This is a genomic window from Variovorax sp. PAMC26660, from assembly GCF_014302995.1.
GTDB lineage: Bacteria > Pseudomonadota > Gammaproteobacteria > Burkholderiales > Burkholderiaceae_C > Variovorax.
This window is the reverse complement of the sequence record NZ_CP060295.1, coordinates 7168336-7281717: the sequence shown is the minus strand read 5'-3', so window position 1 is coordinate 7281717 and position 113382 is coordinate 7168336. Positions and strand designations below refer to the sequence as shown.

Annotated in this window: 104 protein-coding genes and 1 tRNA gene (2 of these 105 cut by a window edge); 60 read left to right on the top strand and 45 right to left on the bottom strand. The window is 65.9% G+C overall.

Annotation, left to right across the window (positions count from 1 at the left end):
- A protein-coding gene (locus tag H7F35_RS34160) for a DUF6351 family protein (protein WP_187110887.1) crosses the window boundary here: on the bottom strand, nt 1-932 show its start. Its footprint begins 1312 nt before the window's first position; the window shows 932 of its 2244 coding nt (coding positions 1-932); the start codon lies at nt 930-932; the stop codon falls past the left edge of the window.
- 138 nt (nt 933-1070) lie between these two features.
- Between H7F35_RS34160 and H7F35_RS34155 the strand changes: the two genes are divergently transcribed.
- Nucleotides 1071-1751: a Crp/Fnr family transcriptional regulator gene (locus H7F35_RS34155; RefSeq protein ID WP_261803466.1), complete on the top strand. Its 681-nt coding sequence runs from the start codon at nt 1071-1073 to the stop codon at nt 1749-1751.
- Between the two features lie 12 nt (nt 1752-1763).
- Here H7F35_RS34155 and H7F35_RS34150 read toward each other — a convergent pair whose 3' ends face one another.
- From H7F35_RS34150 to H7F35_RS34100, 11 genes are all read right to left on the bottom strand, one after another.
- Complete coding sequence (locus H7F35_RS34150; protein WP_187110885.1) at nt 1764-2378, bottom strand: hypothetical protein; 615 nt, start codon at nt 2376-2378, stop codon at nt 1764-1766.
- 31 nt (nt 2379-2409) lie between these two features.
- Nucleotides 2410-2694, bottom strand: a complete 285-nt coding sequence (locus H7F35_RS34145) for a hypothetical protein (RefSeq protein ID WP_187110884.1) — start codon at nt 2692-2694, stop codon at nt 2410-2412.
- A gap of 76 nt (nt 2695-2770) precedes the next feature.
- Nucleotides 2771-3373 carry a glycerol-3-phosphate responsive antiterminator gene (locus H7F35_RS34140; RefSeq protein ID WP_187110883.1) on the bottom strand — a complete coding sequence of 201 codons (603 nt, stop codon included), beginning with the start codon at nt 3371-3373 and terminating at the stop codon, nt 2771-2773.
- Nucleotides 3374-3383: 10 nt separating this feature from the next.
- Entirely contained in the window at nt 3384-4934 is a 1551-nt protein-coding gene (locus H7F35_RS34135; protein ID WP_187110882.1) for an FAD-binding oxidoreductase, read from the bottom strand.
- Nucleotides 4935-6611: a glycerol-3-phosphate dehydrogenase/oxidase gene (locus tag H7F35_RS34130; protein ID WP_187110881.1), complete on the bottom strand. Its 1677-nt coding sequence runs from the start codon at nt 6609-6611 to the stop codon at nt 4935-4937.
- Nucleotides 6608-8152 carry an FGGY family carbohydrate kinase gene (locus tag H7F35_RS34125; protein WP_187110880.1) on the bottom strand — a complete coding sequence of 515 codons (1545 nt, stop codon included), beginning with the start codon at nt 8150-8152 and terminating at the stop codon, nt 6608-6610. Before H7F35_RS34125 ends, H7F35_RS34130 begins: the two co-directional genes overlap by 4 nt.
- Nucleotides 8152-9612 (bottom strand): MFS transporter, encoded by a 1461-nt coding sequence (locus tag H7F35_RS34120; RefSeq protein WP_187110879.1) that lies wholly within the window; start codon nt 9610-9612, stop codon nt 8152-8154. The genes H7F35_RS34125 and H7F35_RS34120 overlap by 1 nt, the downstream gene beginning before the upstream one ends.
- A gap of 178 nt (nt 9613-9790) precedes the next feature.
- Nucleotides 9791-10924, bottom strand: coding sequence for a 2-aminoethylphosphonate--pyruvate transaminase (locus H7F35_RS34115; protein ID WP_187110878.1), 1134 nt, complete (start codon nt 10922-10924; stop codon nt 9791-9793).
- Between the two features lie 48 nt (nt 10925-10972).
- Nucleotides 10973-12706: a putative 2-aminoethylphosphonate ABC transporter permease subunit gene (locus H7F35_RS34110; protein WP_261803465.1), complete on the bottom strand. Its 1734-nt coding sequence runs from the start codon at nt 12704-12706 to the stop codon at nt 10973-10975.
- On the bottom strand, nt 12703-13839 hold the full coding sequence (locus tag H7F35_RS34105; protein WP_187110877.1) for a putative 2-aminoethylphosphonate ABC transporter ATP-binding protein: 1137 nt from the start codon (nt 13837-13839) through the stop codon (nt 12703-12705). The genes H7F35_RS34110 and H7F35_RS34105 overlap by 4 nt, the downstream gene beginning before the upstream one ends.
- Nucleotides 13840-13914: 75 nt before the next feature.
- The gene (locus tag H7F35_RS34100; protein ID WP_187110876.1) at nt 13915-14955 is read right to left on the bottom strand and encodes a putative 2-aminoethylphosphonate ABC transporter substrate-binding protein; all 1041 of its coding nucleotides are present in this window, start codon (nt 14953-14955) and stop codon (nt 13915-13917) included.
- Between the two features lie 158 nt (nt 14956-15113).
- On the opposite strand from H7F35_RS34100, the gene H7F35_RS34095 reads away from it, so the two are divergent.
- The 6 genes from H7F35_RS34095 to H7F35_RS34070 are packed head-to-tail and all read left to right on the top strand — an operon-like array spanning nt 15114 to nt 20975.
- Entirely contained in the window at nt 15114-15842 is a 729-nt protein-coding gene (locus tag H7F35_RS34095) for a phosphonate utilization associated transcriptional regulator (protein WP_187110875.1), read from the top strand.
- Nucleotide 15843: 1 nt separating this feature from the next.
- On the top strand, nt 15844-17070 hold the full coding sequence (gene phnA, locus H7F35_RS34090; protein WP_187110874.1) for a phosphonoacetate hydrolase: 1227 nt from the start codon (nt 15844-15846) through the stop codon (nt 17068-17070).
- A gap of 31 nt (nt 17071-17101) precedes the next feature.
- Complete coding sequence (phnY, locus tag H7F35_RS34085; protein WP_187108531.1) at nt 17102-18550, top strand: phosphonoacetaldehyde dehydrogenase; 1449 nt, start codon at nt 17102-17104, stop codon at nt 18548-18550.
- Nucleotides 18551-18556: 6 nt separating this feature from the next.
- A complete protein-coding gene (locus tag H7F35_RS34080; RefSeq protein ID WP_187110873.1) occupies nt 18557-19123 on the top strand; it encodes a phosphonate degradation HD-domain oxygenase in 567 nt (188 codons plus the stop codon).
- A gap of 20 nt (nt 19124-19143) precedes the next feature.
- A complete protein-coding gene (locus H7F35_RS34075) occupies nt 19144-19569 on the top strand; it encodes a GNAT family N-acetyltransferase (protein WP_187110872.1) in 426 nt (141 codons plus the stop codon).
- A 17-nt stretch (nt 19570-19586) separates the two neighbouring features.
- Entirely contained in the window at nt 19587-20975 is a 1389-nt protein-coding gene (locus H7F35_RS34070; protein ID WP_187110871.1) for an FAD-dependent oxidoreductase, read from the top strand.
- A 57-nt stretch (nt 20976-21032) separates the two neighbouring features.
- Here H7F35_RS34070 and H7F35_RS34065 read toward each other — a convergent pair.
- Nucleotides 21033-21106, bottom strand: a tRNA-Gly gene (locus H7F35_RS34065).
- 228 nt (nt 21107-21334) lie between these two features.
- Here H7F35_RS34065 and H7F35_RS34060 point away from each other — a divergent pair.
- Entirely contained in the window at nt 21335-21556 is a 222-nt protein-coding gene (locus H7F35_RS34060; protein WP_187110870.1) for a hypothetical protein, read from the top strand.
- Between the two features lie 13 nt (nt 21557-21569).
- Here the strand turns inward: H7F35_RS34060 and H7F35_RS34055 are convergent, their stop codons facing one another.
- Nucleotides 21570-22220 (bottom strand): hypothetical protein, encoded by a 651-nt coding sequence (locus tag H7F35_RS34055; protein ID WP_187110869.1) that lies wholly within the window; start codon nt 22218-22220, stop codon nt 21570-21572.
- Nucleotides 22221-22407: 187 nt separating this feature from the next.
- Here H7F35_RS34055 and H7F35_RS34050 point away from each other — a divergent pair, with 187 nt between their 5' ends.
- Entirely contained in the window at nt 22408-24207 is a 1800-nt protein-coding gene (locus H7F35_RS34050; RefSeq protein WP_187110868.1) for a hybrid sensor histidine kinase/response regulator, read from the top strand.
- A 330-nt stretch (nt 24208-24537) separates the two neighbouring features.
- Complete coding sequence (locus tag H7F35_RS34045) at nt 24538-24822, top strand: hypothetical protein (protein ID WP_187110867.1); 285 nt, start codon at nt 24538-24540, stop codon at nt 24820-24822.
- Between the two features lie 28 nt (nt 24823-24850).
- On the opposite strand, the gene H7F35_RS34040 is transcribed toward H7F35_RS34045, so the two are convergent.
- The 3 genes from H7F35_RS34040 to H7F35_RS34030 form a co-directional block, all read right to left on the bottom strand.
- Complete coding sequence (locus H7F35_RS34040; protein WP_187110866.1) at nt 24851-25939, bottom strand: alpha/beta fold hydrolase; 1089 nt, start codon at nt 25937-25939, stop codon at nt 24851-24853.
- A gap of 538 nt (nt 25940-26477) precedes the next feature.
- Nucleotides 26478-26792 carry a hypothetical protein gene (locus tag H7F35_RS34035; RefSeq protein WP_187110865.1) on the bottom strand — a complete coding sequence of 105 codons (315 nt, stop codon included), beginning with the start codon at nt 26790-26792 and terminating at the stop codon, nt 26478-26480.
- Nucleotides 26793-27000: 208 nt separating this feature from the next.
- The gene (locus H7F35_RS34030; protein ID WP_187110864.1) at nt 27001-27822 is read right to left on the bottom strand and encodes a ferritin-like domain-containing protein; all 822 of its coding nucleotides are present in this window, start codon (nt 27820-27822) and stop codon (nt 27001-27003) included.
- A gap of 253 nt (nt 27823-28075) precedes the next feature.
- Here H7F35_RS34030 and alaS point away from each other — a divergent pair, with 253 nt between their 5' ends.
- The 22 genes from alaS to H7F35_RS33920 all read left to right on the top strand — a co-directional run bounded on the left by alaS (nt 28076) and on the right by H7F35_RS33920 (nt 54015).
- Nucleotides 28076-30700 carry an alanine--tRNA ligase gene (alaS, locus tag H7F35_RS34025; protein ID WP_187110863.1) on the top strand — a complete coding sequence of 875 codons (2625 nt, stop codon included), beginning with the start codon at nt 28076-28078 and terminating at the stop codon, nt 30698-30700.
- A gap of 33 nt (nt 30701-30733) precedes the next feature.
- Nucleotides 30734-31750 carry a 2-dehydropantoate 2-reductase gene (locus tag H7F35_RS34020; protein WP_187110862.1) on the top strand — a complete coding sequence of 339 codons (1017 nt, stop codon included), beginning with the start codon at nt 30734-30736 and terminating at the stop codon, nt 31748-31750.
- A 50-nt stretch (nt 31751-31800) separates the two neighbouring features.
- Complete coding sequence (locus H7F35_RS34015; RefSeq protein WP_187110861.1) at nt 31801-33060, top strand: D-amino acid dehydrogenase; 1260 nt, start codon at nt 31801-31803, stop codon at nt 33058-33060.
- Between the two features lie 184 nt (nt 33061-33244).
- Nucleotides 33245-34231 (top strand): Bug family tripartite tricarboxylate transporter substrate binding protein, encoded by a 987-nt coding sequence (locus H7F35_RS34010; RefSeq protein WP_187110860.1) that lies wholly within the window; start codon nt 33245-33247, stop codon nt 34229-34231.
- 7 nt (nt 34232-34238) lie between these two features.
- Nucleotides 34239-35054 carry an SDR family oxidoreductase gene (locus H7F35_RS34005; RefSeq protein WP_187110859.1) on the top strand — a complete coding sequence of 272 codons (816 nt, stop codon included), beginning with the start codon at nt 34239-34241 and terminating at the stop codon, nt 35052-35054.
- Between the two features lie 45 nt (nt 35055-35099).
- Nucleotides 35100-35651, top strand: coding sequence for a cupin domain-containing protein (locus H7F35_RS34000; protein WP_187110858.1), 552 nt, complete (start codon nt 35100-35102; stop codon nt 35649-35651).
- A gap of 7 nt (nt 35652-35658) precedes the next feature.
- A complete protein-coding gene (locus tag H7F35_RS33995) occupies nt 35659-36531 on the top strand; it encodes an alpha/beta fold hydrolase (protein ID WP_187110857.1) in 873 nt (290 codons plus the stop codon).
- Nucleotides 36532-36570: 39 nt separating this feature from the next.
- Nucleotides 36571-37404, top strand: coding sequence for an IclR family transcriptional regulator (locus H7F35_RS33990; RefSeq protein ID WP_187110856.1), 834 nt, complete (start codon nt 36571-36573; stop codon nt 37402-37404).
- A 5-nt stretch (nt 37405-37409) separates the two neighbouring features.
- Nucleotides 37410-38246 carry an SDR family oxidoreductase gene (locus tag H7F35_RS33985; protein ID WP_222621993.1) on the top strand — a complete coding sequence of 279 codons (837 nt, stop codon included), beginning with the start codon at nt 37410-37412 and terminating at the stop codon, nt 38244-38246.
- A complete protein-coding gene (locus H7F35_RS33980) occupies nt 38239-39951 on the top strand; it encodes a thiamine pyrophosphate-binding protein (protein WP_187110855.1) in 1713 nt (570 codons plus the stop codon). Before H7F35_RS33985 ends, H7F35_RS33980 begins: the two co-directional genes overlap by 8 nt.
- Nucleotides 39952-39962: 11 nt before the next feature.
- Nucleotides 39963-40751, top strand: coding sequence for an aspartate dehydrogenase (locus tag H7F35_RS33975; protein WP_187114509.1), 789 nt, complete (start codon nt 39963-39965; stop codon nt 40749-40751).
- An 11-nt stretch (nt 40752-40762) separates the two neighbouring features.
- The gene (locus tag H7F35_RS33970) at nt 40763-42241 is read left to right on the top strand and encodes an aldehyde dehydrogenase (protein ID WP_187110854.1); all 1479 of its coding nucleotides are present in this window, start codon (nt 40763-40765) and stop codon (nt 42239-42241) included.
- 369 nt (nt 42242-42610) lie between these two features.
- Complete coding sequence (locus H7F35_RS33965; protein ID WP_187110853.1) at nt 42611-43582, top strand: VOC family protein; 972 nt, start codon at nt 42611-42613, stop codon at nt 43580-43582.
- Between the two features lie 14 nt (nt 43583-43596).
- Nucleotides 43597-44592, top strand: a complete 996-nt coding sequence (locus H7F35_RS33960) for a Bug family tripartite tricarboxylate transporter substrate binding protein (protein WP_187110852.1) — start codon at nt 43597-43599, stop codon at nt 44590-44592.
- Nucleotides 44593-44625: 33 nt separating this feature from the next.
- Nucleotides 44626-45795, top strand: coding sequence for an FAD-dependent monooxygenase (locus H7F35_RS33955; protein ID WP_187110851.1), 1170 nt, complete (start codon nt 44626-44628; stop codon nt 45793-45795).
- 32 nt (nt 45796-45827) lie between these two features.
- Nucleotides 45828-46049, top strand: coding sequence for a recombinase-like helix-turn-helix domain-containing protein (locus H7F35_RS33950; protein WP_187110850.1), 222 nt, complete (start codon nt 45828-45830; stop codon nt 46047-46049).
- A 12-nt stretch (nt 46050-46061) separates the two neighbouring features.
- Nucleotides 46062-47108: an aromatic ring-hydroxylating oxygenase subunit alpha gene (locus H7F35_RS33945; protein WP_187110849.1), complete on the top strand. Its 1047-nt coding sequence runs from the start codon at nt 46062-46064 to the stop codon at nt 47106-47108.
- Nucleotides 47109-47127: 19 nt separating this feature from the next.
- Complete coding sequence (locus H7F35_RS33940) at nt 47128-48096, top strand: PDR/VanB family oxidoreductase (RefSeq protein WP_187110848.1); 969 nt, start codon at nt 47128-47130, stop codon at nt 48094-48096.
- A 47-nt stretch (nt 48097-48143) separates the two neighbouring features.
- Nucleotides 48144-49250, top strand: coding sequence for a porin (locus H7F35_RS33935; RefSeq protein WP_187110847.1), 1107 nt, complete (start codon nt 48144-48146; stop codon nt 49248-49250).
- A gap of 37 nt (nt 49251-49287) precedes the next feature.
- Nucleotides 49288-50604, top strand: coding sequence for an MFS transporter (locus H7F35_RS33930; RefSeq protein WP_187110846.1), 1317 nt, complete (start codon nt 49288-49290; stop codon nt 50602-50604).
- A 672-nt stretch (nt 50605-51276) separates the two neighbouring features.
- Nucleotides 51277-53520: a M1 family metallopeptidase gene (locus H7F35_RS33925; RefSeq protein WP_187110845.1), complete on the top strand. Its 2244-nt coding sequence runs from the start codon at nt 51277-51279 to the stop codon at nt 53518-53520.
- An 84-nt stretch (nt 53521-53604) separates the two neighbouring features.
- Nucleotides 53605-54015, top strand: a complete 411-nt coding sequence (locus H7F35_RS33920) for a hypothetical protein (protein WP_187110844.1) — start codon at nt 53605-53607, stop codon at nt 54013-54015.
- 24 nt (nt 54016-54039) lie between these two features.
- Here the strand turns inward: H7F35_RS33920 and H7F35_RS33915 are convergent, their stop codons facing one another.
- Nucleotides 54040-54789 (bottom strand): transporter substrate-binding domain-containing protein, encoded by a 750-nt coding sequence (locus H7F35_RS33915; RefSeq protein WP_187110843.1) that lies wholly within the window; start codon nt 54787-54789, stop codon nt 54040-54042.
- A 163-nt stretch (nt 54790-54952) separates the two neighbouring features.
- Between H7F35_RS33915 and H7F35_RS33910 the strand changes: the two genes are divergently transcribed.
- Nucleotides 54953-55333 (top strand): response regulator, encoded by a 381-nt coding sequence (locus H7F35_RS33910; RefSeq protein WP_187110842.1) that lies wholly within the window; start codon nt 54953-54955, stop codon nt 55331-55333.
- Here the strand turns inward: H7F35_RS33910 and H7F35_RS33905 are convergent.
- Nucleotides 55330-56769: a sensor histidine kinase gene (locus H7F35_RS33905; protein WP_261803464.1), complete on the bottom strand. Its 1440-nt coding sequence runs from the start codon at nt 56767-56769 to the stop codon at nt 55330-55332. The two genes, H7F35_RS33910 and H7F35_RS33905, sit on opposite strands and share 4 nt — an antisense overlap.
- The gene (locus tag H7F35_RS33900) at nt 56766-57449 is read right to left on the bottom strand and encodes a response regulator (protein ID WP_187110841.1); all 684 of its coding nucleotides are present in this window, start codon (nt 57447-57449) and stop codon (nt 56766-56768) included. The genes H7F35_RS33905 and H7F35_RS33900 overlap by 4 nt, the downstream gene beginning before the upstream one ends.
- Before the next feature lie 150 nt (nt 57450-57599).
- On the opposite strand from H7F35_RS33900, the gene H7F35_RS33895 reads away from it, so the two are divergent.
- Together H7F35_RS33895 and H7F35_RS33890 are read left to right on the top strand one after the other, a co-directional pair.
- Entirely contained in the window at nt 57600-57932 is a 333-nt protein-coding gene (locus H7F35_RS33895) for a hypothetical protein (RefSeq protein WP_187110840.1), read from the top strand.
- A gap of 17 nt (nt 57933-57949) precedes the next feature.
- Complete coding sequence (locus tag H7F35_RS33890; RefSeq protein ID WP_187110839.1) at nt 57950-58846, top strand: alpha/beta fold hydrolase; 897 nt, start codon at nt 57950-57952, stop codon at nt 58844-58846.
- A gap of 19 nt (nt 58847-58865) precedes the next feature.
- Here the strand turns inward: H7F35_RS33890 and H7F35_RS33885 are convergent, their stop codons facing one another.
- The 4 genes from H7F35_RS33885 to H7F35_RS33870 form a co-directional block, all read right to left on the bottom strand.
- The gene (locus H7F35_RS33885; RefSeq protein ID WP_187110838.1) at nt 58866-59678 is read right to left on the bottom strand and encodes a substrate-binding domain-containing protein; all 813 of its coding nucleotides are present in this window, start codon (nt 59676-59678) and stop codon (nt 58866-58868) included.
- Between the two features lie 99 nt (nt 59679-59777).
- Entirely contained in the window at nt 59778-59978 is a 201-nt protein-coding gene (locus H7F35_RS33880) for a hypothetical protein (RefSeq protein ID WP_187110837.1), read from the bottom strand.
- A gap of 27 nt (nt 59979-60005) precedes the next feature.
- A complete protein-coding gene (locus H7F35_RS33875; RefSeq protein ID WP_187110836.1) occupies nt 60006-60902 on the bottom strand; it encodes an SPFH domain-containing protein in 897 nt (298 codons plus the stop codon).
- A gap of 24 nt (nt 60903-60926) precedes the next feature.
- Nucleotides 60927-61847, bottom strand: a complete 921-nt coding sequence (locus tag H7F35_RS33870; RefSeq protein ID WP_187110835.1) for a LysR family transcriptional regulator — start codon at nt 61845-61847, stop codon at nt 60927-60929.
- A 110-nt stretch (nt 61848-61957) separates the two neighbouring features.
- On the opposite strand from H7F35_RS33870, the gene H7F35_RS33865 reads away from it, so the two are divergent.
- From H7F35_RS33865 to H7F35_RS33855, 3 genes are all read left to right on the top strand, one after another.
- Nucleotides 61958-62389, top strand: coding sequence for a VOC family protein (locus tag H7F35_RS33865; protein ID WP_187110834.1), 432 nt, complete (start codon nt 61958-61960; stop codon nt 62387-62389).
- Nucleotides 62390-62398: 9 nt separating this feature from the next.
- Nucleotides 62399-63310: an amino acid ABC transporter substrate-binding protein gene (locus H7F35_RS33860; RefSeq protein ID WP_187110833.1), complete on the top strand. Its 912-nt coding sequence runs from the start codon at nt 62399-62401 to the stop codon at nt 63308-63310.
- A 132-nt stretch (nt 63311-63442) separates the two neighbouring features.
- On the top strand, nt 63443-63928 hold the full coding sequence (locus H7F35_RS33855) for a Spy/CpxP family protein refolding chaperone (protein WP_187110832.1): 486 nt from the start codon (nt 63443-63445) through the stop codon (nt 63926-63928).
- Between the two features lie 4 nt (nt 63929-63932).
- Here the strand turns inward: H7F35_RS33855 and H7F35_RS33850 are convergent, their stop codons facing one another.
- Both H7F35_RS33850 and H7F35_RS33845 read right to left on the bottom strand, forming a co-directional pair.
- Nucleotides 63933-64853: a response regulator transcription factor gene (locus H7F35_RS33850; RefSeq protein ID WP_187110831.1), complete on the bottom strand. Its 921-nt coding sequence runs from the start codon at nt 64851-64853 to the stop codon at nt 63933-63935.
- Nucleotides 64816-68223 carry an ATP-binding protein gene (locus H7F35_RS33845; protein ID WP_261803463.1) on the bottom strand — a complete coding sequence of 1136 codons (3408 nt, stop codon included), beginning with the start codon at nt 68221-68223 and terminating at the stop codon, nt 64816-64818. The genes H7F35_RS33850 and H7F35_RS33845 overlap by 38 nt, the downstream gene beginning before the upstream one ends.
- 264 nt (nt 68224-68487) lie before the next feature.
- Here H7F35_RS33845 and urtA point away from each other — a divergent pair, with 264 nt between their 5' ends.
- The 8 genes from urtA to H7F35_RS33805 all read left to right on the top strand — a co-directional run bounded on the left by urtA (nt 68488) and on the right by H7F35_RS33805 (nt 78063).
- Nucleotides 68488-69753 (top strand): urea ABC transporter substrate-binding protein, encoded by a 1266-nt coding sequence (gene urtA, locus H7F35_RS33840; protein ID WP_187110829.1) that lies wholly within the window; start codon nt 68488-68490, stop codon nt 69751-69753.
- 162 nt (nt 69754-69915) lie between these two features.
- Nucleotides 69916-70830 (top strand): urea ABC transporter permease subunit UrtB, encoded by a 915-nt coding sequence (urtB, locus tag H7F35_RS33835; protein WP_187110828.1) that lies wholly within the window; start codon nt 69916-69918, stop codon nt 70828-70830.
- 32 nt (nt 70831-70862) lie between these two features.
- Nucleotides 70863-72068 carry an urea ABC transporter permease subunit UrtC gene (gene urtC, locus H7F35_RS33830; RefSeq protein ID WP_187110827.1) on the top strand — a complete coding sequence of 402 codons (1206 nt, stop codon included), beginning with the start codon at nt 70863-70865 and terminating at the stop codon, nt 72066-72068.
- A gap of 15 nt (nt 72069-72083) precedes the next feature.
- A complete protein-coding gene (urtD, locus tag H7F35_RS33825; RefSeq protein ID WP_187110826.1) occupies nt 72084-72827 on the top strand; it encodes an urea ABC transporter ATP-binding protein UrtD in 744 nt (247 codons plus the stop codon).
- Between the two features lie 384 nt (nt 72828-73211).
- Nucleotides 73212-73901, top strand: coding sequence for an urea ABC transporter ATP-binding subunit UrtE (gene urtE, locus H7F35_RS33820; protein ID WP_187114507.1), 690 nt, complete (start codon nt 73212-73214; stop codon nt 73899-73901).
- 37 nt (nt 73902-73938) lie between these two features.
- Nucleotides 73939-75171, top strand: a complete 1233-nt coding sequence (fmdA, locus tag H7F35_RS33815; RefSeq protein WP_187110825.1) for a formamidase — start codon at nt 73939-73941, stop codon at nt 75169-75171.
- 27 nt (nt 75172-75198) lie between these two features.
- A complete protein-coding gene (locus H7F35_RS33810; RefSeq protein WP_187110824.1) occupies nt 75199-75540 on the top strand; it encodes an FmdB family zinc ribbon protein in 342 nt (113 codons plus the stop codon).
- Between the two features lie 117 nt (nt 75541-75657).
- On the top strand, nt 75658-78063 hold the full coding sequence (locus H7F35_RS33805; protein WP_187110823.1) for a hypothetical protein: 2406 nt from the start codon (nt 75658-75660) through the stop codon (nt 78061-78063).
- On the opposite strand, the gene H7F35_RS33800 is transcribed toward H7F35_RS33805, so the two are convergent.
- The gene (locus H7F35_RS33800; RefSeq protein ID WP_187110822.1) at nt 78060-79457 is read right to left on the bottom strand and encodes a sensor histidine kinase; all 1398 of its coding nucleotides are present in this window, start codon (nt 79455-79457) and stop codon (nt 78060-78062) included. The genes H7F35_RS33805 and H7F35_RS33800 overlap by 4 nt on opposite strands.
- Nucleotides 79454-80122, bottom strand: coding sequence for a response regulator (locus H7F35_RS33795; RefSeq protein ID WP_187110821.1), 669 nt, complete (start codon nt 80120-80122; stop codon nt 79454-79456). The genes H7F35_RS33800 and H7F35_RS33795 overlap by 4 nt, the downstream gene beginning before the upstream one ends.
- Before the next feature lie 150 nt (nt 80123-80272).
- On the opposite strand from H7F35_RS33795, the gene H7F35_RS33790 reads away from it, so the two are divergent.
- The 4 genes from H7F35_RS33790 (at nt 80273) to H7F35_RS33775 (ending at nt 86805) form a co-directional block, all read left to right on the top strand.
- Nucleotides 80273-81445 carry an efflux RND transporter periplasmic adaptor subunit gene (locus H7F35_RS33790; protein WP_187110820.1) on the top strand — a complete coding sequence of 391 codons (1173 nt, stop codon included), beginning with the start codon at nt 80273-80275 and terminating at the stop codon, nt 81443-81445.
- On the top strand, nt 81442-84609 hold the full coding sequence (locus tag H7F35_RS33785; protein WP_187110819.1) for an efflux RND transporter permease subunit: 3168 nt from the start codon (nt 81442-81444) through the stop codon (nt 84607-84609). The genes H7F35_RS33790 and H7F35_RS33785 overlap by 4 nt, the downstream gene beginning before the upstream one ends.
- Nucleotides 84610-84652: 43 nt before the next feature.
- A complete protein-coding gene (locus tag H7F35_RS33780; RefSeq protein WP_187110818.1) occupies nt 84653-86206 on the top strand; it encodes an efflux transporter outer membrane subunit in 1554 nt (517 codons plus the stop codon).
- A gap of 248 nt (nt 86207-86454) precedes the next feature.
- The gene (locus tag H7F35_RS33775) at nt 86455-86805 is read left to right on the top strand and encodes an alpha/beta hydrolase (protein WP_187110817.1); all 351 of its coding nucleotides are present in this window, start codon (nt 86455-86457) and stop codon (nt 86803-86805) included.
- A 75-nt stretch (nt 86806-86880) separates the two neighbouring features.
- Here the strand turns inward: H7F35_RS33775 and H7F35_RS33770 are convergent, their stop codons facing one another.
- The 3 genes from H7F35_RS33770 to H7F35_RS33760 are packed head-to-tail and all read right to left on the bottom strand — an operon-like array spanning nt 86881 to nt 88384.
- Entirely contained in the window at nt 86881-87162 is a 282-nt protein-coding gene (locus H7F35_RS33770) for a hypothetical protein (RefSeq protein ID WP_187110816.1), read from the bottom strand.
- A 28-nt stretch (nt 87163-87190) separates the two neighbouring features.
- Nucleotides 87191-87652 (bottom strand): GNAT family N-acetyltransferase, encoded by a 462-nt coding sequence (locus H7F35_RS33765; protein WP_187110815.1) that lies wholly within the window; start codon nt 87650-87652, stop codon nt 87191-87193.
- 48 nt (nt 87653-87700) lie between these two features.
- Entirely contained in the window at nt 87701-88384 is a 684-nt protein-coding gene (locus tag H7F35_RS33760; RefSeq protein ID WP_187110814.1) for a class I SAM-dependent methyltransferase, read from the bottom strand.
- 172 nt (nt 88385-88556) lie between these two features.
- Between H7F35_RS33760 and H7F35_RS33755 the strand changes: the two genes are divergently transcribed.
- Nucleotides 88557-88910 (top strand): hypothetical protein, encoded by a 354-nt coding sequence (locus H7F35_RS33755; protein WP_187110813.1) that lies wholly within the window; start codon nt 88557-88559, stop codon nt 88908-88910.
- Nucleotides 88911-88923: 13 nt separating this feature from the next.
- Here H7F35_RS33755 and H7F35_RS33750 read toward each other — a convergent pair whose 3' ends face one another.
- The 4 genes from H7F35_RS33750 to H7F35_RS33735 form a co-directional block, all read right to left on the bottom strand.
- Nucleotides 88924-91194 carry a glycoside hydrolase family 3 N-terminal domain-containing protein gene (locus tag H7F35_RS33750; protein ID WP_187110812.1) on the bottom strand — a complete coding sequence of 757 codons (2271 nt, stop codon included), beginning with the start codon at nt 91192-91194 and terminating at the stop codon, nt 88924-88926.
- 46 nt (nt 91195-91240) lie between these two features.
- Nucleotides 91241-92125 (bottom strand): bile acid:sodium symporter family protein, encoded by an 885-nt coding sequence (locus H7F35_RS33745; protein WP_187110811.1) that lies wholly within the window; start codon nt 92123-92125, stop codon nt 91241-91243.
- 94 nt (nt 92126-92219) lie between these two features.
- Nucleotides 92220-92987: a class II aldolase/adducin family protein gene (locus H7F35_RS33740; RefSeq protein WP_187110810.1), complete on the bottom strand. Its 768-nt coding sequence runs from the start codon at nt 92985-92987 to the stop codon at nt 92220-92222.
- Between the two features lie 22 nt (nt 92988-93009).
- A complete protein-coding gene (locus H7F35_RS33735; protein WP_187110809.1) occupies nt 93010-93600 on the bottom strand; it encodes an HD domain-containing protein in 591 nt (196 codons plus the stop codon).
- A 125-nt stretch (nt 93601-93725) separates the two neighbouring features.
- On the opposite strand from H7F35_RS33735, the gene H7F35_RS33730 reads away from it, so the two are divergent.
- Both H7F35_RS33730 and H7F35_RS33725 read left to right on the top strand, forming a co-directional pair.
- A complete protein-coding gene (locus H7F35_RS33730; protein ID WP_187110808.1) occupies nt 93726-94448 on the top strand; it encodes a Crp/Fnr family transcriptional regulator in 723 nt (240 codons plus the stop codon).
- Between the two features lie 100 nt (nt 94449-94548).
- On the top strand, nt 94549-95235 hold the full coding sequence (locus H7F35_RS33725) for an alpha/beta hydrolase (RefSeq protein ID WP_187110807.1): 687 nt from the start codon (nt 94549-94551) through the stop codon (nt 95233-95235).
- A 9-nt stretch (nt 95236-95244) separates the two neighbouring features.
- Here the strand turns inward: H7F35_RS33725 and H7F35_RS33720 are convergent, their stop codons facing one another.
- The 5 genes from H7F35_RS33720 to H7F35_RS33700 form a co-directional block, all read right to left on the bottom strand.
- Nucleotides 95245-96426, bottom strand: coding sequence for an ABC transporter substrate-binding protein (locus H7F35_RS33720; RefSeq protein ID WP_187110806.1), 1182 nt, complete (start codon nt 96424-96426; stop codon nt 95245-95247).
- 133 nt (nt 96427-96559) lie between these two features.
- Complete coding sequence (gene trmB, locus H7F35_RS33715) at nt 96560-97339, bottom strand: tRNA (guanosine(46)-N7)-methyltransferase TrmB (protein WP_187110805.1); 780 nt, start codon at nt 97337-97339, stop codon at nt 96560-96562.
- Nucleotides 97336-98301, bottom strand: a complete 966-nt coding sequence (gluQRS, locus tag H7F35_RS33710; RefSeq protein ID WP_187110804.1) for a tRNA glutamyl-Q(34) synthetase GluQRS — start codon at nt 98299-98301, stop codon at nt 97336-97338. Before gluQRS ends, trmB begins: the two co-directional genes overlap by 4 nt.
- A gap of 7 nt (nt 98302-98308) precedes the next feature.
- A complete protein-coding gene (locus tag H7F35_RS33705; RefSeq protein ID WP_187110803.1) occupies nt 98309-99391 on the bottom strand; it encodes an NAD(P)/FAD-dependent oxidoreductase in 1083 nt (360 codons plus the stop codon).
- 102 nt (nt 99392-99493) lie between these two features.
- Nucleotides 99494-100447, bottom strand: coding sequence for a LysR family transcriptional regulator (locus H7F35_RS33700; protein WP_187110802.1), 954 nt, complete (start codon nt 100445-100447; stop codon nt 99494-99496).
- Between the two features lie 161 nt (nt 100448-100608).
- Between H7F35_RS33700 and H7F35_RS33695 the strand changes: the two genes are divergently transcribed.
- The 6 genes from H7F35_RS33695 to H7F35_RS33670 all read left to right on the top strand — a co-directional run bounded on the left by H7F35_RS33695 (nt 100609) and on the right by H7F35_RS33670 (nt 106033).
- On the top strand, nt 100609-101364 hold the full coding sequence (locus tag H7F35_RS33695) for a pirin family protein (RefSeq protein ID WP_261803462.1): 756 nt from the start codon (nt 100609-100611) through the stop codon (nt 101362-101364).
- The gene (locus H7F35_RS33690) at nt 101247-101534 is read left to right on the top strand and encodes a DoxX family protein (protein ID WP_261803734.1); all 288 of its coding nucleotides are present in this window, start codon (nt 101247-101249) and stop codon (nt 101532-101534) included. The genes H7F35_RS33695 and H7F35_RS33690 overlap by 118 nt, the downstream gene beginning before the upstream one ends.
- A gap of 30 nt (nt 101535-101564) precedes the next feature.
- On the top strand, nt 101565-102122 hold the full coding sequence (locus tag H7F35_RS33685; protein ID WP_187110801.1) for a flavodoxin family protein: 558 nt from the start codon (nt 101565-101567) through the stop codon (nt 102120-102122).
- Between the two features lie 22 nt (nt 102123-102144).
- Nucleotides 102145-103071 carry a pirin family protein gene (locus H7F35_RS33680; RefSeq protein ID WP_187110800.1) on the top strand — a complete coding sequence of 309 codons (927 nt, stop codon included), beginning with the start codon at nt 102145-102147 and terminating at the stop codon, nt 103069-103071.
- A 600-nt stretch (nt 103072-103671) separates the two neighbouring features.
- On the top strand, nt 103672-105480 hold the full coding sequence (locus H7F35_RS33675; RefSeq protein ID WP_187110799.1) for a LysM peptidoglycan-binding domain-containing protein: 1809 nt from the start codon (nt 103672-103674) through the stop codon (nt 105478-105480).
- 1 nt (nt 105481) lies between these two features.
- Nucleotides 105482-106033 carry a hypothetical protein gene (locus H7F35_RS33670; RefSeq protein WP_187110798.1) on the top strand — a complete coding sequence of 184 codons (552 nt, stop codon included), beginning with the start codon at nt 105482-105484 and terminating at the stop codon, nt 106031-106033.
- A gap of 128 nt (nt 106034-106161) precedes the next feature.
- Here H7F35_RS33670 and H7F35_RS33665 read toward each other — a convergent pair whose 3' ends face one another.
- From H7F35_RS33665 to H7F35_RS33645, 5 genes are all read right to left on the bottom strand, one after another.
- Nucleotides 106162-107736 carry a tripartite tricarboxylate transporter permease gene (locus tag H7F35_RS33665; protein ID WP_187110797.1) on the bottom strand — a complete coding sequence of 525 codons (1575 nt, stop codon included), beginning with the start codon at nt 107734-107736 and terminating at the stop codon, nt 106162-106164.
- Between the two features lie 4 nt (nt 107737-107740).
- Nucleotides 107741-108265 carry a tripartite tricarboxylate transporter TctB family protein gene (locus H7F35_RS33660; RefSeq protein WP_187110796.1) on the bottom strand — a complete coding sequence of 175 codons (525 nt, stop codon included), beginning with the start codon at nt 108263-108265 and terminating at the stop codon, nt 107741-107743.
- Nucleotides 108266-108410: 145 nt separating this feature from the next.
- Entirely contained in the window at nt 108411-109997 is a 1587-nt protein-coding gene (locus H7F35_RS33655; RefSeq protein ID WP_187110795.1) for a sensor histidine kinase, read from the bottom strand.
- Nucleotides 109954-110664: a response regulator gene (locus H7F35_RS33650; protein ID WP_187110794.1), complete on the bottom strand. Its 711-nt coding sequence runs from the start codon at nt 110662-110664 to the stop codon at nt 109954-109956. The genes H7F35_RS33655 and H7F35_RS33650 overlap by 44 nt, the downstream gene beginning before the upstream one ends.
- A 13-nt stretch (nt 110665-110677) precedes the next feature.
- Nucleotides 110678-111469, bottom strand: a complete 792-nt coding sequence (locus H7F35_RS33645) for a sulfurtransferase (protein ID WP_187110793.1) — start codon at nt 111467-111469, stop codon at nt 110678-110680.
- 61 nt (nt 111470-111530) lie between these two features.
- Between H7F35_RS33645 and dnaE the strand changes: the two genes are divergently transcribed.
- Nucleotides 111531-113382: the 5' portion of a DNA polymerase III subunit alpha gene (gene dnaE / locus H7F35_RS33640; protein WP_187110792.1), read on the top strand. The gene runs 1667 nt beyond the window's last position; the window shows 1852 of its 3519 coding nt (coding positions 1-1852); the start codon lies at nt 111531-111533; its stop codon lies off the right edge, out of view.

Genomic DNA, 113382 nt, shown 5'->3' with positions numbered 1-113382 from the left:
GCGAAGCCGCGCGACAACTGGATGTGGCCAACGTCGCCCAGGACCGTGTCGATCGCATGAACGCCCTGGTTGTACTGGGCCGAGCCGCAGCAGTCGAAGTAGACGACCAGCTTTTTGTTCCAGCCGGGGCCGGGCTTCCAGGTGGCGGGCGCGTCCTTGGCCGGGTTGTCGAGCACCGCGAGCCGGTACACGCCGCGATTGATGGTGCCCGACTCGACGCGCACGATGTAGGGCACCGTGGCGCCGTCGTTGGTGGTCGTGGTCACCAGGTCGGCCGGGCGTGGGCCGGTCGGGTCGTTCAGCGGCAGGAAGGTGTTGGCCTTCGTGCGGTAGTACCAGACCACCTGCGTGGTGGCCGAACAATCGGCATCGAGCGGGTTGCCCAGGCCGTTCTGCACCGTGCGGCATTCGTAGGGCGAGATGTGCGGGCCCGACAGGATCGGCCCGGTGATGGGGTAGTTGACCAGCGTGGTTTCAGTGCGCTGCGCGGCGTTGTCGGCGTTGCTCACCACCAGCGAGTTGTTGCTGCCGGTGGTGCTGCTCGCGTCGGTCGTGAGCCCGGTCACGAGGCCGCGCAGCACGCGTGCCGTGCTGTCGACCACCGGCACCTGCGAACTCACGTCCTTGCCGTTGAGGCTCACGCGCACCTTGTCCAGAGGCACGCCCACTGGCGCGGTGACTTCGAGCAGTGTGTCGCCGCCGCTGATCATGTCGGACGGTGACGAGAGCGTCTTCACCTGGAATGCGGCCGGCGTCTGCGCTGCGGGCGGTGGGGTGGTGCCGGGAAAGAACGGGAACATCGAGCCGCCGCCGGAGCCCCCGCCGCAGCCTGCGACCAGCAGTGCACCCGCCATCGCAAGGCCTGCAGCAATGGCGCGGGGCCGCAGCCACGGAAAAACCCGCTTGCGCGGGGGACACGGTGTAGCGAACATGGATGTCTCTCCTGTGTTGTGTAGGTGTTGGGAAAGAATACGGATGGACGTTTCGGACCGCGGTCGTTGCGACGACAGATGACACGCGAATTGCTACAGGTAATCCCTGACTCCGCCGGTGACCCCTCCGGGCCCGCCATGGAAGAAATGGTGCGGCGCTCGACGTGGGCGCAGGCCCTGCCGCATGCCGACCTGGAGCATGTGCTGGGCAGCATGCAGGAGCGGCAGTTCGCGCGCGGCGCCTGCATTGCACGCACGGGGCAGTTGGTCGAACACTGGATGGGGCTGATCGACGGCTTTGCCAAGATGTCGGTGGCATCGGAGGATGGCCGGGTCTCGACGCTCACCGGCGTCTCGGCCGGCGTGTGGTTCGGCGAAGGCTCGCTCTTCAAGCACGAGGAACGCCGCTACGACGTGTTCGCGCTGCGGCCCACGCGCGTGGCGCTGATGCCGCGCCGCACCTTCGAATGGCTGCGCGGCACCAGCGTGCCTTTCAATCACTATCTGCAGGAGTTGCTCAACGCGCGGCTCAGCCTGTTCATCGGCGCGCTGGAACACGAACGGCTGCTGGACACCGATGCGCGCGTCGCGAACTGCCTGGCCAGCCTGTTCAACCCCGACCTGTATCCCGATGCCCCGCGCTTCCTGCAAGTGGGGCAGACCGAGATCGGGCTGCTCGCGAATGTGTCGCGGCAGCGCGTGAACGTGGCGCTGCAGCGCTTCCAGGCGCTGGGATTGATCCGCCTCGAAAAGCGTGGGCTGACCGTGCTCGATCTGGGCGGCCTGCGCGGCTACAGGGCAACCTGCCGCAGCGCCTGAGGCCGCCGGCGCTCAGGTCTTGCGAAGTTCGCGCGTCCCGACAGGCGTGTCCGGGCCGGTGCGCACATTGCGCTCGATGAACTCGCGCGCAATCGCGTCCACGTTCGCCGGTGCCGGGGCATTGAACGACATGCGGTACTTCAGCAGGCGGCCGTTGCGTGCCGTGAGGTAGGTGTACGAGTCGTAGGCCCTGGCGTCGCGGGCGTGCACCAGCCGCAAGGAGACCGAACGGAAGGTCAACCCTTCGATGCGCACGTCGCGCGTGGGCCCGATCTTCGCGCTGGCGTACATGCCTTGGGCGGTGGCGCGCTGCACTTCGGCGATGGTGCCCTTGAATTGCTCGTCGAACTGCGGGTCGTCGACGCCCGGCAGCCAGTTGGTGCGCTTCATGTCGTACACATAGACATCGATCCAGCCGATGCTGCTTTCGTAGCGGTGGCTGTTTCCGAGCCCGGCGTTCAGCGCCTCGTACGACTTCGAGTTGATGTACTGCCACTGGATGCCCGTGGGCGGCGCCATCGTCGCCCACTCGGCGGCCGAAGCCGATGCAGTGGCCGGCGCGGTGCCGGGCGCCGTGGCGCAGGCGCAAAGCAGCCCGGCCAGAAGCAGGGCGAACAGCAGTTTCATGATCCAGCTCCTGAATCGGACGGAGAAAGGCTCAGTCGGCCCGGACCTCGAAGTACGCCTCGTCCGACTCGCCGAGTGCGCGAAAGCCCGCCGTCTTGGCGGCTTCGTAGGCCTTGGCCCAACTGGCGGCCAGCCCGATTTCGTCCTTGGTGAGTTCGTCGGCGCTCGACTCGCTGGCGTTCTCGAAGGCCTTCAGCGCCTGCTCGACGCTGTCGCCCAGAAGCTTGTCGAGTTCGCGTCGGAAGCGCGTTTCGGCGGTGGCGATGACGTCATGTGGCGCATCGGGAAAGTCGATCAGTTTCACGGTGTAGCTCATGGCCGGATGCTACGTGATCGCAAGGGCCGGATTGCGGCACTTTTGCTACAGCCCGCCACAGGCTTGGCAGCCCCGGCTAACGCAGGCGCAGTTCGTCGATGTTGAGCAGCTTGGTGTCGAGGCTCCACATGGCCGCGTCGCTCGTGGACACCGCTACCGCACCGGCCGCCAACGCACTGCGCACGTCGTCCAGCGTGATGACGAACCCCGAGGCCACGATCGGTGGCAGCGCGTTGCGTTCCTTGGTCGAGATGTGCGAGAGCATGGGCGCGGGCATCAGTTGCACGAGGTTCGGGTCGCTCTGCTCCAGCGCCTTCACGCTGCGCGGCCAGGTCGAGCGGTCTGTCACGAACACCTTCTGCATCGTGAGCAGGCCCGCCCGGTTGGCGCGCTGGATGGTGGCCACGCGGGTGGACACCAGGCTGGTCGCGCCGATCTCGGCCAGGTATTCCACGCCGCCCTTGTCCGGCGAGATGCCTTCGCAACTGTCGATGTTGACGATGACGATCTTGTCGGCGCGGGTGATGGTCGCCACCACGCCCTGCAGCTTGCGCAGCTCCACGTTCGCCACGATGGCGATTTCGGTGGGGCTGTCGATGAAGGCGTCGATCTGCTCCGCCCCGTAGAGCGTCGCGATGATCGGATGCCGCGCAAGTCGCGCGCCAAGGGAGCGGTCCATTCGGTGAAACTCAGTCTTCGGTCTGGGGCAGCTTGTCGGTCAGGCCGAGCTTGCCCGGGTTCAAAATATTCTTCGGATCGAGCGTGCGCTTGATCGCTTCGAGCACCGGGAAGGCGCTGCCCAGCGAATCGGCCATGTACGGCGCACGCAGCAGGCCGACGCCGTGGTGGTGGCTCAGCGCGGCATTGTGGCGCACCAGCACCGCGTTGGCAGCGTCCCAGGCCTGGCGATACCAGCGGCCCCGGTTTTCCACTTCCACTTCGCCGCGCAGCGAGAAGTAGAGGCAGGCGCCGTCCACGTAGGCGTGCGACTGGTGGGCCGAGCCGGCCAGCGTGCCGGGCACTGCGTTGATGGCGGCCACCACTTCGTCGTAGATGGCGGGCAGGTCGCTCCAGCGGCCGCTCATCTCCAGCGTGTCGGCCACGAAGCCGGGGCTGCGCTTGAAGCCCTCGGCGCTCTTGCCGGTCAGGTAGCGGGTGTCGAGCCAGCGCTCGAAGATGACCGGGCCGTCGAGCTGGCGGCCGAGTTCCTTGCACACGCGTTCGCTGATGGTCATGACGGCATCCACCATTTCGGGTGCGCCTTCGTCGGCGATCAGCAGCACGTGCGTGTCTTCGAGGTTGAACTGCACGCGGCTTTCGAGCGCGTCGTACAGCCGCAGCGCCGCCGGATTGGCGCCGCGCTGCATGATCTCGCGGCAGGCTTCCAGGCCGATGGCGAAGCTGTCGAAGCCGTAGGCAATGGCGCGGCCGTAGTCCGGCAGGCGATGCAGCTTCAGCCGCACGCGCACGATCACGCCGAGCGTGCCTTCCGAACCGATGAAGAGCTGCTGCAGGTCGGAGCCCACCGCCGCGCGCGAATAGCCGCCCACGGTGATCAGGCTGCCGTCGGCCAGCACCACGTCCATGCCGAACACCATGTCCTCGATCTTCCCGTAGCGGGTCGAGAGCTGGCCTGCGCCGCGGCAGGCCACCCAGCCGCCGACGGTGCTGATGCCGAAGGACGAAGGCCAGTGGCCCATCGTCATGCCGTGCTCGCGCTGGATGGTTTCCTCGAAGACGTCGCCGAACATGCCGGCTTCGACTTCGACGATCTGGCTGCCGGCGTCGAAGCCGATCATCTTGTTCAGTTCGCACACGTCGAGCACGATGCCGCCGCGCACCGGCAGCGCCGCGCCGGTGACGTTGCTGCGGCCCGCCGATACGGTGACGGGAATCGACGCCGCGTTCGCGATGCGCATGACGGCCTGGATCTGCTCGACGGTCGAGACCCGCACGATCACGGCCTGCGGGGTGGCGGGCTTGCCGCCGGTTTCCGAGACCATAGAGCCGGCCCACCAGTCGCGCGTCCACTCGACGACGCTGCCGGTGTCGGTGAGCACTTCGTCGGACGCCTTGCGCAGTGCGTCGATGTGCACCGCTGCCACGGTGACGGGCGCGCGCTGCAAGCCGGGCGGGCCGTCGGTGGCGGTGATGGTCTTGGCGTAGGCCGGCGGCGTGTGGGCACCGACGACGTAGTTGCGGCGGTTGTAGCCGCGTTGGATGGCGTCTTTGCTGATCATTTACTGGACTCCCATAAGGATGGTTTTTTCATGCTCGATGGCGGCGCGGTAGCTCGCGACCTGCTGCGCCGTTTCCGAGGGGGACAGGCCGAGTTCGGCCTGGAGGATTTCGCCGACCCGCGCTGCCGCGCGGCCCGAGGCGTCGCGTGCCATGAGGCGCGCGCGGATGCGCCGCGACAACACGTCGTCCACGGTGCAGGCGAGTTCGTGGCGCACCGCGTAGACGACTTCCGCCTCGCTGTACGGCAGGCCTTCGACGATGGGGCGCAGCAGGCCGGGGTCTTCCTGCAGGATGTCGCTGACGAAGCGCGCCTCGGTGCCGTAGCGCTCGCCCAGGTGGGCCGAGATGCCGCCGGAGGCCATGATGGCCTGCGCGTCGTACCCTGCGGCGCCCAGCAGGAAGGCCGACTTGGTCTTGCAGCCGTTGCGTTGGCCGATGACTTTCTGGGCCGCGTCGATGGTCTGCTCGGCCATGTGGCGCGAGGTCGTGAGCTTGCCGCCGACGATGGTCACCAGGCCGTCTGGCGCCACGCGAATCTCGTGGTTGCGCTTGATCTCCAGCGTCTTGCCGCCGGGCGGTGCCACCAGCGGGCGGCAACCGGCGATGCTGCCGACCACGTCTTCGGCCCGCAGGTCGGTCTTGAGCGCGGAGCGCGCGCCGTCGAGCAGGAAGTCGAGTTCTTCGCGCGTGCAGCACACGTCGTCGAGGTTGCCTTCGTAGTCTTCGTCGGTGGTGCCCAGGTACGAGACGTTGCCCCAGCGCGTGATGGTCGCGCGCCGGTTGCGGCCCGGCACCGGAATGGTCACGGTGCAGTCGTTGCGGATCTTCAGCCACGGAATGGCCACGTGCACGCCCTTGGCCGGGCGGATGTTCAGCGTTTTTTCTTCGCTCTTTTTGCGGCCGTCCCAGTCGCGCAGCCACACGCCGGTGGCCATGATGACGACGCCGGCGCGCGCGCGGATCTCGCGGCCGTCGGCCTGCACCACCACGCCGTCGACCTTGCCGTGCCCGTCGCGCGTGATCTCGATGGCCTTCGCATGGTTGAGCACGGCGGCGCCGTGAAAGGCAGCGGTGCGCGCGATGTTCAGCGTGAGGCGCGCGTCGTCGACCCGCGCATCGAAGTACATGAAGCCGCCGGTCAGGTGCTCGTCCTTGAAGGTGGGGCAGTGCGACAGCACCTCGGCCTTGGTCAGCTTCTGGTGCAGGATGCCTTCGCGCCAGCCGCCGGCGATGTCGTAGGTCCACAGCAGGCTCTCGAAGGCCTTGGCCAGGCGCTTGTCGAACACGCCTTCGCGCTCCATCACCGGGAACAGGAAGGGCAGGCGCTGCACCAGGTGCCGGGCATTGCGGCGCAGGCGCTGGCGCTCCAGCAGCGAGTGGCGCACCAGGCCCAGGTTGCCCTGCTCGATGTAGCGCAGGCCGCCGTGGACCATCTTGGAAGACTTGGACGAGGTGCCGAAGGCGAAGTCGTCCTTCTCGACCAGCGCCACGCGATAGCCGCGCAGGCTGGCATCGAGCGCCGCATAGGCGCCGGTGACGCCGCCGCCGACGATCACGATGTCGAATGTCTCGTCGCCGAGCCGCGCCAGCAGGTCCTGCCGATTCAGCCGCAGCGCTTCGGTGCTTGTCATCTCGGCCCGGTCCTTGCCGGATCGAAAGGATGGCAGACCCATCATCTTGAAAGCTCTCCTGGGGTTGTGTTCTTGAAATTGCGTGCGTGTGCGAGTTCCGAATTCACGCGGGCATGCCACAGCGTGCGGCGGGCCTTGCGTTCATCGGCATGGATGCCGGGCTCGAACACCGCGTCGGTGGCCAGCGTGGCGCGCGCCTCTTGCAGCGAGTTCCACAACAGGCCGGAGGAGCCGGCAAGAAAGGCGATGCCGCGCAGGCTGGCGCGGTCGGTTTCCTTCATGCGGCGCACCGGCATGCCCGTGAGGTCGGCCTGGATCTGCAGCAGCGCGGAGCTGCCCGAGAGACCGCCGCCAACTACAAGCTCGGACACCTTGACGCCGGACACGTCTTCGTTCGACTGAATGCACGAGGCCACCGAATGCGCGATGCCTTCGAGGATGGCGCGGGCCACTTCGGCGCGCGTGGTCGCCATCGAGATGCCGGTGAGCGATGCGCGCGCGGCGGGCTCCATGGCGGGCACGCGAAAGCCGGTCAGCGCGGGAATGAAGGTGACGTCGCGCGACGAGCCGGCGGTGGCGGCCATGCTGCTGATCTGCTCGGCGTTGTCGAACCACTGCAGCTTTTCGCAGACCCAGTTCAGCGCGGAGCCGGTGGTTGCCACATAGGTCTCTACCGCGAAGTGCGACACGCCCTGCGCGCGCCGCGCGGTCATGGTGAGGGTGCCGTCGTGCAGGCCGGCATGCACTGGCAGCACCGGCCCGGTGATCACATCGACGAAGCTGCCCGTGCCGTGCACGCACATGGCTTGTTCGCGGTCGAGGCAGCCCAGGCCGATCGCGCCCGCATGCTGGTCGCCGGCGCAGGCGAGGATGGGCACGTCGATGCCGAGCAGGTCGACGCGCGTGCGGCCGAAGTCGTCCGCGTCTTCGCGCAGTTCGGGCAGCAGCTCGCGCGGGAAGCCGAGGGCGTCGATCCAGTCGAGCTGGTAGCGGTGGCCGCCCATGACGTAGGCGCTGGCCGAAGTCACGTTGGTCGGCGTCGTCACGCAGGCGCGCTGCGTGGACAGGTGCCACAGCAGCCAGCTGTCGATGGTGCCGAAGGCGAGGCGGCGCTGCTCGAAGGCGCGGGCGACGGCTTCGGTTTCGCGGATGTGGTGCGCGGCCCAGAGGTAGGGCGAGCGCACGCCGGCCGGCCGGCCCAGTTGCTGCACCAGCAGCTTGTCCCAGGCGGGCGCGAGCTTGTCGAGTTCATCGACGTAGCGCGTGTCCTGCCACACCATGACCGGCACCAGCGCGCGGCCGGTGTGCGTGTCCCAGAGCACGGCCGAGCAGCGCTGCGTGGCGATGGCCAGCGCGGCGATGCGCTGCTGCGCCGCCTGTGCCTGCGCGATGCTGGCGCGGCAGACCGCGAGGGTCTTCTCGAGGATCGCGTTGGCGTCCTGCTCGACCACGCCGGGGCGCGGCGTGTCGACATGCAGCGGCGCGTATTCGAGGCACGAGACATGGCCGTCGCGGCCGACGACGGCGGCCCGCGTTCCCGAGGTGCCCTCGTCGATGCAGAGGATCACGTCCTGAGGTGTCGCCATCAGTTCACTTTCCCTGCGGCCGGGCGCAGGGTCTCGGCGATGGCAGGCTTGTCGTTTTCGAATTGGGGTGCATCGGGTTCGTTGTCGGGGTTGATGGTGGTGCGCGTCGGGTCCCAGCGGATCACGAAGCAGATGACGCTCGCGATCAGCGGCACGACCGACAGGATGAGGAAGGTGTGTTCCAGGCCGTACTTCTCGCGGAACAGCGGAAAGATCAACAGGCCCAGCGCCGCGCCGATGGAGCCCAGCGCGCCGATGATCCCGTTGGCGCCGGCGCGCAGCTCGCTGCGGAACGACAGCGACGACAGGCTCTTGCCGTTCGCACCCGGGCCGCCCGAGTGGAAGAGGATGAACAGCGACGGCACGATCACCGCCAGCCACAGCGGCATGCGGCCATGGAACAGGCCCAGCGTGAGCAGCATCACGAACACCATCGCGAAACCGAAGGCCGAGGCGCGGCGCAGACCCAGCTTGCGGCCGATCCACGGCGACAGGAAGCCGCCGAAGATGCCGAAGACGTTGAAGGCGAGGGCGCCGATGGTGGCTTGCGCGAAGTCCTTGCCGAACAGCGTCGCGCTGATCAGCGGCAGATACCAGCCCACTGCGAAGTACTGGATCGACTGGCCGATCTGCACGGTCGCGGCGAGGATCGTGCGCTGCAGATAGGCACCCCGAAAGATCAGCAGCACGTTGGCGGCACCGCGCCGGGCCTGGTTGAGCACGGGCAGGCGCTCGTGCTTCGGTGCGGCGACGAACAGTTGAGCGTAGATGCGGGTCATCGCATGTGCGGCTTCGTCGAGGCGTTCCTTGCGGGCCAGCCACACGGGGCTTTCGACCAGCAGCGTGAGCTGCAGCACGAGGATGGTGACGCCGAAGACCGCGGTGGCGGCCACCGAGTAGCGCCAGATCGCGTCACCCACGTCCCACGAATAGAACAGCAGCGCCAGCAGCAGGTTGGTGCAGACCGCCGCGTACCACATGCCCTGCCAGGTGTTGAGCCGGCTCTTGAGCTTGGCCGGCGTGAACTCGGCCAGCACCGCCATGGCAATGGCGAAGTCGATGCCGTAGGCCGCGCCCACGAAGAAGCGGCCGACCAGGATCATCTCGAAGCTGGGTGCGAACACCACCAGCACCGCACCCACCACGGCCAGGAACTTGGCAAGGATCAGCGGGCGTATGCGGCCCCAGCGGTCGGCCATCCAGCCACCGATGGGGTTGAAGGCAATCGCCACCCAGGAGGCGAGCGACGTCATCAATGCCACCTGTCCGGCGGTGAGATGCAGGTTGCGCGTCATGGGCCCGAGGCCCGCGCTCAGTGCGGAATTGGAGAAGGCGTCGAGGAACAATCCGCCGAGTGCGAGCCACCAGATGGTGGCGGCCCGGCCGACGATGCCCTGGCGTGAATCCAGGTAGGCGATGACATCGTCGATGCCGCGGATCTTGATCGCGTTGGGTTGCACAGCTGTCTCCATTGGAATATTCCGCAAGAAGACGATGCAAACCATGCAGGCGCGACAAAGCCATCTTACAGATGGTCTTTAAATCTGAACCTGTGCGTAAATTCTAAGGGCGAACTTTTCCGTGGGTCAATCAAATGCCTGCAGTGTTAACCATTAGCGCTCGAAGCGCCCCGCGATCTCATGCGGCCACGGGCACGGCGCTGACCTGGCGGATGTTCATGGCCTTGAGCGTGTCGGCAATAGCGGCCACCGCGCCCGGAATGCCGGCTTCGCCGAAGTGCCCCATGCAGCCGACGCGGAAGGTTTCCACCTGCGTGAGCTTGCCGGGGTAGAGGATGTAGCCGCGCTTCTTGACCTCTTGGTAGAAGGTCTTGAAGTCGTAGTTGGCGTCGTCGGGCGCGTGGAAGGTGATGATGATCGGCGCCTGGATCGCGGGGTCGAGGAAGCTCCTGAAACCGAGCGCGCCCAGTCCGTCGATGAGCCCCTTGCAGTTGCGCGCATAGCGCCCACCGCGCGCGGCGAGGCCGCCTTCCTCGATGTACTGCGCAATGGCGGTGTCGAGTGCCGCGACCACGTGCGTGGGCGGTGTGAAGCGCCATTGCGTGGTCTTCTCCATGTACACCCACTGGTCGTACAGGTCCATGCTCAGCGAGTGGCAGTTGCCTTCGCATTTTTCGAGCGTGCTGCGCTTGATGACGACGAAGCCCATGCCCGGCACGCCTTCGAGGCACTTGCCCGAAGCGGCGACGACGGCATCGAAGGGCGTCCTGCGTGCATCGATCTCCAGCGCACCGAAGGAGCTCATGGCATCGATGATCAGCCCACGACCGTGCTTGGCGACGACCACGGCGATCTCATGCAGCGGGTTGAGCACGCCGGCGCCTGTCTCGCAATGCACCACCGCGACATGGGTGATGCTCGGGTCCGCAGCCAATGCGCGGTCGACATCGGCCGGCGACACCTGCCTGTCTTCCGTGTAGTCGATGGTGGTCAGCTTGCGGCCGAGCACCTTGCAGATCTTGGCCAAGCGCTGGCAGTACGCGCCGTTGCTGGGCACCAGCACATGGCCGTTGCGCGGAACGATCGTGCCGATGGCCGCTTCCACCGAGAAGGTGCCGCTGCCCTGCAGCGGAACGCATTCATGCGTGCCCGTGCCATGCACGATGTTCAGCACTTCCTTGCGGATGCGCGCGGTGATCTGGTTGAAGTCGGCATCCCACGATCCCCAGTCGCGCAGCATCGCGTTGCGTGTGCGGTCCGAAGTGGTCAGGGGGCCGGGTGTGAGCAGGATGGGGTAGGGCGTTTGACTCATGGTGTCTCCAGGCGGGGAAAGGAAATGAGGGCGAGGGGTGTTTGTTGCTCAGCCGCGGCTCAGGTTGCGCCAGGCCTGCGTGCGCGACAACAGCACGCGTGTCAGCAGCGAGTAGGCGATGCACACCAGCGTCGAGGTGACCACGATCAGGCTGGCCAGCGCCGAGGCCGGGCCGATGTCGCCGGCATCGTCCAGATGCATGATCGCGACCGAGGCGAGGATGGTCTCGGGCGTGTAGAGAAAGATGGCGCACGACAGGCTGGCCATCGACACCACGAAGAAGTAGCGCCCGATGTCCAGGATGGCCGGCAGGCACACCGGCACTGTCACGCGCAGGAAGGTCTTGAAGAACGGCACCTTGAGCGAGGCCGACACCGCCTCGAACTCGTTGTCGATCTGCTTGAGCGCGGTGACGGCCGTGAGATGGCTCGACGTGTAGTAGTGCACCACCATCGAGATGATCAATATCGCCATCGTCTGGTAGAGAAAGTTCAGCGGGTTGGCCGGATGGTTGAAGAACATCACATAGCCCAGGCCAAGCACCAGGCCCGGCACCGCCATCGACAGCACCGCCATCAGGTGCATGCCCTTGCGCATCAGGCCCAGGTTGCGCGTCTTCTCGATCAGGTAGGCGCCCACGAACACGATCAGCGAGCCGGCCACGGCGGTGGCCATGGCGACGATCAGGCTGTTGCCGTAGGCGTCGGCCATGTCGCTTTCGATCAGCACGAAGTGGTAGTGCTTGAGCGTGAACGACAGGTCGTAAGGCCACAGCGAGATCAGCGAGGTGTAGATCGCCATGCCGATGGTGGCCAGCAGCAGGCCACACACCAGCGCGCAGAACAACATCAGCAGCGGATCGGCGAGCTTGCGGCGCTTGGGGCTGTAGGGCACCGAGCGGGCCGTGAGCTGCGCCTTCAGCTTGCGCCGCACCACGTAGTCGATGACGAAGGAAATGATCGACGGAATCAGCAGCAGCATGCCCACCACTGCGCCGATGGAAAAATTGTGCTGCCCCACCACCTGCTTGAAGACGTCGACCGACAGCACGTTGAAGTTGCCGCCGATCACCTTGGGTGCGCCGAAGTCGCTCACCACGTAGGTGAAGACCACGGTGGCCGCGCTGATCAGGCCGTACTTGCACGAAGGCAGCGTGATGGTCATGAACTGGCGCAAGGGCCGGGTGCGCAGCGCGGCGGCCGCCTCGTACAGCCGGCCGTCAGCCAGCGACAGCGCAGTGACCAGGATCATCAGCGCATGCGGGAAGGTGTTGTAGACCTCCGCCATGATGATCCCCGGTGCGCCGTAGATCGACACGCCGCCCAGCAGGAACTTGAGCGCGCCCTGGTTGCCGAACCACTGCACGAACGAAATGGCCGACAGCAGCGAGGGCGCCAGCAGTGGAATCAGCGCAACGAGGCGGAACACCGCCTTGAGCGGCGTCGGCATGCAACTGCGCGTGAGCGCATAGGCGAAGACGAAAGCCGTGGGCACCGAGATCATCACCACGGCCGCCGAGACCCAGATCGAATTCCACGCTGCGCGCAACAGGCTGGGCGTCTGGAAGTAGGTGATGAAGTGGGTCAGGCCGACGAAGCGGCCTTCCTTGTCCTGCACCGCGTGCGCCAGGATGGTCAGGAGCGGTGCGATCAGGAACACGAACAGCATCACCATCACCACGAGCAGGATGGCGCGGGCGATGGTTTCGTCGCGGCTCCAGCGCATGACGGGGCGCGCGGCGAATGCCGCAAACGGGGTGCGAGGGCGGGCCAGCGTGTTCATGGCTTCGCGGTGCTGGCGGAGAAGGCGCGGATGCGGTTCGCGCGCAGCGCGATGTCGATGGTGTTGCCTTCGCGGATGTCCAGGTCGTGCAACTGGTTGAGCGAGAAGTGCAGGCCGAGCGTCTGCCCGTGCAGCGCATCGGCGGTGACTTCGGCAATGCACAGGCCGCCGAGGAATTCGACCTTGGTGACCAGCGCCTGCAGGCGGTTGGCCGTGTCATCGCTCAGGTGTTCGACTGCGCGGTCTTCGGGGCGCAGATAAAGGTTGACGGCTTCACCAGGCTCGAAGGCGCCGTCGCAGGCGTCGCACTGCAGTTCCATGTCGCCGACCTGGAAGCGGTGGTTGCCCAGCGCCACCGAGCGCAGCACATTCACCTTGCCCACGAAATCGGCCACGAAGGGTGTGGCCGGCTGTTCATAGACTTCCATCGGCGTGCCGACCTGCTCGATCACGCCGTGGTTCATGACGACGATGCGGTCGGCCATCGACAGCGCTTCTTCCTGGTCGTGCGTGACCATGATGGTCGTGATGCCGACCTGCTTTTGCAGCCGGCGGATTTCACCGCGCAGCCGGATGCGCTCCAGCGCATCGAGCGCCGACAGCGGCTCGTCGAGCAGCAGCAGGCCGGGCCGCGTGGCAAGGGCGCGGGCGAGCGCCACGCGCTGCTGCTGGCCGCCCGAGAGCTGGCTCGGGTATTTCTTGCCGGAAGTCGGCAGGCCGACGAGCTTGAGCAGCTCTTCGACGCGCGCCTTGATCTCGCCTCTCCTGGCGCGGCTGTTGACCAACCCATAGCCGATGTTCTCGGCAATCGAGAGATTGGGAAAAAGCGCATACGACTGGAACACGATGCCGTAGTCGCGCTTGTCCGGCGACAGCCACGAGACGTCCTTGCCGTTCTGCAGGATCTGTCCGGAGGTCTGCGTCTCCAGCCCCGCGATGATGCGCAAGAGCGTGGTCTTGCCGCAGCCCGAGGGGCCGAGAAAGCACAGCATCTCGCCCGGGTTCACGCGCAGGTGCACATCGCGCAGCGCACTGAAGGATTCGAAGTCCTTGCGCACGCCGACGATCTCGAGCGCGGCAGGAGCGCTCGCAGGCACCGGGTTGGCAATGAACTTGGTGTCGGTCATATCCATTTTTCGCACTCGTCGTTGGCGGGCGTCACCACTGCGGCGGCGCCCGCGGATTGAAAGTCGGGAATGCCGCGGGGCCTACTTGGGTTCGGCCTTGCCTTCGTAGCGCTTGCTCCACTCGGCCAGGATGCGTTCGCGGTTCTTCGCGGCCCAGTTGATGTCGTTCTTGGCCAGCAGCTTTTCGTAGTTGTCCGGAATGCCTTCCAGCTTCGAGGCCACGCCGGGGTAAGCCACGACCGCCCACCATGTGGAGGTGATCTGGTTGGCCTCCTTGCTGGCCATCCAGTCGGCGAAGCGCTTGGCTTGCGGCAGCTTCGCGCTGGTCTTCATGAGGCTGGTCGCCTCGATGTCCCAGCCCAGGCCTTCCTTCGGAAAGATCAGGTCGACCGGTGCGCCCGACTTCTTGACCTGGTGCGCGCGGAACTCGAAGGAAATGCCGATCGGGAACTCGCCCGCACCGGCCTGCTTGCAGGGCTTGGAGCCCGAGTGCACGTACTGCGCGATGTTCTGGTGCAGCGCATCCATGTACTTCCAGCCTTCGGCGTCGCCCATGTTCTGCAGCCATGACGACACGTCGAGGTAGCCGGTGCCGCTGGAGGCCGGATGCGGCATCGAAATGGTGCCCTTGTAGACGGGCTTGGTCAGGTCCTTCCAGGTCTCGGGCTTGGGCAGGCCGAGCTTTTTCGCTTCGACGTGGTTGAAGCAGATGGTCGCGGCCCAGACGTCCATGCCGACCCAGGCCGGTGGGCGGGCGGCATCGGAGTAGGCGGGGTTCAGCTCCTTGAAGCCCTTGGGCTCGTAGGGCAGCAGCATGCCTTCCTGTTCCAGCAGGGCCAGGCTGCTGGCGGCCAGGCCGGCCACCACGTCGGCCTGCGGGTTGGCTTTTTCGGCCAGCAGCTTGGCGGTGACGATGCCGGTGGAGTCGCGCACCCACTTCACCTCAATGTCGGGGTTGGCCTTTTCGAAGCCGTCCTTGTAGAGCTTCATGGCGTCGGTTTCGAGCGCCGTGTAGACCAGGAGCGAGGTCTTTTGCGCCCATGCGGCGCCGCTGGCCGCAAGGCCCAGCGTTGCCGCACATAGAACCGCCGTGAGACGGCGCGTGCTTTGTTTCATCGTCATCTGTTTCTCCTGAGAGGGCTGGCTGTCACTGGTAGAGGTGAGTGGCGGGCTCCGGCAACTGGCGTGCCAGGCCCCGGTGGGCGGAATGTAGATTGATGATTGAAGACTGTCAATAAAAAATTGTTGACAGTTTTCAATCCTTGGGGAAAATACGCCCCATGGTCACCAGCAATCACTCCGCCGCCCTCGCGTTTCTCCAATCCAGCTCGTTGCCGATGCTGATGCAGGAAGAAATCGAGCGTTTGATCATGACGGGCGAGCTTCCCGTCGGTAGCCGCATCAACGAGAGCGAGCTTTCGCAGCGCTTCAACACCAGCCGCGGCCCGATTCGGGAAGCGCTGCGGGCGCTGGAAGAGGCCGGCCTCGTGCGCAATGAAAAGAACCGTGGCGTCTTCGTGCGCGAGATCGCATTCGAGGAAGCCGACGAAATCTACGAACTGCGCGAGGCGCTCGAAGAAATCATCGGCCGGCGCGTGGCACTCGCCATCAAGCCCGACGCGGTCGAGCGCCTGCGGGCCATGCTCGACGCCATGCGCTCGGCAGCCCAGGCGCAGGACGTCGAGCAGTACGCGCAACTCAACCTGCAGTTCCACGAGATCCTGCTCGACACCGCCGGCAGCAAGAAGCTGACGGAAACCTACAAGCGGCTGGTCAAGGAGTTGCACCTTTTCAGAATGCGCGCGCTCGACAGTGGCGGTGGCCTGCGGGTCTCGGCCGACGAGCACAGCCACATCGTCGAAGCCATTGCGAGCGGCAACCCCGACACGGCGGGCCGCGCGCTGCGCGAGCACGTTGCCGGCAGCCGCGCACGCATGCACAAGGCCTTCGGCCGCGCCGATTCCGACGCAGCCACCGCATCGAACAACCCACCCCAAAAGGAAGTCTGAAATGACACAGGAGACACTCGAAGTCAACGCCAGAAGCTATCGCTGGATGGCCCGCCCGGTCGTGGTCGTGTGCGTGGACGGCAGCGAGCCGGCGTACCTGGATGCGGCCATCGCAGCCGGCGTGGCCCCGTACTTCGACCGCATGCGCAAGTCAGGCGCCAACCTCTTGGCCGACTGCGTGGTGCCCTCGTTCACCAACCCGAACAACCTGTCCATCGTCACCGGCGTGCCGCCGGCCGTGCACGGCATCTGCGGCAACTACTTCTTCGACCGCGAACTGGGCCAGGAAGTCATGATGAACGACCCCAAGTACCTGCGCGCAGGCACCGTCCTGGCGGCATTCGCCGATGCCGGCGCCAAGGTGGCTGTGGTCACCGCCAAGGACAAGCTGCGCAAGCTGCTGGGCCACCGCATGAAGGGCATCTGCTTCTCGTCGGAGAAGTCCGACCAGGTCACCCTGGAAGAGAACGGCATCGACAACGTGCTCGACATGGTCGGCATGCCCGTGCCCTCGGTCTACAGCGCGGAACTCTCGGAGTTCGTCTTCGCCGCCGGCGTCAAGCTGATGGAATCGCGCCGCCCCGACCTCATGTACCTGTCGACCACCGACTACGTGCAGCACAAGGCCGCACCGGGCAGCCCGGCAGCCAATGCCTTCTACGCCATGATGGACCGCTACCTTGCGCAGCTCGATGCCCTGGGCGCCACCATCGTCGTCACCGCCGACCACGGCATGAACGACAAGCACGCGAGCGACGGCTCGCCCAACGTCATCTACCTGCAGGACGTGCTCGACGAGTGGTACGGCGCCGGTGTCGCCCGCGTGATCCTGCCGATCACCGACCCGTATGTGGTGCACCACGGCGCACTCGGCTCCTTCGCCACCGTGTACGCCCCCGACGAAGCCCGCGTGCCCGGCTGGATCGACCGCATCCAGCGCGTGCCCGGCACGGAACTCGTGCTCTCGCGCAAGGACGCCGCCGCGCGCTTCGAGCTGCCGCCCGACCGCATCGGCGACATCGTGGTCGTGAGCGAGCAGAGCACCGTCATCGGCACCTCGGCCAGCCGCCACGACCTGTCGGCGCTCGAAGTGCCGCTGCGCTCGCACGGCGGTGTCTCCGAGCAGCGCGTGCCGCTGATCTGCAACCGCCCGGTCACCGGCATTGCTGCCGGCCGGCGCCTGCGCAACTTCGATGCGCTGGACATCGCGCTGAACCACGCCCAATAACGCAAACGCCTTCCGGAGCAAGAAGCACCCCATGAGCCAAGCCACCCTGAAGCCAGGCACCATCCACCGCGAAGCCCTGCGCATCGCCGGTGAGCGCGTCCACCGCGACCGCGTGATCGAGGTGACCTACCCCTACACCGGCGAAGTCATCGCCACCGTGCCCAAGGCCACGCTGGACGACGTGCGCAATGCGCTTCGCATCGCCCGCGACTACAAGTCCACGCTCACCCGCTACGAGCGCTACAAGATCCTCATGCGCGCAGGCGAGATCATCGCTTCGCGCCTGGACGAGATCTCGCGCACCATCACGCTCGAGTCGGGCCTCTCGCGCAAGGACTCGCTGTACGAGGTGGGCCGTGCCTCCGACGTGCTGCTGTTCGCCGCCAACCAGGCACTGGTGGACGACGGCCAGGTGTTCTCCTGCGACCTCACGCACCACGGCAAGAGCCGCAAGGTCTACACGCTGCGCGAACCCCTGCTGGGCGCCATCACCGCCATCACCCCGTTCAACCATCCGCTGAACCAGGTGATCCACAAGGTGGCGCCGGCCATTGCGACCAACAACCGCATCGTGCTCAAGCCCAGCGAGAAGACGCCGCTCACGGCCTTCCTGCTGGCCGACATCCTGTATGAAGCGGGCCTGCCGCCGCAGATGCTGTCGGTGCTCACGGGTGACCCGGCCGAGATTGCCGACGAACTGCTCACCAACGCCGACGTCGACCTGGTCACCTTCACCGGTGGCGTGCCGATCGGCAAGTACATCTCGGGCAAGGCGGTCTACAAGCGCCAGATCCTGGAGCTGGGGGGCAACGATCCGATCATCGTGATGGAAGACGCGGATGTGGAAGAGGCGGCCACGCTGGCGGCCAACGGTTCGTACAAGAACTCGGGCCAGCGCTGCACGGCGGTCAAGCGCATGCTGGTGCACGAATCCGTGGCGGATCAGTTCGTCGAGCTGCTGGTGGCCAAGACCAAGGCGCTGAAGTACGGCGACCCGATGGACCCGGACACCGACATGGGCACGGTGATCGACGAGGCTGCCGCCAGGCAGTTCGAGGCGGTGGTCAACGAGGCCATCGCGGCCGGTGCCAAGCTCTTGTACGGCAACGAGCGCAGGGGCGCGCTGTATTCGCCCACAGTGCTCGACCACGTGGACCCCGAGATGACAGTGGCCAAGCACGAGACCTTCGGGCCGGTCTCGCCGGTGATCCGCTTCAAGACCATCGAAGAAGCGATCCGCATCTCCAACGGCACGGCCTATGGCCTGTCCTCGGCGGTGTGCACCAACCGGCTGGACTACATCACGCGCTTCATCCGCGAGCTGAACGTGGGCAGCGTCAATGTGCGCGAGGTGCCGGGCTACCGGCTGGAGCTGACGCCCTTCGGCGGCATCAAGGACTCGGGCCTGGGCTACAAGGAAGGCGTGCTCGAAGCCATGAAGAGCTTTACCAACTGCAAGACCTATTCGTTGCCCTGGTAAGCAAGCATGAGCCTGAGCATTCCCGACATCGTCGGCCTCTTCGAGTCCAAGGGCGGCGCGCAGTACGACGGCGAGCCCGTCACGCAACTGGAGCATGCGCTGCAGTCGGCGCACCTGGCCGAGCAGGAAGGTGCCGGCAGCGCGCTGATTGCGGCGTCGCTGTTGCACGACCTGGGCCATCTGCTGCATGACTTCGGCGGCACGCCAACGCAGCAGGGGCTGGACGACCTGCACCAGTACCGCTGCCTGCCGTTTCTGCGTGCGCTGTTCGGCCCGGCCACGCTGGAGCCGATCCGCTTGCACGTGGACGCCAAGCGCTTCCTGTGCGCGCGCGAACCCGGCTATCTGGAAGCGCTGTCGCCCGATTCGAAGCGCAGCCTGCAGCTGCAGGGCGGCGTGTTTGACGAGGCACAGGCCAAGGCCTTCGAGGCTTTGCCCTATGCGATGGACGCGGTTCGCCTGCGGCGCTGGGACGACACGGCCAAGTGCGCCGATGCGAAGACGCCCGACCTGCTGCACTATGCAGGGCATCTGGCGCTTGCGTCGCGGCCTGTCGCCACGGCGCAGCCATGAGCGTCACGCGACCTCTCGCATTGCAGCGCCGCCAGGCGACGCCGGAAGACATTCCCTTCCTACTCGACCTGAGGCAGCGAACGATGAACGGCCACATGATCGCTTCCGGTGGCGAAGTCAGCGACGCGCACCACATGGCGCGGCTGATGCATCGCTTCGAGTGCGCCGAAGTATTGCTGCATGAAGGTGCACCGGTCGGCCTGCTCAAGGTGTCGCGCGATCCGCACGAGTGGGTGCTCATCCAGATCCAGTTGGCATCCGGCTTCCAGAGCGGTGGCATCGGCACCGGGCTGTTGGCCGAGGTCATCGACCAGGCTGCAAGGGAAGGCGTCGACCTCACGCTCAGCGTGCTGAAGGCGAATCCGGCGAAATCGCTTTACGAGCGCTTCGGGTTTGTCGTCGAGCGCGAGTCCGGGCTTTCCTACGAAATGCGGCGCAAGCCCTGACAACCCGAGAGCCCGACATGCGCCCCTTCTGGATCGAACAGGCTTTGTTCAACGACGGTGACCTCGCACCCGCGCTGCAGGGCGAACAGAGCGCCGATGTCTGCATCGTCGGCGGCGGTTTCACCGGCCTGTGGACCGCCATTCAGGCCAAGCTGCAGGCGCCTGCGCTCGACATCGTCATCATCGAGAGCGATCTCTGCGGTGCCGGTGCGAGTGGCCGCAACGGCGGTTGCCTGCTCACCTGGTCGGCCAAGTTCCTGACCCTGCGTCGGCTGTTCGGCGAAGACGAAGCGGTGCGCCTTGTGAAAGCGTCGGAGGCCGCAGTCCAGCACATCGCCGACTTCTGCGCCACACATGGCATCGATGCCGAACTGCGGCAAGACGGCACGCTCTACACCGCCACCTCGCAGGCCCAGATCGGCGCGCTCGATCCGATGATGCAGGCGTTGGAAGCGCGCGGCATCCACTCCTACCGCACCTTGCCGCCGGACGAAGTGGCACGGCGCTCGGGCTCCGCGCGCAACCTGGCCGGCGTGTATTCGCCCATCGCCGCGACCGTGCATCCGGGCAAGCTGGTGCGCGGACTTCGGCGCGTGGCGCTCGCCATGGGCATCCGCATTCATGAGCGCACGCCGATGCTGGACTTCAGCACCGGCCATCCGGTCGTGGTTCGCACGCCCACCGGCAGCGTGCGCGCGAAGAAACTGGTGCTTGCGATGAATGCATGGATGGCCAGTGCCTTCCCGCAGTTCGAGCGCACCATCGCCATCGTGTCGAGCGACATGATCATCACGGAGCGGTGTCCCGATCTGCTGCAACAGATCGGTTTGCGCGACGGCGTCTCGGTGCTCGATTCGCGCACCTTCGTGTACTACTACCGCAGCACCGTCGACGGCCGCATCATGCTGGGCAAGGGCGGCAACACCTTTGCCTGGGGCGGCCGCATGGCTGAGGTGTTCGACGAGCGCTCGCCGTACGAGGCCGAGCTGACGCAGGCCCTGCACTCGTTCTTTCCGGCGCTGAGTGGCACACCGATCACGGCCAGTTGGAACGGCCCGTCCGACCGCTCGGTGACGGGGTTTCCGTTCTTCGGAAAGCTCGACGGCGCACCCCATCTCTATTACGGATTCGGCTACTCGGGCAACGGCGTCGGGCCGACCTACATGGGGGGGCAGATCCTGTCGTCGCTGGTGCTCGACCAGGACAACGCATGGACCCGCAGCCCGCTGACAAACGGGCCGCTCGGTTACTTCCCGCCGGAGCCGATGCGCTACGTGGGCTCGATCGTGGTGCGCAATGCGATTCGCCGAAAAGAACGGGCCGAAGACCAGAACCGCCAACCGTGGCTGGTCGACCGGTTGCTCAGCAAGCTGGCGAACGCTGCGGGGAAGGCTGACAAGGCTTGAAGCACCGGGCCGAAGAGCGGCTTCGACCAAGGGCGAAGTGCTTCGGAAAATGCGAAGTGGAGCGGGTGAAGGGAATCGAACCCTCGTATGAAGCTTGGGAAGCTGCCGTTCTGCCATTGAACTACACCCGCGGACCGAGGCGAATTCTACTGGCAGTCTTGAGGCTGTCTCGATGGCGGCTCTGCGGCGCCTGCGCTTTCCCCGAGACCGAGCCGGGGCAGCCTCCTACAGAGAGAGGAACGACCGGCGTTTAGCTTGATCTCTCACTACGGAGGTCAGCATGAAAAACACAACCAAAGAAGAATTCACCCACGCTCTGGCGCGGCACGCGCACTTCAGCGCGCCAGAAGGAAATCACCGTGGATGAGCTGGTCGAATTCCCCCATGGAGGCTGGTCCTTCCTGTGCAGCGCCGAGCAGTTGCCGTCCGGCGAGTTTCAGGCCGTTGTTCGATACCGCGCGCCACCGGGTGACGACATACGAACCTTGAAGATCGACCCACACGCAGGAGGCAGCCGGGCCGAAGCGCTGGAACGCGCAAAGGCAATGGCGATGGAGTGGGCGAAAAAGAGGAGCCAGTGACGGGCGCGGGGCCCTATTTCAAATAAGGGCGAATGACGCCCGCCACGAATTTGAGGCGCTCGAACTCCACGTCACTCAGCGGTTGCGCCTGCACGTCGAAATGGCAGAGAGATCCGAAGAGGGTTCCCGTCTCGTTGAGCACGGGCACCCCGTGGTACGCGACCATGACTCCCTTGTAAGGGTGCCCATTCAATCTGTCGTCCTTCGCAGAATCGCTGGTCAGGAAGGAGCCGTCCCGGAGCACGAACTGGCAGAAACTCGTTCCCAACGGAACTTCGGCCAGGAACTCCGGGCGATCCTCTCCCGCCTTGTCGAAGAGCGCGATGTTCTTCAGCATCTCGCCCTCCAGCCGATAGACGGCGGTGTAGCGGTGGGGCACGCCGCGATTGAGTTGCGCGAGTGCTGCGGCCACGCCTTGCTGCTCGCATGTGGCAACGAACGCTTGAATGCCGTCGCTCGTCCTCGCCGGTGGCTGTGCAAGAACCTGCTGCAGGTACAGCTTGTCGATATCGTCTTCCCAGGCCGTACAGGCGTGGAGGAATTCGAGGTCTGCTGCACGTTGGTCGGCGCCGCCCGTGGCATCTCTGGCCAAAGGATACGGGCGCAGTTTCACGCCGGATGCTCGAAGAGCGGATTCCTTTTGAAATCGGTTGAGGGTGGGCATGCAGGGCTCCGAGGCCGCCGAGTTTAGCGCCGCACCCGGTGGTGACTCACCTCGCGCGGGGCTTTGCGCAAGTGACCTGCGGATCGACTTGCGATGCGGCGAAGGGATGCGAGACTCGATGCGGCGATGCATCAGCCCGGAAACAGCTTTCGCCCCCGCCTTTTGATTCCCGAAACCCGGACTTCGCATGACCAGCCTCTCCCAGCCCACCGACAGCCAACGCGTTTTCGACGTGCAGGTCTCCGTCTTGCTGCGCAGCTTTCCGTTCGCGTTGACCGGGTCGGTCGTCTCGGCCTGCGTGGTGGCCTACGTGATGCTGGCAGTGGTCCCGAGGACGCAGGTGGTCGTCTGGCTGTCGGCCACCGTGTTCGTGGCGGCCTGCAGGTTTGCCGCAATGCTGTTCTTTCACCGCGTGCGCCATCGCCCCGGTGCCGGCGCGCAATGGCTGCGGCAGATGGTGATCGGCAACATCGCTTCGGGCATGCTGTGGGGGCTGCCGTTTTCCTATTGGACGTTCTTCGTTCCGCTCGAATACCAGTTGTTCTTCATCGTGGTCCTGTTCGGCCTGGGCACCGGCGCCATCTATTCGAACTACATGGTGCTGTCGGCCGTCTATGCGTTCCTGGTGCCGGCCTTCGCGCCGACATTCATCGCCTTGGCGGTCCAGCCGTCAGCCGTCAATGTGGCGCTGGTCGCGAGCGGCATTGCGTACCTGGTTGCCACCGTCGCGTTCATCCATCGCATGAACCGCACGCACCTGAACGCATTGCAACTGGGCTATGAAAACCTCGCGCTGCTGCAGCAGGTGCGGCTCGAGAAAGAAGCCGCCGAGCGCAGCGACCTGGAGAAGTCACGCTTTCTCGCGGCCGCCAGCCACGATCTGCGGCAGCCGGTTCACGCGATGAGTCTTTTCCTCGGGCTGCTCGCGAATGAGCGTCTTTCGGTGCACGGCCGCTATCTGGTCGAGAACATCACGAAGGCCAGCGCCGCCATGGGGCATTTGTTCGATGCGTTGCTCAACATCTCGCGGCTGGATGCGGGGGTGATCCATCCGCGTCTTCAGAACTTTCCGCTCGACCGCCTGCTGGACCAGATCCGCACGGAGTACACGCCGCAAGCCCAGCAAAAGGGCCTGGCGCTGAAAGTGCGGCGCTGCAAGGCATGGGTCCATTCAGACCCGATGCTGCTGGAGCGCATCCTGCGCAACCTGGTCAGCAATGCCATCGCCCATACACGCAGCGGGCGTGTGCTGATCGGCTGCCGTGTACGCGGCGGCAGTGTTCGCATCGAGGTCTGGGACACGGGGCCTGGCATCCCGCCGCATGAACACGAGCGCATTTTCTGGGAGTTCCACCAGCTCCAGAATCCCGAGCGCGACCGCAGCAAGGGGCTCGGGCTGGGCCTTGCCATCGTTCGTCGCACAGCCGCTCTGCTGGGGCATGCGCTGGCCATGCGCTCGACCGAAGGACGTGGAACGGCCTTCCTGTTGAGTGTTGAAGCGCATCGCGCGTTGGCGGTGGAAGCGCCCGTCGAGGCGGGGGCGTTCGGCGCGGGCATCGACACGCCGGTCCTCGATGTCAGGCCGGCGAAGGGGCAGCTGATATTGGTGGTCGATGACGACGCACAGAACCGCGAAGGCTTGCAACTGCTTCTTGAAAGCTGGGGGCACCGCGTGGTGGCCGCCGCGGGTGTGGCCGAGCTGGTCGCATTGATTGCCGACGTGCCCGGCAAGCCCAACCTGATCGTGAGCGACTATCGCCTGCGCGAGCACGAGAACGGCATCGAGGCCATCGACCGCGTGCACGAGGAATACAACGACGACGCGATTCCCGCGCTGCTGGTCAGCGGCGACACCGATCCGGCGCGCCTGATCGAAGCCGCGGCACGTTCGATCCCGGTGTTGCACAAGCCTGTCGAAGTGGATGCGTTGCGAACCTGGGTCGAGAAACTGCTCGTTGCGGGGACTGTGCCGCAGCGCAATCCCTGAAACACGCCGGGGACATGGCAGCGCATGACTCTGCGAACGTGATGCGTAAAGACCACTGAGCGGCCCTGAATCCGGGTGATTTCAAAAAAAACCGGTGCACTGCCTCTTTCGCAGGCACCGCGTTGCAGGCCACGCCAGGCAACGATTCTGCGCAATGCACACACGGTTTTCCACAGCATTGTCCCCATCGGGCAGGGAAAACGCGTCACTGCCATGTGTTAAGGAAAAAGGTAGCGTTCATCGTGAAAAGGTAGGGCGCCCGCCGACAGACTTTCTGCGGCCTGCGGGAGCAACATGGCCCTACCGCACTGTTGCGGGAAGGAGCGTGAAATGACGTTCGACTTCTTGTTTCGCCCGGGCCATGCCGCGTACCTCCGGCGCGCGTCGGCGTTGCTGGAGGAGGCACAGATGGCGCGCATCGAGCACCAGGCCGCGGCCGAGCACCACAGTGCCCTGGCCCGGATGTATGCCGAACGCGTGCGGCGTCTGGAAAACGAGCTCTATCGCCAGCCGCGCAGCACGGAACACGGCCCAGCAGACGGCGTCACGGACGAGCGGCCGCAGCTTTATTCGCTGGACGGGAGCCGCAAGCCGGGCCTGACGTCGGCGCCGTAACCCGGCGCTGTCGCCTGTCGAGTCGGGCCTATAGCCAGGCCATTCCGTCGATCAGCCCCAGTACCTCGGCTTGGTGCTCGATGAAGAAATCGACGTGATTGGCGGGCTGGAAGATCTTCTGCCGGCTGCCGGCCGGCAGCGCCGCGAGCAGGCGGGCGGCGTCGTTGGTACGCGCGTTCTGGAACAGTTCGATCATGTCGCTCGCGTCTTTTTCCGTTTTGGCGTCGACCTGAGCCGGCAGCCACGGAAACATGTGCTGTCTGTCTCCGGGCAGCGTCACCAGCACCAGGGCGGGTGTGTGCACGGCCCTGTAGTCCGGTGAGAACAATCGGGCCGTCTTGTACATCGTCATCCCTACCTCGTTGGGGGTGTTGATCTGTACGCTTCCGTCGGCCTTCACGTCCAGCTTGTCGAGCAGGTCGGCCTCCATCGGCGGTGACCAGTTCTGGTTGATGCGCTTGTTGAATGCGATGGCCGCGGCCACGCAGGCGTTGTCCGCCGCTGTGGGTGACGGTTCCTGCAACGCGGGATTGCCTTCTTCACCGCCGTCAGGGGCGGCGGTGGTGTAGTCGAAATTGGTGTCCAGGTAGACGAGGCCGCGCACGCGCTCCGGATGGCGGCCGGCAAAGCGCGTCACCTGGTTGCCCGCGATCGAATGGCCGCCAAGCACGATGCGGCCGACGTCGAGGGCCTGGAGCACTTCGTGCACGTCGTTGACCAGCGTTTCGGTGTCGTAGAGATGGGTCGCGTCGGGAAGCGGCTTGTCGGACTGACCGAATCCCCGGCAGCTGATGGCGATTGCGCGCCCGCGCTGGGCCAACGCGGGCGCAAGGCTGTTGAAGAGCGCCGCCGTGGCGCCAAAGCCGGGCAGCAGCACGAAGGTGGTGCCACCCAGGCGGTCCGACTGCCAGTCGCGCACATGCAGCGAGACGTCGGGCGCCACCCGCACGCGGCGATCCGTGACCCTGGCCGTGGTGAGCCCCGGTGGCTGGAAGGGGCCCGGTCCGCCGCCGTTCCCTCCGCCCCCGCAACTGGCAAGAAGAAGGGCGGTTGGCAAGGCGGTGGCGGCGCGCAGCAGATGCCTGCGGTGTTCGGTGTGGACTCTGGGTGAAAACAAGAGGGACTCCGTCAGAAGAAAAAGTGGGCTCCGCACCGCTGTCGGGTGGGTGTTCTGACGGTATGCGCTGGGTTCGCAAACGGCCTGAAGGCGAACTGAAGGTGAGCTGAAGCGAACCTTTGTCCAGACCGCGATCGAGGATGGCGCGCACAAAAAAATACCCGCCGAAGCGGGTTCGAGGAGCCCTGGTGGGCGCTCTAAGGACGAAACAGAGAGCTCTTCTTCTATGCGGCCCTGTTGCGTGACAGCACAGCGATGGTCGCTGGCCGGCCGGCTTGCCGCTGTCAGTCATAAATAGACAGCCGCCGTAGGACACTTCTAAAAACGTGAACAATTTGGCAGTTTGCGTGGTGCCGAAGTGCGTTTTCCCGGGCCTGTCCGCCGGAAGTGTCGGTGCTGTCCGACACGACACTCCCGCCCGAGGCTCTAAATTTTGCGGACTCGCTTCAACGTGCGGGTTCTCTGTGTGTGACAGCACTCAAGAGGTTCAACCCAGCCTTGCGCTGGGTTTTTTTTGCCCGATTTGGGCCTGCTCACCTTAGTAAAGCTCGAAGCGAAACACCGTGGTCTGGGGATGGCTGAGCAGCGGGACCGACACTTCGCTCGCATGCGCCCAGGCTTCCCGCCAGGCGCGTGCATGGGCGATCTGCGCCTGCGCCATCGTCCGGGTGCCGGACTCCAGCTGGCTCGACCAGGCCAGGTAGCACTTCACCACCCGTTCGGGCCTTCCGATCCGTTGCTCGAGCAGGCGGATGAAGGTGAAGCGCACCTCCATCAGGTCTCGTATGGAGAGACCCGTGCCTTCAAGGTGCACCGTGTAGAGCTGCTCGCGACTGGCTTTGTGATCGAACATCGAACCCGCATGCAAAAGGCTGCGATCAACGCGCCCGGCGCGAGGCGCCGCTCGTTCGATGGCCTTGAGCCTTGTCACTGGAAAAGTGGGAGCGCAAATACTATCGAGGTACTTGTTGCGCGAACCGGGACCGCGGTTTCGGTTTACTGCTTTGGCTTGCCCGCCTTGCGGACTCGGCGTAGGGGCCCTGCGGTTTCGGCGGTGGGGCTCAGCGCAGGAACACGTGCTGCATGAACTGCTTGATCGGGTACTGGATCACCGTCTGCACCCGGGCCGGCAATTCCAGCGGCCGCATCAGCATCTTCAGCGTCGTTCCGGGGCTGAGGTTGGTGCGGATGGTGCTGTTCATGCGCGCGCTGAGCTGCTGCACGTAGGCGGTGTCGTCCACGCGTGCGGGGGCGCGCGCCTTCACCACATGGCGGATCGCGCAGTCGGCGTCTTCGCTCTTGAGCTCCAGCGTGCGCCGGCCGATGGTGCCCATGACGCGGAAGCGGCTCAGTTTTTCCTGCTCGCGATAGCGGCGGAAGAAGCGGTAGAAGTGCTTGTAGTGATTGACCTCGTCGTTCGCGATGCGGGTCGCAAGGTCGCGCAGCACCGGTTCGGTGGTGCTGCGGGCCATCGCGCGGTAGTAGGTGGCGGTGCCGGTCTCGACCACGCAGCGCGCGGTCATTTCGAGGGCGCGGGTCGGCGCCAGCAGCTCGACCTTGCAGTAGGTCGCGTATTCCTCCAGGAAGCCGCTGTAGGCCGTGTCCCACTCGAACTCCGGCCACACGTGGCGCACATAGGCGCGCAAAGCCTTGCCGTGCTGCAGTTCCTCGGGTTCCCAGTAGTTCGAGAGCCAGTCGGTGACCTCGTCGTCGCCGCGGAAGAAATCCACCAGGTTGTGCGTGTACAGGTCCGATCCGCTTTCGATGAACGAGGCGGAAGTCACCAGGTAGAAAAGATTCTCGTCCGGGCGCACCTCGTCGAGCGCAATGCGCGAGAAGTCGAGATCTTCGATCTTCCAGTGTTCGGCCTCTTGACCTGCCATTCGGGCTCCTTGATTCATGTCGTGCATATGAATAGGACGAAGCCGACCGTCTTTGGTTCGGCGGTGTCGCTTCAGGGCGCATATTAGCCGCGGCGCCCCGATCATGCAGTTTGCCCTTGTCCGGGCCGAGGCCCATAGCCAAACCTATAATCGTTTGTTCAAGCAAATCAAGCAGTTAGGCCGGTTCGCCGCAGTGGGTTCGACGAGAGGGTCGCCATCGCAGGGCCGCCCTCGACAGAAGACGAATCCAAAGATGAGCCAGCCCACATTCACGGTCGCGGACATCCGCAAGACCTTTCTCGATTTCTTCGCCTCCAAGGGCCACACGGTGGTGCCCTCCAGTTCGCTGGTGCCGGGCAACGATCCGACCCTCATGTTCACCAACTCGGGCATGGTCCAGTTCAAGGACGTGTTCCTCGGTGAAGACAAGCGCCCGTATGTGCGCGCAGCCTCGGTCCAGGCCTGCCTGCGTGCCGGCGGCAAGCACAACGACCTGGAGAACGTGGGCTACACCGCGCGTCACCACACCTTCTTCGAGATGCTGGGCAACTGGAGCTTCGGCGACTACTTCAAGCGCGAATCGCTTACCTGGGCCTTCGAGCTGCTGACCAAGGTCTACAAGCTGCCGGCCGAAAAACTCTGGGCCACCGTCTACATCGAGGATGACGAGGCCTACGACATCTGGACCAAGGAAATCGGCCTGCCGCCCGAGCGCGTTGTGCGCATCGGCGACAACAAGGGCGGCCGCTACATGTCCGACAACTTCTGGATGATGGCCGACACCGGCCCGTGCGGCCCGTGCTCCGAAATCTTCTTCGACCACGGTCCCGAAATCCCTGGCGGCCCGCCCGGCAGCCCGGACGAAGACGGCGACCGCTATATCGAGATCTGGAACAACGTGTTCATGCAGTTCGACATGCAGCCCGACGGCTCGGTCAAGAAGCTGCCCGCACCCTGCGTCGACACCGGCATGGGCCTGGAGCGCCTGGCCGCGATCCTGCAGCACGTGCACAGCAACTACGAAATCGACATCTTCGACGCGCTCATCAAGGCCGCGGCCCGCGAGACCGGCGAGAAGGACCTGTCGAACAACTCGCTGCGCGTGATTGCCGACCACATCCGCGCCACCTCGTTCCTGGTGGCCGATGGCGTGATCCCGTCGAACGAAGGCCGTGGCTACGTGCAGCGCCGCATCATTCGTCGCGCCATCCGTCATGGCTACAAGCTGGGCCAGAAGAAGCCGTTCTTCCACAAGCTGGTGCCCGACCTCGTGAAGCTGATGGGCGATGCGTACCCCAAGCTCGTGGCCGATGAAAAGCGCATCACCGACACGCTGAAGGCCGAGGAAGAACGCTTCTTCGAGACGCTGGCCAACGGCATGGAAATTCTCGACGCGGCGCTGGCCGGCGATGCCAAGACGCTGCCGGGCGAAGTGGCCTTCAAGCTGCACGACACCTACGGCTTTCCGCTCGACCTGTCGGCCGACGTCTGCCGCGAACGCGGCGTGAGCGTCGACGAAGCCGGCTTCAACGTCGCCATGGAAAAGCAGAAGGCCGCCGGCCGTGCGGGCGGCAAGTTCAAGATGGACCGCAACGTCGAATACACCGGCGCGGGCAACACCTTCACCGGCTACGACCACCTGGAAGAAAACGCCAAGGTCGCCGCGCTGTACTTCGAAGGCACGGCCGTGCAGGAACTCAAGGAAGGCCAGAGCGGCATCGTGGTGCTCGACACCACGCCGTTCTATGCCGAGAGCGGCGGCCAGGTCGGAGACCAGGGCGTGCTGATCGCCGAAGGCGTGCAGTTCGGCGTCGAAGACACGCTGAAGATCAAGGCCGACGTGTTCGGCCACCACGGCACGCAGACCCAAGGCACGCTGAAGGTGGGCGATGCGGTCAAGGCCGCGGTCGACATCGCGCGCCGCAACGCCACCATGCGCAACCACTCGGTCACCCACCTGATGCACAAGGCCCTGCGCGAAGTGCTCGGCGACCACGTGCAGCAAAAGGGCTCGCTGGTCGATGCCGAAAAGACCCGCTTCGACTTCGCGCACAACGCCGCTGTCACGCACGAGCAGATCGTCGAGATCGAAAAGCGCGTGAACGCCGAGGTCCTGGCCAACGTGGCCACGCAGGCCCGCGTGATGGACATGGAATCGGCCCAGAAGACCGGCGCCATGATGCTGTTCGGCGAGAAGTACGGCGAGACCGTGCGCGTGCTCGACATCGGCACCAGCCGCGAACTGTGTGGCGGCACGCACGTCGGCCGCACCGGCGACATCGGCCTCTTCAAGATCGTCAGCGAAGGCGGCGTGGCCGCCGGCGTGCGCCGCATCGAAGCCGTCACCGGCGCCAATGCGCTGTCGTACCTGCAAGACCTCGAAGCTACCGTGCACAGCGTGGCCGCCACGCTCAAGTCGCCGACCGCCGAGCTGCAGGGCCGGCTCACGCAGGTGCTGGAGCAGGTGAGGGCGCTGGAGCGCGAAGTGGGTGCGCTCAAGGGCAAGCTCGCGTCGTCCAAGGGCGACGAACTGCTGGCGCAGGCCGTCGACGTCAACGGCATCAAGGTGCTCGCGGCCAAGCTCGATGGCGCCGACGCCAAGACGCTGCGCGACACCATGGACAAGCTGAAAGACAAGCTCAAGACCGCCGTCATCGTGCTGGCTGCCGCCGATGGCGACAAGGTGCAGATCGCGGCCGGCGTCACCGCCGACAGCGTGGGCAAGGTCAAGGCCGGCGAGCTGGTCAACTTCGTGGCCCAGCAGGTCGGTGGCAAGGGCGGCGGCAAGGCCGACATGGCCATGGCCGGTGGCACCGATGCGGCAGGCCTTCCGGCCGCGCTGAAGTCGGTGCAGGCCTGGGTCGCCGAACGCGTCTGACCACCCGCCACTTACCTCTTCAACAAGCACTTCATGCCCGACGCGATCCCCGGTGAAGTGCTTGTGATGGGGGCTGGCACCATCGGCTGCTTCATCGGCGGCAGCCTTGCGGCGGCCGGTGTGCCCGTGACCTTTGTCGGCCGTCCGCGTGTGCTGGAAACGCTCGCACGCAATGGCCTGACGCTCAGCGACATCGACGGTGCCAGGCACAAGCTGCCCGCAGCCGGCTTGCGTCTGTTCGAGCAGGTGCCCGTCGGCGCACGGCCTGCGCTGGTGCTGCTTTGCGTGAAGAGTGGCGCCACGGCCGAAGCAGCGGCCGAGCTGGCTTTTGCGTTGCCTGCGGGCACCACGGTCGTCTCGCTGCAGAACGGCATTTCCAACTGCGCGGCCGCATCGCAAGCTGGCCCGTCGCTCAATGTGCTGCCCGGCATGGTGCCGTACAACGTGGCCGAGATCGGCGCTGGTGCCTTCCATCGCGGCACGCCCGGCCGGTTGGCCGCGGCCGATGACGCCGCACTGCGGCCCTGGCTGCCCGTGTTCGAGCGTGCCGGCGTGCCGCTCGATCTGCATGCCGACCTGCTGCCGGTGCAGTGGGGCAAGCTGCTGCTGAACCTCAACAACCCCGTCAATGCGCTCTCTGGCCTGCCGCTGCGCGAAGAGCTGATGCAGCGCGGCTACCGGCGCTGCTTCGCGGCGCTCATCGACGAGGCGCTGGGCGTGCTCCATGTGGCGGGCATCGCACCGGCACAGGTCGCGGCCGTTCCGGCGCATCGGCTGTCGGGCCTGCTGCGGTTGCCCGACTGGCTGTTTCGCATCGTCGCGGCACGCATGCTGCGCATCGATGCCAAGGCCCGCTCCAGCATGGCCGACGACCTGGCGCTGGGTCGTCGCACCGAGATCGATGCGCTCAGCGGCGAAGTGGTGCGGCTCGCGCAAGAGCACGGCCTGAGCGCGCCGCGCAACGCGCGCATGGTCGCCTTGCTCGATGCTTGGCCGCAACGGCCGCAGCGCTGGCCGGCACGGCAATTGCAAGATTCGCTGGGCCTGTAGCGCCCACCCTGTACCCTCGGGAGCGTCGCGGCTTTCAAAGGGTTGTTCTCATGCAGGTCCTGATTCTCGGCAGCGGTGTCATCGGCACCTCGGTGGCGTACTACCTGGCCCGTGCCGGGCACGAGGTGACGGTGCTGGAGCGCCAGCCGGCGCCCGCGCTCGAAACCAGCTTCGGCAACGCGGGCGAGGTTTCACCCGGCTACTCCGCGCCATGGGCCGGGCCCGGCGTGCCGGTCAAGGCCATCAAGTGGATGCTGATGCAGCACAGCCCGCTGGTCATCAAGCCCATGCTCGATCCGGCCATGTGGCGTTGGGGCCTGTCGATGCTGCGCAACTGCACGCAAGCGCGCTACGAGGTCAACAAGGGCCGCATGGTGCGCCTGGCTGAATACAGCCGCGATTGCATGAAGGCCCTGCGCGCCGACACCGGCATTCGATACGACGAGCGCATGCAGGGCACGTTGCAGCTGTTTCGCACGCAGCAGCAGCTCGACGGCACGGCCAAAGACGTCGAAGTGCTCAAGGCCTCCGGCGTGCCCTACCAGGTGCTCGACCGCGAAGGCTGCGTGCCCTACGAACCCGCGCTCGCGGCAGTGAAGGACAAGTTCGTCGGCGGCCTGCGCCTGCCGGGCGACGAGACCGGCGACTGCTTCAAGTTCACGCAGGCCTTGGCCAAGCTCGCGGAAGCCGAGGGCGTGCGCTTCAGGTTCGGCGTGAACATCCAGGCCATCGAGCACGATGCAGGCAAAGGCGTGACGGCCGTGCGCACCGATGCGGGCCACTTCACCGCCGACCGCTACGTGGTCGCGCTCGGCAGCTACTCGCCCGCCCTGGTGAAGCCATTGGGCATCGGCCTGCCGGTGTATCCGGTCAAGGGCTTCTCGATCACCGTGCCCATCACCGATGCGCGCGGCGCGCCCGAATCCACCGTGATGGACGAGACCTTCAAGGTCGCTGTCACGCGGCTCGGCGACCGCATTCGCGTGGGCGGCACTGCGCAGCTCTCGGGCTTCGACCTGAAGCTCGATGCAGGCCGTCGCGACACGCTCGAACACGTCGTGACCGATCTTTTTCCCAAGGGCGGCAACGTGCGCGATGCGTCCTTCTGGACCGGCCTGCGCCCCATGACGCCCGACGGCACGCCGGTGATCGGTGCCACGCGCATTCCCAACCTGATGCTGAGCACGGGGCACGGCACGCTCGGCTGGACGATGGCTGCGGGCACTGGCCGCGTGATGGCCGACCTGATCGCGGGCAAGGCGCCCGGGATCGACATGGAAGGCCTGACAGTGGCGCGCTACGGCGGCTGAGCTTCCCCTCCACAACAGCGCGTCTGCGAGCAGGGCGCCCCGAAAGGGGCGCCCTGTTTTCGTTGGGTTGCAACTCTCAGGGTTTTTACTTAGACATGAAGTTGTCTTCCTCGGTATTCTTCGTGGCGTTCCATTAATAAATCGTTGTTTCTTTAGTAAAACAAAATCGATCCCACGGACTCCGATGAAACACACCCGCCGCCATGCCATCGCCGCAGCCATTTCCATCGCTGCCGCTTGCGTCACCGGACTCGCCTGGGCCGACGCCTACCCGAGCAAGCCGATCACGCTGGTCGTCGCCTACCCGGCCGGTGGCGACACCGATGCGCTGGCGCGACTCTTTGCCGAGAAGCTGTCGACGCGCGTGGGCCAGCCCGTGGTGGTCGACAACCGGCCCGGTGCCAGCGGCATCATCGGCAGCGCCTACGTGTCGAAGGCGGCCCCCGATGGCTACACGCTGCTGCTCGCGCCCAGCACTTTCTCCATCGCGCAACTGGTGCTCAAGACCAACGGTGCCTCGGCCTACGACGTGCTCAACGGCTTCACGCCGATCGTGCAGACGGGCAGCCAGCCGCTGTTCCTGGTGGCCAGCGGCGGCAGCGGCTTCACCAGCCTGAAGGACGCTGTCGCCGCCGCCAAGGGCGCCGGCAAGTCGCTGTCCTATGCCAGCCCGGGCAGCGGTTCGCCGATGCACATCCTGGGCGAGATGTTCGCCCGCGCCTCGGGCACGAACCTCGCGCACGTGCCCTACAAGGGCGTCGCGCCCGCCGTCAACGATGTGCTCGGCGGCCATGTGCCGGTGACCTTCATCACCCTCGGCCCGGTGGCGCCGTACTTCGCCAACGGCAAGCTGTTGCCGCTGGCCGTGGCCTCGCGCGAACGCTCGCCGCTCGCGCCCAAGGTGCCGACGCTGGCGGAGCTGGGCTACAAAGACGTCGAGGTGACGGCCTGGAACGGCCTCTGGGGTCCGCGCCATCTGTCGCCGGAGATCGTGAAGACGCTCAACGGCCACTTCAACGACATCCTCAAGATGCCCGACATCGTCGCGCGCATGGCCGTGCTCGGCACCGCGCCGGTGGGCGGCGACGCCGACGTGCTTGGCAAGACCAACGCCGCCGACTTCACCCGCTTCGGCAAGGTCATCAAGGAACTCGGCATCCAGGCCGACTGAACATCCCATGTCCGAACTCAAAGCCATTCCCGATCCGTCGAGCCTGCAGGCGCTGCTGGCCGAACTGCCCGCCAACCTGCTGGCCGGCCGCCGCATCCTCGTGACCGGCGGTGCGCGCGGCCTGGGCCTTGCGTTCGCGCAGTGCATCGCCGCTGCGGGCGCCAGCGTGGTGCTGGCCGACATCCTCGGCGAGCTGGCCGAGACTGAGGCGAAGGCGCTGCGCGACGCCGGCCACAAGGCGCATGCGCTGACCGTCGATTTGTCGAACCCCGCATCCATCGACGCCTGCGCCGCCGAGGCGATCCGCCTGCTCGGCGGCCTCGACGGGCTGGTCAACAACGCCGCCATCACCAATTCGGGCGGCCGCGATGCGCACCAGCTCGACATCGAGATGTGGGACCGCGTGATGAGCGTCAACGTGCGCGGCACCTGGCTCATGGGCCGCGCCTGCCGGTCCGCGCTTGCGGCGAGTGGCCGCGGCGCCGTCGTCAACCTCGCTTCCGACACCGCGCTGTGGGGCGCGCCCAACCTGCTGGCCTATGCATCGAGCAAGGGCGCCGTCATCTCCGTGACACGCTCGCTGGCGCGCGAATGGGGTGGCGACAACATCACCGTCAACGCCGTGGCCCCGGGCCTCACGCTGGTCGAGGCCACCGAATACGTGCCGATGGCGCGCCGTCAGAAATACCTCGAAGGCCGCGCCATTCCGCGCGAGCAGCAGGCAGCCGATGTGTGCGGCGCCACGCTGTACCTGCTTTCCGGCCTCGCACGCTTCGTGACGGGCCAGTTGCTGGCCGTCAACGGCGGCTTTGCGATGCACTGACCCAAAGAGTGAACGACCGAATTTTTCCGACGAAGGAGTGACCCGATGAGCGATTTGTCCGAACAGCAGAAGATCAACGATGCCGCCGCCACCACCACGCTGGCGCAGCCCGAAGGCAGCAGCCTTGCCGAGTGGATGAACAGCCGCATCGCGCGCTACGAAACCCGCAAGTACGACTGGGACGCGCTGAAGTTCCAGGCCGACTTCGACCCCAAGTTCCGCCGCGCGCAGATGCGCTACGTGGGCACCGGCGGCACCGGCGTGGCGAAAGACGTCAACACCGTGGCGGCCGAGCACTTCACCTTCTCGACCATGGTGATCCCGGCCGGCCACGAAGGCCCGCCGCATCTGCACACCGATGTGGAAGAAGTGTTCTTCCTGATCCGCGGCAAGCTCAAGGTGGTGATCGAGAAAGACGGCGAGCGCTTCGAGACCATCATGACCGACCGCGACCTGATCTCGGTGCCGCCGGGCGTGTACCGCGAGGAGATCAACATCGGCGACGAAGACGCGCTGATGTGCGTGATGCTCGGCGCGAAGAAGCCGGCGACGCCGACCTATCCGGCCGATCACCCGCTCGCCAAGATCAAGCGCTGAGCCAGACATGAGCGACGCCACGGCCACCGACGCACAGACGCTGCCCGCTTCCGAGCTGGCACTGCTCGACGCCCGCTTTCCCGCCCGCACGGTACCGGTCGGCGGCGGCACGGCGGTGTCGGTGCGCGAGCACGGTGCAGGGCCGGCCCTCGTGTGTCTGCACGGCATCGGCTCCGGTGCGGCCTCGTGGCTCCACGTCGCGTTGCTGCTCGCGCCGCAAGCCCGCGTGATCGCGTGGGATGCGCCGGGCTACGGTGCATCGACGCCGCTCGCGTCCGCCACGCCAACTGCCGTTGACTACGCCGAGCGCCTGCATGCCTTGCTCGATGCGCTCGACGTGCAGTCCTGCGTGCTGGTCGGTCATTCGCTTGGCGCGCTCACTGCCGCGTCTGCCGCGCGCAACGGTTCGGCCCTGGCGTCGCGCATTCGCCGCCTCGTGCTGATCAGCCCGGCCGCGGGCTACGGCGCACCGTCGCGCGTCGAAGCCCGCGCCAAGGTGCACACCGAGCGCCTGGCCTCGCTCGACGAACTGGGCATCGCCGGCATGGCCGCGAAGCGCTCGGGCCGCCTCGTGTCCGAAGGTGCCAGCGAACTCGCGCGCCAATGGGTGCGCTGGAACATGGCGCGCCTGAACGACGGCGGCTACCGCCAGGCCGTCGAGCTGCTGTGCAACGGCAATCTGCTGGCAGACCTGCCGCCCGCCATGCCGGTGCGCGTGGCCTGTGGCACGCTCGATGTCGTCACCACGCCCGACGCCTGCGCCGAAGTCGCGCGCCAGTGCGGGGTGACGCTCGAACCCATCGAGGGTGCGGGCCACGCCAGCTACGTGGAGCAGCCGCAGGCCGTTGCCGCGCTGCTGCGCGAAGCGCTCGCCGCCTGACAGGGCACCCGGAACAACCAACCCAAACAACCAACGACCATGGCCAACGACAACGAAGTGATGGAAGAGGGCGCCGACCGCTACAACGTGCCCGCGCTCGAACGCGGCCTGCGCGTGCTGTGCGAGTTCAGCCGCGAAAGCCGCACGCTCTCCGCGCCCGAACTGGCGCGCCGCTTCGACCTGCCGCGCTCGACCGTGTTCCGCCTGCTCACCACGCTGGAGAACATGGGCTTTCTGGAGCGCGCCGAAGGCGGCCGCGACTACCGCCTGGGCCTTGCGGTGCTGCGCCTGGGCTTCGAGTACCTCGCGTCGCTGGAGCTGACGCAACTCGGCACGCCGCTGCTCAACCGCCTGTGCGACGAACTGCGCACGCCCTGCAACCTCGTGGTGCGCGACGGCCGATCGATCGTCTACGTCGCCAAGGTCGCGCCGCCCACGCCATTCGCCAGCTCGGTCACCGTGGGCACGCGCCTGCCGGCCCATGCCACGGTGCTCGGCCGCGTGCTGCTCGAAGACCTCACGCTGCCGCAACTGCGCGCGCTCTACCCCGAAGACAAGCTCGAGACCTTCTCACCGAGCACGCCCAAGACCGTGAACGAACTCTTCGACATGGTGCAGGCCGACCGCTCGCGTGGCTATGTGCTGGGCGAAGGCTTCTTCGAGTCGAACATCTCCAGCATTGCCGCGCCGGTGCGCGACCACAGCGGTCACATCGTGGCGGCGCTGGGCGCGACCATCACTTCGGGCCAGATCGAAGAGAACCGCATGGACGAGATGGTGCTGCGCGTGCGCAGCACAGCCGAGGAAATCTCGGGCCTGCTGAACTACTCGCCTGCACGTGCCAACAAAGTGGTGCCGCTTCGCAGCGCCTGATGGTCATGACGATGCAGGCACCTTCTTCCTTCTTTGCCACCGATGCGCTCGCGGGCCGCGTGGCCGTGGTCACGGGCGGTTCGTCGGGCATCGGCCTGGCGACCGTCGAGCTGCTGCTCGGCTGTGGCGCTGCCGTCGCGCTGTGCGGACGCAATGCCGAACGGCTCGACCGCGCGGTGGCCGGTCTGCGTGAGCAGTTCCCCGGCGCGAAGCTTTTCGCCCAAGCCTGCGACGTGCTCGACGGCGCTTCGGTCAAGGCCTTCGCCGCAGCCAGCGAAGCCGCGCTCGGCCCGGCCTCGATGCTCGTCAACAACGCAGGGCAGGGCCGTGTCTCCACCTTCGCCACGACCGATGACGCAGCCTGGACCGAAGAACTGAACCTGAAGTTCTTCTCCGTCATCCACCCCACGCGCGCCTTCTTGCCCCAGCTTGCGGCGCAGCATGCGGTGCTGGGCGATGCGTCCATCGTCTGCGCCAACTCGCTGCTGGCGCGCCAGCCCGAACCACACATGGTCGCCACCTCGGCCGCGCGCGCAGGCCTTTTGAACCTCGTGCGTTCGATGGCCACCGAGTTCGCGCCGCAAGGCGTGCGCGTCAACGGCATCCTGATCGGGCTGGTCGAGTCGGGCCAGTGGCGCCGCCGCTTCGAAACGCGTGAAGACAAGTCGCAGGATTGGTCCGCCTGGAGCGGCCAGCTCGCGCAGAACAAACACATCCCGCTGGGTCGCCTGGGGCTTCCGATCGAAGCCGCACGCGCGATTCTTTTCCTCGCTTCGCCCCTCGCGTCCTACACGACGGGCAGTCACATCGATATCTCCGGAGGCCTGTCACGCCATGCATAAACCCAACAACAACACGGTCACGGTCGGCGCAGTCGTCGCGGCCTTTCTCGAACAGTGCGGCGTCAAGGCGGCCTTCGGCGTGATCTCGATCCACAACATGCCGATCCTCGATGCCTTCGCGCAGCGCGGTGCGATCCGCTTCGTGCCCGCACGCGGCGAGGCCGGGGCCGGCAACATGGCCGATGCCTATGCGCGTTCGACGGCGAGCCTCGGCGTGTGCCTTACCAGCACGGGCCCAGCCGCCGGCAACATCGCGGGCAGCATGGTCGAGGCGCTGACGGCCGGCGCGCCGCTGCTGCACATCACGGGGCAGATCGAGACGCCTTACCTGGACAAGGGCATGTCGTACATCCACGAGGCGCCCGATCAGCTCACGATGCTCAAGGCGGTGTCGAAGGCTGCGCTTCGTGTGCGCAGCGTCGAGACGGTGCTCGGCACGCTCAAGCGCGCGGTGCAACTCGCGCTGACGGCACCGACCGGCCCGGTCAGCGTGGAGATTCCGATCGACATCCAGTCGGCGCTCACGACGATGCCCGCCGACCTGTCGCCGTTGCCCATCGAACGGCCCGTGCCCTCGGCCGCATCGCTCGACGCGCTGGCCGCGCGCCTGGCTGCCGCCAAGCGCCCGATGCTGTGGGTCGGTGGCGGCGCACGCCATGCCGGCACCGCCATCCAGCGCCTGCAGGCGCTCGGCTTCGGCGTGGTCACGACCACGCAGGGCCGCGGCACGGTGCCTGAAGACGATGCCGGCTCGCTCGGCTCGTACAACATCCACAAGCCCGTCGAGGCGCTGTATCAGCGTTGCGACGCGATGCTGGTCGTCGGCTCGCGCCTGCGCGGCAACGAAACGCTCAAGTACGAACTGAAGCTGCCGCGCCCGCTGCTGCGCATCGATGCCGATGCCGCCGCCGAAGGCCGTGGCTATGCGACCGACCTGTTCGTCTGCGGTGATTCCGCTCTGGCCCTCGAAGGCCTGGCCGATCGCCTCGAAGCCGCGAGATACAAGGCCGACCCAGCGCTGCTCACCGAGCTGCGCGCCGCGCATGCACAAGCCGTTGCCTCGCTGACCGACGGCCTGGGCCCGTACGCCGCACTGGTGAAAGAACTGCAAGCGGCAGCCGGCCGCAACTTCAACTGGGTGCGCGACGTCACGGTGTCGAACAGCACCTGGGGCAACCGCGAGCTGCGCATCTTCTCGCCCAGCGCCGGCGTGCACGCCACCGGCGGCGGCATCGGCCAGGGCATGCCCATGGCCATTGGCGCGGCTGTCGGCGCGGCCGAGACGGGCTCGGGCCGCAAGACCTTTTGCCTCGCGGGCGACGGCGGCTTTATCCTGAACCTCGGCGAGCTGGCAACGGCCGTTCAGGAAAAGGCCGACATGCTGATCGTGCTGATGAACGACAAGGGCTACGGCGTCATCAAGAACATCCAGGACGCGCAGTACGGCGGCCGCCGCTGCTATGCCGACCTGCACACGCCCGACTACGCGATGCTGTGCGCCTCGCTGGCCCTGCCGCATGCGCGCGTGCAGCGCATGGACGAACTGAAGGCCAGGCTCGGCGAGGCACTGGCCAAGCCCGGCCCGTTCCTGCTCGAAATAGACATGCTCTCCATCGGCGACTTCAAGAGCGCCTTCGCCGGGCCGCCGACCAACACCATCACCCAGATCCCGGCACTCGGCAAGGCTGCCGCGTCGGTGGAGTGAAGAACATGACCGTGCTGCGCGTTGCACTCATCGGCTTCGGTGCCATCGGCACCTCGGTGCGCGAACTGCTGGAAGGCGACACGACGCTGGCCGTGACGGCCATCGTCGTGCCGGCCGAAGGCGTGGCTGCGGTGCAGGCACTGGCGCCCGGCGTGCAGGTCGCGAGCAACGTGCCGACAAGCGGCATCGACCTCGTGGTCGAGACCGCCGGGCACGCGGCCATCGAAGAACACGTGCTGCCGGCGCTTGCGCGTGGCACGCCCTGCATCGTCGCGTCGGTGGGCGCGCTGTCGGCCACCGGCCTCGCTGAAAAGCTCGAAGCCGCCGCAATCGCCGGTCGCACGCAGGTGCAACTGATCGCCGGCGCCATCGGTGCCATCGACGCACTCGCAGCCGCCCGCATCGGCGGCCTGGACAGCGTGCGCTACACCGGCCGCAAGCCGCCGCAGGCTTGGAAGGGCACGCCGGCCGAGCAGGGCCGCGACCTCGATGCGCTGACACAGGAAACCGTGATCTTCGAGGGCAGCGCGCGCGAAGCCGCCTTGCTGTACCCGAAGAACGCGAACGTCGCGGCCACCGTGTCGCTCGCGGGGCTGGGGCTCGACAGGACGCTGGTGCGCCTGATTGCCGACCCCGCCACCACCGAGAACGTGCACACCGTCGAAGCCGAAGGCGCCTTCGGCAGCTTCGCGCTGACCATGCGCAACAAGCCGCTTGCGGCCAACCCCAAGACTTCTGCGCTCACCGTCTACAGCGCGGTACGCGCCTTGCGCAACCGGGCTGCGGCCCTGTCCATCTGAGTTTTTCCACCATGATTTCTTCCGAGCTTCTTCCGATCTGCGTTGCCGGCGAATGGCGCCTGGGTGGCGGCGACGTATACGAAAGCCTCTACCCCGCCACGGGCGAGCCGATCGCCCGCCTCAAGGCTGCGAGCCTCGCCGACGTCGAAGAAGCCATCACGCGCGCCGACCACGCCTTCCGCACCAGCGGCTGGGCCCAGCGCCTGCCGCACGAGCGCGCGGCCGTGCTGCATCGCGTGGCGCAGTTGATCCGCGAAGAGGGCGAATCGCTCGCGCAGAAGCAGCGCCTGGACAACGGCAAGCCCATCAGCGAAACCCGCAACCTCGTGGCCAGTGCCGCCGGCACCTTCCAGTTCTTCGCCGCCGCGTTGGAGACGTTGGAAGAAACCATCACCCCGTCGCGCGGTGCCTTCGTCACGATGAGCGTGCACGAGCCCATGGGCGTGGTCGCGGCCATCACGCCGTGGAACTCGCCGATTGCCAGCGAAGCGCAGAAGCTGGCGCCCGCGCTGGCGGCTGGCAATGCGGTGGTCGTCAAGCCCGCCGAGGTCACGCCGCTGATGGCGCTGGAACTGGCGCGCATCTGCGAGAAGGCCGGCGTGCCCAGGGGCATCGTCAGCGTGCTGCCGGGCAAGGGCTCGGTCATCGGTGACGCGATCACCAAGCATCCGCTGGTCAAGCGCGTGTCGTTCACGGGCGGTACCACCACCGGCAAGCACATCGCGCACATTGCGGCCGACAAGATGATGCCGGTGTCGCTGGAGCTGGGCGGCAAGTCGCCGACCATGGTGCTCGACGACGCCGACCTCGACCATGCGGTGAGCGGCGTGCTGTACGGCATCTTCAGTTCGTCGGGCGAGTCGTGCATTGCGGGTTCGCGCCTGTTCGTGGCGCGCAGCATCTACGACGAGTTCTTGACGCGGCTGGCCGAAGGCGCCAATGCGCTGCGCGTGGGCGACCCGGCCTCGGAGCAGACGCAGATAGGCCCACTCATCACGGCGAAGCACCGCGAGGGCATCGAGCGCTATGTGGACCTCGGTGTGTCCGAAGGCGGCCGAATTCGCACGGGCGGCGTACGCCCGCACGGCGATGGCTATGACCGTGGCTATTTCTACAAGCCGACCATCATCGAAGGCCTGGACAACAGCGCGCGCATCAGCCAGGAAGAAATCTTCGGGCCGGTGTTGGTCGCAATGCCGTTCGATGACGAGGAGTCGCTGATCGCGCAGGCCAACGACAGCGTTTACGCGCTGGCTGCCGGTGTGTGGAGCCGGGACTTCAAGCGCGCCTGGAAGCTGGGCCGTGCGGTGCAGGCGGGCACGGTATGGGTCAACACTTACAAGCAGTTCTCTGTCGCCACGCCTTTTGGGGGCTGGCGTGACAGTGGCCTGGGTCGTGAGAAGGGTCGCGAAGGGATCTTTCAGTACATGGAGCAGAAGAGCATGTACTGGGGGACGAATGAACAGCCTTTGCCTTGGGCGTTGGGATGACGTCTCTTCATTTTCTGTGTTGTTCTGGGCGCACCCGTTCAGGGCGTCGCTCACGCCGACACGGTGCTCTTTTTCGCGAATGTCCCCCGCTTCGCTCCTCCTTTATTTCGCGAAAAAGAGCCCCGTATCGACGTGAGCGCTCAGAGCACTTGTTGATCGGCGGCACACCAGCAGCGTGCCCCTGTGTGAATGACACCAGGTGCTCCCCGCAGCGAAATAAAGGAGGAGCGAAGCGGGGGACATTCGCGGAGGGGAGCACCTGGTGTCATTCGCACTCGCCCCGAATGAACCCAAACCCGAACGCGCCCCGAGCAAACGCCAGCAAAAAAAGACCACAGCCCCCCGTGAACACCAGAGCGAAAAACTGACATGAGCGTACTTGGCATCGACCAGATCACCTACGGGGCAGAGGACCTGCCCACCTGCCGCCGCTTCTTCGAAGACTGGGGCCTCGCGCTGAAGTCGGAAGCGCCCGACGAACTCGTCTTCGAGTGCCTCAACGGCTGCAAGGTGGTCGTCGCGGCGTTGGGCAACGCGAACCTGCCGCCCGCGATGGAAGAAGGCCCGACGCTGCGCGAAGTGGTGTGGGGCGTGGAAAACGATGCGGACCTCGATCGCTACGCCGCTGCCATCGCACACGACACGGGTTTCTTCGACAGCACGGTCGACGGCGCACGCCGCATCGGCTGCATCGACCCCAACGGCCTTGCCGTGCGCCTGCAGGTCAGCCGCAAGCACGCCGTCGATGTCGACTGCGGCGCCATGAACACCTGGAACGCCAAGCCGCGCATCAACCAGGCCGCGCCGATCTACGAGCACGCAACGCCCATCGAAGTCGGCCATGTGGTGTTCTTCGTCAACGACGTGGTGGGCACGAGTGCGTTCTACGCGCAGCGCTTCGGCTTCGTGTCGTCCGACAGCTACCCGAACCGTGGCGCGTTCATGCGCTGCGCGGCGGAGGGCGGTCACCACGACCTGTTCCTGCTGCAGATTCCCTCGGGCAAACGCGGGCTCAACCATGTGGCCTTCACGGTGCGCGACATCCACGAAGTCTTCGGCGGCGGTTTGCACTTCTCGCGCCGTGGCTGGGAGACACAGCTCGGCCCGGGCCGCCACCCTGTGTCGTCCGCGTATTTCTGGTACTTCAAGAACCCGGCGGGCGGTCTCATCGAGTACTACGCCGACGAAGACCAACTCACCGCCGACTGGCAACCGCGCGAGTTCGAGCCCGGGCCCACGGTGTTCGCCGAATGGGCCGTCGATGGCGGCCTTGACGGCAACACCCGCCGCCAGAAGAACGCGGAAGGCCCGAAAGCAGCGTTCCTTACCGAAAAGAAATAAGCCCTCGATCCGTCATGCAACAACGTCTTTCCTTTCCTCTCCTGTTTGCCGCGCTCGCGGCGCTCACGCTCGGCACGAGCGTGCATGCGCAGCAAAGCGATGCCCAAAAGCAACTGGCCAGCGAACGCTTCACCATCATTTCGCCGTTCCCGCCCGGCGGGCCGGTCGACACGCTGGCGCGCATCCTGTCGGACGGCCTGGCCCGGCGCTACGGCCAGGCGGCCGTGGTCGACAACCAGGTCGGCGCGGCCGGCAACATCGGCATGGAGAAGGTCAAGCGCGCCAAGGGCGATGGCCACACGCTGCTGGTGATCCCGGCGGGCAACGTCACCATCAACCCGACGCTGATGCCCAACTTCCCGTTCGACATGGCGAAGGACTTCGTGCCGATCACCATGCTGGCCAAGGCGCCCAACGTGCTGGTGGCATCGCCGTCGTCGGGCATCAAGAACGCGAAGGACCTGGTGGCGAAGGCCAAGGCCAAGCCCAACACGCTGTCGTATGCCTCGCCGGGCGTGGGCAGCGGCCTGCACCTGGCGGGCGAGCTGTTCAAGCAGCAAGCCGGCATCGACCTGCTGCATGTGCCCTACAAGGGAACGGCGCCTGCGCTCAACGACGTGCTCGGCGGCTCGGTGCCGCTGATGTTCAGCAACCTGCCCGCTACGCTGCCGTTCCTCAAGCAGGGCAAGCTGGTGGCTATCGGCGTGACCGAGGCCAAGCGCAGTGCCGCTGCGCCCGACATTCCCACGCTCGCGGAGCAGGGCATCCAGGGCGTGACCGTGACCTCGTGGTACGGCCTGATGGCACCCAAGGGCACGCCGCCCGCGGTGGTCGAGCAGCTTGCGAAGGACGCAGCGGAAATGCTCGCGCAGCCCGACGTGCGCGAACGCCTCAAGTTGCAGGGCATGACCGACGCGGCCATGAAGCCTGCCGAGTTCACCACCTACATCCGCGATGAGACGGCCGTGTGGGCCAAGATCATCAAGGCCCGCAACATCGTCGCCGAATAAGCGTCGGCAGCCACAACGAGCAGAGACAGACCCATGAAGAAGACCAGCGAATCCACCATCGGCATCGTCGGCGCGGGCATCGGCGGCCTCGTGGCAGCCATTGCGCTGCGGCGCGCGGGCCACGACGTGATCGTGTTCGAGCAGGCCAAACAGTTCGCCCGTGTCGGTGCGGACATCAACCTCACGCCCAACGCGGTGCGCGCGCTCGACGGCCTGGGCGTGGGCGAGGCGGCCCGCGTGACGGCGGCGCGTCCGTCGCACCGCATCAGCCGCACCTACGACACCGGCGAGGAAACCTCGCGCCTGGAAATGGCCGACTCGGCGGAGCAGCGCTATGGTGCGCCGCAGCTCACCATCCACCGCGCCGACCTGCTGGCCGCGTTGGCCGACATGTTCCCGGCCGAACAGGTCGCGCTCGGCAAGCGTGCAGAGAAGATCGCGGCGGATGACAAGGGCGTGAGCCTTTCCTTCGCCGATGGCACCAGCGCTCGCGTCGGCGCGCTGCTGGGCGCCGACGGCATCCACTCGTGCGTGCGCACCGCCATGTTCGGCGCCGAGAGCCCGCGCTTCACCGGCATCGTCGCCTACCGCGCCGTGGTGCCCGCAGAGCGCGTGGCCGGCGTGCCCAACCTCGGTGCCTTCACCAAGTGGTGGGGCCCGAACCCGCAGAGCCAGATCGTCACGTTCCCGCTGAATCGCGGCAAGGACATCTTCATCTTCGCGACCACGCCGCAGGACACCTGGCACCTCGAGTCGTGGACCGCACCGGGCAGCGTCGACGAACTGCGCGAGCAGTACGTGGCCTACCATCCCGAGGCCCGTGCCCTGCTCGATGCCTGCGACACGGTGCTCAAGACCGCGCTGTACGAGCGCGACCCGATGCCCGCCTGGGCCGCCGGCCGCATGGCGCTGCTGGGCGACGCCGCGCACCCGATGCTGCCTTTCATGGCACAGGGCGCAGGCATGGCAATCGAAGACGCCGTGGTGCTGGCCCGCCACCTGGAGGGCGTGGCGATGAGCGACATGGCCGATGCCTTGCAAGGCTACGAGAAGGCCCGCATCGAGCGCGCAAGCCAGGTGCAGCTTGGCTCGCGCGGCAACAACTGGCTGCGCGAAGGCGGCAACGCCGACTGGGTCTACGGCTACGACGCCTGGGCCGTGCCGCTCGGCGCTCCCGTCGCGGTTGCAGCCGACACCGCCTGATCTCATTTCACCTCACTCCACGGAGGCTCACGATGCAACAAGACCGCTATCTCCAACCGCATCAGGCGCGACAGCGCCCAGCGACCACTTATGAAGACCTGCTGGGCGACGTGATCGAGCGCGCCTTTGCCGATGGCGTCCACGACCTCGGCGCTCTGGTGCAGCGCCTGAACGACAGCGGTCTGGCCACGCCCGGCGGCCAGCCCTGGACCGAGGCGCTGTACCGCAAGGAAATGGCCGCGCTGGCCGCCTGAGGAGAACCCATCATGCCCATCGCCATCCAACCCGTTCCCGCAGACCCGGTCGATCATCTTCTGGAGATCGGCCTCAAAGACCTCTGGTATCCGATCTGCCCCTCGCACTTCATCAAGGAGAACCCCATCTCCCTGCGGCGCCTGGGCCGCAAGCTCGCGCTGTGGCGCGACGGCGAAGGCGTGCTGCATGCGCTGGAAGACCGTTGCCCGCACCGTGGCGCACCGCTGTCGCAGGGCGTGATCCTGGGCGACCGGCTCTCGTGCCCGTACCACGGCGTCGAGGTGCGGCATGACGGCGTGGTCACGCGCGTGCCCGGCAGCCCGGGTTGCAAGCTCGAAGGCTCGCAGGCCACGCGGCACTTTCATGTGCAGGAGCGCGCGGGTGCGGTGTTTCTCTTCAACTCGAAAGAGTCGGTCGACATCCCGCCGCCACTGGTGTTGCCCGAGCAACTGACCGACGACGCCGAGTACGGCAGCTTCCTTTGCTACACCGAGTGGAAGGGCGACTACCGTTACGTGCTCGACAACGTGATGGACCCGATGCATGGCACGTACCTGCACAAGCAGTCGCACTCGATGGCCGAGGGCGACTCGAGCGCCAAGTTCGGCATTCGCCCGACCGACATCGGCTTCGTGTTCGAGAAGGAAGGCCAGCGCAACGTCAACTTCGACTGGACCGAATGGGCGGATACCGGCATCCACTGGATGCGCCTTGAAATCCCGTACCCGAAGACCGGCGGCCCCGGCGGCAACTTCATCATCATCGGCGCGTTCTCGCCGATGGCGAATGGCATGACGGCCACCTTCTTCTGGCGCGTGCGCAAGCTGCCCAAGGGCTGGGAGCGCGACACCTGGCGCTTTCTCTACAAGAACCGCCTGGAGGCGCGCCACTGGCATGTGCTGGAGCAAGACCGCGTGATGCTCGAAGAGATGGAGCCCGACGCCAATCAGCACGAGAACCTGTACCAGCACGACCTGGGCATCGTGCGCCTGCGCCGCCACATGCGCGGCCTTGCACAGGCGCAACTGGCTGAAGCAGCCGAAGCCACCACGGCCTGACCCCGGAGCGAGCTGCGCCATGTCTTCTCCCACGCTGAACGCCCTCGTGCACACCATGCGCTACGAGGCCGACGGCATCGTCAGCGTCGAGTTCCGGCCGGCCACGCCTGCCGTGGACTTTCCCGCCTTCGAGGCCGGCTCCCACATCGACCTGCACCTGCCCAACGGGCTGGTGCGCAGCTACTCGCTGTGCAACCCGGCCAGCGACCGCCAGCGCTACGTGGTCGGCGTGCTCAACGACCGCAAGAGCCGGGGCGGCTCGCGCTACGTGCACCAGCAGCTGCGCGTTGGCATGACGCTGCCGATCTCGGCGCCGCGCAACAACTTCAAGCTGCAAGAGGGCGCCGAGCGTTCGGTGCTGGTGGCCGGCGGTATCGGCGTGACGCCCATCTGGTGCATGCTGCAGCGCCTCGTGGCCATCGGCAAGCCGGTGGAGTTGCTGTACTGCGCCCGCACCCGCAAGGAGGCCGCGTTCTGCGATGCCATCGAGGCGCTGGCGAAAGAGAAAGCGATACAGCTCACCTGGCATTTCGATAACGAGAAGGGCGCACCGCCCGACCTCGTGGCGCTGCTGGGCGGCAAAGGCGCCGACAGCCACTACTACTGCTGCGGCCCGACGCCGATGCTCGATGCGTTCGAGAAGAGCTGCGAACAGCTCGGCCATGCGAACGCGCACATCGAGCGCTTCGCCGCCGTGCATGTGGAGGTGCCGAGTGCCACGCAAGGCTATGTGGTCCAGTGCGCCAGGAGTGGCAAGAGCGTCGAGGTGCCGGCGGGCAAGTCGATCCTGGACAGCCTGATCGATGCCGGGTTCAACCCCGACCACAGTTGCAAGGAAGGCGTGTGCGGCGCCTGTGAAACAGCGGTGCTCGACGGCGAAGTCGAGCACCACGACGGCATCCTCACCAAGATCGAACGTGCGTCCAACAAGACCATGATGATCTGCGTCTCTCGCTGCAAGGGCGAGCGGCTGGTGCTGGACATCTGAGGCCATCCCCAAGAGACGGCCAGGAAAAAAACCAACCGAGACATTCAATGAAAAAGTACTTGATCGCACTGGCTTCGGCCAGCGCGGCTGGCGGAGCGCTGGCCCAATCTTCCCTCACGCTCTTCGGCGTGGTCGATGCCGCCGTCACCTACACGCGCGGCAGCGGCACCGGTTCGGGCAGCAAGCTGCAGTTGAGCAACAGCGGCAACATGTTCAGCCGGCTGGGCTTTCGCGGCACCGAAGACCTGGGCGGCGGGCTGTCGGCCAGCTTCTGGCTCGAGATGGGCCTGCAGAACGACACCGGCACCGGCTTTCCCTCGAACTCGAACAACCAGGCCAGCGGCAACGGCCCCGCGGGCGTGCTCAGCTTCAACCGTCGCTCGACGGTGAGCCTGGCGGGTCCGTTCGGCGAAGTGCGGCTGGGCCGCGACTACGTGCCGGCCTTCTGGAATACGGCCATCTTCGATCCCTTCGGCACCGGCAGCGGCATCGGCGCCAACCAGATCTATTTTTCCGGCCTGGGCGGGCTCGTGGCGCCGACCGGCACGCGCGCATCGAACAGCATCGGCTACTTTCTGCCTGCCAACCTCGGCGGCTTCTACGGGCAGGTGATGTACGCGATGGGCGAGAACGATTCGCTCTCGGTGCTGCCCAACACGCGGGTGTCGACGCGGCACGACGGCGATCACACGGGGCTGCGCTTCGGCTACCAGAGCGGCGGCTTCCACATCGCGCTCGCCACCGGCAAGACGCGCTATGCCAGCGGCGACCTGCGCGTGACCAACCTCGGCGCGGCCTATACCTTCGGACCTTCGCTGATGAACCTCAAGCTCACGAGCGAGATCTACACCGAGTCGAAGGGCGCGACGGACGGCAAGGGCGCGCTCATCGGGCTCCAGTTGCCCATCGGGCCGGGCGAGATCAAGGGTTCGTATGCGCGCTACAAGCTGCAGCCGGCCGGCGCGCTGCTGAACCCCACGTCGTCGAAGCTGGCCATCGGCTACGTGCACAACCTCTCGAAGCGCACGGCGCTGTACGCCACCATCGCGCGCATCAGCAGCAGGAACGGCGCCACGCAGGCGCTGTCGGGCGCCATCACGCAGCCGAACCGCGCCTCCAGCGGCACCGAGGTCGGCATGCGCCACATGTTCTAGGCGCAACCGCGCAGCAACACTCCACGGCAGGAACACCATGCAGAGCAAGAACTTTCGTTGGTACGGCGTCATCACGCTGTTCGTGATCGTCGCGATCTCCTACGTGGACCGCATCAACATCGCGGTGCTGATCACCGACCCCGCGTTCCTTGCGCACGTGGGGCTCGCTGCCGACGACCGCGTGAGCCAGGGCCTGCTGGCCACCGCCTTCATGCTGGGCTACGGCGTGTCGGCCTTCGTGCTCACGCCGTTCTGCTCGACGCTGTTCGGCGTGCGCCGCAGCCTGGTCTACGGGCTGGTGCTGTGGGGCGTGGTGACCTGGGCCTCGCCCATGTTCCACAGCTACGGCATGCTGCTGGCCTCGCGCATCCTGCTGGGCGTGTCGGAAGGGCCGCTGTTCTCGCTGGCCTCGTCCTACATCAAGGCGCATTTCCAGAGCCACGAGAACGGCAAGCCCAATGCCATCGTCAACATGGGCACCGGGCTCGGCCTGGCCATCGGCTATCCGCTGGTCGGCTACCTGCTCACGCAGTTCGATTGGGACAGTTCGTTCCACGTGCTCGGCGTGCTGAACATCGCGCTCGGCATTCCGCTGGTGCTGGCGTTCGTGCGCATGCCGCCCGCGCATGCCGATGGCGTGCGGCCGTCGTCCTTCGGTGAAGCGATGGCGCGCGTGGGCGGCATCGTGCGCGGCGCCCTGCAGACGCGGCACCTGTTCCTCATCACGCTGCTGACCTCGGCGGCGCTGGCCTATCTCTGGGGCAGCAGTAACTGGCTGCCGACCTACCTGCGCGAGGCGCGCGGCTTCTCGATGCGCGAGATGGGCTGGCTCGCGTCCGCGCCGCAGTACGCCACGGTGCTTGCCGTGTTCGTGGGCGGCGTGCTGATCGACAAGATTGGCCGCGAGCGCGTGCCCTTCATCTTCATGGGCGCGAGCATCGGCGTGGCGCTGGCGGTGCTGATGGCGATCAACGCGCACAACCCCTATGTGGCGGCCTGCTGCCTCGTGGCGGCCAACTTCTTCTGGGGCCTGCAGAGCCCGGCCATTCCGAGCACTGTGCAGCATTGCGCACGGCCGGAGCACACGGCGAGTGCGTTCGGCGTGACCAACGGCGCAGGCAGCCTGGTGGCAGGCTTCATGCCGGCACTGATGGGCGGCGTGATCAGTGCGGTGTCGCACGGCGCGGGTGGTGCCGGCGCGGCCGTCACGCCGGCTTCGTCGGCCGCGGGTTTCTTCGCGGGCTTCGCGCTGCTGATCGGTACGCAAGTGGTGGTGTTCGGATGCGGCCTTCTGCTGTGGCTCCGCGAGCGTTCGCGCAGCGTGGTTGCAGTTTCGGGTTCACAACTTTCGTAGCGTTGGGCGGCCACACGAACCTTCGTACTGTGGCAACGGTGTCACAGCGATCACGCATGAAATCTGTCATCTGCGTGAGCATGTGTTGCAGCGACGGAACCATCTTCGTATCGCACGACACGCGTTGCATTGCATGACGCCATTCGGGCTATGGCGCGCGAACATTTTGAGAGAGAAAAGTTCCGCGAGTCGTTGAGCCGTCGCATTCGATCAGCTAAAACTGAGCGCACCTAATGGACGGGGGAATGCGCGTGACACCAACGAGAAGAGCCGCAAAGCATCTTGCCATTGCCACCACGGCACATGCCGTTTCCGCAGCGCGGAAGCGGGCAGCGCCGATGCGTGGACGCTGAAGGCGCACCACCAGCCCAAGGCCCGACCCCACATCTCATCCACCCCGCGCATCGACGGGAATGGACCACATCACCCCTCGCATCCTGGGGCCGCCCGCATTGATTGCGGCGAGGCCTGGCGTGGCACGTCCGTGCTGTGCCGGGCCGACGAAAAACCGTGGCGTCTTCGTGTTGTTCTGACGAACGTGTCGTTCGCCGGAAGGGCGCGGTGCTGCCTGCCCGATTCGTTGTTCTTCATTCCATCACCGCGCCTGCCCGCGCAGCACCGGCTACCCGTCGATGCATGCAGGGGAGCGCATGTCCTTACCCAGAGGCGATCATGAAAAAACTCAACCAACCCTTCGTCAATCATCTTGCCATCACCGCTGTGACCCTTGCCGCATTGACGGCATGTGGCGGTGGAGGCGACAGCGGCTCTTCATTCGGTGGTGCAGGCGTCGGCCTCGGCGCCCCGGCGAGCCCGGCGGCTTCGGCCCCCGCTCTTGACGGCATGGACGCGACGAAGAAGGCGCCCGACGACGGCGTGCCCACCGCAGCGGATGCGGCCCTCGCGGCCGTCGACCGTTCCGCGAAGCCGATGGAGCTGCCCGACACCGTCTGGCCCAGCAACTACAAGCTGTGGTTCCGGCCTGATGCGGCGCTCAAGACCTTCGTAGGCCGTGGCGATGTGGAGATCGAAGTGCTCAAGCCGGTCGATGCGATCGTCGTTGCCGCGCACAACCTGAACTTTGCGAAGGGTCGCACCACGCTGCGCAAGGTGTCGAACCCGGCCGAGGCGATACCGCTGATCCCGACGCCGCAGACGCTGGGCGACTTCGTGCAACTTCGCCTGAACGACGGGCAGATCGCCAAGGGCAAGTACCTGCTGCACATGGAGTGGGACGGCAAGATCCAGTTCTCGGATGCCGAGTACTGCCCGCCCGCCGAAGTACAGCGCAACCCGTTCTGCTCGGCCGCCACAGGCATCTTCAAGGTGGGGCTGTCCACACCCGAGGGCGTGAGCAGCGACGCCATCGTGACGCAGGGCGAAACCAACTACGCGCGGCAGTGGTTTCCAGGCTGGGACGAGCCGGCCTTTCGCCACACCTTCGAGATTTCGGCCGAGGTGCCGGGCGACTGGAAGACCGTGTCGAACGGCGCGCAGAAGTCGGCGGTGAAACTGCCCGACGGCTACCAGCAGGTGTCGTTCGAGAGGACACCGTCGATGCCGATGTACCTCACCTTCTTCGGCGGCGGCAAGTTCGACATCCTGCCCGACACCTTCAAGAACCCGCTCGATGGCACCGACATTCCGCTGCGCTGGTTCACGCCGCCGGGCCGCTCCACCTGGGCCACCTTCCCGATGGAATGGACCAAGGTGGCCATGGACTACTACTACAAGTACACGGGCATTCCGCTGCCGATCAAGAAGTTCGACACCATCGCGGCCAACGACAGCTACAACAACAAGCCGAACACCGGCTTCGGTGGCATGGAGAACTGGGGCGCCATCTTCGAGTTTGCCGACGCGGTGCTCACCAAGCCGGGCGACAAGCCCACGCTGTATTCGGTGACGGTGGTCACGCACGAGATTGCGCACCAGTGGTTCGGTGACCTGGTCACGCTCGACTGGTGGGACAACGTGTGGCTGAACGAGTCGTTCGCGCGCTGGTTCGAGCGCCGCACCACGATCAAATTCCACCCCGAGTACTACAGCTTCTCCGACTTCGTTCTGGACAAGCACAACGTGATCGTGGCCGACCTGCGCAACACGGCGGTGCCGGTACAACGCAACCTCAACGATGCGGGTTCGTTCGGCTTCATCAGCCCGTCGATCTTTGTCTACAACAAGGGCAGTCATGTGCTGGAGACGATCCAGAACTACATCGGCGAAGAGGCCATGCAAAAGGGCCTGCAGATCTACCTGAAGGACTACGCCTTCGGCAACGTCACGCCCACGCGTCTGTGGACTTCGCTGGAGAAGGCGAGCGGCGGCAAGAAGGTCAGCGACATCGGCGACAGCTTCATCCGCCAGACCGGCATTCCGCTGCTGACGGTGGACGCGCAATGCGCCGGCGACCGCACCTACGTGAACATCACGCAGGAGTCATTTCCCAACCAGAACCAGTTTCCGGCCTCGACGTGGAACATTCCCGTCACGCTGGCGTATGGCGATGCGATGGACCAGCGCAAGACCTTCGTGATGTCGACCAACAGCACGCAACTGGAGCTGCCGGGTTGCACTGCCGTGCTGGCCGGGCCGACCGGGCAGGACTACTACGTGAGCAACTACAGCGCGCAGTCGTGGAGCGACCTGCTGGCCAAGGCGCAGTACTTCGGGGCCAACAAGCCGTTGCTGCTGAACATCGAGCGCGATGCCTTCCGCCTGCTGGGCGTGGGGCGCATCACGCAGGTGCAGTACGACCAGATCAAGAACATCGTCAACCTGCCGGCACCGCTCTTGGCCAAGACGGAAATGAGCCAGCAGAAGATGGTGGCGCAGGACGCCGGGGCCCAGGAAGAGTACCCGCACGCGCTGCGCTTCCAGGGCAACCTGAAGCTGCGTGACAACGACAAGCGTTGAGCCACTGACTCACCACGCATGACGCCGCCGGCCGGGCCATGACAGGCGCGGTCGGCGGCGCATGCCTCTCATCACAGGATCATCATGAACAGAATATTGAAATGGTTGGGCGCCGGCACCTGTGCCTTGCTGCTCTTGGCCGCTTGCGGCGCAGGCAGTGGGCCCGAGGACGCGCTGGTCGGCGTCTATGCCGTCAAGCAGGACGGCGTGCTCAAGGAACTGGTGAAGATCGAGCGGCAGGGCGACCGCTACGTCATGCGCGACAAGGTGCGCACGCCCGACTGGAGCGAAGCCAAGATGCAGATGCAGCCGGTGACGCGCGAGCGCTGGAACAAGATCACCACCGACAAGGAGAACACCGCCTTCCTTGGCGTGGCAAGCGACCAGCTCGGCATCTTCAAGGTGCCCGCAGGCTGGAAGAAAAACGACTTCAGCACGCAGACCGGCTACTTCCTGTTCTATTCGCAGGGGCCGGTGGAGGCGTACAAGCTGTAAGCCCGTACGCCATCGCCATCGCCGTCAGGCCGAAGGCGCAACGATCGCGCCTTCGATGCGATGGCGCTTCAGCGCATCGGCCACGAAGCCGCTGGCCTTCATCTCCTCGACGAAGGCGGCCAGCAGGGCTTGCGCATCGGCGCCACGGCTGGCCGGCGTGCCCATGGCCTGCTGGATCACCATGAAGCGCCCCGGCAGCACGCGCACGCCCGGTGCGCGTTGCGCTTCGCCTTCGAGCAGTTGGCGGATGCCGGCCGCCACCTCGACATCGCCCGAACGCACGGCGGCCAGCGCGGGCCCCGCGCCCTGCAGGCGAACGATCTCGGCCTGCTTGATCTCGCGCGTGAGGAACAGGTCGTAGGCGCTGCCCGAGCCGACCGAGATGCGATGGCCCTTGGCGTCGACCTGCGCGTTGTCGGTCAATGCCGATGACGCTGGCACGAGGTAGCTGCCTTCGATGAGCACATAAGGCGCGGTGAAGCGCAGCCCTTCGCTGCGTGCCGGGTCGATGGCGAAAAAGCCGATGTCGGCCTTCTCGTTCTTCACCGCATCGACGGAGGCGGCGGCCTTCTCGAACACCACGAGTTCGATGCCCACGCCGAGCAGCCGCGCGAACTCGCGTGCGAGATCGATCGACACGCCGACCGGCTCGCCGCTGGCCGCATCCTTGTTGGCGAGGATCGGATTGCCGAGGTTGATCGAGGCGCGCAGCGTGCCGTTGGGCGCGAAGGCCTTGGCCAGTGCAGGGGTGATCGGTGGAAGAGGCTGTGTCATGGCGTCCATTCGTCGGTCAGGGAAGGGGTGAAGCGGGGATGTGAGCGCCAGTTTACGGGCCCGCCGGCCGCATCTCCTACCGCAAGCAGGGCCACGTGCCCACCGGCACGGCGCCGCATTCGCGTAGGCTCTGCGCATTGCCCATCGACCCTGCCTTTTCGCCGTGCCGCTTTCCACTTTTCTTGTCGAAGACAACTCCCTCATCCGCCACAACCTCATTGCCGCCATGGAGGACGAGGTCGACATCCATCTGATCGGCACTGCCAGCACCGAGGCCGAGGCCGTGGCATGGCTCGAGGAGAACCCGGGCGCCTGGGACCTGCTGGTGGTCGATCTCTTCCTGCAGGAAGGGTCGGGCCTGGGCATCGTCAAGCGCAGCGGCAGGTGCAGGCCGGGGCAGCGCGTGGTGGTGCTGAGCAACTACGCCACTGGCGAGATTGCCGACTGGGCGCGTGAACTCGGTGCCGATGCGGTGTTCGACAAGTCGCTGGAACTTGATGGGTTCTTCGCGCTGTGTGCCGGCCTGGAGGCCGAAGGCCGCTAGACCCGCAGCACGAGCGGTATCCGCACCGTCACCTGCAGGCCCTTGCCTGTGCCGGTGTCGCTGAGCGCGATGGCGCCGCCATGCGCGTCGACCACCGCCAGCACGATGGCCAGCCCGAGACCGCTGCCGGTCTGTACCTGGTCGGGATCGCGAAAGAAACGGTCGAACACGCGTTCGCGCAATGCCGGCGCAATGCCCGAGCCCTGGTCGGCCACTGTCAGTACCGCCTCGTCGACGATCCGCCGGATGCCGACGCTCACGACCGAGCCCGCGGGGCTGTACTTGGTCGCGTTGTCGATCAGGTTGTCGATCATCGAGACCAGGCCGTCGCGGTCGCCCACGATCTCCACCCGCTCGTCGGCCACGAGTTCGATCTCGACCTCGCGCACATGCGCCAGCGTGGAGAGGGCGGCCAGCCGCTCCTGCACCAGGTCGTCCAGCCGCAGCGGCCGCGGCGCGGAGGCGTTCGCATGGCTGCGCATCAAGCGCAGCAGCTGGCCGACCAGCCGCTCCGCGCGGGCGTTGCTGCTGAGCACGCGCGCGAACAGCTCGTGCTGGCGTTCGGTGGGAATGTATTGCGTCAACAGGGCCTGCAGCGCCTCGACGTTGACCCGCATCGCGGCAATCGGCGTGCGCAGTTCGTGCGCGGCATCGGCGATGAAACTCTGCTCCCGCGCGATGCTCGCGCGCAGCCTTCCCATCAGCGCGTTGAAGTTGTGCACCAGCGGCTGCAGTTCTTCGTGCCGCGGCTGGATCGAGACTGGCGCCAGGTCGTGCGGGCCGCGCGAGGCGATCTCCTTGGCCACCGTGCGCCAGGGCCGCAGCGCGAGCCGGATCGACAGCCAGGCCGGGAACAGCAGAAAGGGCACGCTGATGACCAGCGGCAGCAGGTAGTAGCCGCGCGACTGGAAGGTGAGCCACATCTGCACGCCGCCGGGCGTGACGAGCGTGACGCTGGTTTTGCCCGAAGGCGACTCGATGGTGCGCGCCCGCCAGGACTTGCCGTCGATCTCCACGGGCTCGGCGACGTCCGGCCGCGTGTTCACGATGTCCGACGGCACGCCGTCGGAGCGGTAGACCTGGCGGCCGTGCTGCCACACGATGACGCTGGGCGACAGCGTGGCGTCGTCGCCGTTGCCGAAGGCATTGCGCAGCGCCAGGTCCATGGCGCGCAGGCTCTCGTACTGTTTGGCCGGCTTGTCGGCCAGGTTCTGCGCGACCAGCAGCATGCTGCGCTGGGAGGCATCGATGACCGACAGGTCGTCGGTCATCGCGGAGTTCACCACCAGCCCGATCGCCAGGCTCCACAGCAGCGTCATCGTTGCCATCTGCGCGAACATGAGACGGCGCACCAGTGAAGGCCGCCGCAAGCGGCGCCAGCCTTCGCGAAGCCACCGCCCCGGCATGAGGGCGAGTGACAGGGCCGTTGCGCTCATGAGCGCTCCAGCGGCGTGCTTGCCGTCTGGTAGATCACATAGCCGATGCCGCGCACCGTGCGGATGTAGCCGTCGCCGATCTTGCGGCGCAGGTTCGAGATGTGCACGTCGAGCACATTGCTGCCCTGGTTCTGCCAGTTCGGCTGCACCAGTTGTTCGAGCGCGCGGCGCGCGACCACGCGGTCGGCGCGCTTGACGAGCAGGCTCAGCAGCTTGAACTCGCTGCGCGAGAGCGACACCGGCAGGTCGCGCACGCGCACGCGCTGGGTCGCCTCGTGCAGCCAGAGGCCGCGCACCTCGAAGGTGGCACCGTCGCTGCCGTAGCTGCGCCGTGCAAGGGCGCGCACGCGCGACAGCAACTCGGCCAGCACGAAGGGCTTGACCATGTAGTCGTCGGCGCCAGTGTCCAGTCCCTTCAGGCGGTCGTCCAGGCCATCGCGCGCACTCAGGATCAGCACCGGCAGGCGGGCCCCGTCGCGCCGCAGTTGTTCCAGCACCGAGAGACCGTCGCCGTCGGGCAGGCCCAGGTCGAGCAGGATCAGATCGCATCCTTGCGTTTCGAGCACGCGCAGTGCCTCTTCGACACGGCGCACCCACACCACCTCCATGCCCTGGGTTTGCAGGGCGACGCGTATGCCGGTGGCCAGGTCGAAATCGTCTTCGGCCAGGAGGATCTTCATGGAAGGGCAATCTAACTGTCGAAGCTGAAGGAATCCCAAAGAAAAGAGGAGGGCGCCGGCCGGCAAGGCGACAAATTTTCAGGAGACCTTCATTTGCGTGGATCACGATGCCGGGGTGCCCATTCCGCACGTCGAAGAAGAAAAAACCCCATGCACCCCAAGCGCACCATTGCGGTCGCGATGCTCCTGCTGCCCCTGGCGGCGCTCGAGTCGAGCGCTCACAGGCCCGATCCCTTCGAGCAAGACTTCAAGCCGTCGAAACCGGTCTATCGCATCGAACAGCGCGATGCCGATCCCTCCAGGCAACGGTCGGGCGCCGGTGCCGCATGGGGCGGCAGGGCGGGCACGGGCATGAGTCCGAGCGGCTGGCGTCCGCACAGCCTGGAGCGCTACGACGGCTACCGCTATTCGAGCCGCGACGCCGATGGCGACGGCATGCCCGACCGCTGGGACCGCCATCCCCACGACCCGCGTCGCCAATGAGGCGCCCGCAGACCCCGATGAACCCCCTCGACGCGGGCCTGTTCACCCGCCATTTCCGCTCGCCCGAGGCCCATTCCTCGCTGTTGGATTCGTACGCCCGCGTGCTGTCGCGCTGGCCGGTGCCGTACGAGAGCCGCTATGTCGAGACGCGCTACGGCCGCGCGCACGTGCTGGCCTCGGGGCCGGCCTACGCGCCACCGGTGGTGCTGCTGCACGGCAGCGGCGGCAATGCCACCACCTGGATTCACAACATCGAGAAGCTCGCGGGCGCGCTGCAGGTCTATGCGGTCGACATCATCGGCGACGCGGGCCGCACCGAAGGGCGCCGGCCCGTGTCCGAGGATGCGTACTGCAACTGGCTGGACGATGTGCTGATCGGCCTCGGCCGGCCCAAGGTGGGCCTGTGCGGCGCCTCCTTCGGTGCGTGGCTCGCAGCGGCCTATCTGCGCCAGACGTCGCGCCGTGCGTCGAAACTCGCGCTGCTGGCGCCGTCGAACCTCGATTCGGTGCGACCGGGTTTTCTCGTGCGCGCGGGGGTGACTGCCATGTTCCCGAGCGAAAGGCTGGTGCGCGGCTTCCAGGCCGAGGTGTCTTCACCGATGGCGCCCGAGCCGCCCGGCTGGGCCATGGACGACCTGCTCGTGCGATCACGCTGCCAGCGAGGTAACCCGCGGCCGCCGGGGCGCATGAGCGACGGCGACTTGCGTGTGCTGCCGAAGCACACGCTGCTGATGCTCGGCGAAGACGAAGCGCTCTACGACCCGCTGCGCGCCCGCGCCCGCGTACGGACCCATGCGCCGCATGTGCACGTCGAGCTGCTGCCCGGCGCGGGCCACACGCTGGCCGTCGACCAGCCCGACATGGTCAGCGACGCACTGATCGAGTTCTTCCGGCGCGACGGCTGGACGCTGTAGCCGCACGCGCCGCCTTTCGTCAACGCGCGGTCAGCGGCTCCAGCCCGGTCTTCGCGATGGTGGGCGCTGCGGCCGGCGAGTTGAGATAGCGGATCAGTTGCCGCGCGGCCTCCGGCTGCTTCGATGCGGTGGCGATGCCGGCCGAGAACACCGTCACGCGCTGCACTTCGGCGGGCAGCGGGCCGATGTAGTCGACGCCTGCGATGGGCAGAAGTTCGCTCACCTGTTGCAGGCCCAGTGCCGCGTCGCCGCGTGCCACGACGGTGCCGACGCGCTCGCTCAGGATGCGCTTGCTCTTGGGCTTTACTTGGTCTTCGATGCCGAGTTTCTTGAGCAGCTCGGTCTCGTAGTAGGTGCCGCTCGCGCTGGCCGAGTAGGCGATTGACGGTGCCGCGAGCAAGGTGCGCTTGAGCGCATCGACCGTGCCGATGTCGGGCCGGGGCGCACCCTTGCGCACTGCAAAGCCGATGGACGAACGCACCAGGTCGACCTGGCTGCCCGCCACCACCTTGCCTTGCGCGACCAGCGCGTCGAGCGCGGGGCGCGCGAGGATCACCACGTCGGCCGGCTCGTTGCGCGCCAGGCGGCTCGGGATCGAGTCGTCGGCATTGCCCATCGATGCGCCGTAGGCCGTCTTGACTGTGCGGCCGCTGCTGCGCTCGAAGTCCGGGCGCAGGTCGTTGTAGGCGGCGGTGAAGCCGCCCGAGGTCATGACGTGAATGTCGCCGGTGGCGGGCTTGCCGGCGTTGTCGAGGCTGCCGCAGCCCGCAAGAACGAGGGCTGCGAGCAGCGGGAGCGAGGCGCGGCGCGTGAGGGAAAGAAGGGGCTTCAACGATGTCTCCTGGTGCAAGGGGGCGGCAGCGTGGTCGCTGCCTGCACCGCCATCGTAGGAGCTGGGGCTGTCAATCAGCCTTCAGGGATTTAGTGGTTACTACCGAGGCCGCGGCGTGGGCTTGTCTGCGTCCTTGCCCTCGGCGGCGGGCAGTCGCCCGCGCCTGGCCAGCCCTTCGCGCAACAGGAACTCGACCTGTGCGTTCGCGCTTCGCAGTTCCTGCGCCGCCAGACGCTCGATCTCGGCCCACAGGGCCGGATCGATGCGCAGGGGATAAGACTTTTTACCGGGACTGGCCATCGGGTGGAAATGCGGCGCGGCTGTGCTTCAGGTGTACAGCGTACCCGTGTTGACGACGGGTTGGGTCTCCCTGTCGGAGCACAGCACCACCAGCAGGTTCGACACCATCGAGGCCTTGCGTTCGTCGTCGAGTACGACGAGGTTGCGCTCCGACAGCCCTTTGAGCGCGGCCTCGACCATGCCCACCGCACCCGCCACGATCTGGTGACGCGCGCTGACGATGGCCACGGCCTGCTGGCGCCGCAGCATCACCTGCGCGATCTCTGGCGCATAGGCGAGATGGGTGAGCTTGGCATCGAGCACCTCGACACCCGCGCTGGCAAAGCGCTGGTTCAGCTCGGCCTTGAGTGCATCGGCCACCACGTCCAGCCCGGCGCGCAGCGTGACTTCGTCGCTCTGGAGGTCGTCGCCGCTGTCGTAGGCGTATTGGGTGGCCAGGTGCCGGATTGCGGCCTCTGCCTGGATCGCCACGAACTTGTTGTAGTCGTCGATCTCGAACACGGCCTGCGCTGTGTCGTAGACCTGCCAAACCACGGCCGCGCCGATTTCCACCGGGTTGCCGCGCTTGTCGTTCACCTTCAGCGGCGGGGTGTTGAGGTTGCGCGCCCGCAGCGAAATCTTCTGGCCGGCCTGGAGCGGGTTGGTCCACCGCAGGCCCTCGGAGCGGTCGGTGCCCTTGTACTGGCCGAAGAGCGTCAGGATGATGCCTTCGTTGGGCTGCAGCATGTACAGCCCCGGCAGCAGGGCGACGCCCACCACGATCAGCAGGATGCTCATGGGAAGCGGCATCAGCCGCTGCACCATGGCCCACACGCCGAGCGCGACCAGCAGGAACACCGCGACGGCGATGCCATATCCGCTCACGGATCGGTAAGGCCGCTCTTTTCGGACCGAGCGGGGTGGTTGCAGTGTCTGCTCATGCATGAAGGCCTCCGGTTGAAAGTGATATCACTTTAATATCTTTTTCGAGGCGGTCAAGGGTTTTTTGCGAACTGCCTTCACCGGTTCGGCAGCCTCCCGCAGGCACTGAGCAAACTGCGCGACGATGGGCGGGCTGGCCCGCGGCTTGCGCTGAAGGAGCCCGATCTCGCGGTAGAACGTGAACTCTCCGAGCGAGAGCATGCGAACGCCGGGAGGGAGCGGAAGGTGCGCCTCGACCAACGGCACGAGGGCAACGCCCAAGCCCTTGGATGCGAGATGGATGAGCCCGGGGATTTCGTCGACCTCGATGGAATCTTTCACCACGATCCCTTCGCGCCGCAGGAATCTTTCGACCATCCGTCCGCCGAACGATGCGCGGTCATAGCGCAGGAAGGGCTGCTCCTGCAGCAGCGTGCGCCAGTCCTTGCCGGGCAAGTTCGCCGGCGCAATGAGCACGTAGGGCTCGTGCACCAGGGATTGCCACGTCAGATCGGGAAGGATGCCGAAGGGCGGCCGGATGATCACGACCGCATCGATCTTGCCGGCGTCCAGGTCGTCCATCAGCCGCATCGACACGCCGGGCGAGATGTGGACGCGAAGCAAAGGAAAACCTTTGCGCAATTTTTCGAGCGCACGCGCCACCAGCGTCGATTGGGTGGACGCAATGGCGCCGATCCGCAGCAACCCGCGATCGGTGGCGTCGTCCGGAAGCTCGCTGAGCTTTGCATAGAGGGCGCAGATTTCTTCGGCCCGAACCAGCGTTGTTTCGCCTGCCGCATTCAAGGTGGCGGATCGGCCCGTGCGATCGAACAGCTCGAACCCGAGCGCTTCTTCCAGCCGCTTGATCTGGCTGCTGACGGCCGATTGCGTCAGGCCGATCCGTTCTCCGGCTGCGGCAAAGGTGCCGTGGCGACAAACGGAGATGAAGGTTCGAAGCTCGGTGATCATGGCGAATTCATCGAAATTATTGATGCTCAGTGCCGAAATATATCGTTTTCGGTAATGCGGCCTGCTGCTTAAAGTCCGGCCACCCTGAACTTCTTCCCGCGATGAAACCCATGAGCGCTCCCGAAACCCGCATCCCGTTCCACCTGGCTTTTCCCGTTCGTGACATCGCCGAAGCACGCGCCTTCTACGGCGAGTTGCTCGGATGCCCGGAAGGCCGCAGCGCGCCCGAGTGGGTCGACTTCAACTTCTACGGTCATCAGATCGTGGCGCACCTGGCGCCCGACGAATGCGGCCACAAGGCCCTCAGCGCCGTGGATGGCCACAACGTGCCCGTGCGTCATTTCGGCGCCGTGCTGCCGATGGACAAGTGGCAGGCCATGGCCGAGAAGCTCATCGCGCGCCAGACCCCATTCGTGATCGAGCCGTACGTTCGATTCAAGGGTGAGCCGGGTGAACAGGCCACGATGTTCTTTCTCGACCCGTCGGGCAACGCCCTCGAACTGAAGTCTTTCGCGGACCTGGATTCGCTGTTTGCCGTCTGAAGGGCGCCCGTGAAAAAACAATGCCTTCTTGCGGCTGTAACCACCGCGGCACTCCTGCTGTCGGTCGGGAACGCATCTGCCCAGACCGACACCCTGAAGAATATCAAGGAGTCCGGCGCCATCACCATGGGCGTGCGCGACGCGTCGGGAGCCATGTCCTTCACCCTGGGGCCCGGCAGCTATGCGGGCTTTCATGTCGAGGTGTGCGAACTTGTCATTGCAGACATCCGCAAGGCGCTGCAAAACGACAAGATCAGCGTGAAGTACCAACTGGTCACGCCACAGAACCGCATGCCGCTGGTGCAGAACGGAACGGTGGACATCGAGTGCGGCACCACGACGAACAACGCCGCGCGGCAGAAAGACGTGGCGTTCGCTCCCACGCTTTACGTGGAGGGCGTTCGCATCGCCGTCAAGGCAGCCTCCGGCATCACGGCGTCGGCGCAGCTTGCCGGCAAGACCGTGGCCGCCACCACGGGCAGCACCTCCGTTCAGCTCCTGAGAAAGCTCAAGCGCGATGGCGCCAACGACATTGCGGAAGTGCTTGCCAAGGACAACAGCGAGGGCTTCCTGCTGCTCGAATCGGGCCGCGCGCACGGCTTTGCCGCCGACGGCCAGATCCTTGCGACGCTGATCTCCAAAAGCAAGGAGCCGGCGCAGTACAGGCTGCTCGACCAGGTTCTCAGCGTCGAGCCGATCGCGATCATGATTCCGAAGGGAGACGCCGCGTTCAAGAAGATCGTCGACCAGAGCGTGGTGTCGCTGGCCAAAAGCGGAGATGTCGCGCGAATCTACGACAAGTGGTTCATGCAGCCCATTCCGCCGCACAACTCGAAGGTGGGATTGCCGGCCAGCGCCTTGACGAAGGCCGCTTGGGCCAACCCCACCGACAAGCCCATGGAAGACTACGAGGCGCGATAGAGCGGCTTGGGCAAAGCAGGTAAAGACGGCCGGCTTTACCTCGGGTTTACGGCCTCGCAACCTGCCAGACAGTCGGGGCTCCTGAAATGCACGATGGCCCTTCGAGGGCCGGATGACCCAGGAGCCAGGATGATGAAAAAACCCCTTCGCAGGTTCGCGCTCGCCGCGACCCTGATCGCCGTGAGCGGCTACAGCTTTGCGCAATTCGGCGGCGGCGGCGGTGGCATGGGTGGTGGCGGCCGGCGCGGCGCACGTTCCGACAGCACGGCGAGCCCGCGCACCGGCGACGGCCTCTCCACGCCCGCCACGGCGGCCAGCAAGATCCGGGACAAGCTCTACGACCTGCGCCTGCAACTGATGGTCACGCCGGAGCAGTCCGTGCTGTGGGACCATTTTTCCGATGCGGTGTGGGACCTTGCGGGCCGCAGTGGCATGGCGAGCGCGGCGCCTGCCGACGACCAGACTGCCCTGCAGTTCATGCAGCAGCGCACCGCACAGGCGCAAGACCGGGCCCGGCGCATGCAGACCGTGAGCGATGCGCTCTCGAAGCTCTACGAAGCCTTCACGCCCGAGCAGCGGCATGTGGCGGACCAGAACCTCACGGCAGTGATCCCCTGATCTGTCAGACCAGTTGACCGCTTGCCAGCGCCGCAGCCGCTGCCCGTGTTTCCACGCCCAGCTTCTCGAAGATGTGCTCCAGGTGCTTGTTCACCGTGCGCGGGCTGGTGCCCAGGATCTCGCCGATGTCGCGGTTGGTCTTGCCCTTGGCGAGCCAGGAAAGCACCTCGGTCTCGCGCGGCGTGAGGGCGGCTTCGGCCAGCCGCGCGGAAGAAGCGCCGGCGGCACCATCGCGCTGCATCGCAAAGAGCAGCATCGTTTCGCCCAATGCCGCCGCACCGAGGTTGCGCACCGAAAGCCGCATGCCGGTCGCAGTGTTGACGACGATGGCTACGCCGGGCACCAGCGCCGCTTCGAGCGAAAGCGGCAGCAGCCCCGGTGCCACCGGATCTTCGAGCGCGTGCAGCCACAGCGCGGCCTGCGGAGAGCGCCATGCGATGCGCCCGCGCGTGTCGACGAACACCACGCCCATGCCCGCCACATCGACCGCATCGCGTGCCATGCGCGTGATGCGGGCATTGCGCGCATGCGTGTGCAGCCGCACCAGCACTTCCTGCGCACGGATGGGCTTCACCACGTAGTCGACGCCGCCGCACTCGAAGCCCTCGACCACGTGTGCGGTTTCCGACAGCCCGGTCATGAACAGCACCGGGATGTGCGCCAGCGCCGGGTTGGCCTTGATGCGCCGGCAGGTCTCGAACCCCGAGAGGCCGGGCATCAGGCCGTCGAGCAATATCGCGTCGGGCACCACCAGTTCGAGCCGCTGCAGCGCGGCTTCGCCGTCGGCCGCCACCAGCACGGTGTAGCCGCTGGCCTCCAGCGTGTCGCACAGCATGCCCAGGCTGCTGGGGGCGTCGTCCACCACCAGCACCACGGGGCGTTCGGATTCAGGGCGAAAGGAGGGAGCCGAGTGGAGTGTCTGCATCTTCTGCCAGTGCGTTGCGGAGGTTGTCGAGTTCGAAGCGCGTGACCATGCCGCGCAGCCAGGTGCAGGTGGTGGCCGCTGACGGCGATGCGGCCGCCAGCCGGTCGAGCGCGGTGTGCAGGCCGCGCACATGGCCCATCTGCACGAGGCGCATCAGCTCGGCGCGGTCGTCTTCCGTCAACGCGAGCTGTGGCGGGCGGCGGGCCGTTTCTTCGTCGGCCTGCGAAGACAGCGCATCGTTGGAAGAAAGCCATTCGAGGCCCAGGTGCCGCTCCAGCGTGTCGATCAGCTCCGACTCGATCACCGGCTTGCCGACGAAGGCCTGGCAACCGGCCGCACGCAGCCGCTCGGCCTGGTTCTCGAACATGTTGGCCGAGACGATGATGATCGGGATGTCCTTGAAGCCCGAGGCCCGCACCGACGTGGCGGTCTGCCAGCCGTCCATGTCGTCCATCGTCAGGTCGAGCAGGATGGCCGACGGCAGCTCTTCGCGCAGGCTGTCCAGGCATTCGGTGCCACTGGCGGCTTCGCGCACCTCGAAGCCCAGCGGCACGAGCATGCCGGCGAGCATCTGGCGCTGCACCGGCTGGTCGTCCACCACGAGCAGCGTGCGCCGCGCGCCGATGTAGCCCGTCACGGGTTGCCCCAGCGATCCGCTCCTGGCCTGCGGGCCGGGGTCGGCCACTTCGCGCAGGTACACGCGCACGCTGAAGGTGCTGCCCTGCGAAGAGGTCTGGGCCAGCTTCAGTTCCCCGCCCATCAGCGACGTGAGCAGGCCGGTGATGGTCAGGCCCAGCCCGGTGCCCGGCTCGCCGCGCCGGCGGCCGGCGGCCCCGCGCTCGAAGGGCAGGAAGATGCGCTGATGGTCTTGCGGCGCCACGCCGATGCCGGTGTCGACCACGTCGAAGCGCAGCACCTCGCGCCGCGCATCCACATGCAGCGTGACGGTGCCGCTGTCGGTGAAGCGCACGGCGTTCGTCAGCAGGTTGATGAGAATCTGCCGCAGCCATTTCGCATCGGCATGCACCCACGGCGGCAGTGGGCCGGCGTGCGTGAAGACGAAGGCCAGGCCCTTGTTCTCGGCCTGCGGCCGAACCATGTGCACCAGTTGGTCGAGAAAGGCGGGCAGGGCAAGCGGCGCCGGCTCCAGTTGCAGGCGGCCAGCCTCGATGCGTGCCAGGTCGAGCAGGCCGTCGATCAGCCCGAGCATGTGCTCGCCGCTGCGATGGATGGTCTGCACCGCCTCGCGCGGCGGCGTCACCGCGTCGCCCTTGAGCAGGATCTGTGAATAGCCCAGGATGCTGTTGAGCGGTGTGCGCAGCTCGTGCGTCATGCCGGCCACGTAGCGTGTCTTGGCCTGGTTGGCGGCCTCGGCGGCTTCCTTGGCGGTTTGCAGCGCGGCGTCGGTGCGGCGGTGCGCTTCGATTTCCAGGGCGAGCAGGTTGTTGTGGCGGTTCGATTCTTCCTGCGCCATCTGCCGGCTCTCGCTGCCCAGCACCACCCACCATGCGGCCACGGCCGCCACCACCGACAGCAGCGCGAACACCTTCAAGAAGGCCGTGCCCATCGCGGCGTTGTCCGGCCCCAGCAAGGCCTCTTGCGCATAGACCACGCCCACCACAGTGGCCAGCAGTGCAATCAACGAGGCGGCCACCAGCAGGTAATGCGCCACGCGAAAGTTCAGGCGTGCCGACAGCGCCGGTGGCAGCAGTGCCTGCAGCCAGCCGCTCATTTGCTCGGCGGCACGCGAGTCGGTCTTGCAGCGGTCGTGGCAGCGCGATTCCAGCGTGCAGCACAGCGAGCAGATCGGCGCGCTGTAGGCCGGGCAGTGGGCCATGTCTTCCGACTCGAAGCTGTTGTCGCACACCGAGCATTTCACGCTCTGGCCCGGCGCCCACCGGTCGATGTCGGTGCGCGCGAGGTAGTAGCGCCCGCGTGTCTTCCACGCCAGCAACGGAGAGACCAGCATGGCGGTGGCCAGCGCGACGAAGGGCGAGAAGGCCTTGGCCCATTGGCCCAGCACGCCCGAGTACGCCAGCATCGCAAGTCCTGCCGCCACCAGCATCGCAACGAGGCCCACCGGGTTGATGTCGTACAGGTGCGCGCGCTTGAACTCGATGGTCTTCGGGCTCCAGCCCATCGGCTTGTTGATGACCAGGTCGGCCACCAGCGCGCCGACCCAGGCAATGGCGATGTTGCTGTACAGGCCGAGCACGCGCTCCAGCGCGCCGAACACGCCCAGCGTCATCAGCAGCACCGCGATGACTACGTTGAACACCAGCCACACCACGCGCCCCGGGTGGCTGTGCGTGAGCCGCGCGAAGAAGTTCGACCATGCCAGCGAGCCCGCATAGGCGTTGGTCAGGTTGATCTTCATCTGCGAGACCACCACGAACAGCACGGTGATGGCGAGCACCCACGCCGGGTCGTGCAGCACGTACGCAAAGCCCGTGAGGTACATCTGCGTCGGCTCGATCGCATGGTCGGGCTGGATCTCGTGCTGCAGCGCCAGGAATGCGAGGAAGGCGCCGCCCAGCATCTTGAGCATGCCCGGCACGATCCATCCGGGGCCGGCCACCAGCACGGCGGTCCACCAGCGGCGCCGGTTGGCGGCGGTCTTCTCGGGCAAAAAGCGCAGGTAGTCGACCTGCTCGCCGATCTGCACCACCAGCGAGAAGGCCACCGTGGCCGCCGCGCCGAACATCAGCGGATCGAAGCCGCTGCTGTCGGACACCCGGCCGCGCAGGCTGGTGAAGTCGGCGAACAGCTCGGGCTTCTTCAGCAGCACGGCGGCGAAGGGGCAGATGAACAGCACGATCCAGATCGGCTGCGTCCACAGTTGCAGCCCCGAAATGAGCGTGATGCCGCGCGCCACCAGCGGAATGATGACGATGGATGACACCACGTACAGCAGCCACAACGGCCAGTCCAGATACATCTGCAGCGCCAGCGCGAGGATGGCCGCCTCCAGCGCAAAGAAGATGAAGGTGAAGCTCGCGTAGATCAGCGAGGTGAGCGTGGAGCCCAGGTAGCCGAAGCCCGCGCCGCGCGTGAGCAGGTCCATGTCCACGCCGTGGCGTGCCGCGTAGTACGAGATCGGCAGGCCGGTCAGGAAGGTGATGAGCCCCACCACCAGGATGGCCCACAGCGCGTTCGAGAAACCGTAGCTCAGCGCGATGGCCCCGCCGATGGCCTCCAGCGCCAGGAACGAGGTCGCGCCGAAGGCCGCGTTGGCCACGCGGAACTCCGACCACTTGCGAAAGCTGCGCGGCGTGTAGCGCAGCGCGTAGTCCTCCAGCGTTTCGTTCGCGACCCAGGCGTTGTAGTCGCGGCGGATGCGAAAGATCTTCTGTCCGGAGACGGATTGCATGGCGGGTTCTCGCGGCGGCGGTGGCATGAGGCAGGTACAGCAAGAAGCGCTCCCTGTGCTTCATGTCGAGGACAGGCCACCGATGGATCACCGATGTCTGGCTCGCGAGTCTGCGGGCAGGGCGGGTGACGGCCGCTACGTTGAATGACGTATTCGCCGAAGGCCAAGTGATTTCTAAAGTACCAGCCATGGTGCTCGGGGCACCGTCCGATGCACTGCGATGGTGCGCGGCTCACTCTTCCTTCAACCTGCCTGGAGTTCCTGATGTCGCGTGATTCCGATCCTTCCCTTGATGCCTTGGCGCTTCGCCGCCGTCGTCTGCTTCAGGGCGCCGCTGCCCTGCCCATGCTGGGACTGAGCGGCCTGAGCTTCGGCCAGGGGCAGTTCCCCACGGCCAAGGTCAACACCACCAAGCTCGCGGTGACAGACACCGAAGTCACGGTGGGCCAACTGCATTCGTCCACCGGCACCATGGCCATTTCGGAGACCGGCTCGATCCAGGCCGAGCAGTTGGCCATCGACCAGATCAACGCCATGGGCGGCATCCTGGGCCGCAAGATCAAGGTCATCAAGGAAGACGGCGCCTCCGACTGGCCCACCTTCGCCGAGAAGTCGAAGAAGCTGCTGGTCAACGACCACTGCGCCGCGGTGTTCGGCTGCTGGACCAGCGCCTCGCGCAAGGCCGTGCTGCCGGTGTTCGAGAAAGAAAACGGCCTCTTGTATTACCCGACCTTCTACGAAGGCCTGGAGCAGAGCAAGAACGTGATCTACACGGGGCAAGAGGCCACGCAGCAGATCATCTGGGGCCTGGACTGGGGCGCGAAGGAGAAGAAGGCCAAGACCTTCTTCCTCGTCGGCTCCGACTACATCTGGCCGCGCACGTCGATGAAGATCGCGCGCAAGCACATCGAGAACTTCCAGAAGGGTTCGGTCAAGGGCGAGGAGTACTACCCGCTGGGCCACACCAACTTCAACTCGCTGATCAACAAGATCAAGGTGGCCAAGCCCGACTGCATCTTCGCGGCCGTGGTGGGCGGCTCGAACGTGGCCTTCTACAAGCAGCTCAAGGCCGCGGGCATCACCGGCGACAAGCAGTTCCTGCTGACGCTGGCCGTGACCGAGGACGAAATGACCGGTGTGGGCGGCGAGAACTTCGCGGGCTTCTATTCGTCGATGAAGTACTTCCAGTCGCTGGACAACGAGAACAACAAGAAGTTCGTCGCGGCCTTCAAGGCCAAGTACGGCAAGGACGCGGTGATCGGCGACGTGACGCAGGCTGGGTACCTCGGGCCTTGGCTGTGGAAGGCGGCGGTGGAGAAGGCGGGCAGCTTCGACGTGGACAAGGTGGTGGCGGGTTCGCCGGGCATCGAGCTGAAGACCGCGCCTGAAGGCTACGTGAAGCTGGATGCGAACCACCATCTGTGGAGCAAGGCGCGCATTGGGCAGGGGCAGTTGGATGGGACGTTCAAGGTGGTGGCGGAGTCGGCTGAGTTGATCAAGCCGGATCCGTTCCCCAAGGGCTATCAATAAGTCTTTGCATTTCTCCCTCCCCCTCTGGGGGAGGGCAGGGGTGGGGGCTAGCGGCCTTTGATGAAGCCTTGGGCTTGCAAGCGCCGCCGAGCCCCCATCCCAACCTTCCCCCAGAGGGGGAAGGGGCCAACACCCAATACCCCAACACCGGAACCCGTCGCCATGACTCTGTCGGACATGATGAACATCGGCCTCATGCAGGGCTTCGCGGGGCTGAGTCTCTTCGCGGTGCTGCTGCTCATGGGCCTGGGCCTGGCGATCATCTTCGGCCAGATGGGCGTCATCAACATGGCGCATGGCGAGTTCATGACCATCGGCGCCTATTCCATCTACCTGGCCGCGCGCGTCACCGAAAGCATGGCGCCCGCGTTCATGCCGTACTACTTTCCGATCGCCATCGGTCTGGCCTTCGTGTTCGCCTTCATCGTCGGCTGGATCGTGGAGTGGGTGCTGATCCGCCACCTCTACAAGCGCCCGCTCGATACGTTGCTCGCCACCTGGGGCGTGAGCCTGGGCCTGCAGCAGATGTTTCGCACCTTCATCGGCCCCAAGGAAGTGAGCCCCACGCTGCCCGAATGGCTCATGGGTTCGTGGACACCGCATGAAGGCCTCGACATTCCGATCAACGGCCTCTTCGTGCTGGTGCTCACAGCGCTGGTCACGGGCGCTGTGCTGATCGCGCTGCACAAGAGCCGCTGGGGCCTGCGGGTGCGCGCCACCGTGGCCAACCGCGTCATGGCCAACGCCACCGGCATCGACACCAAGAAGACCGACCGCCTGACCTTCGCCATCGGCTGCGGCATTGCCGGCGTGGCGGGCGCGGCCTTCACCACCATCGGCTCGACCGGTCCGACCTCGGGTTCGCTCTACATCGTCGATGCCTTCCTGGTCGTCACCTTCGGCGGTGCGGCCAGCCTGTTCGGCACCGTGGTTTCGGCCTTCGGCATTGCGCAGACTCAATCGATCTCGGAGTTCTTCATGACCGGCTCGATGGCCAAGGTGCTGACGCTCTCGCTGATCGTCTTGATCTTGATGATGCGACCGCAAGGCCTGTTCGCCGTGAAAGTCCGCCGCTGATGAACCCGATTCCCTTGCAGGAGAACGTTCCGATGAATTTCATCAAGGCCTCGATCCAGCGCTACCAGCTCGGCAGCCTGCTGCTGCTGGTGCTGCTGCTCGCGGTGGTGCTGCCGCTGTCGCTCGACATCTTCCGCCTCAACCTCGTGGGCAAGTACCTCACCTACGCCTTCGTGGCCGTGGGCCTCGTGATGGTGTGGGGCTACGGCGGTGTGCTGAGCCTGGGGCAGGGTGTGTTCTTCGGCATCGGCGGTTATGCGATGGCGATGTTCCTCAAGCTCGAAGCTTCCGACCCCATCACCACCAAGATCCAGTCGACGCCCGGCATCCCGGACTTCATGGACTGGAACCAGATCACCGAGCTGCCAACGCTGTGGCTGCCGTTCAAGAGCCTGCCGCTGAGCCTGATGCTCGTGGTGCTCGCGCCGATGGCACTGGCCTGGCTCGTGAGCTTCGCGATGTTCAAGCGCCGCGTGGGCGGCGTGTACTTCGCGATCATCACGCAGGCGGTGGCGCTGATCTGCACCGTGCTCATCATCGGCCAGCAGGGCTACACCGGCGGCGTCAACGGTATGACCGACCTGAGGACGATGCTGGGCTGGGACACCCGCACCGACAGTGCCAAGTACATCCTGTACTACGTCTGCGTCGGCCTGCTGGTGTCGAGCATCCTGCTGTGCCGCTGGATCCAGACCAGCAAGCTCGGCACGCTGCTGCTGGCCATGCGCGACAAGGAAGACCGCGTGCGCTTCTCGGGCTACGACGTGGCGAACTTCAAGGTCTTCACCTTCTGCCTGGCCGCAGGACTCTCGGGCATCGGCGGCGCCATGTTCGCGCTGCAGGTGGGCTTCATGTCGCCGAGCTTCGTGGGCATCGTGCCGTCCATCGAGATGGTGATCTTCTGCGCGGTCGGCGGGCGCATGAGCCTGGTGGGCGCGGTGTACGGCGCGCTGCTGGTGAATGCGGGCAAGACGCTGTTCTCGGAGAGCTTTCCGGACCTGTGGCTGTTCCTGATGGCGGGGCTGTTCATCGGCGTGACGATGGCCTTCCCGATGGGGCTGGCCGGCGTGTGGGAAGAAAAGATCCGGCCATGGTGGAAGGGCCGTCGCCAGGCGTTGCGCGAGGCGTCGGTGCAGCCCGCGATAGCACCGGTTGCGACAACAACAACGCCACCGGCATCCGCTCCCACGCCACCCGAACCCCATCTGCCCGAAGGTGTCGGCAGCCAGCGCGCCTGAACCCGGAGCCCCCTCATGAGCAACACAGACTTCGCGCTCGCCGTGGAAGACCTCACCGTGTCCTTCGACGGCTTCAAGGCCATCGACGACCTGACGCTGTACATCGACAAGAACGAGCTGCGGGTGATCATCGGCCCCAACGGAGCGGGCAAGACCACGCTGCTCGACCTGATCTGCGGCAAGACGCGCGCCAGCGCCGGCAGCATCAAGTTTAAGAACACCGAACTCACGAAGATGGCCGAGCACAAGCGCGTGCGGTTGGGCATAGGTCGGAAGTTCCAGACGCCCTCGATCTACGAGAACCTTTCGGTGTTCCAGAACCTCGAGGTTTCATTTCCGAAGGGGCGTTCGGTGTTCGGCGCGCTGGCTTTCAAGTGCGATGAAGAGGTCAAGTCGAAGGTGCAGGCCGTGGCCGAAGACATTGGCCTTGCCAACAAGCTCGACACCGAGGCAGGATTGTTGAGCCACGGCCAGAAGCAGTGGTTGGAGATTGGCATGTTGCTGATGCAAGAGCCCGAGCTGCTGATGCTCGACGAACCCATTGCAGGCATGAGCGCGCGCGAGCGTGAACTCACAGCCGATCTGCTCAAGCGCATCTGCCAGAACCGCGCGGTGATCGTCATCGAGCACGACATGGCGTTCGTCAAGCAGATTGCGCACAAGGTCACGGTGATGCATCAGGGAAAGATCCTCGCCGAAGGGCCGATGGAGAAGGTGCAAGCGGACCCGAAGGTCATCGACGTTTATCTGGGGCACTAGGATGAAAACCTGTTTCTCTGTTCGTCGGTTTTTTCTTGACGTGCGTGGTTCGAAGCGCTGCTGTTCAGGGCGGCGCCCACGCCGACACGGTGCTCTTTTTCGCGAATGTCCCCCGCTTCGCTCCTCCTTTATTTCGCGAAAAAGAGCCCCGTATCGACGTGAGCGTTATGCGGAGCGGTCGTTGATCGGCGATCACCAACAACGTGCCCCTGTGCGAATGACGCCAGGTGCTCCCCGTAGCGAAATAAAGGAGGAGCGAAGCGGGGGACATTCGCACAGGGGAGCACCTGGTGTCATTCGCACCCGCCCTGAAGAACAGCAACACCCAAACCCCAAGCGCCCCGAAACACAGCGCGCATCGGAGCCAAAAAAATGAGCACCGTCATGCTGAAGGTAGAAGACCTGCACGTAGCCTACGGCCAGAGCGAGGCACTGCACGGCCTCTCGTTCGAAGGCCATGCGAACGAAACCATCGCCATCATGGGCCGCAACGGCATGGGCAAGACCACGCTGTTCAAGAGCCTCATGGGCGTGCTGCCATCGAAGAGCGGGCGTATCGAGGTAGCAGGACAGGACGTGTCGCGCGACGAGAGCTTCAGGCGCGTTGCCAAGGGCATCGCCTACGTGCCGCAGGGCCGCATGATCTTTCCGACGCTGACCGTGGAAGAGAACATCCAGACCGGCCTGGAAAACTCGAAGACCCGCCGCATCCCCGAAGAAATCTATGCGCTGTTCCCCGTGCTGTGGGACATGAAGAGTCGCAAAGGCGGCAACCTCTCCGGCGGCCAGCAACAACAGCTCGCTATTGCGCGCGCCCTCGTTACAGACCCCAAGGTGCTGCTGCTCGACGAGCCCACCGAAGGTATCCAGCCTTCGATCATCAAGGACATCGCCAAGGCACTCAACGAGATCCGCAAGCTGCGCGGCATCACCATCGTCGTTTCCGAGCAGGTGCTGAGTTTCGCGATGGACGTGGCCGACCGGCTCTTCGTCATCGAAGGTGGCCGGCTGGTGCACGAGACCGCGCGGGACAAGACCGATGTGGAGCACATCAAGGCCTATCTCTCCGTTTGATTTTTCCGTTTCACCACAACCCAAGGAGCCACTGCACATGACGGACACGCTGATCAAGGTTGACCTGACGAAGTCGCCGACCGAGAACGAGAACATCCACAACCGCTGGCACCCGGACATTCCGATGGCCTGCTGGGTCAACCCGGGCGACGACTTCATCCTCGAGACCTTCGACTGGACCGGTGGCTTCATCAAGAACAACGACAGCGCCGACGACGTGCGCGACATCGACCTGAGCACGGTGCACTACCTCTCGGGCCCGGTGGGCGTGAAGGGCGCCGAGCCGGGCGACCTGCTGGTGGTCGACCTGCTCGACATCGGCGCCAAGCAGGACAGCCTGTGGGGCTTCAACGGCTTCTTCTCGAAGCAGAACGGCGGCGGCTTCCTCACCGACCACTTTCCCGAAGCGCAGAAATCGATCTGGGACTTCAAGGGCATGTTCACCAGCTCGCGCCACATTCCGCGCGTGAATTTTGCGGGCCTGATCCACCCCGGCCTGATCGGCTGCCTGCCCGACAAGCCGATGCTCGACATGTGGAACGAGCGCGAAGGCAAGCTCATCGCTACCGACCCGGACCGCGTGCCCGGCCTGGCCAACCCGCCGTTCGCGGGCACCGCCCACATGGGCAAGATGACCGGCGAAGCCCGCGCCAAGGCCGCAGCAGAAGGCGCACGCACGGTGCCGCCGCGCGAACATGGCGGCAACTGCGACATCAAGGACCTGTCGCGCGGCTCGAAGGTGTTCTTCCCCGTGTACGTCGACGGCGCGGGCCTGAGCGTGGGCGACCTGCACTTCAGCCAGGGCGACGGCGAGATCACCTTCTGCGGCGCCATCGAGATGGCCGGCTGGGTGCACATGAAGGTCACGCTCATCAAGGGCGGCATGGCCAAGTACGGCATCAAGAACCCGATCTTCAAGCCCAGCCCCATCACGCCGCAGTACAACGACTACCTGATCTTCGAGGGCATCTCGGTCGATGAGTCAGGCAAGCAGCATTACCTCGATGTGAACGTGGCCTACCGCCAGGCCTGCCTGAACGCCATCGAGTACCTGAAGAAGTTCGGCTATTCGGGTGCGCAGGCTTATTCCATTCTGGGCACGGCACCGGTGCAGGGCCACATCAGCGGCGTGGTCGACGTGCCGAACTCCTGCGCCACGCTGTGGCTGCCGACCGGCATCTTCGACTTCGACATCAATCCGAACGCGCAGGGGCCGATGAAGATGATCGACGGCAGCGTCCACATGCCGCTGTCGCACGACCTGCGCTGAACAGAACAGAACAGAACAGAACAGACCATGCCGACCTACGACTACGCCTGCGGGCAATGCGGTGGCTTCGAGATGCTTCGGCCTTCGGGCCTGCGCGATGAACCGGCTGCGTGCCCCGATTGCGCGGCGGCCTCGCCGCGTGTGCTGTCCGCCGCGCCGCGTCTGGCGCTGATGGCATCGGGCACGCGCCGTGCGATGGAAACCAACGAGCGCGCACGGCAGGAGCCGGGCAGTTCGCGGGACTACGCGCGCTTCAAGCACCCGGCGGGGTGCGGCTGCTGCAGCTCGGGCAAGCGCGGTGCGACGGTGACGGCGCCCAATGGTGCGAAGTCCGCGCCTTCGCGACGGCCCTGGATGATCAGCCACTGAAGAAGAAACAAGGCGCTCTTGCGGCGCGTCGTCGCTTCACGGGGATTTCGCACAGCCTTCATCCAACCCCGCGCCGACGCTGCCACCATGGCGACCCCACACGAAAGCCGGGTCGCCATGAAAAGAGTTCTGAAAATTGCGCTGGGCACGCTCGCTGCCTTGTCGTTCGAGCTTCTGTCGAGCACGGCATTCGCCTTCTCGGGCGAGGCGACAGACGGCGCATTCGCCGCCTTGCTGTCCATGCCCGGTGCCGGGCCGGCGGATGGCTTCTGGGACTTTCCAAAGCCGGACGATCTTCCTGCCGCCAACGAGGCCGCGCTGATTGCCTACCTGGCGAAGCAGAAGAAGGCGGGCGCGGACTTCAACGCCTACCGGCACTTCGGCACCTTGCTTCAGCATGCCATCCGGGCCGGGCAGGAGCGCACCGCAATCTGGCTCTTGGCGAACGGCGCGGACCCGCGCAAGACGCTGAAGGACGGCACCGACAACGCCGTCACCCTGAGCGCGAGCTACAAGCGACAGAAGGTGCTGAGCGTGCTGAAGACGACCTACGGGTTGGAACCGCCTGTGGCATCAGCCGTCGCACCGCCTGAAAAACCGGTCGATGCCGCGCGGATCGCGTCATTGACTTTCACCTCGCCCGCAGACGACAAGGTGGCGCGCGACTTCATGCGCAAGGTGGCCGCGCCGATGGTCTTCGCCGACCGGAAGCCGAAGGACGTGGCCGCGAGCGAGGCGGCCGTTGCGGAGTGGACAGCGCTGGCCGCTCGGATGAAACCCGAGGCCTACGCCCGGGTCATCGATGACGACCAGGCCCTGGCCGACCTGGTGCTGATGCACAGCCGCTCTGCGACCGCGTTGGACGCTGCCCTGGCCGGTGTGCCTAAAGCCGTGCTGCAGCGCCACGCCAGGGCTGCGCTGAGAGGGTTGGCACAGCGGGCATTTGCGCAGTTCGGTGCAGACAGCGGAGTCGCCAGCTACGCGATTGCCCCCGACGTCTGGCGCGCACTCTGGCGGTACCTTCCAAGACCGGTGGACTATCAGGACTGGCCTTCGCTGGCCGGCAGGATTCAGCCCGAGCTGTGGGACGAACTGTTCGCCAGCGGCTACGCCAACCGCAACGCGGACACGGCCTTGGAGTGCATTCCCTCGAGCATGGGTGCTGATGCCTTCAAGGCCGCTTGGCCGAAGATGGACGCCCACTTCAGCAATGCCCGCCAGGCCGTGCCGCGCACCGTGCTGAGCCCGTTCCGGACGTTCGACACTTCCTCTTGCTATGCGCCGGGAAACGACCAGACCCGCGACAAGTTGCTGTTCATGGCGTCCCTGGACATGGCGCATCCCGTGCGCGGGATCGACAGAAACCGGGTCGCGGAAACCGCCAAGGCGTTGCTTCCCGCGATGGAGCCTTTCATCGACGACAGCAACGCCACCGCACCGGCCAAGCCACGGCTCGCGGATGCGCGGCCGAACTGCCGCTTCGAGCTGACCGGCGCCCTGTACCGCGAACTGCTGCGCAAGCCGGTGGTGATCGGTGGACCGAATTCGCTGGCCGTCTACGCCGAGTCGGTGCAACTGATCGAGATTCCCGGTGACGCGCAGTGCGCGCTGCTGGTCGGCGGCACAACCCAGGTCGACGGCTATGTGAGCGGCGACGTCGACGGCTTCACCGGCCCCGAGACCAACCCCCGGCCCTCATGCCCCGATCCGACCGACGCCTACGAGGTGTGGCGCGAACGCGATGGCAAGGTCGAGCGCCTGGACGCCGACATGGGCGGAGACGACGGCGTTCCCCGCCTGACGCTTGTGCAGGACACGGTGACCGGCCGCAAGTACTACCTGCATGACGGCGAGCAGTACGGCAAATGCCACAGCAACAACCCCCGGCTTCCGTTCACCCTGGAGTGGAAGCAGTCGCCGCAAGGACTGGCGCTGGTGAAGAGCGCCCCCTCTTCGGAATTGGAAGACGCGCTGTATGCGCAATGCGGCATCGAGAAGGAGGGCGTCCGCTGCAAAGGCATCACCGCGCCAGGCTTTGCCGCCGTGACCGATCCCACGCGCAAGGACGCCTTCAGTGGCCTGGACATCCAGCCGTTCATCCAGGTGTTTCGCAAGCCGCAGTTCGACGCGTACCAGGCAGCGGTGCTGGCGCTGGACAAGCCACGGCTGGCCGAATTCAAGACGGAAGGCGTTCCGGGCGCATGGACTGCGCAGGCGATCAAGTCGCTGGCCAGCGCAAGCCTGTCGCTGGCCGAGAAGCGCCGCCGCATTGCGTGGCTGTTCGCCGACCACGCCCAACTGACGCATGCGCTCGACAGCGATGTGCTGCAAAGCCTGATGGGCTGGCTGCCGCGCGAAGACTGGGGGCCTGTTCTCGGCGTCGTGGCGAGCAACCCGAACACCTACTACGGCATCGACTCCCTCAAGCAGAACGCGTCGGAGAAAGGGCTTGGGCCGCTTGCATGCGACTTCGACCGCGCACAGGGCCTGAACTGCGGCGAGACCTGGGGCGTCAATCGCTAGGCCGGCGTTGGCTCTTCGTTGCCTTCGCGCTTGAAGCGGATCGTCACGCAGGCGCCACCCGAGGCGCTGCGCGACAGCGTGACGGTCGCATCGTGGAGGGTCGCGATGTCGCGCACGATCGCCAGGCCCAGCCCGCTGCCTTCGCCTTCCACATGCTGGCCGCGCACGAAGCGCTCGAACACGGCTTCGCGCCGGTCATCGGGCACGCCGGGTCCGTTGTCGGACACGCTCAGCGAAGGTTGCGCGGCATCGAATTCGATCAGCACCTGTCCGCCCGCCGGCGTGTAGCGCAGCGCGTTGTCCAGCAGGTTGCCGAGCGCCTCGCTGAACAGCTCCGGCTGCAGTTGCACCACGACCGGCTGCGCCGGCGCATCGAGTTCCAGCGTGACCGACCGCGCGGCCGCGAATTCGAGAAAGGTGCTGCCCACGTCATGCGCCAGCGCGACGATGTCCGTGGGCACGAAGCTCAGGTTGCCCCGCACTTCCGGATCGAGCCGGCCCAGCGCCAGCAACTGTTGAACGAGGCGTGCCGTGCGCTGCACCGTGTGGCCCAGTTCTCCCAGTACCTGCCGGCTGCCCGCGAGGTCGCCTGCCTCGGCCGCGCGCGTCACGCCCAACTGCAAGCCGGCGAGCGGCGTGCGCAACTGGTGCGCCACGGTGGCTGCGAACTGCTGCTCGCGCGCCAGCATGGCCCGGATGCGCGCCAGCAGGTCGTTCAGCGCGGTCGCGAAGGGCATCAGCTCGCGCGGCATGTCGTCGGCGGCAATGGGCTGCAGCGAGGCGTGCGAGCGCTCGTTCCAGCGCGCTGCGATGGCCTCCAGCGGATTGAGCGTGCGGCGCACCGCGAAACCGATGGCGGCAGCCGCGGCCAGCAGAAGGGCACCCACGGGAACCAGCATCATCAGCACCTCGCTCTGTGCGCGCTGGCGCTTGCGCGTGGTTTCCGCCACCAGCACGAGCACATTGCTGTCTTCGCTCGCACCGGGGATGTGTGCCGCCGCCACGCGCACGGGGTGGCCCGCATAGAAGGCGTCGTACGCCTGGCCGGCGTGGTAGCTGGCCTGCCGGGTGCCCGTCTGCGGAATGCCGTGCTGGCCGGCCAGGAGGTGGCCGGCCTCGCTCACGCTGAAATAGACCTGGTCGATCTCGTCGTAGCCCAGCACGGCTTCGGTCGCGGCCGGCAGATCGATGCGAGCCTTGCCATCGGTGAAGCGCACCTGCGCGGCCACCGAGCGGGCGGTGTCCAGCAGCCAGCGGTCGAAGGCCTTGTCGGTCAGGCGCTGTGCGGTGAAGGTGCCGACCGCGCCGGTGGCGGCCACCACCGCCAGCAGCGGCAGCATCAGCCAGATCAGCAGGTCGCGGCGCAGCCACCAGGCGCGGCGCGTGCCGCTCACGCCTGCGCCTCCAGCACGTAGCCGAAGCCGCGCAGCGTGCGAATGACCAGGCCCGAGCCCACCAGTTTGCGCCGCAGCCGCGAGACATACACCTCGGCCGCGCTGTCGCTGACTTCCAGGTTGCGTTCGGCCAGCGCATCGATCAGCGCGCGCTTGGGCACCAGCCTTGGCGCGCGGCGCACCAGCAGGCCGAGCACCTCGAACTCGCGCGGGAACAGCGTGAGCGACTGGCCGGCGATGTCGACGCGGCCCTCGTTGCCGAACCAGCTGAGCGGGCCGTACTGCACGAAGTCTTCGCGCGAGCGTTGGGCGCGCCGCGTGAGCACCTCGACGCGCGCATCCAGTTCCTCGACGGCGAAGGGCTTGACCAGGTAGTCGTCGGCGCCGGTGCGCAGTCCTTCGACGCGGTCGACCACGCGGTCGCGCGCGGTCAGCACCAGCACCGGCGTCGAGCGGTCGGTGCGCCGCAGCCGGGCCAGCCAATGCATGCCGTCGCCATCGGGCAGGCCGAGGTCGAGCACCACGAGGTCGACCGGCCGCAGCGCGAGCACGGCGTCGGCCGCCTGCAGCGTGCCCGCCACATCGACGGCCCATGCGTTGCGCTCCCAGCGAAGAACCAGTTCATGCGCAATCACGGCGTCGTCTTCGACCAGTAGCAGGCGCATCGCTTCGGCAGTTCAGGAAGAAGGAAGAGGGGGCGGGCCTTCGGGCACGGCGCCGTCGGCATTGATAGGTTCTTGCAAGCTTGCAAACCTAGGCTCGCGTTCACTTTCAGTTTAACGGTGCCGTGTCGTGTTGCGGTGCCTGGAATTTGCATGACAAAAAAATGGACCGTGCCGGCCTTGTCGGGACTTTTCGTCGTCTCCTGCACCGCATGGTTTCTCTGGGCCCGCAGTCCGACGGAGTCGCGCGCCAGCACCGAGCGGCCACCGCAGCCCGCCACCCAGCTCGGTGCCGAGACCCTGCGCTATGCCGAGGGCGCGCCGCAGCTCACGATGATCCGCGCGCAGGCCATTCCGTCTTCGCGCGTGCCGCTGGGCGACGTGCTGAGCGCGCGCGTGACCTATGACGAGGACGTGACCGCGCGCATCGGCGTCGGCGTCTCGGGGCGCATCGTCGATATCAAGGTGTCGCCCGGCGATGCGGTCAAGGCGGGCCAGGTGCTCGCGGAAATCGACTCGCCCGACTTCGGCACCGCCTCTGCCGACCTGAACAAGGCGAAGGCCGACGAAGAGCGCAAGCGCCTGGCCGTCGAACGCGCCAGGGACCTGGTCTCGGGCGATGCGATTCCGGTCAAGGAATGGGAGTCGCTGCAGTCCGACCTGGCACAGGCGCATGCCGAAACGCAGCGCGCAGGGCAGCGGCTGAAGAACCTCAACCCGCGCGGCCTGCCGATCAGTGGCCAGCGCGTGAAGCTGACCAGCCCCATCGACGGCGTGGTGACCGACCGCACGGCCACGCCCGCGCTGGAGGTCAGCCCCGGCCTTGCCGCGCCGCTCTTCGTGGTCACCGACCCGAAGCGCCTGTGGCTGATGATCGACCTGCCCGAAAAGCTGCTGGGCCAGGTCAAGCTCAAGAGCGACGTGAGCGTGGAGAGCGACGCTTATCCCGGCCAGCAGTTCAAGGCGAAGATCGTTCAGCTCGGCCAGGTGGTCGACATCAACACCCGCCGCGCCACCGTGCGCGCGGTGCTGGCAAACCCGCAGCAGGAGCTGCTGCCCGAGATGTTCGTGCGCGCCCGCGTGCTGCAGGTCGGCGGCGTGGGGGTGCGCGTGCCCAACAGCGCCATCGTCAACCACGGCGTGTATGCCTATCTCTTCGTGCAGGAGTCGCCTGGCGAATTCCGGCGCCGCAAGGTCGCGCTGCTGACGCAGGGCGGCGACGTCAGCTATGTGGGCGAAGGCCTGCAAGGCAGCGAGCAGGTGGTCGTGAAGGGTGCGCTGTTGCTGGATGCCGAACTCACCGCCCGCACGGGTGACAAGTCGTGATCGACCGGCTCATTGCGTTCTCGCTCACGCAGCGGGTGTTTGTGCTGATGCTCGTCGCGGCCCTGATGGGCTTCGGCGCCTATGCGTTGTCGAACCTGCCCATCGAGGCCTTCCCGGATGTGCAGGACGTGCAGGTGCGCGTGATCTCGCAACTGCCCGGACAGGCACCCGAGGACATGGAGCGCACCGTCACGCTGCCCATCGAGCGCGAGGTGTCGGGCATTCCCAAGTTGTCGAACGTGCGCTCCGTCACCATGACGGGCCTGTCGATCGTCACGCTGACTTTCGCCGACGGCACCGATGACTACTTCGCGCGCCAGCAGGTCACCGAGAAGCTCTCGACCGTGACCCTGCCGACCGGCGTGCAGCCCCAACTGGCGCCGCTGTCCACGGCAGTGGGCGAGATCTACCGCTACACCATCGAAGGCGGCGGCCTGTCGGACGCGCAGATACGCACCTTGCAAGACTGGACGGTGCGCCCCTTCCTGCGCATGACGCCGGGCGTGGCCGACGTCGTGAGCTTCGGCGGCGCCATCCGCGAGTACCAGGTCGAGGTCGATCCACTTGCACTGCGCAAGTACCAGGTCACGCTGGACCAGCTCAACCAGGCCATCGGCAATGGCAACGGCAGCGCGGGCGGTGGCTTGATGCGGCAGGGCGATGCATCGCTGGTGGTGCGCTCCGCCGGCCTGTTCGCGAGCCTGGCCGACATCCGCAATGTGGTGATCGCCTCGCGGCAGGGCCGGGCCATCACCGTGGCCGACGTGGCCGAGGTGCGCGCCGGCGAGCGCCCGCGCTTCGGCATCGTGGCGGTCGATGCACGCGACAGCGTGGTCGAGGGCATCGTCTCGATGACCAAGGGCGGCAACCCCGCCAAGATCAACGCCGAGCTCAAGGAGCGGGTGGAGCAACTGCGGGCCAGGTTGCCGACGGGCGTGCGGATCGTGCCGGTGTATGACCGCACCGAGCTGGTGAGGCACACGGTGTCGACCGTGGCGGAAAACCTGGTGGTCGGTGCGCTGCTGGTGATGGCGGTGCTGATCGTCTTCCTGTCGAGCTGGCGCGCGGCGCTGATCGTGGCCACCGTGATCCCGCTGGCGCTGCTGTTCGCGTTCATTTTGATGAATGCGCGCGGCGTGTCGGCCAACCTGATCTCGCTGGGCGCGGTGGACTTCGGCATCATCATCGACAGCGCGGTGGTGATCGTCGAGGCGCTGATGGTGCGGCTGGCGGCCAAGGCCGCGACCGACATCGCATCGCCCGAGGCCCGGCACCAGCGCATGGGCGTGCTGCATCGCACGCTGTCCGACCTGGCCCATCCGGTGCTGTTTTCCAAGGCCATCATCATCCTGGCCTTCGTGCCGATCTTCACTTTCCAGCGGGTCGAAGGAAAGATCTTCACGCCGGTGGCGCTCACGCTGAGCTTTGCGCTGCTGGGCGCGGTGCTGCTGACCTTCACGCTGGTGCCGACGCTGCTGTCTTACGCCCTGCAGCGCCGCACGTTGGCCGAGAAGCACAAGCCCTGGCTCGACTGGCTGCAGATGCGCTACCGCCGTCTGGTGATGTTCACCATGCGGCGCGGCCGCATCACGCTGCTGCTGTCGGCGGTGCCGGTGGTGCTGGCATTGCTGCTGGCGCCGCGACTGGGCAGCGAGTTTCTGCCGAAGCTGGACGAAGGCAACATCTGGCTGACCATCACGCTGCCCACCTCGGCCTCGCTGGAGTCCACGAAAGAGGTCGAGCATGTGGTGCGCGCCAAGCTGCTGGGCTACCCCGAGGTGGCACGGGTGATCGCGCAGGTCGGCCGGCCCGATGACGGCTCCGATCCGAAGGGGCCGAACAACCTGGAGATATTGGTCGACCTGAAGCCGCGCAGCCAGTGGCGCTTCAGCTCGAAGGAAGCGTTGGTCGCCGACATGTCGGGCAAGCTGGAGTCGATCCCGGGCATCAGCGCCAACTTCTCGCAGGTGATCCAGGACAACGTGGAAGAGGCGCTGTCGGGCTTTCGCGGCGAGATCGTTGCCAAGATCATCGGCAACAACCTCGACATCCTCGACGACAAGGGCGCGGAGGTGGCGTCGGTCATCAAGGGCATTCGGGGCGCGAGCGACGTCGACGCGACACGCATCGGCGGGCAGACCGAGGTTGTCATCACACCCGACCGGGCGCGTCTTGCGCGCTACGGCCTGGCGATCAACGACGTCAACACGCTGGTGAACGAGGCGATGTCGGGCACGTCGGTGACCGGCTTCTTCGATGCCGACAAGCGCTTCGACGTGGTGGTGCGCGTGGGCGAGAAGCACCGCAACAGCGTCGATGCCATTGCCGGTTTGCAACTGGCGGTGCCGGGCACGCAGAGCGGCAACGGGCCGGGCACGATCGCGCTGGGCGACGTGGCGTCCATCGAGGTGCGGGAAGGCGCGTCGCGCATCTTCCGCGAAGCGGGCTCGCGCATGGTGATCGTCAAGGTCAATCTGCTGGGCCGCGACCAGGGCAGCTTTGTCGAAGAGGCGCAGCGCGTGGTGGCCGAGCAGGTCAAGCTGCCGCCGGGCTACGAACTCACCTGGGGCGGCCAGTTCGAGAACTCGCAGCGCGCGGCCAAGCGGCTGATGGTGATCGTGCCGCTGACCGCGCTACTGATCTTCTCGCTGCTGTTCTGGGCCTTCCGCTCGGTGCGGCTCGCGGGGCTGGTGCTGGGGATGATTCCATTCACGCTGGTCGGCGGGCTGGCAGCGCTGGCGCTGGCCGACCTGCATCTGTCGGTGTCGGCGGCGGTGGGCTTCATCGCGGTAGCAGGCATCTCGGTGCAGAACGGCGTGATCCTGGTCGAGGAGGTGACGCAGCGCGTGCGCGAAGGTTCGGCCGTGGCACGCGCCATCGTGGAAGGCGCGGCCGTACGGCTGCGCCCGATCCTCATGACCGCGCTGATGGCCGGGCTGGGCCTGCTGCCGGCTGCCCTGTCGCACGGCATCGGCAGTGAGACGCAGCGGCCCTTTGCCTGCGTGATCGTTGGCGGCATCGTCAGCGGCACGCTGTTCACGCTGCTGGTGCTGCCGCTGGTCATCGGCATGTTCGGCAATTTCTACGACGAAGCGGAAGAAGACGCGGCTGAAAAGAAGAACGCGCCGACCGGCCCTTCACCCGAGCCTGCCGCCGGTCATTGATGCGATGGCACGCAGAGCAATACCACCCATGCGAACACTTCCGATGAACCGAACAACGAGGCCCGGCCTCCTGCACACCGTGGCACTGGCGAGCGCCATGCTGCTCGTCGGCTGCGCCGTGGGGCCGGACTATGTGCGCCCGACGCTGGCCGCGTCCAGTGGCTTCTCACCGAAGCCGTTGCCGGAAGCGACGGCAGCCGCGCCCGTGCCCGCAGGCGATGCGCAGCGCTTCGACGCCACGCGCGACATCCAGGCCGACTGGTGGACGCTGTTCGGATCGAAGCCGCTCGATGCGGTCGTGCGCAAGGCCTTTGCGGCCAATCCGACGATCGAGTCCGCGCAGGCGGCGTTGCGCGTCGCACAGGAGAACGTTCGCGCGCAGCAGGGCTTCTTCTTTCCAACAGTTCAGGCCAGCTACTCGCCTGCGCGCACCAAGATCGCGGGCAACCTCGGCGGCAATTCGCCCGGCGTGCAAGGCAACGGAACGGTGATCAGCACCACCGCGAAAGACGGTGGCAGCGCGCCCTTCAACGCACCGGTGATCTACAACTTTCACACGGCGCAACTGACCGTGGGCTATGCGCCCGATGTGTTCGGCGGCAATCGTCGCCAGGTCGAGGCGCTGCAGGCGCAGGCGACCTACCAGCAACTGCAGTTGGAGGCGACGTATCTCACGCTCGCGGCCAACGTGGTGGCAGCAGCGATCCAGGAAGCCTCGCTGCGCCAGCAGATCGCGACGACGCGCGAGATCGTCGACATCAACACCCAGTCGGTCGCGCTGCTGCAGCGTCAGCTCAAGGCCGGCTATGCCTCGCGGCTCGATCTGGCAGTGCAGGGGAACGCACTCGCGCAAGCCAACCAGTTGTTGCCCCCGCTGGAGAAGCAGTTCGAGCAGACCCGCAATCTGCTGCGCGCGCTCACAGGCGGGGTGCAGGACGTGGAGTTGCCCGAGTCCTTCGACCTCGCCTCGCTGACGCTGCCGCGTGAGCTGCCGCTGAGCCTGCCTTCGCAGCTCGTGGCGCAACGCCCCGATGTGCGCGCCGCCGAAGAACAGTTGCACGCCGCCAGCGCGCAGGTCGGCGTGGCCATTGCGAATCGGCTGCCGCAGTTTTCCATCGACGCCACCTGGGGTGGTGCCGCCAGCCGCTTCGGCCAGATGTTCATGGATTCGGGCCGCTTCTTCAGCCTTGCCGCCAACGTCGCGCAACCGCTGTTCGATGGCGGTGTGCTGCGGCATCGCCAGCGCGCGGCTGAAGAGGAACTGCGCCAGGCTGACGCGCAGTACCGCGCGACGGTCATCACCGCTTTCCAGAACGTGGCGGACACCTTGCAGGCCATCCATGCGGATGCAAGGGCGCTGCGCGCGACGGTCGAGCTGGAGCGCACGACAAAGACGTCGATGGACCTGATCCGCCGGCAACTGGGCCGCGGCTATGTGGACCGGCTGGCGTTGCTGACGGCAGAGCAGGCGCATCACCAGGCCACGCTGGCACTGGCCCAGGCGCAGGCTATGCGGCTGGGGGACACCGCAGCGTTGTTCCAGGCGCTGGGCGGTGGCTGGTGGAACCGCGAGGCGACCGCAGCCTCGGCCCAATAGCAGCCTGCAGCCCGAGTTGTTTCATTGTTGGTGGAGATGTTTGTATTCGTTGCAACGCCTCTTCGCTGGAGGCGGGGCGTCCCCAACTGTTTCGCTGGAGAAAGTTGGGGCAACCCCTATTGACCGGCTGCATTTCAAGGGCTGCATTGTTTCAATCCTGTGAACGCCGTGGTTCCTTTTGCGGGCGGTTTTTGAAGCGCTTCCGGCTCACACTTCATCTCACCAACCAACCCCTGAAGGAGATTGAAATGAATGCCTCGAAGATCCTCGCTGCTGCTGCTCTCTCGCTCCTGGCCGCTGCCGGAGCACATGCAGAAACCTATGACGGCGTGCACACCGTGAACTCCACGATCTCGCGCGCTGAAGTCTCGTCGCAAGCCGTTGTTGCCGCACACGCTGGCAATGTCTACGGTGACGGCGCTACTGCCGGTGCACAACCGTTCACCTCGACCGCCGACCGCGCTGTCGTGCAAGCCGAAGCTGTTGCCAAGGCCCATGATCCGCTCGCCAGCCTCGACCGCCGCGCGTTCTACCGCGACGAAGTGCCGGCTGCCTACAAGAAGCCCAGCGTGTCGTTCACGCGCCAGGCCGGCCTGTAAGCCAAACCAGCAAGCCGATACGTCGGCTGCATGAAGAACGGACCTTCGGGTCCGTTTTTTCGTTGGCGTCGCGGATCAGGCGCCGATGCGAAAAGCCACGGCCTTGCCCGCGCGTTCGGCATGGAGCAGATTGCCTTCGATCCTGAGGCCGGTCCATGTGCCGATGATCCCTTCGGAGCCGATCAGCTCGATGCTGTCGTCGGACGGAGCCCGGTAGCGAAACAGCGGCGCGCACTGCGGGCCCTCTGGCTTGCCCTGGATTGCGCGAACGAAGCCGTTCGCTTGAAACCAGTAGATCTCGACATGGGTGTCGGAGACGAGTTGCAGGCGCGCGTCGATGGGAATGTGTGGGTTCATCGGGTTGTGGTGCGTGAAGTGAACGTGCTCATCGAAAGTCGCGCCGGTACTTGATGAAGCCTTTTTTCTTCGAGTCGGAAAAGCCGCAGTGCATGAAGAACCGATGCGCCTCGCTGCGTTCGACCGAACTGAGCAGCATGATCTTGGAACAACCCCGGTCCTTGCAGTCCTCCTCGATCCACCGCAAGAGCGCCGTGCCCCAACCCTGACCACGACAGGTTGCGTCGACAACGATGTTCTCGACGACGGCAAAGGGTTGCGATCCGAACATCACGTCGGCGCACAGATTCACCAACGCACTGGCGCGCAGAACACCGCCGCTTTCCAGGACGAGCAACGCAGCGGACGGGTCATCTGCCACCTGTGCGATGCGCGCCGGCAGCACACGCACTTCCGCGTCGCCGATCAACTCGCGGTACAGCGCCTCGATGTGCCTGGCGTCGTCCGGCCGGGCGCGTCTGATCAGGTGAGATGTGAGTTCGGTGGGCATCACCACAGAGCCGCCATTTGCGATTGCGAAGCGGCCGAATATAGAGCCTCAGCCGCGGGTCCGCCGGTAGGTCAGCAATCGCCCCCTGTAAGCCACGTGCTCCGCCGTCGCCAACTGGTCCAGCCGCTCCTCACACATGCCGAATCCCTCGTCCGCCATCTGCCGATTGAAGGCCGGGCGATTGCCCCGGTCGGGGTCCACGATCCACACTTCGGCGGCGGGGTTTGTGTGGCGGCCGATGAAGGCGGCGAGCAGGCCTTTCGCGTCGCGCTCGTACAGCAGGTCGCTGCCGATGACGAGGTCGTACATGCCATGCACGTCGCCATCGGCGTCCGTTTCCTGCATGCCCCAGTGGCCGCGCCGGTACTTCATGGGCGGCAGCGCATTCAGTCGAAGGTTCTCCAGCAGGAAGCCGGCAGTGAGCGGATGGCAGTCGCTCGCGGTCATGTCGTTGCCGCGGCGGTGGCCGACGAGGCTTGCGAGCGCGAGGCCGCAACCAATTTCAAGCACGCGCGCACCGATCACCACCGGATGCAACGCCATGCGCGCGGCCAGTTGCGCGCCCGACGGCCACAGCAGCCCGAACATGGGCCACGCCGCCGAAGAAATGCCTTGTGCGGCGGCCGCACCCAGTGGGTCGGCGAACTGCTGGCGGTCCAGCAGCGACTGGATGACGAGGTCATCCGCACCCGCGATGGCGATGCGTTCCAGCTTGATTCGGTAGCCCGGCATCGGTGAGGGCGGGGCCTCGCATGCGAGGCCTCGAAGCAGCAAAGGTGGGCCAGTATGCGCGCCGACTGGCTTCGGGTAAGCACAAGGGCCATCTCACACGGAGCTAAGCGAGTTCTCACAGGCTGGTAAGTAGGGCGTCCTAGAGTGAAGTTCATCACTCCAGGAGACTCTCATGAAGATTCGTACCCTGACCCTGTGCATCGCCGCCGTGCCGGCGCTGGTGCTGGCCTCCCTCGCGCATGCGGGTGGCCAGGCCGATCCCGACTATCCGCAGATTTCACACTCGACGATGTCGCGCGACACGGTGGCGGCGGAAGCGGTGCGCGCCAACAACGGCATGCATGCGACCGAGGTCACCGAATCGCAGGTGGCACCGATGCCAACGGGCGCGGACCGTGCGCAAGTTCAGGCCGAGGCGACCCGCGCCAACAACGCCATGCATCCGACCGAGGTGCTCGAATCGCAAGTGGCACCGCCGGTGGCGTCGGCGAACCTGCCTTCCGGTTCGACCGCCAGCGGCGAGTAAGCCGCAGGGCCCGTCAATCGCGGGTGAGCACGAAGCGCTTGCGGATACCGCTTGCCGCTGAAGGCGCCACCCACAGATCGAACTCGCCCGGCTCGACCGTGGGCTTCATGTCGCGGCCGATGAACTTCAGGTCATCGGCCGTGAGCGTGAACTCCACGACGCTCGACGCGCCCGGTGCGATGCGCACTTTCTGGAAGTTCTTGAGTTCGCGCACCGGCCGCGTCACGCTGGCCGCGCGCTCGGCGGTGTAGAGCTGCACCACTTCCTCTGCCTCGCGCTGGCCCGTGTTGGTGACGGTGGCGCGCACGCGCAGCGTGTCCGACATCGTCATCCGCTCCTGGCTCAAATCGACGCTGTCGTAGCGCACCGGTGCATAGCCGATGCCGAAGCCGAAGGGGTAGAGCGCCTCGTTCGTCGCATCCAGGTAGCGCGTCTTGAAGTAGGTGGCTGGTGCGCCTTCGGGCGTAGGCCGTCCAGTGCGCTTGTGGCCGTAGTAGTAGGGCACCTGGCCCGCCGTCTGCGGAAAGCTCACGGGCAGGCGGCCTGAAGGATTGAAGTCGCCGAACACCACGTCGGCAATGGCGTTGCCGGTCTGCACGCCGAGGAACCATGTGACGAGGATGGCGCGTGCATTGCGCACCGCACCCTTGAGCGCCATCGCGCGGCCGTTGCTCAGCAGCACGACCACGGGCTTGCCGGTGGCGGCCACGGCTTCGGCCAAGTCCTGTTGCGCCTGCGGCATGCCGATGTCGCTGCGTGAGCGTGCTTCGCCCGACATCTTCTCGCTCTCGCCGATGGCCAGCACCACCACGTCGGCGTTGCGCGCGGCGGCCACGGCAGCGTCGATGCCGTCGGGCAGCGGCGACTCGACGTTCGAGCCGCGCACGATGGTCAGCGACGAGTTGGTGCCCAGTGCGGCGCGCAGCCCCTGGTCGATGCCCACCGGCGCCGTCTGGCCCGGGAACAGGCTCCAGGCGCCGAGCAGTTCAGTGGTGCCTTCGGCGAAGGGGCCGATCAGCGCGATCTTCGTGCCGGCCTTGGGCAAGGGCAGCAGCAAGCGCTCGTTCTTCAGCATCACGATGGAGTGGCGGGCGCTGTCGCGGGCCAGTGCGATGAACTCGGGGTTCTCGACGCGGGCCGCTGCGGGCGGGCCGTCAAGGCCACGCAACGGATCGTCGAAGAGGCCGAGCTTTTGCTTGACCCACAGCACGCGGCGCACCGCTTCGTCGAGCCGTGCCATCGGCACTTCGCCCGTGGCCACGAGGTCGGGCAGGTAGCGCATGTACAGGCCGCTTTGCATGCTGACGTCGGTGCCGGCCATGAAGGCCTGCTTGGCGGCCTCGCGCGGATTGGCGGCATAGCCGTGCTCGACCAGTTCTTCGTCGGCCGTGTAGTCGGACACCACGAAGCCCTTGAACTTCCATTCGTCGCGCAGCACGCCGGTCAGCAGCGCGGGGTTGGCGGTCGAGGGCACGCCGCCGATCTCGTTGAACGCGCTCATGACCGACAGCGCACCGGCGTCGATGGCCGCGCGAAACGGCGGCAGGTAGACCTCGCGCAGCGTGCGCTCCGAGATCTCGCTGGTGTTGTAGTCGAGCCCGCCTTCGGCTGCGCCGTAGGCCGCGAAGTGCTTGGGCGTGGCGAGCATCGAATCGGCGTTCGACAGGTTGCTGCCCTGGAAGCCGCGCACGCGCGCGGCCGAGAACTGGCGCGCGAGGTACACGTCTTCGCCCACGCCTTCGAGGCCGCGGCCCCAGCGCGCGTCGCGTGCAATGTCGACCATGGGCGCGAAGGTCCAGCGAAAGCCGTCTGCGGTGGCCTCGACCGCCGCCGCGCGCGCGGTGCGCTCGGCCAGCGCTGGCTCCCAGCTCGAGACCTCGGCCAGCGGCATCGGGAAGATGGTGCGAAAGCCGTGGATCACGTCGGCACCGAAGATGAGCGGAATGCCCAGCCGCGATTCGCGCACCGCGATCTGCTGCAGCCGCAGCTTGCCGGCGAGCCCCGCGTTGTTGAAGAGGCCGGTGAGCCGGCCTGCGCGCACGTCTTCGGTCTCCTGCTGCCCGTTGCGCCAGGCGGCCTGCGGGTTGTTGGGAATGTTGATGTCGGCCGGGCCGTACAGGCTCAGCTGGCCGGCTTTTTCCTGCGGCGTCATGCGCGCGATCAGCGCCTCGATGCGCGCAGCGGCTGCATCGGGCGAATCGGTCGGGGGTTTTTCTGCGGCGGGGGAGAAAGAGATGCACGCCAGCCCGAGCAGGCTGGCGACGCCAAGGTTTCGAACGCTCATGGCCGCCCATTCTCGGGCGAAAAGGCGACGCCTCGGCGCCGGCCCCTCAATGTCCGGGGGCTTGAACTGCAACCGGGTGCGGCCGGCGCAGCAACAGCCAGCCGAACAGCGGCGCGGTGACGTACATCACCACCGAGTAGATGGCCGCCGGCAGCGCCAGCGGAAAGCTGCCGAGCACGCTCACCGCAATGAAGATTGCCAGCGTCGAGTTGTGGATGCCGATCTCGTAGCTGATGGCGGTGGCCAGCGGCTTGTCGAGGCCCGCCGCGCGGCTCAGGTAGTAGCCCGCGAGCAGGCTCACGAGGTTGAACAGCAGCACGGGCAGGCCGATCTCGGCGAAGGTGGCGGTCATCGTCTGCCACTCGTTCGCGATGGCCAGCACGGTCACCACCGCCAGCACCACACCGCTGAAGATCTTGGTCGGCTTTTCCATGCGCGCCGCGAAGCCGGGCCGGCGCGCGGCCACGAACATGCCGATGGCCACCGGCACCAGCACGATGGCAATCACTTCCACCAGCTTGCGCGTCTGCAGCGGCACCACCTGGCCGCTCTGCGCGAAATGGCCGATGGCCCAGTTGGCGATGAGCGGCAGCGTCACGATCGACAGCAGGGTGTTCACGGCAGTGAGCGAGATGTTCATGGCCACGTTGCCGCCGAACAGGTGCGAGAACAGGTTGGCCGAGATGCCGCCCGGCGAGGCCGCCAGCAGCATGAGCCCGATGGCGAACACCGGCGACAGGCCGAAGCCCACGATGATGGCGTAGCAGGCCAGCGGCAGGCCGACCACCTGCAGCAGCAACGCAATGGTCACGGCCTTCGGATGCTTGAAGAGGCGCCGGAAGTCGGCGAGCGAAAGCGAAAGCCCGAGCCCGAACATCACGAGCGCGAGCGCGCCGAACAGGAAGCGGGTGACGATGACGGTGCTGTCCATGGTGGTTGTCTCCTCTTTGGTTTTTATAAAAAAATGGCTGCCGGCACCTGTCGTGCAGGCGCTGGCAGCCGTGGAAACCGGGGACCGACGCGTCTTATTGTTTGTAGCTGTCGTCGATGCGGTCGAGCTTGCGGATCAGCGAAGGCCAGACGAACATGCCGCCCAGGCCACCGCTTTGCACCTTCATCGCCTGGCCCACGCCATCGATGATCTTCGGGTTGACGTGCATGAGTTCGCCGCCGCCCGACTGCGCCGCGATCTGGATCTGGCAGGTGTTCTCGAAGGTGTACATCGACAGGAAGGCGTCGGCGATGGTCTTGCCGCAGGTCAGCAAGCCGTGGTTGCGCAGCATCAGGAAGTTGGCGTGGCCCATGTCGGCCTGCAGGCGCGGCTTCTCGTCGTCGCGGAAGGCCACGCCTTCGTAGTCGTGATAGGCCAGCGAAGCCAGCACGAAGGTCGATTGCTGGCTGATGGGCAGCACGCCGTTCTTCTGCGCGCTCACGGCAATGCCGGCCTTGGTGTGGGTGTGCAGCACGCACTGGATGTCTTCACGCGCGGCATGCACGGCGCTGTGGATCACGAAGCCCGCCGGGTTCACGGGGTAGGGCGAATCGATGATCTTGTTGCACTGCTGGTCGACCTTCACGAGGCTCGATGCGGTGATCTCGTCGAACATCAGGCCGTAGGGGTTGATCAGGAAGTGATGCTCGGGGCCGGGCACACGCGCGCTGATGTGCGTGAACACCAGGTCGCTCCAGCCATAGAGCGCCACGAGGCGGTAGCAGGCGGCAAGGTCGACGCGCAGTTGCCACTCTTCGGCGGACACGAGCTTCTGGATTTCGGATTGAGAATTGGCGTTCATGGGGGGTGTTTCCTTTCAGGGGTCAGGCGGTCGCGGGCTGTTGCAGCGCCGTCTTGTAGATGCTTTGCTTGGGGCTTGCCATCACACGGCGCAGCATGGGCTCGAATTCGGATATCGGCAAGGTCTCGGCCTTGGGATCGAAGGCAGGGTTGTCGTAGAGCGCGCAGAACTCGGCCGTGTGCGCGTAGTGCGGATGGTCCTTGAAGTTGTCGCGCATGTCGCGGTCCAGACCGATGTGGTGAAAGAAGTAGTGGCCCTGGAAGATGCCGTGGTGCTGCACCATCCAGTGGTTGGCTTCGCTCACGAAGGGCTTGAGGATCGCGGCGGCAATGTCGGGGTGGTTGAAGCTGCCGAGCGTGTCGCCGATGTCGTGCAGCAGCGCGCACACCACGTATTCCTCGTCGCGGCCGTCGCGCAGCGCGCGCGTGGCGGTCTGCAGCGAGTGGGTGTAGCGGTCGACCGGAAAGCCGCCGTAGTCGCCTTCCAGAATCTGCAGGTGCTTGATCACGCGCGCGGGCAGGCCGCCCGTGAACTGCATGAACTCGCCGCCGATCAGTTGCCAGTCTTCGCGCGTGCTTTCCTGCATGCTTTTGAAACTTGCGCGTGCGTTCATCGTGTCGTCTCCGTTGTTGTCGGTGTGGGTGGCGGTCACTGTAGACCTGTGCTTGACGCTGAACTGTCAAGAATTTGACAATGCGGGGTGCTGGTAAACCCCTGTCCCCGGACGCTCTTGCCCTGATGCCTGCCTCTCCCAAGCCGCGACTTTCCGCCCCGCACCGTGCTGCGCTCGAAGGCAACCCGTGGTTCACCAGCATTCCGCGCGCGCAGCGCGAGGCCTTGCTGGGCGCGGCCGAACTCATCCACGTGCGGCGCGGCACGATGGTGTTTCGCCAGGGCGATCCGATCCATGCGGCGGGCGGCGGCTTCTACGGGCTGGTGGCCGGCAGCATCAAGATTTCGTCGCTGCGGCAGGACGGGCGCGAGGCCATCCTTGCGGTGCTGGAGCCGGGCAACTGGTTCGGTGAGATCACGCTGATCGACGGCTCGCCGCGCACGCACGACGCCACCGCGCTCGAAGCGCTCGACCTGCTCGTGGTGCCGCCAGAAGCCTTCGTGCAGCAGATGCGCGACGGCGTCTTCGCCAATGCCATCGCGGCCATGCTCGCGGCACGCGTGCGAATGCTTTATGGCCTGGCCGAAGACGCCACGTTGCGCAGCCTGCGCGCCCGCGTGGCGCACCGGCTGCTGGTGCTGGCGCGCGGCGATGCCACGCAGTCGGTGCATCTGCGGCGCAAGCTCATGCTGCCGCAGGAGGCGCTGGCCATGATGCTCGGCGTGACGCGGCAAACGTTGTCGAAAGAACTCAATGCGCTGGCGGGCGAGGGCGTGATTTCGCTGGGCTACGGGCGCATCGAGTTGCTGTCGCTGGATGCGCTGCAGCGGCTGGTCAGCACGGGGTGACTTTGTGTCACGGCGCCCGCAGCACGGAGGCGTATAAAGCGCCAGCCGGTTCGCCACCGTGGCGCAGCGGCTTTTTCATCCATCAGGGAAAGGTCAAATCATGAGCAACAAACCAACCATCGTTCTGGTCCATGGCTTCTGGGGTGGCGCGGCGCATTGGAACAAGGTCATTGCCGAGCTGCTGCACAAGGGTTACACGTCCATCCGCGCGGTCGAAATGCCGCTGACATCGCTGGCCGACGACGCCGAGCGCGTGCGCAAGATGGTGGCGCAGGAAAAGGGGCCGGTGCTGCTGGTCGGCCATTCGTACGGCGGCGCGGTGATCACGCAGGCAGGCGATCTGCCCAACGTGACCGGGCTGGTCTACATCGCGGCCTTCGCGCCCGACGCCGGCGAAAGCCCCGGTGGCATCACGCAGGCGCATCCGCCGGTGGCAGCCGCCAACCTCGCGCCCGACAGCGACGGCTACCTGTGGGTGCTGCCCGAGAAGTTCCATGAAAGCTTCTGCCAGGACCTGAGCCCCGAAGAAGGCCGCATCATGGGCGTGACGCAAAAGGCGCCACTGGCCAGCACCTTCGGCGACACCATCACGGCACCGGCATGGAAGAAGAAGCCCTCGTGGTATCAGATCTCCAGCAACGACCACATGATCGCGCCGGCCAACCAGGAGCACATGTCGGCCCGGCTCGGTGCGAAGAAGGTCATCACGCTGGCGGCCAGCCATGCATCGCTGGCGTCGCATCCGGCCGAAGTGGCCGCGCTGATCGACGAAGCAGCGAGCGCCTGAAGAGAAGCGCTATCTCAGCACTCGGCCGTCGGCCGAGATGCTGATCAGGTCGATGCTGCGCACGTTGTCGCGCAGCCCCGGCCGCAGGTTGATGCGGAAGCCGCCGACGTCGTAGTCGGTCATGCCGGTCATCACGCGTTGCAGGCTCGCGGTGTTGAAGCCGCGGCCCGCGCGGCGCACTGCTTCACCCGCGGCCTTCGCGGCGATGAAACCTTCGAGCCCTTCGTACGAAGCCGTCTGGTCGGAGTTGTCGACGGCGGCCAGGTATTCCTTGACGATGGGAATGGCTGAAGGCCGTGGCGAGGGCACCACCTGCGAGATCACGATGCCGCCGATGTCCTTGCCGAGCGTGGCGTAGAGCGGGTCGATGCCGACGATCGAGAAGGCCATGAAGTTGCCGCCATAGCCGCTCTTGCGCAGCTTGCGGATGGCGTTGGCGGTGGTGCCCGAGAGCGACACCAGCACGATGGCCTGCGGCGACTGTTGCTGCACCGCCTTCAACGCGGCGTCGAGCTTGTCGCCGTTGGCGGGCACCAGCGCGGTCGCGACCAGTGGCGTGAGCTTCAGTTCGGTGATGGCCTGCTGCACGGCCGCGAGGCCGGCACGGCCCATCGCGTCGTCGTCGCCCACCAGGGCCACGCGCGTCTGCCCCACGGTGGCGCACTGCCGCACGATCTTCAGGGCCTCGTCGATCATGCCGGGGCGCACATGAAACACATTGGGATGATCGGCGCCGCGCAAGTTGTCGGAGGCGGCGAAGGGCGCGAAGAGCAGGCTGCCCTGCTGCGTGGCAACGTTCGCGCCGGCCTCGCTGCTGGCCGTGCCGACGAAGCCGAAGAGCATGTCGGCCTTGTGGGTTGTGAGCAGGGTGCGTGCGTTGGCGGTGGCGCGGGCCGCGTCGTAGCCATCGTCGAGTTGCAGCAGCTTCAACTGCAGGCCGGTGGCGGCATTGCGTTCGTTGAAGCCGCTCACGGCGAGCCGGCTGCCGGCCGCGAATGCGCTGCCGATTTCACTCGCGCTGCCTGTCAGCGGCACCGACTGTCCGAGCAGCACGACGCGTGGTGTGCCGCTGGCTGCAGGAGCCGTCTTCGTGGACTGCGCCATCACGGGGCCGGCGATGCTGCCGATGCCACTTCCCAGCAGCGTCGCCGCGTATGCCTTCCCCAGCCATTCCCTGCGAGATGTGTGCATGCGACACCTTTTTTAACAGTAGTAAAAAAGTGTAGCAATATCGGGGCCAAGGGGGAAGTCGGGTGCAGGGACGGAATTCCCTGATGAACTTGGCTTGTTCCCGGCGCGCCCGGAGGCCGGGCCGAGGGCTGGGTCAGGCGGCGCTGCTGCGCTCGAACACCAGGTCCCACACGCCGTGGCCCAGCTTGATGCCACGGTTCTCGAACTTGGTCAGCGGGCGGTATTCGGGCTTGGGCGCATAGGCCTCGGCGGTGTTGCGCAGCAGCGGTTCGGCGGCCAGCACTTCGAGCATCTGCTCGGCATAGGGCTGCCAGTCGGTGGCGCAATGGATGTAGCCGCCGGGGCGCAGATGCTTGGCGAGCTTGGTCACGAACTCGGGCTGGATCAGCCGGCGCTTGTTGTGGCGCTTCTTGTGCCAGGGATCGGGAAAGAACACATGCACGCCGGCCAGCGTGCCGGGCTGCAGCATGTGGTCGAGCACATCGACGGCATCGTGCGCGCAGATGCGGATGTTGGTGATCGACTGTTCGCCGATGCGCTTGAGCAGTGCGCCCACGCCGGGTTCGTGCACTTCGCAGCAGAGGAAGTTGGTCTCGGGCAGCACGGTCGCGATGTGCGCGGTGGCCTCGCCCATGCCGAAGCCGATCTCCAGCACGGTCGGTGCTTCGCGGCCGCCGAAGGCGGCGCTCAGGTCGAGCGGCTCGGGCTTGTAGGGCACCAGGAACAGCGGGCCCAGTTCGGAGAAAGCGCGTGCCTGGCCATCGGTGGTGCGGCCGGCGCGCTTCACGAAGCTCTTGAGTCGGCGGTGCAGCGGATGCGGCTTGGCGGCTTCGTCGCCGTTGTCGCCATCGGCGGATGCGGGCGCGTCGTCGCTGCGCGGGAGGTCGTTGGGCACGGTGTCGGGGAAGTTCATGTGGGCCGCGAATTGTAGAGAGCGCGCCATTCGGGCACCCAGCCGGCCAGCGCGGCCGTGCACGCGCTGGCTGTTGCAGGGCCCAGGCCGAGCACGCGCGCGGCGGTGTCGAGCGCTGCCAGGGCGGCTTCTGGCGTGCCGGTGTCGATGGCGGTGGCGCCGTTCTGCTTGGAGAGCTTGTCTCCATCCGCACCCCGCACCAGCGGCGTGTGCAGGTAGCTGGGCGTCGGCAGGCCGAGCGCGCGCTGCAGCAATATCTGGCGCGCAGTGTTGTCGGTGAGGTCTTCGCCGCGCACCACGTCGGTCACGCCCTGTTCGGCGTCGTCGACCACCACCGCGAGCTGGTAGGCCCAGGGGCCATCGGCACGGCGCAGCACGAAGTCGCCGACCTCGTGGCTGACGTTCTGGCGCTGGCGGCCCAGGCGGCGATCGGTCCAGCAGAGGTCGCTGCCTGTTTCTTCGGAATCGCTGGTTTCCTCCCAGGGCACGCCGGGCGTGGGTGGCCGGTCGGCCTCGAACTTCTCGGTGGCGAAGCGCCAGGCCCATGCGTGCTTGCCGTGCAGGCCGTCGCGGCAGGTGCCGGGGTAGACCCGCTCGCCGTGGCGTTCATGGCGCTGGCCCAGGCGTGCGAGGGCCTCGTTGATGTCCTTGCGCGAACAGCCGCAGGGGTAGGCAAGGCCACGCGCCTGCAGCGTTGCCAGCGCGGCTTCGTAGCGGGCCGTGCGCCGGGTTTGCCACACAGGCGCTTCGTCGGGCAGCAGGCTGCAGTCGGCCAACTGCTGCAGGATGTGCTCGCCCATGCCGGGCAGGCAGCGTTCGGTGTCGGCGTCCTCGATGCGGATCAGCCAGCGCGCCTGTGGGCCTCGGGAGCGCACGTCGAGCCAGCTTGCCAGCGCGGCCACCAGCGAGCCCGCATGCAGCGGCCCGGTGGGCGAGGGCGCGAAGCGGCCGGTCTCACCCATCCCCGGATCAGATCACTGCAAGCGCGAGCGAGAGGCCCGAGAGGAACGCGTCTTCCACGCGATGGCCGGTGCACCAGTCGCCCGCCACGCCGATGCGGGCCTTGGCGTCCCACAGGTGGCTCTGGCCGACCGGCACCTGCGTCTGGGCTTCGCTCCAGCACAGCGCCTGGGCGTGCGCGGGCGTGGCATGGATGCCGGTGATCTCGGCGAAGGCGCGCAGAAGCTTGGCCTCGATGCGCGAGGGCGTGTCGCGCAGATGCTCTTGCGACCAGGCGGCGCTGGCCTGCAGCGTCCAGCGTTCGATGGGTTCGCGGCCGGGCTTGGACGATTCGCGTGCCAGCCATGCCACGCGATGGTGGGTGCTGCGCGCCGCGTTCCATTGCGGGCCGAGGTGCGACATGGTGGGCTGGTTGGCCTGCGGGAAGGCGATCATCAGCGTCCAGCAGGGCGCGATGCGTACCGATTCGATCTTGCGGCTGAGCGTGGCCGAGAGCTTGCCGTCGCCCAGCAGGGCGCGCGTGCGCGAAGGCGGCACGGCGAGCAGCACGGCGTCGAAGCCCGAGTACACGTGTTGCGAGTCATCGGCACCCGCAGTGCGCAACTGCCAGCGCTTGGGGTCGAGCGCATCGGGCTCGATCTGCGTGACTTGTGTGCCGGTGATGAGGCTGTCGCCCAGCGGCGCGGCCCAACGGGCGACCAGTGCATCCATGCCGGGCTGCGCCACCCAGTGCGCTTCGAGCGAGGGCAGTGCTGCTTCGGCCACGCGGCCGTGGGCATCGAGCACGCGCACGAGGTTGGCGCTCCAGCGCCTGCATTGGCCGGGCGTGGTTTCCAGGGCCAGCGCAAAGCGTGGATCGCGCACGGTGAAGTACTGCGCGCCGCTGTCGAAGCGGCCGAAGGTGGTGTCGACACTCGCCATGCGGCCACCGGGCGCATCGTCGCGCTCGAACAGCGTGACCGTGTGGCCCGCCTGTCGCAGCGTGCGCGCGCAGGCCACCCCGGCAATGCCGGCGCCGACGACGGCGTAGTGGCGTGGGGCCGCGGGAGTTCGGTGGCGGTCGGCTGGCTTTGCAGTTGCGCGATGGGGCATGGCGGACTCTTTTCTTCTGGATGGAATGCGGGATGGATGTGTGTGCACTCTACATCGGTCTGTGCGGGCTGCCGCCTGAGGGCTCACCCTTAGCTGATGCGCCTAGCGGCCACGATGCCTCTCGAGCAACGCGCGCCGCGTGGCCTCGTGCTCGAACTGCGCGAGCCACCATTCGAGCGCGCGCCCCGGCTTGCCCGCGCTGCGCACGCGCCAGGCGCAATGCATGGTGCCCAGCGGTGGCTGGCGCTCGGTCTTGAGTTCGACCAGGTGCCCGGCCTCGATGTAGGGCCGCGCCATCGGCTCGGGCAGGAAGCCGCCGCCCAGTCCGTGCAGTTGCGCCGCGATCTTGGCCTGCATGCTCGGCACGGTGAGCACGTCCTGCCCGCCCACGAGGTTGACCGTCATGCCATGTCCGCTGCGCGCCGAATCGGCCGCGGCCACGGCACGGTACTGGCGCATCACCGCATCGCTCAGCGGCTGCGGCAAGCGCGCCAGCGGATGGTGCGGCGCCACCGCGTAGACGAAACGCAGCTCGCCGATCTGCAGGCTGCGAATGCCCGTGGCGGTGAGCGCGAGGCTCGCCGCATCGAGCACCGCACCGATCGCCAGGTCGGCCTCGCCGCTGGTCAGTGCCTCGATGGTGCCGAGCAAGGTTTCGTCGCGCAGCTTCAGACGCGTGGGCGGCTCGAGCGCAAAGAACGCGGTGCACAGGTCGAGCAGCGGATCGCGCGCGATCACGCTGTCGACCGCGATGGTCAGCATCGGCTCCCAGCCGGTGGCCACGCGCTTGACGCGGTTGGCCACGGCGTCGATCTCGTTCAGCAGCCGGGCTGCTTCGCGCAGCAGCTCGGCGCCGGCCTCGGTGAGGCGGGCCTGACGGGCGCTGCGGTCGAACAGCAGCACGTCCAGCGCGTCCTCGATCTGGCGCACCCGGTAGCTCAGCGCGCTGGGCACCAGGTTCAGGGCGCGGGCGGCGCCGGCAAAGCTGCCGGTGCTGGCCACGGTCTGCAGCATGGCGAGGGCGTCGGGGGTCAGCACGTCTCTGGGGCTGGGCATGGCGGCTCCATTGATCAAATTATTTGAATGGTGCCATCAAACCGCGGCGTCTTTCCGAAGGGGCCCCAGACCTAAAGTTCTTCACATCCGCTGCGCATCCGGCGCGGCATACGAAAAAGGCCCAAGCATCCCCACAAGGACAGGGCCGAAGGAGTCTGAAGATGTTGCAAGTCCGTAAATCACAGGAACGCGGTTATGCCGACCATGGCTGGCTGCGCTCGTTCCACAGCTTCTCGTTCGCTGGCTACTACGACCCGGCCCACATGGGCTTCGGCAACCTGCGCGTGATCAACGAAGACCGCGTGGCCGCCGGTGCCGGTTTCGGCACCCATGGCCACAAGGACATGGAGATCATCAGCTACGTGCTGTCGGGCGAACTGGCGCACAAGGACAGCATGGGGAACATCGAGTCCATTCCGCCCGGCGACGTGCAGCGCATGAGCGCGGGGCGCGGCGTGATGCACAGCGAGTTCAACCACAAGGCCGACGAGACCACGCACTTCCTGCAGATCTGGATCGAGCCCAACGTGCGCGGCATTGCGCCGGGCTACGAGCAGAAGAAGTTCAGCGACGCCGAGAAGCGCGGCAAGCTGCGCCTGGTGGCCTCGCCCGATGGCCGCGACGGGTCGGTCACGGTGCATGCCGATGCGAGCCTGTATGCAGGCCTGCTCGACGGCGATGAAAAGGCCAGCCTTGCGCTGGACCCCAAGCGCAAGAGCTATGTGCACCTGGTGCGCGGCGAGCTTGAAGTCCCGCTGGCATCGGCAAGCTCATGGGCTTCGGCGGCACCGTCGGCTACATCACCTCGGCCGGCCTGCCGCTGCCCGAAGTGGCGGCCGCTGTTGCCATCGTCATCGAGCTGGGCCTGGGCATCGCGCTGCTGTTGGGCTTCAAGACCCGCTGGACCGCCATCGTGATGGCGATCTTCACCGTGGTCACCGCGCTGTTCTTCCACAAGTACTGGTCGGCGCCTGAAGCCATGAAAATGATGCAGCAGATCAACTTCAACAAGAACATCGCGATTGCCGGTGGCTTGCTTGCGCTCGCGGCTTTCGGCCCTGGTCGCTTCAGCATCGACAAGCGCTGATCCCTTCCATCCCTCAAGGAGCACATGAACATGGCTGACATCGTTGTCGTCTTCCATTCCGGCTACGGCCATACCCAGCGCGTGGCCCAGGCCGTGGCCGAGAGCGCGGGCGCGCAACTGCTCGCCATCGATGCCGACGGCAACCTGCCCGAAGGCGGCTGGGAAACGCTGGCCGCGGCCGACGCCATCATCTTCGGCTCGCCCACCTACATGGGCGGCGTGAGCTGGCAGTTCAAGAAATTCGCCGATGCGTCGTCGAAGGTCTGGTACACGCAGGGCTGGAAAGACAAGCTTTTTGCCGGCTTCACCAACAGCGCCACCATGAACGGCGACAAGGTCACGACCATGACCTACCTGTGGACGCTCGCGATGCAGCACAGCGGCATCTGGGTCAGCATGGGCATCCTGCCGACCAACAACAAGGCCGCCACGCGCGATTCGATGAACTACGTGGGCGGCTACGGCGGCCTGCTGACGCAATCGCCGTCCGATGCCAGCCCGGCCGAAATGCTCAAGGGCGACTTCGAGACTGCGCGTGCATTTGGCGAGCGCATTGCCCAGGTGGCAAGATCGCGCGCAGCAAAGTAACCAGCCGCCCACGGAGAACACGATGACCGACAACGCCACGCCCCAGACCCAACTGCTTCGACCGCACGACAAGGACCTGGGCGGTGGCTTCAACGTGCGGCGCCTGCTGCCGGCGGCGCAGCGCCGCTCGGTCGGGCCCTTCGTGTTCTTCGACCACTTCGGGCCGGCCACCGAGCAGCCGGGCAACGCACACGATGTGCGGCCGCATCCGCACATCGGCCTGTCTACGGTCACCTATCTTTTCAAGGGCGCGATGATGCATCGCGACAGCCTGGGCAGCGTGCAGGAGATCCTGCCCGGCGCCATCAACTGGATGACTGCGGGGCGCGGCATCGTGCACTCCGAGCGCAAGCCCGAGCGCCTGAAGGCCGACACCTACGTGAACCACGGCCTGCAGCTCTGGGCTGCATTGCCGCAGGCACACGAAGAGGTCGAGCCGAGCTTCGAGCACACGCCGTCCGAGGTCATTCCCGAACTCACGGCGCAGGGTGCGGCAGTGCGGGTGCTGGTGGGCGAGGCCTTCGGCGTGCGCTCGCCGGTCAGGACGCTGTCGCCAACGATCTATCTCGACATCGCACTGCCGGCCGGCGGCCGCTTCGAGCTGCCTGCACTGGCGCCGGAGCTGGCCGTGTACGCAGTCGATGCCGATGTGAGCGTCAATGGCGAGGCGGTGTCCGCGCACACCATGGCCGTGCTGCCCGACGGGCAGGGCGCAGTGCTGACGGCCGACACAGCCGTGCGCCTGATGGTGATTGGCGGCGAGCCGCTCGACGGCCCGCGCTACATCACCTGGAATTTCGTCTCCAGCCGGCGCGAGCGCATCCTCGAAGCCGGCGCCGACTGGGCCGCGCAGCGCATGGGCCACGTGCCCGGCGAGACCGAGTTCATTCCGCTGCCCGGCAAGCCCTTCGACGTGCGCGAGCCCGACACCGGCACCACGCCAGTCTGAAGCGCGCCGCGCTGCATCGGCGTGACGCGAGTTGCGCGAGCAGTTCGGGCGACGCCGGAGATGTATGCCCGCCAGGCGTTTGCTCGGTGGGCATTTTTCATTGTTGTGCCCGCAAATTACTTCGCACTCTCGAAGGTTTTGTCCGCCGCCTGACGACGGGTGACCATTGTTTGCAATGGTGCGGGGCTTGCACATCTCAGACTGCCGCACCGATCACTCGTCCAGGTTCTGTGTGTGTCTTCCGCCTCCACCACCTCTCGAACTATTTCTGTCGATAGCGGCGCCATGTTCTCTTTGCTGGGCGGGCCAGCGCTGGGAAAACTCTTCGAATACACCTTCCGGCTGCAGACCGGGCGTGCATGCAAGCAACTAGGAGCGGTCCATGTGCCACATGGACTTCCAAGTCCACCCGAGTGAACCAGGCGCCGTGGGTCCGAGGCTGCAGTCGTTACTGGTTCCCGCACCAACTGCGGCGGCATTCCCATTCCGCGCACTCAAAGCTCGCGCGATCTGACAACGGCTTGGACATCTATCACGTCTTCTCGGGATCGGTGATCCAGACTTACGTGATCCGACTTTTTTAAAACAGAAGTAATGAGTATGGGAAAACTGATTTCAGCGACTTATCACCCGAATATCGAGATCGCCGAGTTTATTTGTGAGGACGGAAGGCATTTGCTCAGACACGGTGGAACTTTGCCCTGGCGAATCAACAACCCAGGAGACCTGACTGCTCGGGTTGTAGATGGAATACCGGCTCCGAAAAAAGCCCAGGGATACGTTGGCTTCGCTACAACCAGATCTGGAAGAACATTTCTTATATTTCCGGACGAAGAGGCCGGGCGCGCGGAGTTGAAGGCGAATTTGCAGAGAATGCACGGGAGTCGGACCATTTCGGAGGCCATTCCTGTCTACGCGCCAAATAAAGAAAACAACACTCAAAAATACATAGACGACCTGTTGAAAGACAGTGGTATCCCGGAAGATAGAAAAATTGGAGATTGCAGCGATACCGAGTTGGAAAAAATAATGAACAGCATCTCGGAAATCGAAGGCTACCATGCAAAACCGGAGACTCGAAAGGAAACCTGGGTTGTTGTGAGCAGGATCAATGCAACAAATGGCATTCAACCCTTGCCGGATACGGAAATAATCCTGCAGACAGGAAAAGGAGAGGAGAAGGCAAAATCCGATGCAACAGGCCATTTTCCAGTGGTAATTCATCCCTCAGATAAAACCGCAGTGCATGTCAAAGTGATCGATCCGCAAACCAAGAAAGCCGTGATGGTCGGAACGATTCAAGGCGAGACTGGAAGAGATTTCAATCTAGTGTCGAAATTCAGAAAATGGAAGGGAGTGGCAGGGTCGGAAAAGATAAATAGTTCAGCGACAGGAGCTGGAAAATCGATGCGCTATGTGGTGCAGTCCGGAGATAGTTTGGGGAAGATTGCAAAGTTGTATCGAACCAGTGCAAGCCAGATCAAAAATGAAAATAATCGAAGCGGGGACAAGATTTTCCCTGGCGAGGTATTGTTGATCCATGCAGGAAGGGCGGAGAAATCAGCTGGCGCGCAGCCTTCGAAGTCCAGTCCTACAGATGCAGCCCAAGCTCCGAGGAAGGCTGCGCATCCGGTGGCTCCACTGACGCCACCCATTCCTTCCAGCACGGAGTCATCGGACTTTGCGCGCTCGAAAGAGGGGACGGGCAAAGTTCTGGCTCTTATAAATCCGATACCGGGCCGGGCCCCTTGGATGCCTATTGCCATCGCGGAAGCCAAACTGAGGCGTGGAAAAATTGAGAGCCTCATAGAAAAGGAGGTCAACTATCACACGGAAATCAGGGACGGCTCGGTATCGATGTCTGATCGCGCCTGGTGTGCTGCTTTTGTGAATTGGTGCTTGTCGAAGGCGAACTATCCAATTGAAAATATGAGCCATGCAGATCGCAAAGCCACAATGGGACGTGCGCATGGGTTTTATGAAGTCAATGAGAGATTGAAAATTAGGAATCCTTTGTTTGCCGAGCTGGAGCGTCCGATATACGGGGCCATCGCGATGGTCGAGAATAGCAGGACCGGGCATGGAAGCCATGTGGGCTTCGTCTATGCGAAAAGCGGATCCAAGTACCTGATATTACTGGGAGGGAATCAAGGAGATCAGATAAATTTCTCTAAATTCAGAACCGAGCCAATAGAGCCGCGCGAGGAAAAAAGAAAGGATGGGAAAATCATAAAGGTACAAGGCCGGCCAAATCGCCTGAAATTTTTTATTCCGACCGCCTACTACGAGCAAGCAAAGAAAGATCTTTCCAATCCGGGAATCGAAGAGGCCGATGCCGCCGAGATAAATGAGGAAATGGGAATCGAGGGCGTAAAGGTTGATAAAAATAATTCTCCAAGGACCACGTAGCATGAAAAATTGTCAAGGTCTTCTTGGGAAGTCGATGTACCCCGGCATGGGGATTGTTGGCGTGCTTTTATTGTTTTTTACATCCCCCTTGGCTATGGCTGGAGCAGCCAATGGCCCCTATGTTGTCTGGGTGAATCTTGATAAATCTCCTGACAAGGAGAGGGTCGATAAAATAATCAACAGCTTCGCCAATAAAAAATCGACCGATTGCGATGGGCAATGGCTGAGAGATCCCTTGCTGTATATGAAAAGACGACCTGAGCTTATTACTGATGATTTGGTTGACGATGTTTTTTTGAAGAGAAATTCAAATAGAAGACGGGATTTGAATTCGGCGCTGAAAAAGTATAAAGACGATAGTCGAATGAATTCCCCCGGACTGGATGGAGTCATCGTTTATGCAAATCAGGGGAATTTCCGAATGATGAGCTTGACGACCGGGAAGGGGAAAATCGAAACGGTGACCTTGGCGTCGGATCACTCCCTGCCGGAGGCGGCAGATATCGAAGCTGCGTTTTGTGCGCTCTTGCCTTCGATCACACGACGCCCATGAATCGCCAGCCAACCTCGCCTTGGACGCAGTGCGACTGCACCCCTTGAGGCAACGCCGGCCCCAATGAAAAATGCCCCGCTCGTGCGGGGCATTTCAGTTCGAATTGCTTTCTATTGGATCAAGCAGCCTTACTTGCCGCCGCCCATCGAAGCAGCAGCTTCCGCAGGCGGTGCACCCTCAGGCGGCTTCGGCAGATCCACCACCGTCTTGCGCCCGCCACGGGCACGCCAGGCCGAGTAACCCACGCCAGCCAGCAGCAGTGCGCACAGGCCGATGAAGGTGCCGCTGATCGGACGCGTCACGAACACCGTCATGTCACCGCGCGAGAGCAGCAGCGCACGGCGGAAGTTCTCTTCGACCATCGGCCCGAGCACGAAGCCCAGCAGGATCGGAGCGACCGAGAACTCCAGCGACATCAGCAGCGCGCCGACGATGCCGAACACCAGCACTTCCCAGATCTGGAACAGGCTGTTCTGCGTGCTGTACACGCCGGTCGCAATGAAGAACATCGCGGCCGGGAACAGGTACTTGTAGGGCACCTTCAGCAGCTTCACCCACACGCCGATCAGCGGCACGTTCAGCACCACCAGGATCACGTTGCCGATCCAGAAGGAGGCGATCAGGCCCCAGAAGATGTCCGGATGCTCGGTGATGAGCTGCGGGCCGGGCTGGATGCCCTGAATCAGCAGCGCACCGAGGATCAGCGCCATCACCGCGTCGCCCGGAATGCCCAGGCTCATCGTCGGGATGAAGTCGACCTGCGTCTTCGAGTGGGCCGAGGCCTCGGGGCCTGCCACGCCTTCGATCATGCCGGTGCCGAACTTGTTCGGCGTCTTTGACACCTTGCGCTCCAGCGCATAGGCGATGAAGGTGGTGATGGTCGGGCCCGTGCCTGGCATCGCGCCGAACACCGTGCCCACGATGGTGCCGCGGATCATGGCGGGGAAGGCGCGCTTGAGCTCTTCCTTGCTGGGGCGCATGTCGCTGAGCTTGAGCGTGCCCGTGTCGCCGATGGTCTTCATGCGGTTCACGTTGAGCAGGAAGTCGGCCACGCCGAACAGGCCCATCGAGATCGCCACCAGTTCCAGGCCGTCGCTCAGTTCAGGCAGGCCGAACGCGAAGCGGAAGCTGCCGCTGTTCACGTCGGTGCCGACCACGCCGCACAGCAGGCCGAACAGCGTCATGGCCACGCCCTTGAGCGGCGAGCCGCGCGACATGGTGGAACCAGCGAGCAGGCCCAGCAGCATGATCGAGAAGATCTCGGTCGGGCCGAACTTGAACGCGATCTGCACCAGCAGCGGCGAGGCGAAGATCATCACGATGATGCCGACCGAGGCCGCGAAGAACGAGGCGATCATCGTGATCCCCAGCGCCACGCCCCCCTTGCCCTGCTTGGTCATCGGGTACCCGTCCAGACAGGTCACCGCATGCGGCGGGTGCGACGGCATGTTCATCAGGATGGCGCCGATGGCGCCGCCGTACTGCGAGCCGTAGAAGATACCGGCCAGCATCAGGATGGCGGGCACCGGATGCATCACGTAGGTGAGCGGCAGCAGGATCGAGATGGCCTGCAGTGCGCCCATGCCCGGCAGCACGCCGATCAGGTTGCCCACCAGCACGCCGAAGAAAGACCACATCAGGTTCGAGCCCTGGAAGGCCACGCCGAAGCCGAACCACAGGTCGTGTAGCGATTGACCGATCATGGTGTCAGCCTCCCCACTGGAACAGGGGGAGCTGCAACTTGAGCGCCCACCAGAAAACAACCACCGCGATGAACGACATCGCGAGCGAAAGGAGCAGCGCTTCGGTCAGCGTGTTGTCGCGGTCGCCGAGCGCCGAGATGAACACGATGGCGAAGGTCGCCGGCAGCAGGCCGCCGTACTCGCCGAACAGCAGGAACGCCAGAATGCCCAGGATGATGCAGACGCCGCCGCGGATGTCCGGCATGCCGCCCGGATGTCCGTGCGACACGGCCTCTTCATCGGACACGGGCTTGTCGCCGCGCGCGGACACCGCGATCAGCAGACCGGTGAGTGCAAGCAGCGCGCCCAGTGCGACCGGGAAGAAGCCCGGCCCCATGTGCGCCAGCTCGCCGACGCGATAGCCGATGCCGGCATACACCGCGGCCAGTCCGATGACGATCAGCAGTGCTCCGCCGTAGTAGTCTTTTTTGAATTTTGAAGCGGGCCGGGGCGCGTGCGAGGCCGGATCTTCACCGAGCTGGTGCTGCATAAGTCTCCTTCGATTTAGAAGGAGGGCAGTCTAGGAATCGAGGCTTTCAATCGCCTTTCGGGGAGGGCGCAAACGACCTGCGGACCCTCAAAATACGTGTAATCACGTACCGGCGTATCCGGTGAAACCCTTGCAAAAAGGGGCCTCAGAAGGCGCGCAGCGGCAGTCGCAGGATGGCGCGCAAGCCGCCGCCGTTGGCGCTTTCGGGCATGTCGGCACTTTCGAGTTCGATCTCGCCGCCGTTGCGTCGCGCATAGCTGCGCGCGATGGTCAGGCCCAGGCCTGCGCCTTGTGCCGCGCCGTTGCCGGTGGCGGGGTCGCGATGGAAACGCTCGAACACGCTGTCGCGCCGTTCGGGCGCGATGCCGGGGCCGCTGTCGCACACCTCGGCCAGCGCGTGCGAGGCTTCGCGCCGCACGGTCACCGTGATGTTGCCGCCGCGCGGCGTGTACTTGATGGCGTTGTGCACGAGGTTCGCAAGCACCTCGTGCAGCTCGGCGGCGTTGGCCGTCACGGGCAGCACCGGTGGGTCGTCGGCCTCGCCGGCTTCGTCGGTGCCGTCGTTGTCATCGCCAGCGCCGGCCATGCCTTCGGTGGCGATGTCGCCGCGCGCATCGACCCAGCCCAGGTCCTGGTCGTTCTCGCGCGCCAGCGGCAGGTATTGCAGCACCACGGCGCGCGCGATGGCATTGAGGTCGACGATGCCGGGCTCGGCCGAGGCGATGCCATCCTCGGTGGTGGCATGGGCCAGCGCCAGCAGTTGTTCGCTCAGGCGGCGCGTGCGCGCGAGCTGCGCGACGATGGCATGCAGCGACTCGCGCATGCGGGCCGGATCGGTCTCGCGCACCGCGTAGCCGGCCTGGATCGAGAGAATGCTCAGCGGCGTGCGCAACTGGTGCGAGGCATCCGCCAGAAATTGCGAATGCTCCGCCACCATGCGCCGGTGGCCTTCGATGTGATGGTTGACCGCCTCCACCAGCGGCACCACTTCCTGCGGCACGCCGCTGGCGTCGAGCGGCTTCAGATCGTCGCGCGAGCGCTCGCGCAGCGAGCGACGCAGCCGCTCCAGCGGGCGCAGCGTCCAGGCCACGCCCAGCCACACGAGCACGGCCATCACCAGCACCATGCGCGTGTCGCGCAGCAGCTCCTGGCGCAGCGTTTCCGACTGCGCCTGGGCGCGCGGGCCGGTGCCTTCGGCGGCCTGGATCAGCACGCTCCAGGCCATGCCGGGATGCACGTTGTCGTACACCGTCTGGCGCAGGGCGGCCACGCGCACCGGATGCTGCTCGTGCACCGCGTCGTAGAACACCGGCGTGCCGTCGGGCGGGCGCTCCGCCGGACGCGGCAGGCCGGGCACGCCCATGAGCGTGGTCTCGGGTGCGTTGACGTCGAGCGTCTCGCCCTTGGCGATTCGCTGCACGCCCACGTGCAGGTACTTGTAGCGCACGTGGGTCGACTCGAACATCGACTGGATCGAGAAGGGCTCCTGCACGCGCACGCTGCCGTCGCTGGCGACGACGATGCCGTTGGCCAGCGCCTGCACGGGCTCGAGCAGGCTCTGGTCGTAGGCCACCACCAGCGCGTCGGTGAGCGCGCGGTAGTCGTTCCAGCTGTCGAGCGCGAGCAGCGCGATGATGCCCGGCAACAGCAGCGCGAGCAGCCGCGCGCGGATGCCGAAGCGGCGCGGCTCAGTCGCCGGCGGGGGCGTCGTCGTCTGGGGCTGAGGAACCATCGGCAATGCTCTCGAGCATGTAGCCCAGGCCGCGCACGGTGACGATGCGCACGTCGCTGTCCGCGAGCTTGCGCCGCAGTCGGTGCAGCACCACTTCGATGGCGTCGGGGCCCGCGGTGCTGTCGTTGGTGAACACCTTGGCAAAGAGCTGCGACTTGCCGACCGGCGCGCCGCTGCGCATCAGCAGGGCCGTGAGCGCGGCCTGCTCGCGCGGCGTGAGCGACAGCAGCGTGCCGCGCAGCGAGAAGGCGTGGCTTTCGCTGTCGTACGAGAGCGAGGCGCACTGCAGCCGCGGATGCTGCTTGCCGCGGCTGCGCCGCACCAGGGCCGAGAGGCGCGCTTCGAGTTCGACCAGCTCGAAGGGCTTGGTGAGGAAGTCGTCGGCGCCCAGGTTCAGGCCGCGCACCCGGTCCTGCAGCGCGCCTTGCGCGGTGAGGATCAGCACCGGCGTGCGGTCGTCGGCATTGCGCATGTCGGCCAGCACGCTCAGGCCGTGCTTGTCGGGCAGGCGCAGGTCGAGCACGATGGCGTCGTACTCGGTGCCGGCCATGAAGGCTTCGGCGGTGCGCGCGTCGGGCGCGTGGTCGGCGACGAAGCCGCTCTGTGTCAACGCACGGATCAGCCACGAGGCCATGTCCAGTTCGTCTTCCACCAGGAGGATGCGCATGAGGGATCGCCGGTTATTTCTTCAGGCCACTGCCCAGGTCGATGTCTTCCGAGGCGCGCGCGCTCGCATCGGCGGCACGCGCACTCAGGTCGGGCGCCAGGGCGCGCCGGCCGTCGAACACGAAGCAGTCGCCGTGGTAGTGCGCGCCGCCGACCTGCTCGAAATATTTCAGGATGCCGCCTTCGAGCTGCAGCACATGCTCGACGCCTTCCTCGCGCATCAGGATGGCCGCCTTCTCGCAGCGGATGCCGCCGGTGCAGAAGCTCACCACGGTCTTGCCTGCGAGATCGGCGCGGTGCGCTTTCAGCGCGGGCGGGAATTCGGTGAACTTGGTGATGCGCCAGTCGATCGCGCCGTCGAAGGTGCCTTCGTCGACCTCGAAGTCGTTGCGTGTGTCGAGCAGCGCGATCTCGCGGCCTTCGTCGTCATGGCCCTGGTCGAGCCAGCGCTTGAGCGTGGGCGCGTCCACGCCCGGCGCCCGGCCGGCGGAGGGCTGGATGGCGGGGTGGTCCATGCGGATGATCTCGCGCTTGAGCTTGACCAGCATGCGCCGGAAGGGCTGCGAGGCAGACCAGCTTTCCTTCGTTTCGAGGTCGGCAAAGCGTGCATCGGCACGCAAACCGGCCACGAAGGCATGAACGGCGTCGGAGGCACCCGCCAGGAACAGGTTGATGCCCTCCGGTGCCAGCAGGATGGTGCCCATGAGGCCCAGGGCCTGCGCGCGGGCGCGCAGGTCTTCACGCAGCACGGGGCTGTCGTCTATGGCTACGAATTTGTAGGCCGCGATATTCAGAATCTCTTGCACGGGGCGCGATTGTAGGGATTGCCAACCCACATCGTGGGGTGGCGCTTTCTACAATGGCTGGATGTTTGTTCACCTGCGCCTGCACACCGAGTTTTCCGTCGTCGACGGCACCAACCGAATCGACGAAGTCATCAAGGCCGCCGCTGCCGACAAGCAGCCCGCACTGGCCATCACCGACCTGAACAACCTGTTCGGGGCGATCAAGTTCTACAAGCAGGGCCGGGGCAAGGGCGTCAAGCCCGTCATCGGCGCTGAAATCTTCATCGAGGGACTGGGCAAGGAGCCCGGCGTGCTCACCCGCATCGTGCTGCTGGTGCAGAACATGGAAGGCTATCTGCACCTGTCCGAGCTGCTGGCGCGGGCCTGGACGCAGAACGTGAGCCGTGGCCAGTCGCAGGCCGCCTGCAAGCTGGAATGGGTCGAGGAACTGCAGGGCGGGCTGATCGCGCTGTCGGGCGCGCAGGCCGGGCCGTTGGGCGCGCCGCTGCTGCAAGGCCAGGAAGAGCGCGCGGCCGAGCTGGCGCTGCAACTGGCGGGGCTGTTCCCGCACCGCTTCTACATCGAGCTGCAGCGCGCCGGCCGTCCCGAAGACGAGCCGCACGTCGTTGCCGCCGTCAAGCTGGCGGCGCGCCTGAACCTGCCGGTGGTGGCCACGCACCCGGTGCAGTTCGCCGAACGGCAGGACTACGAGGCGCACGAGGCGCGCGTCTGCATTTCCGAAGGCGAGATCCTGGGCAACCCGCGCCGGGTGCGCAAGTTCACCGAAGAACAGTATTTCAAGTCGTCCGCCGAGATGCAGGCGCTGTTTGCCGATGTGCCGAGCGCGCTGGCCAACACGGTCGAGATCGCCAAGCGCTGCAACCTGACGCTGGTGCTGGGCAAGCCGCAACTGCCGGACTTTCCGACGCCCTTCGTCAGCGAAGGCGTGCGCATGCCGATCGACGACTTCTTCCGCCAGGAGTCTTTCCTGGGCCTGGAAGCGCGCCTGAAGCACCTGTACCCCGACGAGGCCAAGCGCGAGGCTGAACGGGCGCGCTATGTGGAGCGGCTGGAGTTCGAGATCAACACGATCCTGAACATGGGGTTCCCCGGCTACTTCCTGATCGTGGGCGACTTCATCCAATGGGCCAAGGCCAACGGCTGCCCGGTGGGTCCGGGCCGGGGCTCGGGGGCCGGCTCGCTGGTGGCTTACGCGCTGAAGATCACCGACCTCGACCCGCTCGAATACAAGCTGCTGTTCGAACGTTTCCTGAACCCCGAACGCGTCTCGATGCCCGACTTCGACATCGACTTCTGCCAGGGCAACCGGGACCGCGTGATCGACTACGTGAAGGACAAGTACGGCCGCAATGCCGTCAGCCAGATCGCCACCTTCGGCACGATGGCCGCACGCGCTGCCATCCGCGACGTGGGCCGCGTGCTGGACATGAGCTACATGTTCTGCGACGGCATCAGCAAGCTGATTCCGAACAAGCCGGGCCAGCCGATCACGATCCAGTACCCGCCGAATCCGAAGGTGGAAGGCGACAAGAACAACTACGCCATCGAGATGGAGCCGCAACTGGCGGCACGCATCGAGAAGGAAGAAGAAGTGCGCATGCTGGTCGAGCTGGCGCAAAAGCTCGAAGGCATGACGCGCAACATCGGCATGCACGCCGGGGGCGTGCTCATTGCGCCGGGCAAGCTCACCGACTTCTGCCCGCTCTACCAGCAGCCGGGCAGCGACTCGGCCGTGAGCCAGTACGACAAGGACGACGTCGAAGCCATCGGCCTCGTGAAGTTCGACTTCTTGGGCCTGGCCACGCTCACCATTCTGGAGATCGCCAAAGAGTTCATCGTCAAGCGCCACAAGGGCCAGGAGAACTTTGCGTTCGAGGACATCAAGCTGACCGACGCGGCCACCTACCGGCTGT

Excerpts from the sequence above, each read along its gene's own strand:
- H7F35_RS33685 (WP_187110801.1), top strand. The coding sequence starts at position 101,565 with ATGGCTGACATCGTTGTCGTCTTCCATTCCGGCTACGGCCATACCCAG.
- H7F35_RS34145 (WP_187110884.1), bottom strand. The coding sequence starts at position 2,694 with ATGAGCTACACCGTGAAACTGATCGACTTTCCCGATGCGCCACATGAC.
- H7F35_RS33905 (WP_261803464.1), bottom strand. The coding sequence starts at position 56,769 with ATGAGCGCAACGGCCCTGTCACTCGCCCTCATGCCGGGGCGGTGGCTT.
- H7F35_RS34100 (WP_187110876.1), bottom strand. The coding sequence starts at position 14,955 with ATGACGATGAAACAAAGCACGCGCCGTCTCACGGCGGTTCTATGTGCG.
- H7F35_RS34080 (WP_187110873.1), top strand. The coding sequence starts at position 18,557 with ATGAGCCTGAGCATTCCCGACATCGTCGGCCTCTTCGAGTCCAAGGGC.
- H7F35_RS33765 (WP_187110815.1), bottom strand. The coding sequence starts at position 87,652 with ATGCCCACCGAACTCACATCTCACCTGATCAGACGCGCCCGGCCGGAC.
- H7F35_RS33965 (WP_187110853.1), top strand. The coding sequence starts at position 42,611 with ATGAGCGTACTTGGCATCGACCAGATCACCTACGGGGCAGAGGACCTG.
- H7F35_RS33925 (WP_187110845.1), top strand. The coding sequence starts at position 51,277 with ATGAAAAAACTCAACCAACCCTTCGTCAATCATCTTGCCATCACCGCT.
- H7F35_RS33870 (WP_187110835.1), bottom strand. The coding sequence starts at position 61,847 with ATGATCACCGAGCTTCGAACCTTCATCTCCGTTTGTCGCCACGGCACC.
- trmB (WP_187110805.1), bottom strand. The coding sequence starts at position 97,339 with ATGAACTTCCCCGACACCGTGCCCAACGACCTCCCGCGCAGCGACGAC.
- H7F35_RS34125 (WP_187110880.1), bottom strand. The coding sequence starts at position 8,152 with ATGGCGACACCTCAGGACGTGATCCTCTGCATCGACGAGGGCACCTCG.
- H7F35_RS33760 (WP_187110814.1), bottom strand. The coding sequence starts at position 88,384 with ATGCCGGGCTACCGAATCAAGCTGGAACGCATCGCCATCGCGGGTGCG.
- H7F35_RS33865 (WP_187110834.1), top strand. The coding sequence starts at position 61,958 with ATGAGCGCTCCCGAAACCCGCATCCCGTTCCACCTGGCTTTTCCCGTT.
- H7F35_RS33790 (WP_187110820.1), top strand. The coding sequence starts at position 80,273 with ATGACAAAAAAATGGACCGTGCCGGCCTTGTCGGGACTTTTCGTCGTC.
- H7F35_RS34020 (WP_187110862.1), top strand. The coding sequence starts at position 30,734 with ATGCCCGACGCGATCCCCGGTGAAGTGCTTGTGATGGGGGCTGGCACC.
- H7F35_RS33655 (WP_187110795.1), bottom strand. The coding sequence starts at position 109,997 with ATGGTTCCTCAGCCCCAGACGACGACGCCCCCGCCGGCGACTGAGCCG.
- H7F35_RS34050 (WP_187110868.1), top strand. The coding sequence starts at position 22,408 with ATGACCAGCCTCTCCCAGCCCACCGACAGCCAACGCGTTTTCGACGTG.
- H7F35_RS33900 (WP_187110841.1), bottom strand. The coding sequence starts at position 57,449 with ATGAAGATCCTCCTGGCCGAAGACGATTTCGACCTGGCCACCGGCATA.
- H7F35_RS33650 (WP_187110794.1), bottom strand. The coding sequence starts at position 110,664 with ATGCGCATCCTCCTGGTGGAAGACGAACTGGACATGGCCTCGTGGCTG.
- H7F35_RS33695 (WP_261803462.1), top strand. The coding sequence starts at position 100,609 with ATGTTGCAAGTCCGTAAATCACAGGAACGCGGTTATGCCGACCATGGC.
- H7F35_RS34130 (WP_187110881.1), bottom strand. The coding sequence starts at position 6,611 with ATGATGGGTCTGCCATCCTTTCGATCCGGCAAGGACCGGGCCGAGATG.
- H7F35_RS34010 (WP_187110860.1), top strand. The coding sequence starts at position 33,245 with ATGAAACACACCCGCCGCCATGCCATCGCCGCAGCCATTTCCATCGCT.
- H7F35_RS33750 (WP_187110812.1), bottom strand. The coding sequence starts at position 91,194 with ATGAGCGTTCGAAACCTTGGCGTCGCCAGCCTGCTCGGGCTGGCGTGC.
- H7F35_RS33675 (WP_187110799.1), top strand. The coding sequence starts at position 103,672 with ATGGGAAAACTGATTTCAGCGACTTATCACCCGAATATCGAGATCGCC.
- H7F35_RS33770 (WP_187110816.1), bottom strand. The coding sequence starts at position 87,162 with ATGAACCCACACATTCCCATCGACGCGCGCCTGCAACTCGTCTCCGAC.
- H7F35_RS34045 (WP_187110867.1), top strand. The coding sequence starts at position 24,538 with ATGACGTTCGACTTCTTGTTTCGCCCGGGCCATGCCGCGTACCTCCGG.
- H7F35_RS33980 (WP_187110855.1), top strand. The coding sequence starts at position 38,239 with ATGCATAAACCCAACAACAACACGGTCACGGTCGGCGCAGTCGTCGCG.
- H7F35_RS34105 (WP_187110877.1), bottom strand. The coding sequence starts at position 13,839 with ATGGATATGACCGACACCAAGTTCATTGCCAACCCGGTGCCTGCGAGC.
- H7F35_RS33895 (WP_187110840.1), top strand. The coding sequence starts at position 57,600 with ATGCACCCCAAGCGCACCATTGCGGTCGCGATGCTCCTGCTGCCCCTG.
- H7F35_RS33950 (WP_187110850.1), top strand. The coding sequence starts at position 45,828 with ATGCAACAAGACCGCTATCTCCAACCGCATCAGGCGCGACAGCGCCCA.
- H7F35_RS34140 (WP_187110883.1), bottom strand. The coding sequence starts at position 3,373 with ATGGACCGCTCCCTTGGCGCGCGACTTGCGCGGCATCCGATCATCGCG.
- H7F35_RS34055 (WP_187110869.1), bottom strand. The coding sequence starts at position 22,220 with ATGCCCACCCTCAACCGATTTCAAAAGGAATCCGCTCTTCGAGCATCC.
- H7F35_RS33940 (WP_187110848.1), top strand. The coding sequence starts at position 47,128 with ATGTCTTCTCCCACGCTGAACGCCCTCGTGCACACCATGCGCTACGAG.
- H7F35_RS33700 (WP_187110802.1), bottom strand. The coding sequence starts at position 100,447 with ATGCCCAGCCCCAGAGACGTGCTGACCCCCGACGCCCTCGCCATGCTG.
- H7F35_RS33745 (WP_187110811.1), bottom strand. The coding sequence starts at position 92,125 with ATGGACAGCACCGTCATCGTCACCCGCTTCCTGTTCGGCGCGCTCGCG.
- H7F35_RS33720 (WP_187110806.1), bottom strand. The coding sequence starts at position 96,426 with ATGCACACATCTCGCAGGGAATGGCTGGGGAAGGCATACGCGGCGACG.
- H7F35_RS33915 (WP_187110843.1), bottom strand. The coding sequence starts at position 54,789 with ATGACACAGCCTCTTCCACCGATCACCCCTGCACTGGCCAAGGCCTTC.
- phnY (WP_187108531.1), top strand. The coding sequence starts at position 17,102 with ATGAGCCAAGCCACCCTGAAGCCAGGCACCATCCACCGCGAAGCCCTG.
- H7F35_RS33855 (WP_187110832.1), top strand. The coding sequence starts at position 63,443 with ATGAAAAAACCCCTTCGCAGGTTCGCGCTCGCCGCGACCCTGATCGCC.
- H7F35_RS33805 (WP_187110823.1), top strand. The coding sequence starts at position 75,658 with ATGAAAAGAGTTCTGAAAATTGCGCTGGGCACGCTCGCTGCCTTGTCG.
- H7F35_RS33725 (WP_187110807.1), top strand. The coding sequence starts at position 94,549 with ATGAGCAACAAACCAACCATCGTTCTGGTCCATGGCTTCTGGGGTGGC.
- H7F35_RS33680 (WP_187110800.1), top strand. The coding sequence starts at position 102,145 with ATGACCGACAACGCCACGCCCCAGACCCAACTGCTTCGACCGCACGAC.
- H7F35_RS34035 (WP_187110865.1), bottom strand. The coding sequence starts at position 26,792 with ATGTTCGATCACAAAGCCAGTCGCGAGCAGCTCTACACGGTGCACCTT.
- H7F35_RS34150 (WP_187110885.1), bottom strand. The coding sequence starts at position 2,378 with ATGAAACTGCTGTTCGCCCTGCTTCTGGCCGGGCTGCTTTGCGCCTGC.
- H7F35_RS34115 (WP_187110878.1), bottom strand. The coding sequence starts at position 10,924 with ATGAGTCAAACGCCCTACCCCATCCTGCTCACACCCGGCCCCCTGACC.
- H7F35_RS33935 (WP_187110847.1), top strand. The coding sequence starts at position 48,144 with ATGAAAAAGTACTTGATCGCACTGGCTTCGGCCAGCGCGGCTGGCGGA.
- H7F35_RS34155 (WP_261803466.1), top strand. The coding sequence starts at position 1,071 with ATGGAAGAAATGGTGCGGCGCTCGACGTGGGCGCAGGCCCTGCCGCAT.
- H7F35_RS33955 (WP_187110851.1), top strand. The coding sequence starts at position 44,626 with ATGAAGAAGACCAGCGAATCCACCATCGGCATCGTCGGCGCGGGCATC.
- H7F35_RS33920 (WP_187110844.1), top strand. The coding sequence starts at position 53,605 with ATGAACAGAATATTGAAATGGTTGGGCGCCGGCACCTGTGCCTTGCTG.
- H7F35_RS33890 (WP_187110839.1), top strand. The coding sequence starts at position 57,950 with ATGAACCCCCTCGACGCGGGCCTGTTCACCCGCCATTTCCGCTCGCCC.
- H7F35_RS33795 (WP_187110821.1), bottom strand. The coding sequence starts at position 80,122 with ATGCGCCTGCTACTGGTCGAAGACGACGCCGTGATTGCGCATGAACTG.
- H7F35_RS33875 (WP_187110836.1), bottom strand. The coding sequence starts at position 60,902 with ATGCATGAGCAGACACTGCAACCACCCCGCTCGGTCCGAAAAGAGCGG.
- H7F35_RS33810 (WP_187110824.1), top strand. The coding sequence starts at position 75,199 with ATGCCGACCTACGACTACGCCTGCGGGCAATGCGGTGGCTTCGAGATG.
- H7F35_RS34015 (WP_187110861.1), top strand. The coding sequence starts at position 31,801 with ATGCAGGTCCTGATTCTCGGCAGCGGTGTCATCGGCACCTCGGTGGCG.
- H7F35_RS33660 (WP_187110796.1), bottom strand. The coding sequence starts at position 108,265 with ATGCAGCACCAGCTCGGTGAAGATCCGGCCTCGCACGCGCCCCGGCCC.
- H7F35_RS34030 (WP_187110864.1), bottom strand. The coding sequence starts at position 27,822 with ATGGCAGGTCAAGAGGCCGAACACTGGAAGATCGAAGATCTCGACTTC.
- H7F35_RS33985 (WP_222621993.1), top strand. The coding sequence starts at position 37,410 with ATGACGATGCAGGCACCTTCTTCCTTCTTTGCCACCGATGCGCTCGCG.
- H7F35_RS34095 (WP_187110875.1), top strand. The coding sequence starts at position 15,114 with ATGGTCACCAGCAATCACTCCGCCGCCCTCGCGTTTCTCCAATCCAGC.
- H7F35_RS33880 (WP_187110837.1), bottom strand. The coding sequence starts at position 59,978 with ATGGCCAGTCCCGGTAAAAAGTCTTATCCCCTGCGCATCGATCCGGCC.
- H7F35_RS33990 (WP_187110856.1), top strand. The coding sequence starts at position 36,571 with ATGGCCAACGACAACGAAGTGATGGAAGAGGGCGCCGACCGCTACAAC.
- H7F35_RS34135 (WP_187110882.1), bottom strand. The coding sequence starts at position 4,934 with ATGATCAGCAAAGACGCCATCCAACGCGGCTACAACCGCCGCAACTAC.
- H7F35_RS34005 (WP_187110859.1), top strand. The coding sequence starts at position 34,239 with ATGTCCGAACTCAAAGCCATTCCCGATCCGTCGAGCCTGCAGGCGCTG.
- H7F35_RS33995 (WP_187110857.1), top strand. The coding sequence starts at position 35,659 with ATGAGCGACGCCACGGCCACCGACGCACAGACGCTGCCCGCTTCCGAG.
- H7F35_RS34110 (WP_261803465.1), bottom strand. The coding sequence starts at position 12,706 with ATGAACACGCTGGCCCGCCCTCGCACCCCGTTTGCGGCATTCGCCGCG.
- H7F35_RS34000 (WP_187110858.1), top strand. The coding sequence starts at position 35,100 with ATGAGCGATTTGTCCGAACAGCAGAAGATCAACGATGCCGCCGCCACC.
- H7F35_RS33730 (WP_187110808.1), top strand. The coding sequence starts at position 93,726 with ATGCCTGCCTCTCCCAAGCCGCGACTTTCCGCCCCGCACCGTGCTGCG.
- gluQRS (WP_187110804.1), bottom strand. The coding sequence starts at position 98,301 with ATGGGTGAGACCGGCCGCTTCGCGCCCTCGCCCACCGGGCCGCTGCAT.
- H7F35_RS34070 (WP_187110871.1), top strand. The coding sequence starts at position 19,587 with ATGCGCCCCTTCTGGATCGAACAGGCTTTGTTCAACGACGGTGACCTC.
- H7F35_RS33735 (WP_187110809.1), bottom strand. The coding sequence starts at position 93,600 with ATGAACGCACGCGCAAGTTTCAAAAGCATGCAGGAAAGCACGCGCGAA.
- H7F35_RS33705 (WP_187110803.1), bottom strand. The coding sequence starts at position 99,391 with ATGCCCCATCGCGCAACTGCAAAGCCAGCCGACCGCCACCGAACTCCC.
- H7F35_RS33740 (WP_187110810.1), bottom strand. The coding sequence starts at position 92,987 with ATGAACGCCAATTCTCAATCCGAAATCCAGAAGCTCGTGTCCGCCGAA.
- H7F35_RS33960 (WP_187110852.1), top strand. The coding sequence starts at position 43,597 with ATGCAACAACGTCTTTCCTTTCCTCTCCTGTTTGCCGCGCTCGCGGCG.
- urtD (WP_187110826.1), top strand. The coding sequence starts at position 72,084 with ATGAGCAACACAGACTTCGCGCTCGCCGTGGAAGACCTCACCGTGTCC.
- urtC (WP_187110827.1), top strand. The coding sequence starts at position 70,863 with ATGAATTTCATCAAGGCCTCGATCCAGCGCTACCAGCTCGGCAGCCTG.
- urtA (WP_187110829.1), top strand. The coding sequence starts at position 68,488 with ATGTCGCGTGATTCCGATCCTTCCCTTGATGCCTTGGCGCTTCGCCGC.
- urtB (WP_187110828.1), top strand. The coding sequence starts at position 69,916 with ATGACTCTGTCGGACATGATGAACATCGGCCTCATGCAGGGCTTCGCG.
- H7F35_RS33850 (WP_187110831.1), bottom strand. The coding sequence starts at position 64,853 with ATGCAGACACTCCACTCGGCTCCCTCCTTTCGCCCTGAATCCGAACGC.
- H7F35_RS33755 (WP_187110813.1), top strand. The coding sequence starts at position 88,557 with ATGAAGATTCGTACCCTGACCCTGTGCATCGCCGCCGTGCCGGCGCTG.
- H7F35_RS33665 (WP_187110797.1), bottom strand. The coding sequence starts at position 107,736 with ATGATCGGTCAATCGCTACACGACCTGTGGTTCGGCTTCGGCGTGGCC.
- H7F35_RS33780 (WP_187110818.1), top strand. The coding sequence starts at position 84,653 with ATGAACCGAACAACGAGGCCCGGCCTCCTGCACACCGTGGCACTGGCG.
- H7F35_RS33945 (WP_187110849.1), top strand. The coding sequence starts at position 46,062 with ATGCCCATCGCCATCCAACCCGTTCCCGCAGACCCGGTCGATCATCTT.
- H7F35_RS33670 (WP_187110798.1), top strand. The coding sequence starts at position 105,482 with ATGAAAAATTGTCAAGGTCTTCTTGGGAAGTCGATGTACCCCGGCATG.
- fmdA (WP_187110825.1), top strand. The coding sequence starts at position 73,939 with ATGACGGACACGCTGATCAAGGTTGACCTGACGAAGTCGCCGACCGAG.
- H7F35_RS33970 (WP_187110854.1), top strand. The coding sequence starts at position 40,763 with ATGATTTCTTCCGAGCTTCTTCCGATCTGCGTTGCCGGCGAATGGCGC.
- H7F35_RS33845 (WP_261803463.1), bottom strand. The coding sequence starts at position 68,223 with ATGCAATCCGTCTCCGGACAGAAGATCTTTCGCATCCGCCGCGACTAC.
- urtE (WP_187114507.1), top strand. The coding sequence starts at position 73,212 with ATGCTGAAGGTAGAAGACCTGCACGTAGCCTACGGCCAGAGCGAGGCA.
- H7F35_RS33930 (WP_187110846.1), top strand. The coding sequence starts at position 49,288 with ATGCAGAGCAAGAACTTTCGTTGGTACGGCGTCATCACGCTGTTCGTG.
- H7F35_RS33775 (WP_187110817.1), top strand. The coding sequence starts at position 86,455 with ATGAATGCCTCGAAGATCCTCGCTGCTGCTGCTCTCTCGCTCCTGGCC.
- phnA (WP_187110874.1), top strand. The coding sequence starts at position 15,844 with ATGACACAGGAGACACTCGAAGTCAACGCCAGAAGCTATCGCTGGATG.
- alaS (WP_187110863.1), top strand. The coding sequence starts at position 28,076 with ATGAGCCAGCCCACATTCACGGTCGCGGACATCCGCAAGACCTTTCTC.